General features: G+C 39.3%; 108 protein-coding genes and 2 pseudogenes (2 of these 110 only partly in view). 47 read left to right on the forward strand and 63 right to left on the reverse strand.

Going from position 1 to position 115,343, the window contains the following annotated elements; all coding sequences use genetic code 11:
- The 7 genes from ACZZZC_RS15695 to ACZZZC_RS15725 all read right to left on the reverse strand — a co-directional run.
- Window positions 1-495: the start of an MFS transporter gene (locus ACZZZC_RS15695; RefSeq protein ID WP_463483009.1), read on the reverse strand. It extends 915 nt beyond the left edge of the window; only the first 495 of its 1,410 coding nucleotides appear in the window; its start codon is at window positions 493-495; the stop codon falls past the left edge of the window.
- An 82-nt stretch (window positions 496-577) separates the two neighbouring features.
- Window positions 578-967: a glycosyl hydrolase gene (locus ACZZZC_RS15700; RefSeq protein WP_463487627.1), complete on the reverse strand. Its 390-nt coding sequence runs from the start codon at window positions 965-967 to the stop codon at window positions 578-580.
- Window positions 964-1,635 (reverse strand): glycosyl hydrolase, encoded by a 672-nt coding sequence (locus ACZZZC_RS15705; RefSeq protein WP_463487628.1) that lies wholly within the window; start codon window positions 1,633-1,635, stop codon window positions 964-966. Before ACZZZC_RS15705 ends, ACZZZC_RS15700 begins: the two co-directional genes overlap by 4 nt.
- 69 nt (window positions 1,636-1,704) lie before the next feature.
- Window positions 1,705-2,637: a hypothetical protein gene (locus ACZZZC_RS15710; RefSeq protein ID WP_463487629.1), complete on the reverse strand. Its 933-nt coding sequence runs from the start codon at window positions 2,635-2,637 to the stop codon at window positions 1,705-1,707.
- 10 nt (window positions 2,638-2,647) lie between these two features.
- The gene (locus ACZZZC_RS15715; RefSeq protein WP_463483012.1) at window positions 2,648-4,162 is read right to left on the reverse strand and encodes a RagB/SusD family nutrient uptake outer membrane protein; all 1,515 of its coding nucleotides are present in this window, start codon (window positions 4,160-4,162) and stop codon (window positions 2,648-2,650) included.
- Between the two features lie 10 nt (window positions 4,163-4,172).
- On the reverse strand, window positions 4,173-7,235 hold the full coding sequence (locus tag ACZZZC_RS15720; protein WP_463487630.1) for a SusC/RagA family TonB-linked outer membrane protein: 3,063 nt from the start codon (window positions 7,233-7,235) through the stop codon (window positions 4,173-4,175).
- A 471-nt stretch (window positions 7,236-7,706) separates the two neighbouring features.
- Window positions 7,707-8,372, reverse strand: coding sequence for a hypothetical protein (locus ACZZZC_RS15725; protein WP_463483014.1), 666 nt, complete (start codon window positions 8,370-8,372; stop codon window positions 7,707-7,709).
- A 128-nt stretch (window positions 8,373-8,500) separates the two neighbouring features.
- On the opposite strand from ACZZZC_RS15725, the gene ACZZZC_RS15730 reads away from it, so the two are divergent.
- The 8 genes from ACZZZC_RS15730 to ACZZZC_RS15765 all read left to right on the forward strand — a co-directional run bounded on the left by ACZZZC_RS15730 (window position 8,501) and on the right by ACZZZC_RS15765 (window position 13,670).
- The gene (locus tag ACZZZC_RS15730) at window positions 8,501-8,953 is read left to right on the forward strand and encodes a DUF6010 family protein (protein ID WP_463483015.1); all 453 of its coding nucleotides are present in this window, start codon (window positions 8,501-8,503) and stop codon (window positions 8,951-8,953) included.
- A gap of 107 nt (window positions 8,954-9,060) precedes the next feature.
- A complete protein-coding gene (locus tag ACZZZC_RS15735) occupies window positions 9,061-9,645 on the forward strand; it encodes a TetR/AcrR family transcriptional regulator (RefSeq protein WP_463487631.1) in 585 nt (194 codons plus the stop codon).
- Between the two features lie 511 nt (window positions 9,646-10,156).
- Window positions 10,157-10,504, forward strand: a complete 348-nt coding sequence (locus ACZZZC_RS15740) for a DUF3817 domain-containing protein (RefSeq protein WP_463483017.1) — start codon at window positions 10,157-10,159, stop codon at window positions 10,502-10,504.
- Window positions 10,505-10,517: 13 nt separating this feature from the next.
- Complete coding sequence (locus tag ACZZZC_RS15745; protein WP_463487632.1) at window positions 10,518-11,477, forward strand: hypothetical protein; 960 nt, start codon at window positions 10,518-10,520, stop codon at window positions 11,475-11,477.
- A 55-nt stretch (window positions 11,478-11,532) separates the two neighbouring features.
- Window positions 11,533-11,988, forward strand: a complete 456-nt coding sequence (locus tag ACZZZC_RS15750) for a hypothetical protein (RefSeq protein WP_463487633.1) — start codon at window positions 11,533-11,535, stop codon at window positions 11,986-11,988.
- A gap of 107 nt (window positions 11,989-12,095) precedes the next feature.
- Complete coding sequence (locus ACZZZC_RS15755; protein ID WP_463483020.1) at window positions 12,096-12,464, forward strand: rhodanese-like domain-containing protein; 369 nt, start codon at window positions 12,096-12,098, stop codon at window positions 12,462-12,464.
- Between the two features lie 26 nt (window positions 12,465-12,490).
- Complete coding sequence (locus tag ACZZZC_RS15760; protein ID WP_463483021.1) at window positions 12,491-12,805, forward strand: hypothetical protein; 315 nt, start codon at window positions 12,491-12,493, stop codon at window positions 12,803-12,805.
- Window positions 12,806-12,905: 100 nt separating this feature from the next.
- Complete coding sequence (locus ACZZZC_RS15765; RefSeq protein WP_463483022.1) at window positions 12,906-13,670, forward strand: efflux RND transporter periplasmic adaptor subunit; 765 nt, start codon at window positions 12,906-12,908, stop codon at window positions 13,668-13,670.
- Between the two features lie 135 nt (window positions 13,671-13,805).
- On the opposite strand, the gene ACZZZC_RS15770 is transcribed toward ACZZZC_RS15765, so the two are convergent.
- The 15 genes from ACZZZC_RS15770 to ACZZZC_RS15840 form a co-directional block, all read right to left on the reverse strand.
- Window positions 13,806-13,985 carry a histone H1 gene (locus ACZZZC_RS15770; RefSeq protein ID WP_116167675.1) on the reverse strand — a complete coding sequence of 60 codons (180 nt, stop codon included), beginning with the start codon at window positions 13,983-13,985 and terminating at the stop codon, window positions 13,806-13,808.
- A gap of 86 nt (window positions 13,986-14,071) precedes the next feature.
- Entirely contained in the window at window positions 14,072-15,049 is a 978-nt protein-coding gene (locus tag ACZZZC_RS15775; protein ID WP_463487634.1) for a hypothetical protein, read from the reverse strand.
- Between the two features lie 256 nt (window positions 15,050-15,305).
- Window positions 15,306-16,355, reverse strand: a complete 1,050-nt coding sequence (traM, locus tag ACZZZC_RS15780; RefSeq protein WP_463487635.1) for a conjugative transposon protein TraM — start codon at window positions 16,353-16,355, stop codon at window positions 15,306-15,308.
- A gap of 20 nt (window positions 16,356-16,375) precedes the next feature.
- Window positions 16,376-16,585: a hypothetical protein gene (locus ACZZZC_RS15785; RefSeq protein WP_463483025.1), complete on the reverse strand. Its 210-nt coding sequence runs from the start codon at window positions 16,583-16,585 to the stop codon at window positions 16,376-16,378.
- 3 nt (window positions 16,586-16,588) lie between these two features.
- Window positions 16,589-17,203: a conjugative transposon protein TraK gene (traK, locus tag ACZZZC_RS15790; RefSeq protein WP_463487636.1), complete on the reverse strand. Its 615-nt coding sequence runs from the start codon at window positions 17,201-17,203 to the stop codon at window positions 16,589-16,591.
- Window positions 17,204-17,215: 12 nt separating this feature from the next.
- A complete protein-coding gene (gene traJ / locus ACZZZC_RS15795; RefSeq protein WP_463483027.1) occupies window positions 17,216-18,427 on the reverse strand; it encodes a conjugative transposon protein TraJ in 1,212 nt (403 codons plus the stop codon).
- An 11-nt stretch (window positions 18,428-18,438) separates the two neighbouring features.
- Window positions 18,439-19,080 carry a TerB family tellurite resistance protein gene (locus tag ACZZZC_RS15800; RefSeq protein WP_463483028.1) on the reverse strand — a complete coding sequence of 214 codons (642 nt, stop codon included), beginning with the start codon at window positions 19,078-19,080 and terminating at the stop codon, window positions 18,439-18,441.
- A complete protein-coding gene (locus ACZZZC_RS15805) occupies window positions 19,061-19,714 on the reverse strand; it encodes a hypothetical protein (protein WP_463487637.1) in 654 nt (217 codons plus the stop codon). The genes ACZZZC_RS15800 and ACZZZC_RS15805 overlap by 20 nt, the downstream gene beginning before the upstream one ends.
- The gene (locus ACZZZC_RS15810) at window positions 19,701-20,393 is read right to left on the reverse strand and encodes a conjugal transfer protein TraI (RefSeq protein WP_463487638.1); all 693 of its coding nucleotides are present in this window, start codon (window positions 20,391-20,393) and stop codon (window positions 19,701-19,703) included. The genes ACZZZC_RS15805 and ACZZZC_RS15810 overlap by 14 nt, the downstream gene beginning before the upstream one ends.
- Window positions 20,394-20,514: 121 nt before the next feature.
- Window positions 20,515-20,883, reverse strand: a complete 369-nt coding sequence (locus ACZZZC_RS15815) for a hypothetical protein (RefSeq protein ID WP_463487639.1) — start codon at window positions 20,881-20,883, stop codon at window positions 20,515-20,517.
- Between the two features lie 11 nt (window positions 20,884-20,894).
- Window positions 20,895-23,366, reverse strand: a complete 2,472-nt coding sequence (locus ACZZZC_RS15820; protein ID WP_463487640.1) for a TraG family conjugative transposon ATPase — start codon at window positions 23,364-23,366, stop codon at window positions 20,895-20,897.
- Window positions 23,363-23,716, reverse strand: coding sequence for a DUF4133 domain-containing protein (locus tag ACZZZC_RS15825; protein ID WP_463487641.1), 354 nt, complete (start codon window positions 23,714-23,716; stop codon window positions 23,363-23,365). The genes ACZZZC_RS15820 and ACZZZC_RS15825 overlap by 4 nt, the downstream gene beginning before the upstream one ends.
- A gap of 57 nt (window positions 23,717-23,773) precedes the next feature.
- On the reverse strand, window positions 23,774-24,118 hold the full coding sequence (locus tag ACZZZC_RS15830; RefSeq protein ID WP_463483034.1) for a DUF4134 domain-containing protein: 345 nt from the start codon (window positions 24,116-24,118) through the stop codon (window positions 23,774-23,776).
- 29 nt (window positions 24,119-24,147) lie between these two features.
- Window positions 24,148-24,681, reverse strand: coding sequence for a hypothetical protein (locus tag ACZZZC_RS15835; protein ID WP_463487642.1), 534 nt, complete (start codon window positions 24,679-24,681; stop codon window positions 24,148-24,150).
- A 121-nt stretch (window positions 24,682-24,802) separates the two neighbouring features.
- Complete coding sequence (locus tag ACZZZC_RS15840; protein WP_463487643.1) at window positions 24,803-25,678, reverse strand: RteC domain-containing protein; 876 nt, start codon at window positions 25,676-25,678, stop codon at window positions 24,803-24,805.
- Window positions 25,679-25,861: 183 nt separating this feature from the next.
- Here ACZZZC_RS15840 and ACZZZC_RS15845 point away from each other — a divergent pair, with 183 nt between their 5' ends.
- From ACZZZC_RS15845 to ACZZZC_RS15860, 4 genes are all read left to right on the forward strand, one after another.
- A complete protein-coding gene (locus tag ACZZZC_RS15845) occupies window positions 25,862-26,503 on the forward strand; it encodes a Crp/Fnr family transcriptional regulator (RefSeq protein WP_463483037.1) in 642 nt (213 codons plus the stop codon).
- Between the two features lie 12 nt (window positions 26,504-26,515).
- Window positions 26,516-27,910, forward strand: coding sequence for a hypothetical protein (locus tag ACZZZC_RS15850; RefSeq protein ID WP_463483038.1), 1,395 nt, complete (start codon window positions 26,516-26,518; stop codon window positions 27,908-27,910).
- Window positions 27,911-27,918: 8 nt separating this feature from the next.
- Window positions 27,919-28,236 (forward strand): hypothetical protein, encoded by a 318-nt coding sequence (locus tag ACZZZC_RS15855; RefSeq protein WP_463483039.1) that lies wholly within the window; start codon window positions 27,919-27,921, stop codon window positions 28,234-28,236.
- Window positions 28,237-28,963: 727 nt separating this feature from the next.
- Window positions 28,964-29,056 (forward strand): DNA methyltransferase, encoded by a 93-nt coding sequence (locus ACZZZC_RS15860; protein WP_463486277.1) that lies wholly within the window; start codon window positions 28,964-28,966, stop codon window positions 29,054-29,056.
- A 281-nt stretch (window positions 29,057-29,337) separates the two neighbouring features.
- On the opposite strand, the gene ACZZZC_RS15865 is transcribed toward ACZZZC_RS15860, so the two are convergent.
- The 5 genes and pseudogenes from ACZZZC_RS15865 to ACZZZC_RS15885 form a co-directional block, all read right to left on the reverse strand.
- Window positions 29,338-30,501, reverse strand: coding sequence for a protein NO VEIN domain-containing protein (locus ACZZZC_RS15865; RefSeq protein WP_463487644.1), 1,164 nt, complete (start codon window positions 30,499-30,501; stop codon window positions 29,338-29,340).
- Entirely contained in the window at window positions 30,488-31,198 is a 711-nt protein-coding gene (locus ACZZZC_RS15870; protein ID WP_463483042.1) for a hypothetical protein, read from the reverse strand. Before ACZZZC_RS15870 ends, ACZZZC_RS15865 begins: the two co-directional genes overlap by 14 nt.
- Window positions 31,114-31,737 carry a hypothetical protein gene (locus ACZZZC_RS15875; protein WP_463483043.1) on the reverse strand — a complete coding sequence of 208 codons (624 nt, stop codon included), beginning with the start codon at window positions 31,735-31,737 and terminating at the stop codon, window positions 31,114-31,116. The genes ACZZZC_RS15870 and ACZZZC_RS15875 overlap by 85 nt, the downstream gene beginning before the upstream one ends.
- A 304-nt stretch (window positions 31,738-32,041) precedes the next feature.
- A pseudogene (locus tag ACZZZC_RS15880) lies at window positions 32,042-32,383 on the reverse strand (DUF4007 family protein).
- Window positions 32,384-32,830: 447 nt separating this feature from the next.
- Complete coding sequence (locus tag ACZZZC_RS15885) at window positions 32,831-33,103, reverse strand: helix-turn-helix domain-containing protein (protein WP_463483045.1); 273 nt, start codon at window positions 33,101-33,103, stop codon at window positions 32,831-32,833.
- Window positions 33,104-33,395: 292 nt separating this feature from the next.
- On the opposite strand from ACZZZC_RS15885, the gene ACZZZC_RS15890 reads away from it, so the two are divergent.
- The 4 genes from ACZZZC_RS15890 to ACZZZC_RS15905 all read left to right on the forward strand — a co-directional run bounded on the left by ACZZZC_RS15890 (window position 33,396) and on the right by ACZZZC_RS15905 (window position 39,456).
- On the forward strand, window positions 33,396-33,536 hold the full coding sequence (locus ACZZZC_RS15890; protein WP_463483046.1) for a hypothetical protein: 141 nt from the start codon (window positions 33,396-33,398) through the stop codon (window positions 33,534-33,536).
- Window positions 33,537-33,832: 296 nt separating this feature from the next.
- On the forward strand, window positions 33,833-36,808 hold the full coding sequence (locus ACZZZC_RS15895) for a SusC/RagA family TonB-linked outer membrane protein (RefSeq protein WP_463487645.1): 2,976 nt from the start codon (window positions 33,833-33,835) through the stop codon (window positions 36,806-36,808).
- Between the two features lie 10 nt (window positions 36,809-36,818).
- Window positions 36,819-38,159, forward strand: a complete 1,341-nt coding sequence (locus ACZZZC_RS15900; RefSeq protein WP_463483048.1) for a RagB/SusD family nutrient uptake outer membrane protein — start codon at window positions 36,819-36,821, stop codon at window positions 38,157-38,159.
- A complete protein-coding gene (locus tag ACZZZC_RS15905; RefSeq protein WP_463487646.1) occupies window positions 38,113-39,456 on the forward strand; it encodes a TlpA family protein disulfide reductase in 1,344 nt (447 codons plus the stop codon). Before ACZZZC_RS15900 ends, ACZZZC_RS15905 begins: the two co-directional genes overlap by 47 nt.
- A 71-nt stretch (window positions 39,457-39,527) precedes the next feature.
- Here the strand turns inward: ACZZZC_RS15905 and ACZZZC_RS15910 are convergent, their stop codons facing one another.
- The 3 genes from ACZZZC_RS15910 to ACZZZC_RS15920 form a co-directional block, all read right to left on the reverse strand.
- A complete protein-coding gene (locus tag ACZZZC_RS15910; protein WP_463483050.1) occupies window positions 39,528-39,800 on the reverse strand; it encodes a hypothetical protein in 273 nt (90 codons plus the stop codon).
- Between the two features lie 31 nt (window positions 39,801-39,831).
- Window positions 39,832-40,281 (reverse strand): MauE/DoxX family redox-associated membrane protein, encoded by a 450-nt coding sequence (locus ACZZZC_RS15915; RefSeq protein ID WP_463483051.1) that lies wholly within the window; start codon window positions 40,279-40,281, stop codon window positions 39,832-39,834.
- Window positions 40,282-40,356: 75 nt separating this feature from the next.
- Window positions 40,357-40,932, reverse strand: a complete 576-nt coding sequence (locus tag ACZZZC_RS15920; RefSeq protein WP_463487647.1) for a Crp/Fnr family transcriptional regulator — start codon at window positions 40,930-40,932, stop codon at window positions 40,357-40,359.
- A 283-nt stretch (window positions 40,933-41,215) separates the two neighbouring features.
- Between ACZZZC_RS15920 and ACZZZC_RS15925 the strand changes: the two genes are divergently transcribed.
- From ACZZZC_RS15925 to ACZZZC_RS15940, 4 genes are all read left to right on the forward strand, one after another.
- Window positions 41,216-41,962 carry a LytR/AlgR family response regulator transcription factor gene (locus ACZZZC_RS15925; RefSeq protein ID WP_463487648.1) on the forward strand — a complete coding sequence of 249 codons (747 nt, stop codon included), beginning with the start codon at window positions 41,216-41,218 and terminating at the stop codon, window positions 41,960-41,962.
- 258 nt (window positions 41,963-42,220) lie between these two features.
- On the forward strand, window positions 42,221-43,246 hold the full coding sequence (locus ACZZZC_RS15930; RefSeq protein ID WP_463483054.1) for a sensor histidine kinase: 1,026 nt from the start codon (window positions 42,221-42,223) through the stop codon (window positions 43,244-43,246).
- 567 nt (window positions 43,247-43,813) lie between these two features.
- On the forward strand, window positions 43,814-43,948 hold the full coding sequence (locus tag ACZZZC_RS15935) for a recombinase family protein (protein WP_463487649.1): 135 nt from the start codon (window positions 43,814-43,816) through the stop codon (window positions 43,946-43,948).
- Window positions 43,949-43,967: 19 nt separating this feature from the next.
- Window positions 43,968-44,276 carry a recombinase family protein gene (locus tag ACZZZC_RS15940; protein ID WP_463488243.1) on the forward strand — a complete coding sequence of 103 codons (309 nt, stop codon included), beginning with the start codon at window positions 43,968-43,970 and terminating at the stop codon, window positions 44,274-44,276.
- A gap of 243 nt (window positions 44,277-44,519) precedes the next feature.
- Here the strand turns inward: ACZZZC_RS15940 and ACZZZC_RS15945 are convergent, their stop codons facing one another.
- Window positions 44,520-44,873, reverse strand: coding sequence for a hypothetical protein (locus tag ACZZZC_RS15945; protein WP_463487650.1), 354 nt, complete (start codon window positions 44,871-44,873; stop codon window positions 44,520-44,522).
- 1 nt (window position 44,874) lies between these two features.
- Window positions 44,875-45,348 (reverse strand): GNAT family N-acetyltransferase, encoded by a 474-nt coding sequence (locus tag ACZZZC_RS15950; RefSeq protein ID WP_463487651.1) that lies wholly within the window; start codon window positions 45,346-45,348, stop codon window positions 44,875-44,877.
- Window positions 45,349-45,863: 515 nt separating this feature from the next.
- On the opposite strand from ACZZZC_RS15950, the gene ACZZZC_RS15955 reads away from it, so the two are divergent.
- The 9 genes and pseudogenes from ACZZZC_RS15955 to ACZZZC_RS15995 all read left to right on the forward strand — a co-directional run bounded on the left by ACZZZC_RS15955 (window position 45,864) and on the right by ACZZZC_RS15995 (window position 56,562).
- The gene (locus ACZZZC_RS15955) at window positions 45,864-46,187 is read left to right on the forward strand and encodes a DMP19 family protein (protein ID WP_463487652.1); all 324 of its coding nucleotides are present in this window, start codon (window positions 45,864-45,866) and stop codon (window positions 46,185-46,187) included.
- Window positions 46,188-46,445: 258 nt separating this feature from the next.
- Window positions 46,446-46,976, forward strand: a complete 531-nt coding sequence (locus ACZZZC_RS15960) for a hypothetical protein (protein ID WP_463487653.1) — start codon at window positions 46,446-46,448, stop codon at window positions 46,974-46,976.
- Between the two features lie 168 nt (window positions 46,977-47,144).
- Complete coding sequence (locus tag ACZZZC_RS15965; RefSeq protein WP_463487654.1) at window positions 47,145-47,552, forward strand: FEKKY domain-containing protein; 408 nt, start codon at window positions 47,145-47,147, stop codon at window positions 47,550-47,552.
- 345 nt (window positions 47,553-47,897) lie between these two features.
- A complete protein-coding gene (locus ACZZZC_RS15970) occupies window positions 47,898-50,111 on the forward strand; it encodes a S41 family peptidase (RefSeq protein WP_463487655.1) in 2,214 nt (737 codons plus the stop codon).
- Window positions 50,112-50,383: 272 nt separating this feature from the next.
- A pseudogene (locus ACZZZC_RS15975) lies at window positions 50,384-50,880 on the forward strand (PDDEXK nuclease domain-containing protein).
- A 402-nt stretch (window positions 50,881-51,282) separates the two neighbouring features.
- Window positions 51,283-53,148: an ATP-dependent nuclease gene (locus ACZZZC_RS15980; RefSeq protein ID WP_463487656.1), complete on the forward strand. Its 1,866-nt coding sequence runs from the start codon at window positions 51,283-51,285 to the stop codon at window positions 53,146-53,148.
- 53 nt (window positions 53,149-53,201) lie between these two features.
- Window positions 53,202-53,663: a hypothetical protein gene (locus ACZZZC_RS15985; protein WP_463487657.1), complete on the forward strand. Its 462-nt coding sequence runs from the start codon at window positions 53,202-53,204 to the stop codon at window positions 53,661-53,663.
- 928 nt (window positions 53,664-54,591) lie between these two features.
- Complete coding sequence (locus tag ACZZZC_RS15990) at window positions 54,592-55,176, forward strand: hypothetical protein (RefSeq protein WP_463487658.1); 585 nt, start codon at window positions 54,592-54,594, stop codon at window positions 55,174-55,176.
- A gap of 213 nt (window positions 55,177-55,389) precedes the next feature.
- On the forward strand, window positions 55,390-56,562 hold the full coding sequence (locus ACZZZC_RS15995) for a serine hydrolase domain-containing protein (RefSeq protein WP_124910965.1): 1,173 nt from the start codon (window positions 55,390-55,392) through the stop codon (window positions 56,560-56,562).
- Window positions 56,563-56,894: 332 nt separating this feature from the next.
- Here ACZZZC_RS15995 and ACZZZC_RS16000 read toward each other — a convergent pair whose 3' ends face one another.
- From ACZZZC_RS16000 to ACZZZC_RS16010, 3 genes are all read right to left on the reverse strand, one after another.
- Complete coding sequence (locus tag ACZZZC_RS16000; protein ID WP_463487659.1) at window positions 56,895-57,260, reverse strand: hypothetical protein; 366 nt, start codon at window positions 57,258-57,260, stop codon at window positions 56,895-56,897.
- Window positions 57,257-57,559: a hypothetical protein gene (locus ACZZZC_RS16005; protein ID WP_463487660.1), complete on the reverse strand. Its 303-nt coding sequence runs from the start codon at window positions 57,557-57,559 to the stop codon at window positions 57,257-57,259. The genes ACZZZC_RS16000 and ACZZZC_RS16005 overlap by 4 nt, the downstream gene beginning before the upstream one ends.
- A gap of 502 nt (window positions 57,560-58,061) precedes the next feature.
- Window positions 58,062-58,409, reverse strand: a complete 348-nt coding sequence (locus tag ACZZZC_RS16010; protein WP_463487661.1) for a winged helix-turn-helix transcriptional regulator — start codon at window positions 58,407-58,409, stop codon at window positions 58,062-58,064.
- A gap of 129 nt (window positions 58,410-58,538) precedes the next feature.
- Here ACZZZC_RS16010 and ACZZZC_RS16015 point away from each other — a divergent pair, with 129 nt between their 5' ends.
- Window positions 58,539-59,336 carry an SDR family oxidoreductase gene (locus tag ACZZZC_RS16015; protein WP_463487662.1) on the forward strand — a complete coding sequence of 266 codons (798 nt, stop codon included), beginning with the start codon at window positions 58,539-58,541 and terminating at the stop codon, window positions 59,334-59,336.
- A 329-nt stretch (window positions 59,337-59,665) separates the two neighbouring features.
- Here the strand turns inward: ACZZZC_RS16015 and ACZZZC_RS16020 are convergent, their stop codons facing one another.
- The gene (locus tag ACZZZC_RS16020) at window positions 59,666-60,565 is read right to left on the reverse strand and encodes an NAD(P)H-binding protein (RefSeq protein ID WP_463487663.1); all 900 of its coding nucleotides are present in this window, start codon (window positions 60,563-60,565) and stop codon (window positions 59,666-59,668) included.
- A 447-nt stretch (window positions 60,566-61,012) separates the two neighbouring features.
- Here ACZZZC_RS16020 and ACZZZC_RS16025 point away from each other — a divergent pair, with 447 nt between their 5' ends.
- A complete protein-coding gene (locus tag ACZZZC_RS16025; RefSeq protein ID WP_463487664.1) occupies window positions 61,013-61,942 on the forward strand; it encodes an alpha/beta hydrolase family protein in 930 nt (309 codons plus the stop codon).
- 11 nt (window positions 61,943-61,953) lie between these two features.
- A complete protein-coding gene (locus tag ACZZZC_RS16030; RefSeq protein ID WP_463487665.1) occupies window positions 61,954-62,868 on the forward strand; it encodes a helix-turn-helix domain-containing protein in 915 nt (304 codons plus the stop codon).
- A 596-nt stretch (window positions 62,869-63,464) separates the two neighbouring features.
- On the opposite strand, the gene ACZZZC_RS16035 is transcribed toward ACZZZC_RS16030, so the two are convergent.
- Window positions 63,465-65,672 (reverse strand): TonB-dependent receptor, encoded by a 2,208-nt coding sequence (locus tag ACZZZC_RS16035; protein ID WP_463487666.1) that lies wholly within the window; start codon window positions 65,670-65,672, stop codon window positions 63,465-63,467.
- A gap of 430 nt (window positions 65,673-66,102) precedes the next feature.
- Between ACZZZC_RS16035 and ACZZZC_RS16040 the strand changes: the two genes are divergently transcribed.
- Together ACZZZC_RS16040 and ACZZZC_RS16045 are read left to right on the forward strand one after the other, a co-directional pair.
- Entirely contained in the window at window positions 66,103-67,200 is a 1,098-nt protein-coding gene (locus tag ACZZZC_RS16040) for a DUF5700 domain-containing putative Zn-dependent protease (RefSeq protein WP_463487667.1), read from the forward strand.
- 463 nt (window positions 67,201-67,663) lie between these two features.
- The gene (locus ACZZZC_RS16045) at window positions 67,664-68,761 is read left to right on the forward strand and encodes a DUF5700 domain-containing putative Zn-dependent protease (RefSeq protein WP_463487668.1); all 1,098 of its coding nucleotides are present in this window, start codon (window positions 67,664-67,666) and stop codon (window positions 68,759-68,761) included.
- Between the two features lie 183 nt (window positions 68,762-68,944).
- Here the strand turns inward: ACZZZC_RS16045 and ACZZZC_RS16050 are convergent, their stop codons facing one another.
- Window positions 68,945-69,124 carry an aldo/keto reductase gene (locus ACZZZC_RS16050; protein ID WP_463487669.1) on the reverse strand — a complete coding sequence of 60 codons (180 nt, stop codon included), beginning with the start codon at window positions 69,122-69,124 and terminating at the stop codon, window positions 68,945-68,947.
- 93 nt (window positions 69,125-69,217) lie between these two features.
- Here ACZZZC_RS16050 and ACZZZC_RS16055 point away from each other — a divergent pair, with 93 nt between their 5' ends.
- Together ACZZZC_RS16055 and ACZZZC_RS16060 are read left to right on the forward strand one after the other, a co-directional pair.
- Complete coding sequence (locus ACZZZC_RS16055; RefSeq protein WP_463487670.1) at window positions 69,218-70,078, forward strand: helix-turn-helix domain-containing protein; 861 nt, start codon at window positions 69,218-69,220, stop codon at window positions 70,076-70,078.
- Between the two features lie 100 nt (window positions 70,079-70,178).
- Window positions 70,179-70,472 carry a putative quinol monooxygenase gene (locus ACZZZC_RS16060; RefSeq protein ID WP_463487671.1) on the forward strand — a complete coding sequence of 98 codons (294 nt, stop codon included), beginning with the start codon at window positions 70,179-70,181 and terminating at the stop codon, window positions 70,470-70,472.
- Between the two features lie 993 nt (window positions 70,473-71,465).
- On the opposite strand, the gene ACZZZC_RS16065 is transcribed toward ACZZZC_RS16060, so the two are convergent.
- Entirely contained in the window at window positions 71,466-71,828 is a 363-nt protein-coding gene (locus ACZZZC_RS16065; protein ID WP_463487672.1) for a response regulator, read from the reverse strand.
- Window positions 71,829-72,002: 174 nt separating this feature from the next.
- Between ACZZZC_RS16065 and ACZZZC_RS16070 the strand changes: the two genes are divergently transcribed.
- The 4 genes from ACZZZC_RS16070 to ACZZZC_RS16085 all read left to right on the forward strand — a co-directional run bounded on the left by ACZZZC_RS16070 (window position 72,003) and on the right by ACZZZC_RS16085 (window position 75,155).
- Window positions 72,003-72,518 carry an RNA polymerase sigma factor gene (locus tag ACZZZC_RS16070; RefSeq protein ID WP_463487673.1) on the forward strand — a complete coding sequence of 172 codons (516 nt, stop codon included), beginning with the start codon at window positions 72,003-72,005 and terminating at the stop codon, window positions 72,516-72,518.
- Between the two features lie 151 nt (window positions 72,519-72,669).
- On the forward strand, window positions 72,670-73,239 hold the full coding sequence (locus ACZZZC_RS16075) for a Crp/Fnr family transcriptional regulator (protein WP_463483074.1): 570 nt from the start codon (window positions 72,670-72,672) through the stop codon (window positions 73,237-73,239).
- Between the two features lie 77 nt (window positions 73,240-73,316).
- On the forward strand, window positions 73,317-74,246 hold the full coding sequence (locus ACZZZC_RS16080; protein ID WP_463483075.1) for an alpha/beta fold hydrolase: 930 nt from the start codon (window positions 73,317-73,319) through the stop codon (window positions 74,244-74,246).
- A 12-nt stretch (window positions 74,247-74,258) separates the two neighbouring features.
- Window positions 74,259-75,155 (forward strand): NmrA family NAD(P)-binding protein, encoded by an 897-nt coding sequence (locus tag ACZZZC_RS16085; protein WP_463487674.1) that lies wholly within the window; start codon window positions 74,259-74,261, stop codon window positions 75,153-75,155.
- Between the two features lie 454 nt (window positions 75,156-75,609).
- Here ACZZZC_RS16085 and ACZZZC_RS16090 read toward each other — a convergent pair whose 3' ends face one another.
- Window positions 75,610-76,191, reverse strand: coding sequence for a TetR/AcrR family transcriptional regulator (locus ACZZZC_RS16090; RefSeq protein ID WP_463483077.1), 582 nt, complete (start codon window positions 76,189-76,191; stop codon window positions 75,610-75,612).
- A 35-nt stretch (window positions 76,192-76,226) separates the two neighbouring features.
- Window positions 76,227-77,243, reverse strand: a complete 1,017-nt coding sequence (locus tag ACZZZC_RS16095; RefSeq protein WP_463483078.1) for an aldo/keto reductase — start codon at window positions 77,241-77,243, stop codon at window positions 76,227-76,229.
- A gap of 404 nt (window positions 77,244-77,647) precedes the next feature.
- Here ACZZZC_RS16095 and ACZZZC_RS16100 point away from each other — a divergent pair, with 404 nt between their 5' ends.
- Window positions 77,648-78,217 (forward strand): hypothetical protein, encoded by a 570-nt coding sequence (locus ACZZZC_RS16100; RefSeq protein WP_463487675.1) that lies wholly within the window; start codon window positions 77,648-77,650, stop codon window positions 78,215-78,217.
- Window positions 78,174-79,010, forward strand: coding sequence for a glycoside hydrolase family 28 protein (locus ACZZZC_RS16105; RefSeq protein WP_463483080.1), 837 nt, complete (start codon window positions 78,174-78,176; stop codon window positions 79,008-79,010). Before ACZZZC_RS16100 ends, ACZZZC_RS16105 begins: the two co-directional genes overlap by 44 nt.
- 1,284 nt (window positions 79,011-80,294) lie before the next feature.
- Here ACZZZC_RS16105 and ACZZZC_RS16110 read toward each other — a convergent pair.
- The 4 genes from ACZZZC_RS16110 to hmpA form a co-directional block, all read right to left on the reverse strand.
- The gene (locus tag ACZZZC_RS16110; protein WP_463483081.1) at window positions 80,295-81,431 is read right to left on the reverse strand and encodes an efflux RND transporter periplasmic adaptor subunit; all 1,137 of its coding nucleotides are present in this window, start codon (window positions 81,429-81,431) and stop codon (window positions 80,295-80,297) included.
- A 2-nt stretch (window positions 81,432-81,433) separates the two neighbouring features.
- On the reverse strand, window positions 81,434-85,762 hold the full coding sequence (locus ACZZZC_RS16115) for a CusA/CzcA family heavy metal efflux RND transporter (protein ID WP_463487676.1): 4,329 nt from the start codon (window positions 85,760-85,762) through the stop codon (window positions 81,434-81,436).
- Window positions 85,763-85,828: 66 nt separating this feature from the next.
- The gene (locus ACZZZC_RS16120; protein ID WP_463483083.1) at window positions 85,829-86,221 is read right to left on the reverse strand and encodes a hypothetical protein; all 393 of its coding nucleotides are present in this window, start codon (window positions 86,219-86,221) and stop codon (window positions 85,829-85,831) included.
- Window positions 86,222-86,949: 728 nt separating this feature from the next.
- Complete coding sequence (gene hmpA / locus ACZZZC_RS16125) at window positions 86,950-88,152, reverse strand: NO-inducible flavohemoprotein (RefSeq protein WP_463487677.1); 1,203 nt, start codon at window positions 88,150-88,152, stop codon at window positions 86,950-86,952.
- Between hmpA and ACZZZC_RS16130 the strand changes: the two genes are divergently transcribed.
- A complete protein-coding gene (locus ACZZZC_RS16130; RefSeq protein ID WP_463483085.1) occupies window positions 88,138-88,530 on the forward strand; it encodes an RrF2 family transcriptional regulator in 393 nt (130 codons plus the stop codon). The genes hmpA and ACZZZC_RS16130 overlap by 15 nt on opposite strands.
- A gap of 49 nt (window positions 88,531-88,579) precedes the next feature.
- Here the strand turns inward: ACZZZC_RS16130 and ACZZZC_RS16135 are convergent, their stop codons facing one another.
- The 4 genes from ACZZZC_RS16135 to ACZZZC_RS16150 are packed head-to-tail and all read right to left on the reverse strand — an operon-like array spanning window position 88,580 to window position 91,739.
- On the reverse strand, window positions 88,580-88,927 hold the full coding sequence (locus tag ACZZZC_RS16135; RefSeq protein WP_463483086.1) for a hypothetical protein: 348 nt from the start codon (window positions 88,925-88,927) through the stop codon (window positions 88,580-88,582).
- Window positions 88,928-88,934: 7 nt separating this feature from the next.
- Entirely contained in the window at window positions 88,935-89,651 is a 717-nt protein-coding gene (locus ACZZZC_RS16140; RefSeq protein ID WP_463487678.1) for a TetR/AcrR family transcriptional regulator, read from the reverse strand.
- The gene (locus ACZZZC_RS16145) at window positions 89,633-89,854 is read right to left on the reverse strand and encodes a hypothetical protein (protein ID WP_463483088.1); all 222 of its coding nucleotides are present in this window, start codon (window positions 89,852-89,854) and stop codon (window positions 89,633-89,635) included. The genes ACZZZC_RS16140 and ACZZZC_RS16145 overlap by 19 nt, the downstream gene beginning before the upstream one ends.
- Window positions 89,855-89,864: 10 nt before the next feature.
- Complete coding sequence (locus tag ACZZZC_RS16150; protein WP_463483089.1) at window positions 89,865-91,739, reverse strand: chloride channel protein; 1,875 nt, start codon at window positions 91,737-91,739, stop codon at window positions 89,865-89,867.
- Window positions 91,740-91,882: 143 nt separating this feature from the next.
- Between ACZZZC_RS16150 and ACZZZC_RS16155 the strand changes: the two genes are divergently transcribed.
- Entirely contained in the window at window positions 91,883-92,629 is a 747-nt protein-coding gene (locus tag ACZZZC_RS16155; protein WP_463483090.1) for a Crp/Fnr family transcriptional regulator, read from the forward strand.
- A 354-nt stretch (window positions 92,630-92,983) separates the two neighbouring features.
- Here ACZZZC_RS16155 and ACZZZC_RS16160 read toward each other — a convergent pair whose 3' ends face one another.
- Together ACZZZC_RS16160 and ACZZZC_RS16165 are read right to left on the reverse strand one after the other, a co-directional pair.
- Window positions 92,984-93,592: a DUF421 domain-containing protein gene (locus ACZZZC_RS16160; RefSeq protein WP_463487679.1), complete on the reverse strand. Its 609-nt coding sequence runs from the start codon at window positions 93,590-93,592 to the stop codon at window positions 92,984-92,986.
- Window positions 93,593-93,826: 234 nt separating this feature from the next.
- The gene (locus tag ACZZZC_RS16165; protein WP_463483092.1) at window positions 93,827-94,522 is read right to left on the reverse strand and encodes an SMUG2 DNA glycosylase family protein; all 696 of its coding nucleotides are present in this window, start codon (window positions 94,520-94,522) and stop codon (window positions 93,827-93,829) included.
- A gap of 823 nt (window positions 94,523-95,345) precedes the next feature.
- Between ACZZZC_RS16165 and ACZZZC_RS16170 the strand changes: the two genes are divergently transcribed.
- The 3 genes from ACZZZC_RS16170 to ACZZZC_RS16180 all read left to right on the forward strand — a co-directional run bounded on the left by ACZZZC_RS16170 (window position 95,346) and on the right by ACZZZC_RS16180 (window position 97,633).
- Entirely contained in the window at window positions 95,346-96,302 is a 957-nt protein-coding gene (locus ACZZZC_RS16170) for a glutamate synthase-related protein (RefSeq protein WP_463487680.1), read from the forward strand.
- A 75-nt stretch (window positions 96,303-96,377) separates the two neighbouring features.
- On the forward strand, window positions 96,378-96,869 hold the full coding sequence (locus ACZZZC_RS16175) for a hypothetical protein (RefSeq protein ID WP_463487681.1): 492 nt from the start codon (window positions 96,378-96,380) through the stop codon (window positions 96,867-96,869).
- Between the two features lie 416 nt (window positions 96,870-97,285).
- Window positions 97,286-97,633, forward strand: coding sequence for a hypothetical protein (locus ACZZZC_RS16180; RefSeq protein WP_463483095.1), 348 nt, complete (start codon window positions 97,286-97,288; stop codon window positions 97,631-97,633).
- 223 nt (window positions 97,634-97,856) lie between these two features.
- Here the strand turns inward: ACZZZC_RS16180 and ACZZZC_RS16185 are convergent, their stop codons facing one another.
- The 12 genes from ACZZZC_RS16185 to ACZZZC_RS16240 form a co-directional block, all read right to left on the reverse strand.
- On the reverse strand, window positions 97,857-98,438 hold the full coding sequence (locus ACZZZC_RS16185; protein WP_463487682.1) for an HPP family protein: 582 nt from the start codon (window positions 98,436-98,438) through the stop codon (window positions 97,857-97,859).
- Between the two features lie 325 nt (window positions 98,439-98,763).
- Window positions 98,764-98,988 carry a hypothetical protein gene (locus tag ACZZZC_RS16190; RefSeq protein WP_463483097.1) on the reverse strand — a complete coding sequence of 75 codons (225 nt, stop codon included), beginning with the start codon at window positions 98,986-98,988 and terminating at the stop codon, window positions 98,764-98,766.
- 30 nt (window positions 98,989-99,018) lie between these two features.
- Window positions 99,019-99,417: a GreA/GreB family elongation factor gene (locus ACZZZC_RS16195; protein WP_463487683.1), complete on the reverse strand. Its 399-nt coding sequence runs from the start codon at window positions 99,415-99,417 to the stop codon at window positions 99,019-99,021.
- Between the two features lie 119 nt (window positions 99,418-99,536).
- Window positions 99,537-100,016 (reverse strand): GreA/GreB family elongation factor, encoded by a 480-nt coding sequence (locus tag ACZZZC_RS16200; RefSeq protein ID WP_463483099.1) that lies wholly within the window; start codon window positions 100,014-100,016, stop codon window positions 99,537-99,539.
- An 890-nt stretch (window positions 100,017-100,906) separates the two neighbouring features.
- The gene (locus tag ACZZZC_RS16205) at window positions 100,907-102,007 is read right to left on the reverse strand and encodes a glycoside hydrolase family 43 protein (protein WP_463483100.1); all 1,101 of its coding nucleotides are present in this window, start codon (window positions 102,005-102,007) and stop codon (window positions 100,907-100,909) included.
- Between the two features lie 36 nt (window positions 102,008-102,043).
- Window positions 102,044-104,905 carry a glycosyl hydrolase 115 family protein gene (locus tag ACZZZC_RS16210; protein ID WP_463483101.1) on the reverse strand — a complete coding sequence of 954 codons (2,862 nt, stop codon included), beginning with the start codon at window positions 104,903-104,905 and terminating at the stop codon, window positions 102,044-102,046.
- A gap of 56 nt (window positions 104,906-104,961) precedes the next feature.
- The gene (locus ACZZZC_RS16215; protein ID WP_463487684.1) at window positions 104,962-106,998 is read right to left on the reverse strand and encodes an NPCBM/NEW2 domain-containing protein; all 2,037 of its coding nucleotides are present in this window, start codon (window positions 106,996-106,998) and stop codon (window positions 104,962-104,964) included.
- 67 nt (window positions 106,999-107,065) lie between these two features.
- Window positions 107,066-108,427 carry a glycoside hydrolase family 43 protein gene (locus ACZZZC_RS16220; protein ID WP_463487685.1) on the reverse strand — a complete coding sequence of 454 codons (1,362 nt, stop codon included), beginning with the start codon at window positions 108,425-108,427 and terminating at the stop codon, window positions 107,066-107,068.
- 133 nt (window positions 108,428-108,560) lie between these two features.
- Entirely contained in the window at window positions 108,561-110,495 is a 1,935-nt protein-coding gene (locus ACZZZC_RS16225; protein WP_463483104.1) for a RagB/SusD family nutrient uptake outer membrane protein, read from the reverse strand.
- A 9-nt stretch (window positions 110,496-110,504) separates the two neighbouring features.
- On the reverse strand, window positions 110,505-113,594 hold the full coding sequence (locus tag ACZZZC_RS16230; RefSeq protein ID WP_463483105.1) for a SusC/RagA family TonB-linked outer membrane protein: 3,090 nt from the start codon (window positions 113,592-113,594) through the stop codon (window positions 110,505-110,507).
- 483 nt (window positions 113,595-114,077) lie between these two features.
- Window positions 114,078-115,109: a DUF5627 domain-containing protein gene (locus ACZZZC_RS16235; protein WP_463483106.1), complete on the reverse strand. Its 1,032-nt coding sequence runs from the start codon at window positions 115,107-115,109 to the stop codon at window positions 114,078-114,080.
- Window positions 115,110-115,136: 27 nt separating this feature from the next.
- On the reverse strand, window positions 115,137-115,343 hold the 3' end of the coding sequence (locus tag ACZZZC_RS16240; protein ID WP_463483107.1) for a RagB/SusD family nutrient uptake outer membrane protein. It continues 1,566 nt past the right edge of the window; only the last 207 of its 1,773 coding nucleotides appear in the window; its start codon lies beyond the right edge, outside the window — the gene reads right to left on this strand; the stop codon is at window positions 115,137-115,139.

Genomic DNA, 115,343 nt, shown 5'->3' on the forward strand with positions numbered 1-115,343 from the left:
TGCCGTAGCTAACACCAGGATACTACCCGCAAAGGCGAAAACAAATCTATAGGTAGAAAGCGCAGTTCGGTCTTTGATGTTCGATGTCATAACCCCCATTAGAGAGGCATATGGCACATTGATTGCTGAATAGACCATCATCATAAGGGTGTAAGTGACGTATGCATAAATTACTTTCCCGGCTAAACTTAGATTTGGCGTGGTAAAAGTAAGTACGCCGACTATCCCAAAAGGGATAGCTACCCACAATAGATAAGGTCTGAACTTGCCCCATTTTGTATTGGTCCTGTCAGCTATAATTCCAATAATTGGATCCAGGGCCGTATCCCATATTCTGGTGATCAGGAACATCGTACCAACTATAGCTGCTGATATTCCGAAAACATCCGTGTAGTAATACAGTAGATACACCGAAAAAATTTTCCAAAACATAGATGAGGCAAAATCCCCAAATCCGTAAGCAACTTTTTCTTTCAATTTTAGTTTTTGATCCATTCTTTTTATTAAATTCTTTATAATTTAATCCTGGTAATTTTCCTATTCTAAATTGCTTAAATCAAATAAATAACGCTGAATTTTATCTATTCCAACCCGGCATTTCGTCGAGTGTTACCACATTTACCGCGTTGTGTAATGCTTTAATCTGCGCCTGGGTATTGCTCTGTTCTTTAAATACCAGCTCAGACCATCCCATAAAGAAGGTCCATTTAGGCTGCTCCAATAACTGTTGGGGAGTAGGATATTTTTCGCACTCTCCAATTGCAATTGGCTTGCCCTTGGCGATATCAAGTATTGTTTTATACTTTGCTGCAGTGTAACCTGAACCATCAGAGAAATACATGTCCATTGACACCACATCGAAATAATTATCACCTGGATTATAGGTATTTACATCACTTGACAAACTACCAAAATCCTGTATGTTCCATACCCAAATCAAATTTGACAAACCTTTTGTTTTAGTCATATAATCATGTGTAAGCTGATAAAGTTTTCGAGTACCATTGGCTCCAGGCCTTCCCCCCACCAAAATTTCCCTTGGTTCATCTCGTGCAAGGGACGCCATAAAACTTCCACACCCTTATCCTCTAATTGCTGAAGATAAATACAAACCTCATCCATCATCTGTTTCCACTTGGTATTTATTGCAGTGCCATCCGTAATTAGTTGTGTGAACTGCTCATCACTTAGTGAACTCATTACACCTTTCCCATCATCCCAGCCACAAGGCTGAGAATTGGCTGGATTGCAAGCGTGCCACATGATATTGATAATTGCTCCCTTTTTCCATTGGTTAACAGCTTGGTCGATCATAATCTGACGATTATTAATATTATCTGCCTGAAAAAGAAAATCTCCACTCCAAAGTGCAGGATATTTGTCGGTCACCGTTTTTACTTCCTCGGTCCACCTGGTTGGATCTGAATTCGGTTCGCGGTTGTGCATGCCTGCCACCGTTTTATTTCCAGAAATCTCGTTGAGGTAATTAATTGTTTTGAAAGGAGAAATTGATACCCCAACTGGTGGTTTGACAACGTCAATACTTGGCTCTGGATTTATATCCTCACCACCTTTACACGAAGTAAAAATGAGTATGGCTAGAAACATTAATCCGTTAATAATCTGTTTTCTCATAATTTTTTAATTCTAAAAATATATTTTTCGTCCAGCGGATCTAGATGATAATTAACCTTGACTCTTTATTTATAGCTTTTTCACATCGACCCAAAATCTTCTCGGCTTTCCGACAACCTTGTCGTAATCGGAGTATATCTTACTGTAGTCATCCACCCCTTCTAAAGGAAAGTCAAAAGAATTATCTGTTATGGTTTTATTGTTATTGTTTCCAAGAGACAAGCTACCGGCACCTCTGAAAGTTGCGACTGAAACGATGCCGGTCGATGAGGTAAATTTCACAACGTTAGTTGTATAATCTCGTTCCCACTTACCTTCGCCAATAGGGATTTTTCTATAAAAATTATTTACGTCTGTTTGAGGATTTCCTATGAATACGTAATTGGCATACTTTCCGTCAGCACCTGCACTATTGGTAACCTTACCGTAGGTTTTTCCTTCAGCAGTAACGCCTTGGAACTCAAAAGTGAGTCTGTTATCCAATTCCAATGAAGGACCTGTGGTCGCTGACCATAACCAAGGCTTAGCTGAAAAATCTATTACTTCACCACCGCCATATTCAGGCCCGGTGCCTCCATAAACAACCTGTTTCTGAATGGTGTAAGTTCCAAGGAGTGTTTCTGTAAATGGAATAAGTTCAACTGTCCATTCTCTTGATTTTCCAGATTCTGAAGTGATTGTATATTTATATTTATTATTGTTGGCTGCAAAATTTACTTTTTCACCAGATAAAGGTTTTATTTCAGATTTATAAGATGTTTGAATCTGGGCTGACACAGCTGAAAGATTTGTTCCTGCCTGAATCAGTACCTTAACTGCTACGGTCCCAGCCTGTCTATCTACAACTGCAGGTCCTATTTGTGCCAACCCATCTCCTAAGGTCACCGCTTCGATGGAGCGTTCATTGCTAACAACATCATCATAGGGGTCTTTTTGGCAAGCACTGAATAAAATTGTTGTAATCATTAATATTACAACCACTAGTTTATTGTTCCTTTTCATTGTTGAATATTTATGGTTTCATTAACGGATTAGTATCTAATTCTCTCTGCGGTATAGGAAAGAAATATGCTCCACTGGTAATTGTTTTGCGGTAATCCTGCGCCATTTTTTCCATACCATTTGTACGGCGTAGGTCAAATAAACGATTACCCTCAAATGCAAATTCCCAAGCTCTTTCCGCCACTACAGCATCACGAAATGCTTTCACACCTAAAGACGGAGGCAAATCACCAAGTCCAGCCCTAGCCCTTATCCTATTTACTGCTGAATACCCTTCACTTGGACCTGCAGCCTCTGCATAAATAAGAAGTATATCAGAGTAGCGGATAATAGGAGAATTTGCATTCATTTTGTCAGCATCACGTCCTGGGTCTATAAATTTTCTGGAAAATGGCCTTGAAGCAGAATTGATATCAAGGTTGTAAACAGTACCAGAATTAGTATAGGAAGACACAATAAGATCTGTTTTTCGCTTGTCAGTGTTTGCATAACTATTGTAATGACTGGCTTCTGTCCTAAAGTGATTCCAGCCTTGTCCAATATTAATTACCGGACTAGTTGCGTTACTTGGGTTATAGGGAATAGACATGGGGCGATCAGAACCGAGAAACATGTTTGGTAACTTCGTATATTCACCCTCTCTTACACCTAGGCGATCAACAGCAGCATCAAAGATATGCTCGTTAACACTTCCAGCTGTCTTATATAGAGCTGTATTCCAGATGTCAACCAGTGTATTGGTAAACCCAAAAACAGACTGATCATTAATCACTTTAGCAGCATAAGTCTTTGCATCTGTATACTTTTTCTCTGCATCATCCACAAAAGCATATCCAGGGGAATTATAACTTTTAGAAGAGGCTAAATGCAAGTATACTTTGGCTAGCAATGCCTGAGCGGCAACTTTGTTCGCTCTACCCTCTTTATTTTTAGCAATACTCATTAAACCTTCTGCGTTCTTTAGATCACTTTCTATGAGACTGTATATCTCACTGAGAGATGATTTAGCCATCGGAACCTGCCCTGCATCAGCAATAACTTCTGTTCTTAACGGAACTGCTCCAAACAATCGCACTAAATTAAAATTGTGCAAAGCTCTCAAAAAATACCCTTCCCCAATAATTTGGTTTTTGTTAGCAGCAGTGATACCTTCTACATTTGGAACATTTGCGATCACTGAATTAGCTCTTGCGATGCCTCGGTATAAATAGGTCCATAAATTATCCAAATCCGCATTTGCCGGTGTCGTCCTGATCTCATCCAATTCAAAATTAGAGACTCCTGCATCACCTTTTTGCGTTAAGTTCTCTGTAGGAAGTTCAGTAATGATGTAATAACCCCGGGAGTAATAACCGACCTCGGGAAGTATTGCATAAGCATAGGCTAATGCTGAATTTGCGTCTGCCTCTGTTTTATAAAAGGAACTGGTATTCACTAACCCATAAGGCTTTTCTTCCAATTTCTGACAGCTTGATAAAACTGCTGCAAAAACAAATGCGCTGTATATATATTTTTTTATGTTCATGATTTTAAAATTAAAAGCCAATATTTAATCCTAGTGAAATCGCCCTCGGTCTTGGATACGCACCCTCATTAACACCATTTTCTCCGAGTTCTGCATCAAAGCCTGGATTAAACTTAGTGAAGGTGTAAAGGTTGTTGCCAGAAAAGAATATCCTTAGACTTTTTATCCCATTGATAGGATTAGCCTTAAAATTATATCCTAGGGTGACGTTTTGAATACGCAAGAAAGAACCATCCGTGATGAAGAAATCAGAAGCTAGGAACCCTCTTGTATTATTTGCTCTTGGAATCTCATTACTAGGATTATCCGGTGTCCAACGCATGATCTGCCTGCTTGGTGTCAGTTTTCTAAAATCAAATACATCATTACCATAAATCCCGTAAAACTGAGCGGAAAGGTCAAATCTTTTGTATTTTAAGTTTGTGTTAAAGCTATATAAAAAGTCCGGAGTCGGATTTCCTATAATGGTTCTATCATTGCCATCGATTACCCCATCAGGAGTTCCGTTTGGTCCAGATATATCAAGATATTTTATTTCACCTGGTTGCGCAGCAGCTCCCGTTAAACCTGAGGCAATACCTTCCTGAACCGTTTGTATTATCCCATTTGATTTATAACCATAATAGGCAAACATCGGCTGACCTACCGTGTAGGTTAGAATTCTTTGTCTGACCAATTCATAGAGGGTTCCAACATCAACCCGATTTTTTTCACCCATGCTAATCACCTTATTCCGATTGCGCGTGAAGTTAACCCCAACATTCCAAGAAAATTCACTCTTTCTAATGATATCCGCATTAAGGCCAATCTCAATACCTTTGTTGTTAATCTCACCATCGTTAATCCATTGTTCATCAAAGCCTGATGAAGGAGCAATAGTTCTCAACCTTAGAAGATCATCGGTGTTTTTGTTATAATAATCAATAGTCAACCTAAACCTCTGATCCATAAAACCAATATCTACTCCCAAGTCTAATGAGGTGGTAGTTTCCCACTTTAAGCTATTATTCCCTAAGCCTCCAACAATTGTTAAACCCTGTTCATTATTTGCACCTGATAAACCTGGACCAAATCCTGTCTGAAAACCATCTCCAGTAAAATATCTGGCTGTTCCAAACCTATCCAGTGTTTGATATGGGCTAATGCCCTGATTTCCTGTAAGCCCATAGCTCACTCTAAATTTAAGTTCCGAGAAAACATTGAGTGATTTGATAAATTCTTCTTCGTTTGCTTTCCAAGCCACTGCACCAGATGGAAAATATCCCCACTTGTTATTGGATCCGAATTTACTTGAACCATCAGCTCTGGCTGTTAAAGTAAAGAGGTAACGGTCTTTGAAGACATAATTAGCTCTACCAAACCATGATGCAAGTTCTGATCTTGAGAGTCCATTAGAGATAATCCTATTTGCTGCAGTGCTTAAGTTTTCGTTTTGAATGTTATCGTTAACAAAACCATTACCTATCAAGTCACTCGTTCTTGTATTAAATTTTTGGAAAGAGTAACCCGCGACAAAGTTAATGCTGTGGTCTTTCCCGAAGGTTTTATTTGCGGTCAGATAATTTTCGGTCAGCAATTCTGTGGTGTTAAAATTATTTATTGCACCATAGCCATTGCTTTCAAATCCTCTAAAGGTTACAATTGAAGGCTCATATACGTCACCGATTGAATTGCCATATTTTGAGCTTAGTTGCGTTCTGAATTGCAGCCATTTGGTTATTTTGGCGTTGGCATAAACTGTTCCAAGTACATCAATTGTCTTACTCGTGTTCAATACCTCATTGGCTATGGCCAAAGGATGTCCAAAATCTGTGGGACTTGTTCTGAAATAATTTCCCTTATCATCATAAACTGGAAAAACCCTTGTGCGATCTGCATTAACCTGTACACCATTGTTTTTTGTGTAGGTAAGAATTACGTTAGTACCCACATTGATAGCATCGGTAAGTTTTTGGTCTAAATTTAATCTAGTGGCGAAGCGATCATAGAAATTTTTAATGACCAAACCTTCTTCTTTGTAATAATTTCCTGAAATAGCGTATTTAGTTTTTTCACTTCCTCCATCTGCAGTAAGTGTATAACTCTGAGAGAATGGTTTGCGATACACTAAATCAACCCAATCGGTATTGTGTGGCCACTTTGGCTTTGAAGGGTCAAGGCCTCGTAATTCTGCTATGGAAGGAAAATAAACTCCCCCTCGTATTTCACCAAGATATGGCAGTTGGTTTGCAGGGGTACCTCCTGTTAAAGCTGCTTCATTAGCAAAAGTTGCCTCATCAATGGCATCTCTCCAAAGGTCAGGCTTGGAAGACATAGCAGATACCGTATTAAGTGTGCTTAATGAAATGTTAGACTGCCCAAGCTTACCTTTTTTTGTGGTGATCAGGATGACTCCATTAGCACCTCTTGAGCCATATATAGCTGCGGATGAAGCATCCTTTAATACTTCAATCGATTCGATATCATCAGGATTTATCTGCTTCAAATTACCAGCATCACCCCAAGGAAAGCCATCTACAACCATTAGTGGACTATTTGACCCGTTTAATGAACTTGTTCCGCGTATACGTATAGTGGCTCCAGCACCTGGTCGTCCTGAACCGGATATAACCTGAACCCCAGGTATTTTTCCCTGTAAAAGTTGGTCTACAGAGGCAGAGGGAGTTCGATTGAGTTCACTTCCTTTTAATGTCGAAACAGAACCCGTAAGGTCGCTTTTTTTAACTGTACCATATCCAACAACGACAACCTCATCCAGATTTTTAAGATCGGGCTGCAGGCTAGCGCTAACACTGTTTTGACCTGAAGCAACCGCAATTTCTTTAGTTATCATGCCCACCATTTTGAAAATAAGTGTATTACTTTTTGCAGGCAATGTTATTGTATAATTTCCACTATCATCAGAAGAGGTTTGGATGTTTTCTCCTTTGACAGAAATTATAACGCCAGGCAAGGGCTTGGCAATTTCGTCTACTACATTCCCTTTTATAGTTCTTTGTTGCGCAAGCACTGTATCAGCGCTCAACAGTACACAAAGAAAGCAAGCAAATGCGATGTAAAAATTTCTACTCATAAAGTTTAATTTGGTTAATAAAATTATATGTCCAATTGGTGATTAATTGATAAATCAAAACTAGTTCATAATGAATAAACCCATTAATACTATTTTAACATTTGATAGTATAATAATGAATGAGCACGTATTTTATACTGAGTTCACTTACAATGGAGCCATCTGGAATAAGGAATTCCAGTTATTTGAATTCTATTTTACCTTTTCGTCAATAATACATTTTATAGAAATCTCCAAATATGTGTAAATACTTTGGGTAAAATCCAGATACTTATTTCCGTCCATATGTCAGCGAAAAATTTGAAAATTGAGCATCTTCTTTGGTATCACCTTTATAGTGTAACCCTGGCCTCGGGCTCCTGTCCCATTGTTCAAGGGACATTCCCTTTAAGTTTATATCCAAGGCTATTTCTTTCCAATTCATATCACCCTGTTTGTATTTGAATTGCAACCTTTGATCTGCATTCACATTTAAGCTAATTGAATCGGTTCATTTCTGGTGATTTTTTCTTCAATTAATGTAAAGAGTTTTTTATCAACCACCTTCCAAACCATAATTTGGTCACCTTGAACGCCAAAACCCATAGCGGAATGAACATCACCATAGAACGTTAAGCCCTTTAGACTATTACTGCGGTTGAGCACTTCAACGTGATCTTGTGATTTTTTGTGTTGACGATGAAGGAAATCAGCTGAAAAAGCCATGGAGAAAACTTTGCAGTCTGCTAGATCTGTATGAATATGAACCTGATCGATATCCAGCGTTAAAAGTGCAGGTGCAAAAATGACCCTGTTTCCCAAGTCCGCATAATGCCTCAATTCACCTTCGTACAAAAAAATGAGACAATAATAATTATGACTGTGGGGCTCATTATAAACTTTACCTGAATCGTCGGTTCGATCTTTTATATACAAAAGGAACTGGTCGTGATCCTTTTTTTTGAAATCTATATTATATTTGGGTATCACCTTCTCCGTTTTTTTGATTAAAAATTTATAGTTCAGGTAGCGTACAATACTTCTGGTAATCATGGCAGAATTGGTCATGATATCAATTATCTGATCTAGCCATGTGGCTATATCATAAATTGACTGTAGAACATAAACGCTTACCAATTCGTTCGCTGAATTCGGCATCGTACAATCAATAAAGTGTTTAAAAACTTGATAACACTAAGTATCCCGGAAAAGCCAAAGATATAATTTTACATTAAAAAAATACTAATTGGTATGTTTTTAAATTAGTTTTGCATAAAAAAAATAAAATGGAGACACAAACTCATCTTACACCAGAATTCACACTGAACGTAGTTCTTGCAGCAATTGCAATAGCAATTGTATTCATTACCTTAATGTCGTTAGTTAAAGAACCGCACAGGCAAAAAATAAATGCACTTTTGATCGCAGGCGCAGGCGCTGTGTACTGGAGTGGAGGTTTGGGCATTTGGGAGTTCATGTTCGGGACGGTAATGCTTTTTGTGGCTTATAAGGGCTTCAAGCATTATTATTTTATAGGCATCGGCTGGTTGCTGCATACCACATGGGATATACTTCATCATCTATACGGCAACCCAATCGTTTATCTGGAACCCTCGTCTTCTGCAGGATGTGCGGTATGTGACCCGATATTGGCCATCTGGTTTTTTATGGGTGCACCTTCTGTGTTCAATTTTTTCAAAAAGAGAAGATTTTTAAAGTTAACTGTAAAGACAAATTAGGCAATTTTAACATTTTAGTTTTCGGATATTGCAATATGTTACTCGAAAGCGATGTTAATTGGAGTATTCAAAGTAATAACTGATTTAAAACAATAAATAAAATATATATGTCTAAAGCAGCATCAACCAGAGATTTGATCATCAGAAAATCTTTTGATCTCATTTATCAAAAAGGATATCAGTCTACCAGTATAGATGATATTATCAGTACAACAAACGTAACCAAGGGTGCCTTCTTTTACCATTTCAAAAACAAAGAGCAGATGGGCCTGGGATTGATATCGGAACTGCTCTATCCAAATCTCTATAACAGAATGGTAAGCCCGTTGAAAGAAAGCACAGATCCTGCAAAGGATATATATGCTATGATGGAATCGCTTCTTAACGATACTCTTTTCTTTAATGTTTCCCATGGATGTCCTGCAATTAATCTTATAGATGAGATGGCTCCGGTAAATGAGTCATTTAGAAAGGCACTCGCGAAATTGACGCTTGCCTGGCATAATGCAATTGCATCTTGCATCAAAAGAGCCCAGCAAGCAGGCAAGATCAGCACCAAGGAATCTCCTGAGCAAGTGGCTGTAATGGTTATCTCAGGATATTCAGGAATCAGGATGCTTGGTAAGGTAATGGGCAGAGGTGTGTACCAAACCTACCTTACCAGCCTTAAAGGATATCTTAGTTCATTATAATTTTTTTTAAACAATAACATACCATATAGTATCTTTTATGCATCAGATTTTGTTAACCCTCCATTCGATCAACAGGTGGTTGGTACTTATTTCTTTATTATATTCCATTTTTTTATCAGTGAAAGGATTAGTCGGCCACAGCCCGTTCCGTAAGTCTGATAATCTGGTTAGGCATATTACGGCCACTATCGCTCATATTCAGCTTTTAATCGGTCTGTATCTGTATACAATGAGTCCGATTGTAAAGTTTGCTTCCGTTCTACCAAGCGTGGATGGAGTGATGGATGAACATATATTCTTCAGATATGTCCATATGTTATCAATGGTGCTCGCAGTCGTAGTGCTGACGATTGGGTCCGCAAAGACCAAAAGGATGGGAACGGATCGATTAAAGTTCAGAACAATGATGATTTGGTACACGATTTCCTTGTTGATCATTCTAATTGCCATTCCATGGCCTTTCTCTCCCCTGGCTAACCGTCCCATGTTTAGAACATTTTAAAATTCAATTATGATTAAACTACTTAAATATCCTATTGGCAGACTTAGGATCATCGGGTTTCTGGAAGGCCTATCACTTATCTTCCTTGTATTTATTGCGGTACCTTTTAAATATATCGGCAACATACCGGTTCTTGTGAGAATCATTGGTCCTATCCACGGCCTTCTTTTCTGCCTGTTTTTAATCACCACCTTTGGCGTTGCAACCTCTTACAAGTGGAAATTCTCTAAAACCACCTGGAAAGTACTATTGGCATGCCTGATTCCATTTGGGACATTTTATATCGATCGGTATATACTTTACCCTGAATCCGTATTAGAGGGAGAAATGAGCGATGAACAGGAGAATGAGTTATAAAAAATATAAAGTCATGATCTTAATTTTGATCATACCTGCGATATACGTGACATGCTGCAATATTAAACCCAATCCAAAGATTGATAATAATACCCGATTCGAGAAACGCCTGTCCTTTTACAAGCTTTTTCAGGGTAAGCCAGCTGAACTCATTCCTGCTCCTGATGTAGAGGTACTTGAATTATCATCAACACTATTCACTGACTATGCGGAAAAGCAGCGTCTGATCAAACTTCCGCCAGGAAAAAAAATGAAATTAATCGGGAACGGGCTTCCGGATTTTCCAGAAGGAACGCTGATCGCAAAAACATTTTACTACCCTTTAAGCCTGGGTGGGAAATTACAGATAATCGAGACCAGATTGCTTTTGCTCAAGGCTGGCAAATGGCATGCCGCTGTATATAAATGGAACAAGGAACAGGCAGAGGCTTTCTTGATTACTGATGGCGATGTTGTTCCGGTTAAAAGATTGGATTCAAACGGTAAAATGATGGCTATTGGATACCATATCCCTGCAAACAACGAATGTGTAAGTTGTCATCATTCCAATGATAAAATATTGCCAATTGGTCCGAAGGCTCGTAATCTTAATGTTGAGGTTGTGCGTGGGCATTCAAAAGTCAACCAGCTTCAATATCTGATGGACAAAGGATTGATGAGTGCTGAGAAATTAAACAAAATTGACAGACTCCCTGCGGATAAGAATACCAAGATTGCGGTCGATGACAGGGCAAGAGGTTACCTGGAAATCAACTGTGCGCATTGCCATCAGCGAGGGGGATTTGCCGGTCAGACGACACTCGATCTAAACTACGGCACTACGCTAGATGGAACAGGAATACGCTTGCACAGGAATAATATATTGATAAGGATGTCTGAAATGGGCGATTATCACATGCCAAAGTTGGGAACTACGATGATTGATACAGCCGGACTGCAGCTTATAAAGGATTATTTAAAAAAAATGGATTGACAATAATTTTCTATCAGAGGAACTTTTCATATAACTATGACTACACACTAAATTTATGTATCAATTATTAACCGTTTATCATTCAATGTTCAATTGGTTGGCTCTGATATCTATTGTTTACAGTATCTGGCTTGCTTACCAATCAAAAATCACTGGGCTATCGTTTTCAGGTTATCCAGTTAAGGCCATCAGGTGCTCGGTCGGCCTGATGTCACTACAACTGGCTATCGGAATAATGCTCTACAGGAGAAGTCATATCACTGGAAATTTCTGGCGGGATCAATTATATTATAATGATTTCGAAGGATTTTTCTTTAGTGTAATCCACAGCGTATTGATGACCATAGCTACGGTTATCATGTTAATAGCTGTATTCCCAACCAGAAAATCAAATCCAAAAGAGAAGCAGTTCAGTAAGATTATCATTTATTTTTCGATCGCGCTGGTCATCATATTGTTATCGGTGCCATGGCCATTTTCTCCATTCATCAAACGTCCATATATGAGATAACCCAATTAACTGCAATTGAAAGCCAATAGTTATCCTATCTCAGCACCTAGCTAAAATAATCTTCTTTAACCAATCACAACATTCAAAATAAAAACATATTTCACAAGATGACTAAAACACTAATAATCATATCGGCGGTGCTATTACTGGCCTATCTGGGCTATCGAACTTTCCGCATCCTGACCATCAACAATGATATCGACCAACAGGTCTCAAGCGGTGCTATAATTTTGGATGTCAGGACCTCAATGGAATACGAATCCGGACATATTGAAGGTTCTATCAATATTCCTTTGGGTCAGATTAGGGAGCGGTACAAAGAACTTAATCCGTCAAAGACCTACATTACAACCTGTTCACACGGATTACGAAGTATAAAGGTAGAGCATCTGCTTAAAGAGCGTGGATTTCAGCATGTCTCTAACGGGGGGGCGTGGGTTGATCTTGAAGAGAAGATCAAAAGTGGAAGAAAATGATCAATGATAGTAAGAATTTCATAAACATGAATCAATTGATCAAAGAAAACCAACTTGCACAACTTTTTCGAAAGTTTCTGGATAACAATTGCACACGATCAGAATTGGATTTATTATTTCTTCATTTCGGCACCACGAGCGATGAGGAGGAACTGAAAAAAATGATTGCTGACAATCTCAATATTGAAGAAAAATATGAAGAAGATCCCAATAATCGACTAGGCGCAATTTTAGTGGCATTATATAAAAGTGGAGTCGGATCTTCAGAATCAAATGCCAGGCGGCATCCGAATTCGAAAATTATGCTTATCACATCAGCATTAGAACTGCAGAAAAAATAAAAAATTTGAACAAAAACATACCATCTGGTACTTTTTGTGGTATTAGAAATCTGGACATAGATTGTAAAAATAATTTAATAATACACTATAAATAAGCAACATGAAAATTAACAAATACCATTTATCGTTCATTATACCCCTACTTTTAAGCAGCTGTGCGGGTAAAGACAACAAATTGGGTTCATTGAAACAGGAAAATGCCAAAGTTTCCATTCTAAAAATCTCTGCAAAGAGTAACCTGGCTAAATTCAACTATTCTGGAAGTATAGAGCCGGACAATACTGTAAAAATCGGATTTGCTATTCCAGGCATCATCAATAAAGTTTATGTTGATGAAGGTCAATTTGTAGAAAAAGGTCAGTTGTTAGCTACAATTGATGATACGGAGTACCGCAACTCGCTTTTGATTGCAGATGCAGCCTTGAGTCAGACTGAGGATCTTTATGGGCGTTTAAAAGATCTCTTTGAAAAAGAAAGTTTGCCAGAAAAGGACTTTATTGATATTAAAACAAAGCTGGCACAGGCTAAAGCATCGAAAAATATCAATACCAAAAGGATCAATGACTGCCGTTTATATGCGCCAATGTCAGGATATGTGACTGGAAAGGCAATTGAGGCGGGCAGCAGTGCCAGTCCGGGTTTGCCCGCATTCGATATAATTAAGACCGATCAGGTTTATGCTCAGTTTACGGTTCCTGAAGCCGAAATCGGGTATATCACAAATGGGCAGGCTGCAAGTGTTTTTGTTCCTACTCTTCAGGACACATTAAGCGGGAGAATTTCGCGGACCAAGGTTTTCGAAAGGGTAAATGAAGCGTCGGTATCAAAGAACCTGATAATGATCCCGATTTGCTTTTGCTCCTGAATACTGAAGATAATTTGTGAGCACAGGTAAGATGATCAGTCGGGCGATTATTTTTGATCCCCGAAGTATAGGGTCATGTAAAAAATCCCGGCCTTTCGAGCCGGGATCCTGATTTCCCAAAACAGTGATTTTTTTTTATTTATCGCTATTTTTCTTTTCAGTAACTTCTGCTCTGATTTCCTGAGCTAAAACCTTAAGGTCCTGCATCGCTTTACGAACGCGCGTACCTGCCGCAGCATTGCCACCGTCATAAAATTTAGTAGCATCGGCTTCGATTGAAGAAACCAGTTCTTTTACTTTTTCAAATTTTTCCATAATTGTTTTATTATCGGCCAAACAGATGACCATCGTTAAAATTTAATTTCGTTACAAAAAACGAGCCGCGAAAATACAAAAATGCTTTAAACGCCCAAACCCTGACTGTTGGAAAGCTCTTTTCCCTTTGATTTTGTGATGGCCTTATTTAAGGAAGGCTCTTTTAAAAACTGCTCTCTCTTCTCTGCCCTGCCATTGGCTGCAAACATATTAAGCTGAGAATAACGTGGCACGGCTTCAACCTGCAACTTCACCTGCTCGCCATTTTTTTCTACGGTAATAGACGGGCGATCACCATTCTTTAATTGCGCTTCGAGTTTTTCTCTATCCTTTGGATTCTCCAGTTCTTTGATGTTGAATTTATCAAGGACTTCTTTTAAATTGAATCCATATGAAGGATCATGATACTGGCTCATATTGAAGTTCATATGACGGTCACGCGGTCCATCCAGGTCAAGCTTCATCCATGCTTTATACGGCAATCCGCCCTGGGTGAGCATATCCTCACGATATACCGCCCTGCCTTCAATCAGGTTCACAGATTGGGATGCTGTAAAACCCTTCCCTCTTTCCACCCAGATGGTCTGCGGCAATGGTGGATTTCTAAAAATCCTGCCGAATTCCTTATCTACGTAATTGATCTTACCTTCTTCCATAGTTGCCAATCTGGTCTTGTGGGCGGCATCTTTTCCAACGGCAAGCTCAGCATTGCCGGTGTGCTTTTTGAATACTTCGATAGCCTCGGCTACATTTTCTCTTTTGAAAACATTGTTTTTCCCGGGCGTATCACTTGGAGAGATGACCAGATATTTCTGACCGGCTTCCAAAGCTTTTCCTTCATTAAGGGCTACATCATACTTGTTAAGGTAGTAGTTTTCGGACTGACCGGATTGCTTGAAATAAAGATTGAGATCAATCTGCCCCTTGTGTCCATTGATCTGGTCTTTTAAAATAAAATCAGGAAGATTCGACTTCATGTTTTCTTCCATTTTTTCCTGAAGCTCCTTACTGAAGCCCAGCGCTTTCATCTCAGATTTGAGATTTTCTAAATTGTTTAAATTCATACTCATTGTGTTAAAGGTTAACTGTTTGCTATTTTTAGCTTTTAAATTATCTGATGGGCTTTCCCATAATAGAAGGGAAAATGTTTGTCCGAACCGGGGCTGATAGCCGGGGGCGTCCTTTTTCTTAATCCATCAATTTGCTCATTCGGGCGCTTTATTCAATATTTGATGGCATTTCGCATAGTCTTTTAGCATTGTAAAAAAGGACGATGACTGCTTGTGCATAACGGGTCTCAGCCAAATCCAAAGCCTGTAACTATTTTCTGATCTGGTTATCCCGAAGCAGGACCGGAAAGCCTGCCTTGACTTTCATTTTCACCCGCTTTACTTTCTTTGAAAAAAGCCCTTTCGCGGCGTCAATCCCTGCTCCAGCTACCTGAGTACCTATGGACTGATCCATGCTCAGCAGCTGCAGGCTCCTCACCGCATCATCCGCCCCGCCCGATATGGCATTATCCACTATTGCATCCGGTGCTGCAATACCCTTGATCCCATCCAGGCTATAAATCGACAGATCCACGGGGACTATGTTTCTACCGATTCGAATGGTTTTGATATCCACCAGCAAACGTTGATTGGTCAGGTTACAGAGTCCAAAAATTTCGTGTCCCTTGGGAATCAGGGTACCATTGATGGTGACCGTGTCTGAAACCACCAGTTTGAGTACGGCACCCTGGACGAGGGATTGTTTTGCTGCGACCTCGGCTGGAATTGCAGCAAACTTTTCTTCCGGTGCTGTATTAACCTGTTTAATGTAGGCATCACGAACACGCTCGGGATGTTGAATGTCCAGAACTTTTTCCAGCATGCCAGAAAGCTGTTTCATCTCCCGATCCTCACTGCCATTCCCCTGCATAGAGGACATGAGCTTTTCAAGCCTGTCGACATCGGTGCTCATCCGGGGCACTTTTATATTACGCTCCCGGGAAGAAGCCAGGGCCTTGGGTTCGACCGGTGCATTGATCTGCGCATTTAATTGCTGCAGTTTGAGATCAATGTCCTTTGTGGGATCTGTTGGTTGCGAAGTGCTGAAACCGAATCTGCCGGCGATTTCTTCCAGATGTCCGGAACTGGTTTTTGATGAATCTTTCTGGCTTTCCTGATAAATCCCCATCTTATCTGCCGGCTTTTCCTTAGTGAAGCTGGCATTGGGAAGTGAAGCATTGATACCGGCATTTCCGCTTGATTTATTTCCGGCTGTCTTTCCCCCGCCCATGGCATAAAAGGCCAAAGAAAGAAATGGCAGGATCAGTATGGGCAGGATAAGCAGGATTTTCCTTTTGTCCCTGATTTTTTGATTTTTCATATTTCTATTGTTTTAATTGGTTAATGAATGGCGCAGATGATTAAATTCAGCAAGAAGGCGGCAATGATGACAATAAAGCTGACCAGTATTGCTAAAAGCCCTCTTGATGAAATGTTCCGGCATTTAAGATTGAGATGGTCTGCCAATCTTTTTTGCCAGGAAAGTATTCGTTGATTAACCCTGGAGATCACCGTGGATTGATCTCTCTTAGTTTTTGGTTCCTTTTCCATTTGCTAGGGATTTAAGGGTTCATCATGATTATCCAGGGTTTCCCACCGCTGTATCAAAAACCCGTGCGGATTGTTATCTGAGCGGGAAACATCCCTCAGGGTTCCGGAAGTGATAAGCTTTCGTGTCACGGTTGAAGTTGCCCGGATCAGTTTCTGCGTGGCATAACACTTAAAGCCATAGGGATAATCATCAAGATCGAGCAAAGTACTGTCCACCACAATTTCCTGGGAGATATTCGCAGAGATCAGGTTATTGAAGTAGCCTTTTTCCTTGAGGTTATCATAAGCCCTCTTGGCACTTTCATCCGCCAGGTTTAAAGCGGACGAGATATTGGACTGGATCACCTTTTCATCGGGATCCAGGGTGAAAAAATAATGGTGGAACATTTTGATGTGGTCCCGGAGCTCTACAGCAATATTACTTTTACGATCCGCCGAAACTGCTTCCAGAACCTTTCCGTTGGCCAGAATGTAGACTGTGCGATTGGCCCGGGCAGCCATTTCAAAACCTTTATAGATCGCAAAGCCCGAGATCAGTATACAGGCAAGGATCAAAAAGATACTAAAGCGTTTGATGTGGCTGAAGGCGGTATCAATGTTTTTGAACTGAGTAAACATAATGATTGGTTTTTAAGTTGATTTACCGGATATCTTGTCTTTCTGATGGCTGTTCTGATCCGGGAAATAATCACCCTGGGCAGCGCTTGAATAGCTGTGTGACTGCATGCGGGCACCATCTCCAAGGGCGTCTGCTACCATCCCCCCAGCCCCCATTACAGCGCTGGCACCGGAACTTGGGGCAGCGATTACCATGGAATTCACTTTGGTCAGGATGGCATTTCCACCCCCTGCATGGACTACATAATTGGCTACATTGGGGACAGAAAAATAACCGACGATTCCAATGATCAAAAAGATGAGGTATGCCGTATCTGTGGACGAAAAGAAGGTATCTCCCTGCGCTTCAATCTGCGCAAGATCTACCTTGATCATATTTTCCTGAATCTTTCCCAGGATGCTACCGAATATATTGGCAATGGGCAGCCAGAGAAAAATATTTACATAGCGGGCAAGCCACACGGTGAGGGTCTGCTGGAAGCCATCAAATACTGCAAAGCCAAATACCAGGGGCCCAAGAATGGCCAGCACAACGAGAAAAAAAGTGCGTATGGTATTGATGCATAGCGAAGCTGCCGCATAAAGCACTTCCAGGACTTCCTTTAGCCAGGACTTGATGGAATTGCGCAGGTTGTAGCTCTGTTTTTCCATCCAGAACTGCATACTGTTTCCCAGTCCGTCCAGAAATGTTTCATCTGCCCGCTCAGGGTCAGAAGGGTGCGTATATTTATACCATTTATCACTATCCCCCTGCCCGGTCTCGCCAACATACATTTGCCAATTTTTAGACTTTTTGATCGCTGCCTCTTTAATTTTGAGCAACCTTTCAATCGCAAGGTTGCTGTCACTGACCATTGCCCCGGTAGCAGATACCGTAGGTTTGAGCACGCCATTCATTATTCCGAGTACTGCAGGGAACATCATGATACATAGACCCAGGGCAAACGGACGAAGCAAGGGATAAAAATCAATGGGTTCTGCCGCAGCAATCTGCCGCCAGACCCGGCTGGCAATATACCACAGGGCTCCAAACCCGGCTATTCCCCTGGCCACATCAATCAGGCGGGAACAGAGCGGCAGCATATCATCATATACCTTGTCCAGCACAGGCTGCATGCCCGTAAGTTCCGCTGCGATCCCCTGAGCAAATACCGTTGCAGGAAGTATAAAAAAGGCAAGGGCAAGGCCTGTCCACTTGAAAAAGAGACTAAATATTTTTTTCATCTTGTTAAATTTTAGTTGACCTCGAACAAAGCTTTTGAACCTTCCATATCCGCGGTAGCCAACTTTCGCTGGAGCAATAGTTTTCCTGCATCCAGGTTGAAACTTCGCAGAAAACTGAGCTTATCGCTTGTATCCAGGTAAATGCGGTCAATGGCATCCAGCCGTTCGGCATCATTCATCCGGAGCGAATTTGCGGTAATGATCATGGTGAGCTCATCGAGATTATCCAGGCTCCGGGAAAATAGCCCACTGTAGAGTTTGGACAGATAATCCAGTTCTGCAACAGTAAAAAGGCCGGATGCATTAAAATTCCTGAATGCCCTTTTATATTCTGAGACGATATCTTTCTGGGCAGTGATGATATCTACCACGCGCCTGTATTTTCTAACCTCGGGACTCACGGCCATCAAGCCATCCAGGAATGTTTCATGAATGGAAAAATTTCCCTGGGAAATATTCCTGACCGCATTGTATCCGCTCGAGATGACCGTATATCCTTTTTTCATATCCGAAAGAATATTTTTAAGCTGGCTTAGCTTTTCAACGTTCAGCAGTAATTGCTGCACCTCAGTGGACTGGGCCATGGATCTCCCTGAAAATGAAAATGCCAGGACAAAGAAGAAAACCCAGGATTTAATTTGACTTATTTTCATGACATACCTCCATTTCTTTTAAAGTTTTAAGCTCATTGTTTCTTTCTCCGGCGAGAGATTTTGCGGCGCCCAAGAATTGCAGCGCAAAGATTTTTTTGCTCTGCATGGACCGGTAAATTCGGTCAACCCTCAGGATCCGTTCCTCGTCGCCCATTTCAATCTTGCCCGAAGTGATAACCAAAAGGAGTTCCTCCATATCGTTCATGCACTCTGATAACAGGTCCTTTTTTACCAGATCTATATAACCCATACTTTCGATTGCCAGTCCATCTACATCATCCAGTCGGGAAAACGCTTTACCAATGAGGAGCTGCATGGCCAGGATCTCTGCGATCCTCACGTCTTTTCTCACCGCCGGGCTGACCATTTTGAGTGAAGAAAAAAAAGTACTGTGCAAATCAAACTCTCCCCTGGTTGCACCCTTGATAAAGGTCAACCCTGAACTTCCGATTTCATATCCTTTTTTTAGGTAACCTGCGTAAAGTTTTAGTGCCGCTAACTGCTCGATGAGATACCTCTTTTGCGTCTTTTTTTGTGAGAACCACTCTGACCAGGTCTGCGCCTGGGTATGTTCTGCTACTGCAAGCAGTGATATGCAAACAATAGCCATGCGAATTTGTCTAATCCACCCCATATAACTCCTTTAGTTTGGCTACCTCATCCACTGAGTTAGCGCGCTTAATACTCAGGGTTATATTTCCTGAATTAAACTTTTTCAGGTCCGCATAATTCTCCTCCATTTTATCCGCCGCGGCACCGATAATTTCCAGCCGCCTGGCATCACTCATCTGGGTTTTAAATGAGTTGACCACCAGGAGCACCTGATCGAGGTTCTCTACGCTTTCTTCTAAAATACCGAGATAAACTTTTTGCATCTGGTCAACTTCTTCCACACTGAAGTGCTTATCCTTTTGAAATAACCCTATAGCCCATTTATATTCATCAACAATGGCAATCTGTTTGACTGTTAACTCTTTCACCCGTTTATAATAGGTAATGGCAGATTTCACTTTCCAGAGGGAGCTATAATATTCAGAATACAGATCCTTTTGCTTTTCGGTCCAATCAGCAATTTCGGTCAGCTTAAGTTTGGAAAGCTGATTTTCAAGGACTTTCTGGGCATTTTGTAGCCAGATCGTTTCGTTCTGCAGGCGCTGCACTTTTAGATCCACTGCACGGATAACCTTCTTCACACCGGCCTTGATCACTTCCAGTACTGCAATCTGAGCAGTGGCCCCTTTAGGCAGGCCCACACAAATGGTCATTGCGCTTACCGGGAGTATTACCATATAATTTTTCATAATCTTTTTCATTTTTCTGCCCAGGCAACCGATTATTTTAAATTGATTGGCTAAGGCGTTTCGGATTTTTGCGGTACATGGCCTTGTACCTGAATGATGAGATCTCATATTTTTGATGTTTTTATAATTGATGTTATTGTTTGGTATATTTTCTTTTACCGATGAGGATAAATCCCGAATCGGGATAGATCATAATGAGTTTACCTTTTCTGGTCTCGCTCATCATTTTTGTAGCCTCATCATAGATCGCATGCCATTCTTCCAGCTCATGCTGACGTTTTCCCACTTTACTGTTCCGGATCAGATTGAATCCCGTTTTTCGATGGATCAAAAAATTGTTGCCATCCGCTGGTTCTACTATTAGGGTATCATCGGCTTTACTCAATTCCCCTGTTGCCGAATTGGTGTAGAGGCCAGGCAGGAATTCCCGGACGGAATCCCGATGACAGGCAGTGCAGGCTATAGCCATCACGCCCAGTAGCATTTTTGAATAGTTTTTCATATGATTGGATTTTAGTTTACCACTGTATTGTTTTTAATATCGTTTGCCAGGGAAATTATCCCTTTCCGGATGCTGCCCAACCGGGCTGCATAAGCCTGCACCAGCATTTTTTCTTTTTCCTCAGTCGTGTAGGCGAGATATTCTTCGATCGATACTTCCGTCCGGTACACCTGGCTATGCTGACCGCCAAGGGAAATAAATACCTCTTTATAGTTTTTGCCCGGATCATTGGCGCGGTTCATCGAAAGGATCTGGGACTTCTCTTTTTCGGTGAGGCCCAAAAGCTGCTGGATATCGTCGAACTTATTCTGATACTTGCTTTGATCCAGCAGAATCTTGCATTCCGAATTATTGATAATCGCCTGTTTCACTATGGGAGAAGAAATGATATCTTCTACTTCCTGGGTCACCACCACAGCCTCTCCGAAGAATTTACGAACAGTCTTAAACAGGTATTTGATGTATTCCGCCATGCCTTCCTTGGCAATGGCTTTCCAGCATTCTTCGATAAGTATCATCTTGCGGACCCCTTTTAGTTTTCTCATCTTGGAGATAAATACCTCCATAATAATCAAGGTTACCGCAGGAAAAAGTATCGGGTGGTCCTTAATGGCATCGAGCTCAAAAACAATAAATCGCTGAGACAATAAATCCAGCTGCGAGGAGGCATTGAGCAGATAATCAAACTCCCCTCCCCTGTAATAGGGCTTGAGTACGTAAAGAAATCCCTTGATGTCGAAATACTGCTCACCTACCCCGTTTTCCTCCAGCACTACAAGGTATTCACCCGATAAAAAATCGTAAAAGGAATTGAAGCATGGGAAAATATCCGGATAGGATTCCAGATGTTTAAAATATAAGGTCAGTCCGTTGGAGAAACCAACATATTCTGAGCGGCTGAAGGTTTCCCCTTCTTTTTTGGATAGCGCCAGAAGCAAGGTTTTGATGCTTTCCTTTTTTTCGGTATCCAGCACATCTCCATCAGCGAGATGAAAAGGGTTGAATGCAATCGGGCTGGTCTCCGAATAGCTGAAGTAGTAGCCCCCAACCAGATCGCAAAGTCCCTTGTAACTGTGTCCCACATCCACCAGCAAAACATGGGTCCCCTGCTCAAAATAACTTCTGACCATATGGTTGGTGAAAAATGATTTACCGGAGCCTGAGGGACCAAGAATAAACTTGTTGCGATTAGTGGTATATCCCATGCGCATCGGCTCGTCCGAAATATCCACGTGCACCGGCCTGCCGGAAAGCCGCTCGCCTAAACGAATTCCAAACTCGGACCTGGAGTCCCGGTTATGGCTTTCCATGTTGAAAAAACAGGTGGCCTGCTCCAAAAAGGTATCAAAGGTCTCGTTCATGGGAAAGTTGGCTTCGTTGCCCGGAAGGCCGGCAAACCAAATCTGTGCCTGCCCGTCGGTCTCGCGCTTAGCGGAGGCATCGATGGATGCCATGGCCGATCCAACCTTGTTTTTAATATCCTTTAGCGAAGCTGCATCAGCGGACCAGGCCATGATATTGACGTGGGATTTGATTGGAATTCTGCCAAGGGCAACCGCTTCATTGAGAAAATCATTCACAGAATCCCTGGCATTCGCGTTTTCGCGGGAATAGGAAGAAAGTGAATGCAGCCTAAGTTTTTTCGCTTCGAGCCTTTTGATGGTCTGTTGCACCTCACCCATAAATACATACTGATTCAGGATGTGGTTACAGTCGAGTAACTGGCCAAGGGGTGTAGCGAAACCGGTGCTGAATTTGGATTTGTCGGTAGAATAAGGTTCATAATTTATACGGCTCCCGCAAAATGAAGGAAGATCCTCCACATCAGAAAGGGTATAGATTTCCATGTGTTTCTCCCCTACTCTGATTTCGTCCTTCAGATGGATGTCGCGGATAACCGGCATATCCCTTTCTCCCAGCAGGAAGCAGTAGCGCTCGAGGATTCCGGCAGCATTGGCTGTTCCACAGATTGCATCATCATCCTGGCGCATTAGCGATACGAAGCCTGAATCGCTAAGGATTCTTTCAAACTGGCCCGCCTTATCTATAAAATCTGAAAGTGTGGAGGGGTTTAAGGTTTGTGGAGGGACAAGGCTACCGCGAAAGAGACCGGAGGTTGCCGAAGTAGCGGATTTCCCGGCAGCAGATTTCTTTGTTAAAAAAACGTAACAGCTATGTTCCACAAAGGGCCTCTCGTTGAAGAAGCGCTCACTGGAACAGGAGAGAAAATCTCTGCCTTCTTTCCCGAAATCTGCCTTAAAGTTTTCCTGCAGAAACCAGTCCTGTTTATGCAGGATGCTGCCAGCCGGCAACACTTTGATTGCCTTTACCCAGGCCTGGTGATAGGCCTCATAATTCCGGTCAGAAAGGGAGAAAATCTCCGGCAATACCAGTTTGTAAGCCAGGGTAATGTCTCCGCTAAAAGAGAGGATACAGCCTTGTTCCACTTTATAAATCGGGAGTATGTTTATGGCTTCTTTCATTTTTTTACTTTTAGGTTCTGATAATCAATATTGGAATACTTCAGGCCCGTAAAGAGTCTTCGCGAGGAAAAGCGGATGTAGCTGGGCAGCCCTTTTTTAGATAAATACTTCATCAGCCCGTGCTCCCCAAACCTGTGACTGAGCCGAAAGGTGACCATGAACAATGTAGTTCCAAGGATTAGAATCAGCGGTACCACAATGAGTAAACTCAAGCCTGAAATGTATAGAATGGCAAAGGATAATAACAGTAGTACCAATCCAATAGCGAGATAGGCGATGTACTGCGCTTTGAGTCCCTTGAAGACAATTGGCCGGGAAACGCCCTTATTGATTTGATAGATAGCTGCCATAATTATTCTTTTTTCTGTTATTGATTTTATATGTGTTCAATAGCTCGCTTGGCCCGGTTATATTCCAAAAAATGATTTGAGTACGGTGGCGACAACGACCAAAAAAATACAACTGCCGAACCAGGCCGCGGCGACCTTATTGGTATCTGAATCTCCGGCGTTCCATTTATTAAAGACTTTTATAGCCCCGATAATACCCACAACTGCACCGATGGCATACATTAGATCACAGCCGGTATCGAAATAGCTTTTAACTTTATTGGTTGCTTCCTGAATCCCAGCATTTCCGTCCTGCGCAAAACAGGCTATAGTGAATATGAAATTCGCTAACAGCAAACACCAGCAGTGTAGTCGGAATTTTGAAAAGTTCTTGGCCTTAGCTTTATTTAATAAATCTTGCATCTTGAAAAATATTAGGTTAATAAATGTCCTTAGTTCCATAGGTTTTCAATTTCCTCTGAAGAAATAGCAAATGGTGCATGTTCCCTGATGAATGTATTGATGTGGCTGATATTGGGATTTGAGCCGATTCTACCATATTTATGGCTGATCATTTTGGCGAGGTCTATGAAATCCATTTTGTTGCCATCCTCTGTGGCAAGCACTTCAAAAACTTCCTTCAGTTCCTGAAGGACATCTGGAACAAGGCCAATCTTATCGGATTCTTCGCGTTCATCAATATGCTCACCGCTATTATTACCTGCAAAACTGAGGGCACCCATTTCTACTATCTCCAGTCCCTCGGGAAGCTTGGAGAGTCCCATCATACTAGTTTCGTGATGGGTGGAACGATCGTTTTTTACCGGAATCTGCTGATTTGATGCGGAAAGATTGTCAACTCGTTTTCCGGAAAAAAACAGAAGAAATTCTCTGCGGTAGGCCGTGAGTAGGATTGTTACATACCATAACAGGCTAAATATTGCCGAGGCAATCAGGAACTGAGTCCAGGTGAAGTGTTGCAACATAAGGTTTAAATTTTTGGCGAGGCACCATTGCCTGCCGCTGTGATACAAAATTTCAAAAAGCCGAAATTTTTGTTTCAGGATAACCCGGGTTATCCCTAATGATTTATTTATAAATCATGATTTAATAGCCGTAGCGGCTCTTTTGGTCATCCGGAATCCAGGCATCACTGTCTTCAATCCTTTTGGAAACCAGTTGTTGCATTTCATCTAGGAACCTGGTCTTGCTCATTGATTTGCGCCTCTTGATATCAGAGAAACGTTTAAAATATGTCGAGAGGTTAATCTGGAAAGCCTGGGAAAAAGCATCCATAAGCTCTATGAGCGTTGCCTTACCATCATTCACCTGGCGGGTCTCATAAATCCCATACACCAGTTCGACCACGTTGATACTTTCCCCTGTCCACTTGAGGTTTTTCTGCCCGGTTTTCGGCAACTCCCCTTCTGGTATGCTTCTGTGTAAAATCTCAGCTTGCAAGTAAACCAGCAGCTCCTCATAAGCGATAAATTTGGAGAAGAGGTAGTCGGCAATGGTTGAAAACGAAGGGTCTACATCAGGTACTTCTGCAAAGCCCGGTACCGTTGCATTTTGATGACGAACAAAATATTTATCATCCAGGTCAGTTGCTTTCAGGCGGTAGTACTGGTAAAGAAATTCGTTCTGTCGAAAGAATCTGTCAACGAACGATATTTGCGACAGAAGATGTACTGTTTGGCTTTTTTTTCCAAAAACCGGCATACTATTTTCTATGGCATAGCGCTCGGTAACAAATACCAGCATGGCATAGATCCTTGGTTTCCCGGTTTTAAAGAACCAGATTTCTTCCTGCTGATGCTCAAACCCGGATTTTGCCAAGGCAATCTTCAGCTCAGCGAGAGCAGTCTGAACCACGGCGAGTCCACTTCGCAACTTTTCAAGTGGGTTTTCAATAGCGCTGGTTTCCCTGATTTCTTCCTGCAATATCTCATAGAGTTTTTCTGATAGTTTCGTTAAGGTCATAACAATGGGATTTAAGTTTAAAATTGCGAGGAGCGCTAAAACAGAAAGGGCCTGGAAACAAAAAAAACGGGCAGTAAAACAAATGCCAGATTTTTACGTTAAACAATTGTATCCATTTCCGACAGGACAATATTAGTCTGATTAAAGCTGCGAAGGTTTGATTTCGATCACAATCGACAGCGTATGAACATTTTAGAGAATGAAGAGGCCGATTTACTTGAAACTTTAGGCTTCATTGTGCCACTCCCTGCCCCTATGCAGGAGCGGGTTAACCGGGAGATTCTCACCGAAAAATTCCATCGAAAACAATTGCTTTTAAAACCCGGCGAAACTGCCAGGCGACTTTACTTTATCAGGAGCGGATTTTTGCGCGCTTATTTCATTGATGAACAGGGAAAGGAATGTACAACGTGGTTTATGCGAAAGGGCGATCTGATGATTTCTGTTTACAGCTTTTTCACTCAAAAACCAGCTCATGAGTATATAGAGGTTTTGCAGGACTGTAAATTACAGTCTTTGAGTTGGCATGAACTCAATGCCTATTATGCCGATTTTCCACAGGGAAATTTATTAGGCAGAATCGTTACCCAAAAGTATTATATACTGAGCGAGGAACGATCGATTTTCCTGCGTAGCCAGACCCCGGAAACCAGGCTAAATCAGCTGCTGGAGAGATATCCCGATATCGAGCAGCAAACGACCTTAACCAATATCGCCAGTTACCTTGGAATGACCCGGGAAACATTGAGCAGGATACGTTCCAAAAAAGCAAGGTTGTGCGTTCAATCACAAAATACAGCAAATCAGAAACCAGTTTTTCACTAAATCGATCTCAAGATGAACTCAAAATTTAAACCAATCGCACTCCTCATCCTGCTAGTCATTGCCTGCAAAAAAGAACCAATAGGAAATGCTGAAACCCAAAATAAAGTTCCCGAAAAAAGTAACCTGACATTAAATGATGCCAAAGCTCTTATAGCTAATACCCCAATGGACAGTTCAACGTTCCTACAAGAAACAAGATTAAATTGGGACTCAGCTTATAATAGAGGTAGCAACTGGGTCGTTCGACTCAAAGGCCAACCTATTTATCAGCGATATGCACAGGGCTACCGGGAATTGACCATCAGCAGAAATAAACAAAACCAGATCATTGAAGCCAGAATCCTGGAAATCATCCCAGACGCCATCTATCTGCAAAAAAAAGGCAAAAGCGAAGCGGAAACCTTTACAGGCAGGGTCTTTGAATACGACCTGAACTATAAATTAAAGGGCGGCAGATTGTATAGTGGCGGCAAGCCAGTTGGTGAAATCAAGCAACTGTCAAAGGAAGAAGAAATCCAGAATGTCAACAATTCATTAAATAAAGTAAAATCTTTAAATGGCATCCAAGGGAAAATTATGCTGGCCATGGTGGAATCCTGTATCTGGGTACAAAGCAGTTATGTTGATGCAGAGGGGGATTTTACAGTACATTCCGAAAGACAGTGCAGTTATAGTTTCTCAGGTGACAGCATGCCAAGTATGTACGATGGGATTGGCGGCGGAAATTCCGATTATTCAGGAGGTGGCGGCGGTGGGGGTGGTGGTTCCTCTCCAAGCACTCCATCTGCACCTCCCCCATCAAATCTGCCTGGCGAAAACAACAACAAAGTTGATCCAAAAAAAATGATGGATTGTTTTTCTCAAATCTCTGATCCAAACGCTGCTTTTGTTGTGCGTGTCTACGTAGTAGAACCCCAACCAGGAACCTCATTTAATGTTGGCGCTAATAGTTTTGGCCATGTCGCCATCTCCCTAAGCAAAACAAGCGGAAACACTACAATCACACAGACGGTTGGTTTTTACCCGACTGGGTCAGGGTTGGATAAGTTAAGTTCGCAGTCTCAAGTGAAAGATAATGGCGATATTCATTATGATATTAGTACTACCTACTATTTAGATGGTGGACGTTTTCAAAAGGTGATAGACTATATTAGTAACCCACCTACTAACTATCATTTCACTGACTTTAACTGTTCAGCTTTCGTTTACGGAGCAGGTCAGGCTGGAGGAATCCCTATTCCCGACCCAACAGCACAAATTGGAATTTCCGGACCTGGAGGAGCAGGTTATGCAAAAACTCCAGCAGGAATGGCAAGCGCTTTGCGGGAGCAAAAGGCAAACAATCCAAATCGAGACATTAATGAAGCTGGTGGTAATATCCCAGCAAGTAAAGGACCTTGTAATTAAATCGGAAGATGAGAAAAAAACCAAAGACATGGCTGATAGTAGCCATTTCAATTATTGCTTTCAGTAACATACCTCCAGTCAACTATTTTCTACAGGAAAGTTATTCTTATCAAAACAAAGATGGAAGTTTCACCTATACTGAAGAACCGGGGAAAGGTCTTGATTTTGAAGTAGGTAAAGTAAGGTGGTCTAGATTTAAACAACAGAACCCAAACAACCCAAATAAAACTTTACTCAGGACTTTTGGTTTTAAACCTTGGAGATTTTGGGAGTGGTTAACCATGCTAAAACATTGGGAGAGGTATTCGTTAGATATTGCCGAGTAGACAAAATTATGTTTTAGCCAATATACTTTCACACAAAAATAAAGCGAATGGCTTTGAATAACTTAAATTAGCTATAATTTTTCTAAACCTCAGGCGAAGTTTTGTATAAAAAAATAATTTTGCCTTGAAAAGGATTTGCATTTAAAAGTTGATGAGTTTCCAACCGACGAAATATTACTAAAACAAAATTCGAGATTTTTATTTGACGGATTACAATACCTTAAGTACTAAAGACTTAAAAACCAAGATAAAAAAAGATTTCCCATTCAAGCATTTACAAAATATTTCGATATTATTCTGTCTTTAACTGTTGCAGAGGTTTATAGATCTTCGAATGATGAGAAAACTGATCGAGACGCTGCCTACAAAATGGCACAGCTTTAGAATATTTTAGTGGTTCTTTTACAGATTATTCCCAAAATCAATCTCCTTATGTGAACGAGAAATTATTTAGAGATAGCATTATACTCCTAAATTTCTTCAAAATCTACGGTATTGTTTTTAAGTTGAAGAGATCTGGATTGGAGTGAAATTAATCCAGATATTTTGACTCAATGATAAAAACTAGCCGATCCCGAAGAGCAATGCGGTTTATGAATGCATTATACATCCATTTCACTAACAAGAAATTAATCGACCTACTTTATTTAGACTCTTTAAAAGAATATTTTGAAAAAATTATCATTGTACAAGGGCTATGGTTAAATTACTAGTTGAATAATAAAAAATTAAATTATTTGACGCAGCATGGGGTTGTGGTAATTTTATAATTATAAACTATAAAGTAATAAAGCATCTAGAGATGGAAATAAGTAAGTAAATAACTTCTTTGATCAATCAACTCTAAATATATATACATACATTTTCAAATTTGAAAAATTAGGCCGCTAAAGTCCTGTAGGCACCAGATTCTCACTCCGAAAGGTGATAGTAGAGGACAAATATTCACCGGCGGAGCTATCTGTTTTGGATGGCCGTTGGCGGGAACTGTGACTAGTCCTAAAATAAGTGTCAACTTATTTCAGGACTGGTCACAGCTTAAAAAAAAGCGCGGTCGATTGACCGCGCCTTGATTTCTGCATTTGCAGGTTGAAGGCTTGATTAGCTCCCTGCTTCCTTGGCTACAAATGCGCTACTTGCAAGCGTGCTCAGTTGCGTTTTCAAGTTTGCGATGAAATCATCAAAGGATAGTCCAGTCGAGCGGATCCTGTCTTGCGGGATGTGTTCTCTGAATTCGATGAGTTTACCACTCTCGGGCGCCATTTCCAGGATCCGATTTTCTTTGATGAGCTGCTCAAACTCTGCGCTCAGATCATCGTTGATGTATATATCCTTATAAAGTTGGTCAAAGGAGATGTCATCGACTTTCACCTCTACCCTGTTTTTGTAGTCCGCTACGTTAACGGTGATCACGGCATATTTTTCAGGGTTTCTGGCGCAACATTCCACCTGCCTTTTGCTCAAGGCCACGATCCCCTCGCTATCCCAGCGAGATTTGACTTCGATAAAGTAAATCGGCTGAGTGCCTCGGTAAATAATGAAATCCTGCCCGTTTTGCTGCTCTTTGGTTTGCAGCTTTTCGTCCTTGGTGGAATCCACCAATGCGATGGTGTCTTTCAGGGATTCATCGATTTGCTCCTGGATCATATCTTGAATGCGTATACCAATTTCCTTGATGTAATCCAGGTGCTGATCGTGACGGTGCTTTTCTTTGAGTTTTTCCTTTCCGGCGTCGACTAGACCCTGGAGGTCTTCGATGAGGGCAAGTTCGCCCAAAAGGTTGATCTTTTCTTCATCCTCGGAAAGGATGTTGAACAGACTCGTCCGAGTGTTCTTGTCCCGAAATTTGTGCATCAGTATCTCCTCTTTCACCCGATCGATATTCGGTAGCCAGCTGCCCCAGGTAGGAGGGTTAATGGAAATATTTTTGATTAATTCGAGTACAGTTGGTAAAGTTTCCACCTGAACGGGCATGAAAACTTTATTTGGGTGGAGGGTGCGCTCCATTTCCTTGCCGAGCTGTAATCCGCTCAAGGTATCCTTATGCTGCAAGAAGTCATTAAACGGGCTCAGTGCAAGAACTTCTCGACTTTCAATACAGGTGATATGGTGATACTGATCCTTGAACACTTCGTCAGCGATGGCATCGATCTTAAGTTCAGACTGGGATTTGAGCGTGAATTTTTGATTTGGGAAACAGGCGAGTTTGTCCAACAAATCGTGTTTTAATTGCGTATTTGGATTGATGAGCTTAATGAGCTCCAATAATTTTTCGGTTTTTGCTTCGATAAGCGGGGCATCGGCAGCTTGGAGCCTGCGGATATATAGCCGGCAAGAAATTGGTATCGACCGTTGGGGCTCCGATAAATTCCTGATGAAAGTCCAGTTCGAATTCAGCTTTAAAAAATGCCGTTAGCGCGCCGTTTATCGGTGTGGTCCCGTTCAGTCCAATAAAAAAACACAAATAATGGCTCAGATTGAAAAACCTGCAATCATCGGTGGCGAAGGTTTCATTGGATTTGGAAAGTTTTTCGGTCAACTCGGTGCAGGATTTATTGAACTCATCCCGAAAATCTACCCGGTTGTAAGACTTTAAATTGCTGATGAAGCCATAGTCTTCCAGCACATAGCGTTCACTGATGTTCGCGTTTAAAGCATCGACCACCTGAATAAGGTACGGCTCTTTTTCCTCCCAGCGCACCAGCTCGGAAAAGGTCTTTAGCTTGTGGTGCATATTGGGAATTAGCGGAAATTCGTTGAGCAGTTCAACATCGTTTTCGATGCACCTGATCATTTCCAGGTAATCCTGCTGTTCTTGGATCTGTTTATAGTTTGCTGCAGTCGATTCGGAAAGGCAGGCGAAAATCTCTTTTAGCCCTAAGATGGACAGTTCCGAAACCTCAGCCGCTCGCCAGTTGCAAGCGATCTTCGATAAAAACAGGTAGTCTTCAAAGGCTGGCAAGGGTTTGAATTGGCTGAAACATTATAAAAAGAGCGCAACAGCTCTGCCGGTAAGGCAAGTACCTCTTCATCAAAAAACGTGATCGCCCCTATCGCGGTAGTCGCCGCGCCGACGGCAATTCGCTCCAGTGGCCGCAACTTTTCGATGTAGTCTTTTTTCAGGGCAACCTCAAATTCATCTTCATTGGCCACAAACTCGATATTCAGTGCGCTTAGAAAATCCAGCGACTCATCGCTTAAGATTTTGCTTATAATAAGGACATATGCTTTTTCGAGCAGGTTTTTGTTGCCGGTGACATCAGCAACGAGTTCATCGTTCTTGGCCACAAGATGCAGATAATCCCGTTCTCTGTTGGGCCTGAATTCCTGGGCATGGATCAAAAAGTTGAGTCCGTTACCGGAAGTCTCCATTAGGGTGTGTATTTCGGTGAAAGTGACCCCTCTTTTTCGGGCCAAACTGGCCACCAATTTGATTACCGGATGATGCACATCTAAGTTCCTTTCCCTCTGAACAAATATACACTTCGGATCCAAATCCATTTTCCTCAGGACTTTTCGGTTTAATCTATCTTACTGCCAGATTTATCCTCAATTCAGACCTTTCTAGCGATCAAAATCCATTCGCAGGTACTGGAACGCGCAAAAAAACGCCATACCCCCTTCAAAACAGCGAAGTGACCGTAATCCATCCCGAATAGTAGATATGCTCCCAGGAGCCTTTATTTTATCCAGAAATTGAAAAATTATTCCCGGAAGCCAGTTGCGAAAAAAGCTGATCAAAAGATCAGAACGGCCAGTTTTCCCCGAAACAGGTGGTCACTTTAAAGCGAAATAGGGTGACAGTTTAAATGCGGAACGGCTGGCCATTTTTGCCGAAATGCCCAAATACCCTTTCTGAGCGGATAATCATGTAATGTAACAACCAGAGGCTTGCCGAGTCTTCGAGATACGGATCTTTGCCTTCCATGAGGTATGCTCCAAAACGATTGGTTGTATCGTCTTCAGAGATAATGTTAAATGCCCGTAACCAGAATTTGATCGCGGTAGTCATGTTTTTACCTACTCCGAGCTACACCACGCTTTCATCACTAGAGAAGGAACGCGACGCTTCGAGGTGTTCGTAGCCTTTTTTTAACCAGAACTGTCTGCAAACGAAGGTTTCGTGACCACTAAAACTTACTTTCATGGATATATGCTGGATCAAGCGCCAAAACCTTAAGCTTAGGTGATTGATGGTTATTAAAATTATATAGTTGGTGTAATTTCCGCAAAAATCACAAAATTCTCAGCAATTCGGTGGATTATTTACTAACATTTTGAGCATCAAAATAGCTACTGCATGCGCCTATGGCGTATTCAGCACTGATTGTGAATAAGTTGTATAAATAATTTAGCGAAGAACACACAGCTGTCGTGCCCTCTTTTAACAAACCGTTTCCATTAGTGAGTGTTAGGTTAGAAAATTTCCACCGTTTCAAAAATAAATATTTTTGTAGGTCAGCTGGCAAGGCTAGTATTGTATCAAAACCGCAATTTAATTTTATTCTGCTACAGATTAACTCTTTTTTTAGCACTTGCAGAAAATCTATTAATATCTGCGAGGACATAGTATTGAAATACCTCTACTAAATTTTCAAATAACTATAGAGTCGTATTCATTATTAAAGAAATCTGATAATTTGAAATCAATCTTTTCTAGTATCCTTACCAAAGAGGAAATTCTGAGATCTTGTGAGCCCGACTCATATTTTCCGTATTGAGCTCTATCTAAGTCATAATGATTTGCAAACTTATCAGAATTCGAAAAACCTAATTGCTTTCGGATAGCTTTGAGTCTTAAACCAATTCGTTTTATATCATCGGGTAGAAAGCCAGTTCGTGCTTTTTGTTTGGGTAATTTGATCACCAAGCCAAACTCAAAAAAAATATAAAACTATTTTACTCTTAATTAAGAGTATTTACTATATTTGATCTATATTTAAGGTATTAATTAAGAGTCTCTCTTGACAAATTCTCACAAAAATAGAGCAGAGACAATAGATTAATGCCCATGGTGATTATTTTGTGTATAATTGTACGCACTATAGCATTATGGGCTCTATTGTATTATGCTCCCGGCCGTGAGAAGCCTGTCAAGATAAACAAGATGAGCCCGCTATAGTGTTCCTCTTATGTGACTCGTACAAATAGATACGAGTATGAAAAGAATAAACAAATCTGCAAACTATTACCATTTCTCTACTGGATATGGAGCTGCTTTTTCTTTTTCAACACACAAACCTGAAGCCACTTACCCATTCAACAGGCTTTATGCACTGAAGCCAAAAAACCCAGTTTAGTGAATGTGTCAAAACTGCCTCCCACAATAATAATTCTCATTGGTTCTTTAATGGTACTTGTGGAAGGCAGTTTTTTCAATAATGACTTTGCACATCACTAACAAAACCTAAACTATTGACTACCGACTTTCTAAATATCATTGTACTCATCATCTGCGCTCCTGAGTAAATTCTTTACCAGGCGGGTCGGTCATGCTTGTTCGGTTAATGATCAATAATTTCTAAATGGCCCCCGACCTGGTTCTTTAAACCACCTACCTAGATGGTATTTCCTATCTACTAATCAAACGAACCACATGAAAAAAACCACAATATTTATTGTACTGGCTTTACTATGCCTAAACTTTTGGGCCAGAGGACAGTCCTCAATCATAATTCCCGGGAGTGTTCAGGATGAAAATGGGTTTCCAATTAAAGGCGCAACAATACAGCTCGCCGGAACCTCATCATCTACCTTTACCAATGCCAATGGAAATTTTAGTCTACCAGCTTCAAGGACAACTGGAACAATAATCATTAGTCACTTAAATTTCAATAAGATAAATTATAGATATGATTTAACCAAAAAAGAGAAAATATTGATTACGCTGACGGAAAACTACAATAGCCTTGAGGAGGTCAGGATTATCGGATATGGACAAACAACCAGAAAACTGAACACAGGCTCATCAGGATCACTATCAGCTAAGGAAATTGAAAAGCAGCCGGTTACCAATATACTATCCTCCCTATCCGGAAGAATTGCTGGTGTGGCGGTACAGACTACAAACGGTTTGCCTGGCGGTGGGATCAGTATCAGAATAAGAGGAAAGGGATCTCTGCTTGCTGGTTCTGACCCGCTTTATATTGTGGATGGTATGCCCTATAATACAACCATAGGCACACTCAATGGTTCGGCTAATGCACTCGCATTGCAAGCTGTCAACGGCTCAACAAGCCCATTGAACAACATCAATCCAGACGATATCGAAAATATAACTGTTCTAAAAGATGCAGATGCCACCTCGATCTATGGCTCAAGGGGCACAAATGGCGTAGTGTTGATTACTACAAAAAAAGGCAGGACCGGAAAGCCAAAGTATAATATTAATTTCAGCCAGTCCATCAACCAGGCCGCCAACCTTCCGAAGCTGCTTAGTCTTGATGAATATTTGACGATGCGAAAAGAAGCATTTGCCAATGACGGACGCATACCATCTGCAGATCCACTTTCTGCGAACTACGCACCGGACCTTTTTATCTGGAACCAAAGCAGAGGTACAGACTGGGCAGAATATCTTATGGGCGAGACCGGAAACGCTTCGAACCTACAGGCCTCAATAACTGGAGGAAATGAACAGACAACATTCTTGATTGGCGGTAATTTCAGGAATGAGGGGACAATTCTTCCCGGAACCAATCGGTTTCAGCGTGGTGGCTTTCAGGCAAACCTCAATTATACTTCCAAGAACCAAAGATTTAAGCTTCAATTTGGAAATACCTTGAGTATTGGAAATAACAGATTGACCAATTCTGCGTCTATTCCAACTTCAGTTCTGTTGCCACCTCACTATCCTATTTATAATCCCGATGGGTCATTTAACTGGACATACGTGAATCCGCTGGCGGAACAAAATGCATACACAATTGCCAAGACCTTTAATTTAAACAGTAATGTTAGTCTGGACTACGGAATAATTGAAGGACTGCGCTTTAAGGGTACTGCCGGGTTGAGCAGGATTTCCCTCGATCAGATTCAGGTGTTTCCCTCATCGAGCATGGGGCCATCCGGGATCAATTATACTGCATTCGGTAAGAACTCAAATGAATCATTTATAGTAGAGCCGCAGCTGAACTATCAAAAACAGATAAATAAGTTCAATATCCAGGCGCTTTTTGGAGGTACTTATCAATCGACCGCCTCAAACGGTGAATCCATTAAGGGCGAAAATTTTAGTAGCGAAAGCCTGATGGAAAATGTTGGCTCAGCAGGAACCTTAACAGCATTGAACAGTTTCAATGAGTATAGATACCTATCAGCATTTGGAAGACTAACTTTAAATTATGGGCAAAGATACCTACTTAATGGGACGATTCGTAGGGACGGCTCGTCCCGTTTTGGGGAAGGAAAGCGTTTTGGAAACTTTGGCTCTATTGCAGGAGCATGGATATTCAGCGAAGAAACCTGGCTAAAGGAAAACTTCTCATGGCTAAGCCTCGGAAAGCTTAGGGCAAGTTATGGTCATACTGGCAACGACCAGATAACGCCTTACCAATATCTTTCAAGCTATGGTAGTTCTCCTTACACTTATAATGGCATTCCGGCTTTGCGTCCGACAAGGATTGCCAATGATAATTTTCACTGGGAGACCACGCGCAAAACGGAGCTTGCTTTAGAACTTGGCTTTTTAAACAACAGAATTCTGCTAACCACTAATCTCTATCTTAATAGAAGTAACGATCAGCTGGTTAGTTATAAAATCCCTTACCTGACCGGCTTTGCCAACTACCAGGCAAATCTTCCGGCAGTCGTAGAAAACAGGGGATTGGAAATAGAACTAAATACGGATAATATAAACGGAGAATCATTTTCCTGGAAAACAAGTTTTAATCTGACGATTCCGAGAAATACACTGAAATCGTTTGAGAATTTTGAGTCTTCAAGCTATGCGCAAACATTGTCCATTGGATATGATATCACCAGAATTTATGGTTATCAGTCCCTTGGCATCAACCCTTCAACAGGGCTTGCAGCTTACGCTAATGTTAACGGCGGAACGACATTGTCTCCCTATTTTTTCAACACCATAGGAAAACAGACACAGGATCTGTATGGCGGCCTGGGAAACTCCTTCAACTACAAGAACTTTGCTCTGGATTTCTTTTTTCAGTTTGCAAAACAAAGGAGCTTTGGAAGTTCAGTCTACACTCCAGGAGTTATGTTGAACGATTTTGCCATCGTTAATCAAAGGTGGCGGGCGACTGGAGATGTCACAAACATACCTAAGGCCTCCAATACCATTGATTATAATTTCGTAGCCTCCAGCGCCAACTATTACAACTCCAATTACTTAAGGCTAAAGAACGTCAACTTGAGTTATGACTTGAAGGGAAAGATTCTGAGGAATCTTAAAATGGATAGGTTGAGAATTTATCTACAGGCACAGAACCTTCTTACATTCTGGAACCGGGACAACCCATTTATCGATCCCGAATCCGGAGCATTCAGCCCTACAAGTCCGAACTTTCCACCAATGAAAACCCTACTTATTGGAATACAGACCCAATTTTAACTGAAGAATTATGAAAACAAGACTATCTTATACTTGCCTATCTATAACTATTGCAGTCTTATTTTCCTGCAAAAAAATGGTCAACATTGACCTCCCTAAAAACCAGCTTAACACTACTGAAGTATTTGCTGATACAACGGCAACAAAAGCTGCACTGTTAAATATTTATGCGCTTATCGATAAAACGGTAGATAATAATCTGAACAAATATCTTGGGGTATTTACAGATGACCTCAGCTACCCCAATCAACCTAATGACGAATTTTTAAACAGCAATCTTTCTCCTGCAAACTCAACGGTCCTTAATTTTTGGAGGAACAGCTATTTTGCGATTTATTCTTGCAATGACATTATCGAGCATCTGGGTGCCGATAACCCATTACCCGAAAAGTTCAAGGCAAACATTTTGGCAGAGGCAAAGTTTTTGCGTGCCTATTTTTACTTTTATTTGGTCAGCACTTTCGGAAAAGTCCCGCTGATTACCGGAACAAATGTTGATGAAAATCGGGCAGCAACCAGAAATGAAATCAGTGAAATCTATTTTCTAGTGCAGAAAGATACACAGGATGCTCTTGATGCGTTTCCTGAAAACCCTAATTCTGTTAAAACAAGAGCAAATAAATATGCCGCAATGGCACTGGCTGCAAGAGTTTATCTAGCGCAGGGAAATTGGGATAAAGCTAAAAAATATTCAAAGACATTGATTTCTTCCAATCTATTCGGCCCCCTCCCTGCCGTTGCCTCCGCATTTGCCAACAACAGTAAGGAAACCGTGTTTCAGATCTGGACACCAACAGGATTTATAGCTGATGCGACCACACTAATTCCTGCAAGCGGTCGTCCACTCTATCCATTGACACCAAGCTTACTAAATTCCTTTGAGCAGGGAGATCTGAGAAAGGCAAACTGGACTAGAAATGTAGTGGTGAGCAATGTTACCTATAGCCACCCCTATAAGTACCGCAATAGAACAGCAAATACCTCTTCACCTGAATACCTGATCATTTTCCGCCTTTCAGAACAGTATCTCATTCATGCTGAAGCGACTGCCGCACTGGGATCGGTTGCATTGGCGGTTAGGGATCTCAACATAATCAGGAACAGGGCAGGTTTGCCATCTCTCGGTGAGGGTATTACAATGGAAGAATTTACCTCAGCAATGAGAAGGGAATGGAGAAATGAATTTTTTGCCGAGGGCGGACAACGCTTTTTGCAGCTAAAGCGCACGGGTAAACTTAAAGAGGCCGTCAGTCTTGTGAAACCTGCATGGCCCGACAAATCGGCATTCTACCCTATTCCCCAAAATGAAATCACCACGAATCCAAATCTGGGACAAAACTCAGGTTATTAAAAAAAATATGATGAAGCAATGCATAATAACTTTGATCGGGCTTTTCCTGATCAATACCCATATCGCTACGGCGCAAGAAAAAATAAAAAAGGAAATACATATAGGTGAAAATTTTCCTGAGCTAAATGTCTTAAATAGAATGCCAGAAAGCGCTCAACTTGAAAATTTCAAGAATGGCTATTCTAATGGTTTGATGATTGTAGATTTCTGGGCTACATGGTGCGTACCTTGTATAAGGGAAATGGCAGAACTTTCAAAACTTTCTGCCCGTTTCAACAAGAAACTTACTGTTGTAGCGGTCACTCATGAAAATATCGAAGTTGCAAGGGCATTTTTCAGGAAACACCCTGAAATTGATTTAAGTAAAATAACAGTTTTAACCTCCGATAAGGTGCTAATCTCATACTTTCCTCATAGACTCCTGCCACACAATGTCTGGGTGGATTCGATAGGAAGAGTAGCGGCCATTACAGCGAGTGAGGATATTAACCAAGATAAAATCGCTCAATTTTTACAAAATAAAAAACCATGGCTTAGAGAAAAAAAAGATATACTCAATTTTGATTATTACAAACCCTATCATGCACCCGATAGCTTATCGATTATTCGAAGTAGCCTTTCTAAATATAATTTAGGAATTGGCCCGGGAACAACTTTCAATGATGGAAATAATAATCCCCCAGGGATGCGGTTTTTTGCTATGAATGTTACAATTGGGATGCTTTATTGGTGTGCATATTACAGAGAACTGAATGCCTCACAAGTGTTGAATCCAAATCTTATCGAATTCAAGAACACCGATTCGCTTTTGATGCGAGTGCCAAAAGATATATCCAAGACAAATTATAAAACTAAATTAGAATGGGCTGAATCCAATTGCTACTCGTATGAACTAAGTAACGTAAATTCTATTCCTGAAAAACAATTCTTCAATAGAATGAAATCTGACTTATTCGAATATTTTGGATATAAGACTGAACTAAGTTCAAAATCCAAGATCTGTCAAATTATTCTATCAGACAAGAAAAACAAGCTCCCCAGAAGTGTTGGTAGAGAAAAATCATTTAAGCTAACTGCAGCTGGTTTAACAATGAACAATATGACAATTCGAGAGTTAATAGAAAATATTAATCTTGTTTTTACGCTTCCTGAGCCATTAATTGATGAGACCAAGGTTACCTATCCTATAGATTTGGAACTCATAAACCCAAATCCCAGAGAAGGAATTAATATGGTTAAGATAACAAAGCTCCTAGAGGAACGGGGCATTCAGATCTTACGCAAAAAGAGAAGGTAAAGTTTCTGACTCATTTCTGACCAGAACTAAAACAGCAATTTGCAGGGCACAATATAAATGTGCCCTCCATATTACTGGTAATACAAAGTTATTGGAGATTGGCCAGGCGCTGTTCCAGTTGCGCACCTTGTAGATTCAATTCTATCACAACCATAATCTTCCACGGCTTCGTCAAGATCTTTGATGACGTTACTTTCCAGCACAGTAGTACCATCCGTATCGAAGTGGGTCCAACTGTAATCCACCAATTTACCTTTTGTCATCCCTGACACCTGGCCAGCTAAGGCCGCTGTAACACCTGCAAATAATGCTAGTGCTACCAAACTTTTTCTAAAGTTTTTCATAACATTTAAATTTTAAGAGTTTAACGGTATTCTATTCGCGCTTCCGGACGCGTGGATATTCTGAAAAATAAACGGCAGTCGCTATCAAAAGATAGACAGCATTGAAGATTACATGACCCTTCCAGCTCAGTAAGCCAACTACTCCGCCGCAAGCACACGGCAAATGGCCGTTATAAAGCATCGAAATAATATAGATCTCAAAGACGATAAGCAATAAAACAGAAAAGATAAGCCCCAATTTTCTTGGTTTAGCGAAAGCCAGCATTACCACCAATATCAGTTCAATAGCCGGAATTGCCCAGCTCAAGAATTCCTTGTTCATACTCACTAGCTTCGCAGGAGATAACCCCATTTGGAACACAAAATGATCATGTCTAAATATTTTCGAAAGTCCGGTATAGAGCCATAGTAAGATGAGCAGTGCAAGTCCAATATCGATATACCAAGGAGATTCGGTTTTATTTATTGTCATTGATTTCATAAATCAAATCTAGCCCTAAGAAAAAATCAAATTCCGTACGCAGGTACGCGGTTTTTGAATAAAATTTAATTATAGCTAATGGTTGTAGCGCCTAAATCCATCGCTTTTGATCCTGAGAAAACTGGCTATATCTTTGTGTCTGGCAATGTTGAACAATCCCTTGTGACGATCATAGAATTGTTCGTAGCGTTCTCTTGCCGTAAGTGTATGATTTTCTGAAGCATACCTCGCACGTTCAGATTCGCACACTCCCCTTGCCAGATCAATGATCGTATTTAGTTCTTCGAATTCTTTTCTCAAGTTAATCAAATCTTTATAAGAGATCTCCACGACAATACTTTTACTAATTATTTCGACATCCCTGAATGCAGGTAGTTGACTAAAAAAAGCTGGGTAAGCATACATAAAGTCACCTGCAAAGTAGAACCAGCTTGTTCGTTCCAATTCCTCATCACGCCCAACTTCTCTGGCAAATCCTTCGAACATGAACCACAGGTGGGTCGTTCGATATCCGGTCTGAATTAGTAAATCTCCTCGGTTCAACTCCCGGGAATTAATCAAGGGTTTCAGCTTCTGGACAAAAAGCGGAGTAATCTGGTGGAAAGAGGAAATTTTTTCCAACAATGAGTCAAAAATCAAATCTGTTTGCATAAGAGAGTGTGGTTAGTGACCATCCAATCACCATTCAATAATGTAAAACAAAAAAGGGAACCATAGAGATTCCCTTTTAGTATCCAAGGACGTAGGTCCAATTAAAGAACGATGTTCGAAATTGATCGGTTAATAAATCAATAATTTCTATATCCAATTTAAGTTTATAGGAATGGTGTGATTGATTTTATTATATATCCTATCCCAAATTTTATATATGATTGATATTGATGTATGATTAATTTGATTTTTTTTGTCTTTTTATGTAATTTTCTGCTGCCTTATGAAAAAAGAAAAGCATGATAATATACTTATTCTAAGATGCATTGTTATCGACGATGAACCGCATGGTATCGCTGAATTGGTTGACCTCCTGGAGGTAATCCCCAAAGTTTCCGTGGTGGGAACATTTGATAATGTCAAAGATGCCCTTACTTTCCTACAAACCGGACATAAGGTCGACGTCGTTTTTTCCGACATAAAAATGCCCAAGACCAGCGGTATAGAAGCAGCCCGCTTGTTTAAAATTCATGTTGAATTTTTGGTCTACATTTCTGCTTATAGAGATTTTGCGCTGGAAGCAATCAAAGTCAAAACAGATGGGTATTTAGTAAAGCCTTTGGCACTTGCGGAAATTAATGAGCAGGTCGACAAACTTCATGAAACTAAATTACTTCGCTCAGCACAGCTTCAAGCTCATGACTATCTACTTTTTAAAGGCGATACAAAAAACAGTTACTTCAAAGTTATGACTAAGGAAGTCTTATATTTTGAAGCAATGGCGAATTATGTCAGGGTGCATACATCAAAGGATGTTCGGGTAACATACATGATGCTTAAGGATATTGAGGAAGAGTTGAAGAGCAAAAATATATTTGTCAGAATTGCGAAGTCAATTGTAATTTCGTTGCTTTTCTTCGACAGAATCGATGGGCACATGGTTTATTTAGAAAACGATGAGAAATTTCCTGTTGGTATACCATATCAAAAAGAGTTTTACAAATTACTAACGGAGCATTACACTTCATAGAGCATCAACGCAGACCACTAGTTGATGTGGTAGTATTTGTTGGATCGGTAATAGTTGAAGTACCTGTAAGTGAAGTGGTCGGATCACCGGTAGAGGTTAGAACAGAATAAAATCTTCTCTTAAATATGAAGATGGTCCTTTTTTGTAATCTTGGTTTTGTAGAATCATTCATGGCTATTTGATTTGTTAAACCAATATTAGCCTGAGTGCAGATAGTGGGCATTTTTATTATATATGATATACTAAATTTTATATAACATGGGTAGAATAAGCCTTAAGGAGCTAAAAATTCATTTTTTATGTTGGAGTATTTTGATACTGCTTGAGGTTGTTTTCGTTGGTCTAATCAACCAGCGATTCAGTCCAATTAAATTTTATTTGTTGTTTTATCCGTTAAATGCGGCTCTATTCTATTTCCACAGCAGGATTACAATGTCAAGCATCTATAAACCAAAAAAACGCTGGCTTTATTTCACACTATATTTTGGTTTGGAAATTTCGATCTATTTGTTATTATCTGTATATTTTACCTACCTATTAAATAATGAAAAACCTTTTAAACAATTACTTACCGTTGCATATTTCGCAGGTGCTTTCTGGAGGGGCTGCTGGTTTCTTGCTTATTCAACTGGTTACTTTTTCCTTAAGGTTTATATTGAGAAACAAAAAATAGAATCTGAAAACGCATTGGAAATTTCTGGTTTGAAAAACCAACTTATTACTGCAGAAAAAGAATATCTCAAAGCACAGTTGAACCCTCACCTTTTATTTAATACATTTAGTTTTGTCAAATATGCAAATAAGCGTAATCCGGCAATTGCCAGTGAAGCAATCCAAAAACTTTCAGAAATCATTTCATATGCAATACAATCAGGTAAAAGGGAAACGGTTAGAATAGTGGAAGAAGTCGAACAGATTGAAAAAGTTATCCATCTAAACAAACTGAGATTTGAAAAACCCCTGAATATCAATTTTGAAAAGAATGTTTTTAATTCCGAGGCTCAAATTCTTCCCGTATTATTATTAACTCTCGTCGAAAATATTTTCAAACACGGGGAAACAGTTGATATTACTCATCCATCAATGATTAAAGTTGAATCATCTCAAACGGAGATATCATTTGAGACGGCAAATTATTTAGCAAATTACCCAGATGAAAATGGCACAAAATCTGGATTAAATAATGTGAGTTCAAGGCTCGAGGCATATTATCCTGATAGTCACTTTTTTAAATATGGAATGGATGGTGAGATATTTAGAACTCAATTGAAGATTTTATTATAATACATCGCTCAAGGATATCTACTGAACAACCAAATGTAAAAATTGTGTGCTTTTCTGTAATTCTGTATGTTGATATTAACTTGATTCGATATGATTAAGATATCCACATCCTTAATCAGGCTTCGGAAAGGAAATGGTTATTATGCGCATAGTTCCACGAAATGGGGGAAGAATAGGTTTTATACTTATCCAAGTTCTTTCTTTTGTTAAATATATTGATAAAAATAACGTGAACTAACTTATTTGCTTGGATTATTAGGTAATGGTACTTACTAGCCTAATTGCTCGAAATTGAAAACCGGTGGTATTTTGAGATTGGGAACTTTGTATCGAGCTAAATCAAGTCCATTAAGGTTGGTTTCCCAAAAACTTGTATCACAAAACAAAGTCTAGCAAATTTACAAAGGAACGTTATAATGATACAATAATGAAGATCGGATACGCCAGGGTTTCTACTAAAGAACAAAATTAAATCTTCAAATTGAGGCGCTCGAAACGGCGGGTTGTGAAATCATTTTTAAGGAAACAATTTCTGGAGCGATGAAGGTTCGCCCTTAACTCTATAAGATGATTGCACATTTTCGAAAAGGTGATGAATTAGTTGTTTGGAAATTGGACCGGTTAGGAAGAAGATTGAAACATATTATTGACTTAAGTCTTAAATCTGAGCGATCAAGGTATTATAATCAAATGGTTACCTGATGGGGTTGATACAGCAACGATTAAAAGCAGGCTATTTTTAAATATAATGGCTTCATTAGCTGAATACGAAAGAGAATTAATTAGAGAAAGAACTAATGCTGGGTTACAATCTGCTCGTGCAAGAGGTCGTACCGGGGGGAGGCCGAAAGGACTTACTAAAGATACTATTTCTAAATTATTGGTTATGCGTTCGGTATATAAGGATATGGATAAAACACCGGAGCAAATCTATAAAGGGCACCAGTTAACCAGAGCAACGTTTTATCGCTATGCTAAAATTCTAGATACCCACACGAACGAGGAAATAAAAAAACTTCAAAAGAAATAATAAACTATCCCTTTTAATTTTACTAAATATGCGTATTGGAAAAAATCGACAGATTTTATGCTTAAGAACTCCATGGATAGTTTTTCTACTTTTACACTAGTATATGAAATTCAAAGCCGATAAGCAAGCAATGCCAGCGGTTGCAGGTTTTGAAAATATCTGCGGAAGGCTTCAAATAATAAGGATAATGTTAATCTGTATATAAAATTCTCAAGGTCCTGGGGTAGACATAGTTTCATTTTATCAACCATACTCCACATAACCTGTTGCATCCTCAAATTTAAGCGCCATCTTTTCGTTGGTGTTTTTCTTGATCAATGTCATCCCGTTTGAATTCTTATTCTTAATCAGGGAATCGCCGATCGCAATTTTATCTTTAAAAAACTCTACAGCTATATATTTATAAACTTTTCCATCAACTGTGACCGATGAAATTTGATTCCGCCCATAAGTCAAATCAGTAACGATTCCTCTGAACTGATAACTATTTATTCGTTGTGAACCTTTGTAGTAAAGAAATGTGCCTGAAATGAAGAAGAAGAGGAGAATATAAATTAAAATTTTACTCCAACGCGTATTGCTGATCTGATTAAGCATATCAAATATTATTCTTGTGTTTATAGATGATTTTGACAGCAGAAAGGTCTTGGGATTCAAGCCGAGATTCGGGAACGGAAATAAAGCCATTTTTCTGATAAAACGCAAGTGGTGACTGGTAAATGGTAGTGTCTGATCTTGTATAAAGATTATTGTCCACAACCCAGCCATTCATCTCAACTTCATTCTCTATTATGTTATGCAACAACTGACTACCCCATCCATTCTTCTGAATAGTACCATCTAGTATAATAACAAACCACCTCCCTACATTACGGGAAAACTTAAAGGCCCAACCTAGTACCTCTTCATCAACATTAACAAGCAAAAAATGAATTACATTATCTAATTCTGACAGGTAGAGATCTAGCTGCTCAATTGACTTGTTCATCTGTTTTGGATACTCCTTGTTCCAAATTTTTAGCACACTTGATTTTTGTTCAACAGTGAGGTTAGGGTAAGCTTTTATAATCATTTAACGGAAATTAAGGAATATTCCCGGCTCTAACAAATATACTAATAGCATAAAAAGCATCTGTACTTTGGCAATCAATAAACGGTTGTTCTCTTATAGTCCAAAAATCTACAGCATAAATTTCATTTCAAAAAACGAATATTTTGCTGGACCAGACCAACAAGATATTTCGACCTATTGTACTTTGTTTTATGTGAGAAGTGCTTAAATTAGTACCGACAAACAGCCACCTGTCTCAAAAAACTAGGAAATAAAAACATGCAGAAAAAATAAAACCATTATTTTATTACTTTTACAAAAGCTTAAAAGACAAGCTCTTTATTGTTCTAAATAAAAATCATCCCAAGATTTATTAGCCAAATGTCGTGTGAAACGACACTAAACGTTTAAAACGCTTATTTGCGAAACAAAATTTATAAACAAAACAGCTGAAACAACATCAAGGCGCGAGTTTTAAAAAAAGGTGTTGCGTAAATCTAGATGTTATGCGACATTTCCCGACTAATCCCATCAGCATGAAACATACCTTTATACCTCTAATCCTTTCGCTGACAATTTTCTCAAGCTGTAACCCGCAGACATCAGCTGATTCCAAAATTGGCTCATACGACACTATCAAAAAACAGCTAAAAGAAACGGAATATGAAAAAACCAAGCCTGTTGCAAATATTGACGAATTAGAAATGGAGGTAAACAACGGCGGATTTAACCAATATTTCATTAACTCTTATGGAAGAAATTGTTTTGAAACATTAAGGATCTTAAAGAAAACAGGGAAAAACAAAACAGCCGACCTACTTGAAGAAGCAATGAGATTGATCAATCCAAAAACTGGCTGAAACTGAATTTCTTGAAAAGCTACGTAAACGTCAAGTTGAAGAACTTTATGATGATCAGATAAGTCAGAAACTAAATATCTTAGACGAAAAATTCTATAAATATCCAGATGGTAGCCTGAAATAACGTCGCATAACAGCGGCTTGGCAAAAGTGGCGGAGAATTCTTCTACAACCTTGCCAATCTTTTAGTAATTTTAGCTTTAACCGCCACCTTCTCCAAGCCGCAAAACGTTATAAGCAATAGTCTGACCTGCAACTATGAAAAATCGCCTATTGACGAAAATAGCTTCTGTCCTTCTTTTTAATGGACGACCGTTAACCAACTTAATAGTTTCGGAAGCTTTGAGTATAGAGGTGGGAGAAATCTGGAACAAAGAAGTGAACTTATCAAATTGCTCTATTGAAAATTTTAATTGTATGATGGTTTATTTCAATAAGCCAGTGACATTTAGAAACTGTCATTTTCAGGACGCTTCGTTCAATTTTAGCTACTTCCAAAAAGGCTTAATTATCGAAGACTGTGTTTTTGACAAGTACCTCGACTTTGAAGCTGGTGGAAACAATGAAATAGGCACTCCAATTACTATAAAAAACAATGAATTTAAAGGATTTGTAAATTTCTGTGACTGTTGGTTTACGGCCGAAGTGGAAATTATCAACAATAGGTTTATCAAAGGCACTAATATCGCTAGCAAAGACCAGTATTTGACTTTCGATATACCACCAGTTTTTCAAGACAACATAGGGCAACTAGATATTGAAAGTGAGTCTAGAGAAGAAGAAAAATAAAATTACTACTGCTTATAACAACAGCTTTAAGTTAATCCTCTGGCGAAGTGCGAACACAAAAATTGCAGTTATTTATTTAGATTAGTGCTGTGGGTTTTGTTGTGCACGTAATTAGGCTCAACTCAAACCTGCAAAACGTTATAAGCCATTTAAACTGACCGACGTATAATGAAAAATACGCTTCTAATTTTACTTTTTTTCACATTTAATCAATTGGCATTCGGACAAAATCGAAAATTGACTGACGAAGAAATCAATAATAGCGGTCCGACCAAAATGACATTTATTGAAAAGTGTGACGAGGTAGAAAAGCTCTTTAAAGCAGATCTGAAAAATGGGACTATATTTTTACTACTTCAAGGTGGAATTGCGCCAATTGTAATTACGACAGACACAGCTTTCGAGAATAAATATCAAACGTATTATTATGACTTTGGCTGTAATGGTCCAAATTTAGACTGTTTAAAAAAATACAATGAATTGACGTTTACCCATTTGACCGAATTGTATGGCAATAAATGGAAAAAGGAAGTACGACGCGACGTTATCGGACTAAAAAAATGGAAACAAAAATAAACGGCTTATAACAGTGGTTTTTGCAAATTTTTGGGCGATGGGCGATATGCTAGTTCAGTAATTATTTATTATGTTAGTGCTTAGGGTAATTGCGGTAAGTAAAATCAAAAATTCGCAAAGCCTAAACCGTTGCCAGCGTTACCAAACAATGAATTGGCGATAGTCCAAGAATTATATATTTAAATTTTGTCTAAAAAATCAAAAATATTTAAACAAATTATAAGAAAATGGATAATGAGAATAATGCTTTTTTGAATTGATTAAAACTTACGTTAATATTTGTTAAAATAAGCTATTGCAATAGATAAGTTTTTATATTCAGCTGTTTTAATAAATTATTACCTAATGAAATTCCTGTTTACAACCTTCCTAATTATTTCTTCATTTACTGGATTTACACAATCTCAGCAACAAGTCCGCAACTTAACCGCATTTAATAAACTATATGGATATGTTCAATATTTCCATCCTTCAGATGAAGCCTCGAAAATTGAATGGCAAAGTTTTGCGATTTATGGATGTCAGAAAATGCTTCAGGTTAAAGATGATAGAGAATTAATCAATACTTTAAATGCATTGTTTCTACCGCTTGCACCAACCATACAAATTTCTTCAAAAAAAAATCTAAAGTTTGATGTGAGTAAAATAACACCTCCAAGCTTAGTGGAATATGCACCAATTTATTGGCAGCATGTTGGTTTGAAACTCCCTAATTTTACTAATATTTATAATAGCATCAGGATAAACAGAATTAATCCAATATCTGAAGAAAGAATTAAGCAAAATGCTTTTGCCATGGTGTCGCCAGTTGATGTTGCTTCCTACAAGGGCAAAAAGTTTATTTTAACTTTAACTGCTATATCTGACATTAAAGATATGGTTTTGAAACCGTACCTTGAAAAACTCGTTTTTGTTAAAGATTCTGTCATTTCAAACACCGAAAAGCAATACGTTTTCGAAGGTGTTTTTGATTCGGAATTGCAATTATTTACAATTGCTGTAGAACCCAATTTTAATTCTGGTAGATCTGTAAATATAACCGATGTAAAATTACAGTTAGTAAGTAATGGTGGAACATCTGGCATTCCTATACTAAAAAATGTAAGTGCTTTAAATCAATTGGACTTCAAGATTGATAGCAGAATCATCCGATTATTTAAATCTCATGGCGCTGAAAAATTTTTCAATCAGGACCTTAAAATTGGTGAGTATATATCACAAACCTTGGTTACTGGAATAAAATGTATTGTTCCTTTGACTTTATATGGAACTAAAAAGCATACCTATCCTATTGTGAATGAAGGCAATGTGGCAGAACTCATCAGGAAGGCTTATGATTCCTGGCCGAAAGATAATCAGGGCAAATTTAAAATCAGTGGCGCTGATTTAAAAGTCAGGTTGGCAGACCTTATTATTCTATACAATGCCTTAAAACATGCTTATCCTTATTGGGATGATGCTTCATTAAACGCTGACGAAATATGGAGTGCCGCAATACATAGGGTATTCTCTAATCAAACCGATCAGAACTTTTTAAAGACATTAAAATGGATTGCGAACTCGCTTAACGATGGTCACATGTTTGTAGATTTGCATGGCGACTCCAATAAAGACATTGCCACATTACCATTGCTTTTCGACATTGCAGAAGGAAAAATAGTGGTAAAGAAAGTACTCGATACTGCATTATTACAAAAGGTTAAAACAGGTGACCAACTGATTAAAATCGATGGTAAAGATCCATTTGATATTTTAGAAGCTATAGAGGCAACCTTTTCTGGTTCAAAACAGTGGAAACAGGCAAAAAGCATGATAGCCCTCACAAAAGGCAAAAAGGATGAAAATGTTCATTTGCGCTTGAAGAGAGGAAACCAACTTGTTTCGACGAATATTTTCCGAACTTTTCCATACAGTGAATATGTTGCAGGTTCTGATCGAAATAATAGAGGAACGAGTGAATGGATTGCGAATGATATATTCTACATAAATTTAAACAAAACGACAACTCAGGTACACATGGCGGAAATTTTGAAAGCAAAATCTGTTATTTTAGATATGAGAGGTTACTTAAAGGAAGATACAGAGACATTTTTAGCTTATCTGACAGATAAAAGGCTTAAAGCAAATAGTGGAATGCTTACGCCTCAAATTTTATATCCTGATTACAAAAATGTATCCTATTCCGAAGGTACTTATACCATTGAACCCACTAGACCTACAGTTAAAGCTAAAATGTTTATACTTTCTGACGCTACTGGGCAGAGCGCGACTGAAAGCTTTTTAGCGGCTTATAAACAATTTAAGGTTGCAACAATTGTGGGACAGCCAAGTTCTGGTACTAATGGCAATATAAACTTAATCTCTATGCCTGGCGGGTATCGGTTTTTTTTCTCCGGGATGCTGGTTAAAAACCCTGATGGCAGCAAACATCATTTAAACGGTATAACTCCTGACGTGCTGGTAAGGAATACTGTTTTGGGTATACAGCTAGGTAAAGATGAAATTTTGGAAGAGGCTATTAGGCTTGCAAAGCAGAATCAGACCACAAAGAGCTACTGAGAAACCGCCTAAAGTTTCTTTAAGCAAAGTTTATCATTATTATTCTAGTGACGACCCCCCAAAAAGCAATTTTTTGAATTTTATCAACCTTCAATTGTCCAACAAGCTGTTGGACAATTACAAACACTTGATGATCTGAAAGATATCAAACCACAACATCCCATAATGCAGATTCCATGGGGGCATAACATACTCATCTTTAGTAAAGCAAATGATGTTAACGAAGCATACTTTTACATCCAAGAACTATAGAGAATGGCTGGAGCAGAGATGTGCTAGCTCTTCAGATAAAAACAAATACATACAATAGGCAAGGAAAGGCTATCACAAATTTTAAGAATACACTTCCTGACCATCTATCTGAACTTGCTCAGCAGACATTAAAAGATCCATATGTATTCGATTTCCTTAATTTAACCAAGCCATATCAAGAAAGAGATATAGAGCGACAATTGATTTCTCATATTACAAAATTCTTGCTCGAACTAGGAAAAGGATTTGCATTTATTGGCCAGCAATACCATTTAGAAATTGCCAAAACAGATTATTATTTAGATTTACTATTCTATCACGCAAAGTGAAATGTTATGTTGTCATAGAATTGAAAAATACAAAATTCATACCCGAATATGCAGGTAAATTGAACTTCTATTTATCGGCTGTTGATACTTTAGTTAAACAAGATGATGATAAACCTACTATTGGAATTTTGTTATGTAGGGATAAAAACAACTTTGAAACAGAATTTGCATTAAGTGACATTAACTAGCCAATGGGCGTAAGCGAATTTGAATTAACAGAAATATTGCCAGATGATCTAAAATCAAATCTGCCTAGTATTGAAGAAATTGAGGAAGAACTTAAAAAATTAGAGTAAAAGTCTCGACTAATGATCGAGTTAATCAAAGTCTAAATTTGTTACCTTTCAGATGAAAAGGAGTCTTATGATAGATAAAGAAGATGTTGCTTCTAGATACTATAACATGTTGACTTACAAAGTATACTCGCACAAAATGTAGGAAAAACCTAATGTACTGACAAAATAAGTCAAGCATTACACAAATACCTCCCTAAGGAAAAAAAATAGCCCTCATAATACCTAATAATGAGTATTTACGGTTTCCCGTATTATACTTCCTGTTATTAATTGTAATTTTCATGAAAACAGATTATGAGACTTGAATACTTTCATTTGAAGGGCTTCCGACGCGTAAAAGAAGCTCGGGTTATTTGTGGAGACGCAACCTTTTTAATTGGCGAAAATAACATTGGTAAGAGTAGTTTACTAAAAGCTATGGAAATTTTTTTTTCGGAGATTTCTAAATTGACAAACGAGGATTTTTTTAGAATTGATGAAACTGGGCACCAAGAAATTTCCGTTACAATGGAAGCAAAATTTGTTGGGCTTCCTGATGAATCATTTTCTTGGCGGGGATTTAAGGGTAGAATTTTTAAAGAAATTATTGGGACTGAACAGTCAAACTGCATATATTATAGGAAAACTTTTTTTCTGGATGGGACTGCCACCAAAAGGGAAATGAGAACTTGTAATAAAAATATATCTTCAAAATTCTCTAATTGTAAATCATTAAAAGACTATATAAATCTGGGTATAGACAAAGATGTTATCAATGACATATTCGGAGATGTTGATCTAGCCAAAACTATTGCGGCGAAGGATAAGGAGAAATTAGAATATATATCGGATGTCTGGGAAATCAATGAAGACCAAGTTGATTGGGCTAATAACCCTGGTGGGTTTGAAGGTGTCATATCTATCCGCTTACCAAAATTTCTTGTTATACCTGCAGAAAACCGGAAAGAAGAAATTGAGGGGAAGTCGGGTACGCTTCAAGAAACCATGAGGGAACTTTTTGATGACGTAAGGGATATGTCAGATAATTACAAGCAAGCGCAGGTATACCTTAATTTACTTGCAAAAGAACTTGATCCTAATGACGCCAATAAAGAGTTTGGAAAAATGCTTATTGATATTAATCAAATTATTGGAGATGTGTTTAATAATACTAAAATTCATATTGAAACGAATTTAAGTGATGCAAGCACATCAATCCGACCCAGCTTTGATATAGAAATGAGCAGTAATGTTCGTACAAAGCCAGAAAGACAAGGAATGGGTTCCATTCGATCAACTGTGTTTGCTTTACTTCGATACAGAGAGAATTTTGTCCAAAGGAAACGAAAGGAAGGAATAGAACTTCGACCTATTATTATTGGCTTTGAAGAGCCCGAAATGTATTTGCATCCCAATGCTGCTGCACTTATGAGAGATAAAATATATGAATTGGCAACATCATCGAATTCGAAGATTATATGCACAACTCATTCACCCTATATGATTGATCTGAGTAAAAAAATTGATGACCCAGATCTACCGAAACAGGTTCTAAATCTTTTGAGACTCGAGCATAATGCAGAATTAGGATTCGAAGTTTGTAGTTCTACTCCATTTAATACTACGAAAGCCTATATTGATCTTCAAGCTGACGAGAAAGATTATGTTAAATTTATTCTTAAAATTGATGATTATGTCGCTAAAGTTTTTTTCTGTAAGAAGGTAATAATAGTCGAGGGTGATACTGAGGATATATTATTTAAGGAGACTATAGAACGCTTATCTACTCCACAAAGAAAGAAATTTCTTCATGATTATCAGATAATAAAGGCTAGAGGGAAAGCGTCAATAATTTCATTAGTTAAATATCTTAATGCTTTAGGAATTGATTCTTTTGTAATACATGATCAGGATACTGAAGCTGGCGCTATTAAATTCAACGATCCTATTCTAGAAGCGTTAGGGCGAAGGGAAGAGAGGAGGCTTATGGTACCATATACTATTGAAGACCTACTGGAATATACCGAGCCTAAAGCCGAAAAACCATTTAAAATGTACCAATATATCAATACGAAATGGGGAAAGTATGGGAGGATGTACCCGAAAAATGGCGTACAACATTTGAAAAACAGATTGCTCCCGAGTTATTTGTATAAATCAGTTCTAGAACAAATCAGATGAAAAGTATCGTCTTGAAACGTATAAAATTGCAATAAACGATCAAAAAATATATTATGAGTAAACAAAAATATCAGGTAGGACAAAAAGTAATTCTTTTAGAATTGGGTACAAGGCTTCCGGCTTTTAATGTAGAAATAATAGACTATATTTCAAAAAACGGATCATCATATAAGATACAGTATCAAACTCCTGGCGAAGAACAGAATACGGTTGATGAAGTCGGCGAGGATAGACTTACAACCATGAGCGAAATAGCTATGCAGCAGGTGAGAAGTGTGCAACCACATTCTTTATATGTCAAAATACTCGCCAATTTTCTTGATATAATAGAGAATAACAAAACTAAGTTTATTGAGCACAATCCTAAACATCAACAAGAAGATTCCTATACAATCTTTACTACCTATTGGTCCTTGGAGACAACGAGTAGCAGCATTCAGCCTGAACACGCAAAACTAACACGGCATGAAGAATATACAAATCTACCGATTGAATTAAAGAGATTGATCAATTAATACCAAATAAAACATTGTTTTAAAACTTTCTCAATAAACGATGAGATTACGAGGTAACTTATGGATGTAAAATCTACTGAATATCAAAACCACACAGTATTTGCATTATTGGATGAACTTATCACATATTACGATTGGTGGTCATTTTCGATAATGTCATTTATGAGTAGCGGTACCAAATCAATTATAAATATTGATAAATATATCTATTCCTCTATCCATGGGACATTGCAGTCAATTAAGTTAATACTTCAGGATGGCCAAATTAACGATGCCTATGCACTGATTAGAAAATTCCAAGACGCAATAGTTATGAATGTGTACACGAATTTATATCTATCGGATAATCATAGTTTAGATAACTTCATTGTCAAAAAAGTACAAGGATGGTTGGATGGTTCAGATCAATTGCCAAACTTTCGAGCAATGACCAATTATATTAAGGATAATCGAGCTACGAAAACTCTATACGACTTAATTAATAAAGACGATCGTTATGAAAGGATAAGGGATCGAGGCAACAACAATACACATTATAACTTTTATAGCAATGTCATGTTGAATGTGAGTAATGCATATAATAAAGTGCATATAATAAAGATCGAGAAAAGTATTTGAATACAATTAAGCATGACTTAGAACACTTAGTTTTGATGCATTTGGCATATATATTCTCTATTGCTGAACATTATATGGTTTCTTCGGATTATATGGATCATTTGGAATGTGGCATGACGCCACCTGAAAATTCTCAGTATTGGGTAGCTAATGGTGTGCAATAAATTTTTGATAAAATCATAAAAAAATCTCGACCTGATATCGCTAAATACGTTCTCGAAACCACTTCAATGCAGTTAAATCAAAAAACAAACTAAACCAATTTCTGCGACAATTAAATAATCTAAAAAAACGATAAACTTAAAATAAAGTGATAAGTGAAAGTTGGAATATTTTAAAGCCTTTAAAAAATGAATATGAAAATATTGAATCTTTTGAAGACTATTATGAGAGAATTAAATCTAAAATTGAATACTCCCATATACCGAGCCAGGTATTTGAGCAGTGGCTTTGGGCTCACCATGATAAAGCAGAAAGTATTAAAAATTATGGTTGGTTAGATTATGAAAATATTGAATTCGAATTATGTAATTGGTCTAATGAACAATTGGAATATATATATGTCATAGACAACTATAGAGATTATTTTGATTCAAGAGCCAGCTATGGTAATTTTGATAATTTTTGTTGTACACAGGAAGATCTGAAAGTTTGGCAAGAAAAAGGAACATGGAAAACTCCACCTATCATACTTGATATACAATCGCTTGGAAAAGTACCGATACATTGTGAATTAAAATCACCATTTCAATTAGTCGAAGGTCATTCCAGACTTGGATATTTACATTCTATGTTTAGAATAGATGAATTAAGAAAAGGAAATGTTGCTACAACTCATGAAATTTATTTGATGAAAAAAACATCGCTCAATGATGTTGACAATTTTAAAGCATAAAAATAAATCTCAAAAAACGATCATATTTTCCGTTTCGCCAGTCAATAATATTGGGTAATGAACTTATTAAAAGTTATAATATTTAACTTTGTTCATGCATCTCAAAGCCCGGAAACGTTATCAGTTTGCTTGCCATACGTCAGCGGTAATTCTGAGATCCTATCTTCACTTAAAACAGTATATTTACTGACACCATAAAGTATTACAAAATAAATGGAAGCGCAAATGAGCATTAATAAATTCAAATTCTTATTTGTAGCGTTTATTATAATTCTCTTTTCTTGCTCGACAACGAAAGAGACCATTAAAAAAAATGGTGTACACGAAAAATCAGACTCACTCTATTACGAAATCCAAAGACTTGGTTTAGACCTCACCAAAAAGAACAATGTTCCTGGGATGGCAGTGGCTGTTATCCAAAACGGAAAAGTTGCATGGATACAGTGTATTGGATATGCTGATGTGGCAAATAAAAAACCTGTAACTGCTCAGACAATCTTTAACATTGGTTCAATATCCAAAGTAATATCTGCGTGGGGATTTATCCAGTTGACAGAAAAAGGGCTTTTAAAATTAGATGACCCTGTTGATCAATCTTTAACCCGTTGGAAATTACCCAAATCTTCATATGATGTATCAAAGGTAACACTACGAAGAATATTAAGTCATACAGCAGGACTTTCTGTACATGGCTATGGAGGCATTGAACAGGGAACACAATTGTTAAGTTTAGAGGAATCTCTTGATGGTAAAACAAAAAGAAACCGGGAAAGTGTACGACTTATAAACGAGCCAGGAACAAAATGGGACTATTCTGGAGGAGGTTATACTCTTGCGCAGTTACTTCTTGAAGAAAAGACAAAAGAAAAATTTGCAGGCTACATGAAAAGAAATGTTTTCAAACCTTTAGGATTAAATCATACAAGTTATGAATGGACAGCAGAAATGATGAAAAATTCTGCAACCGCTTACGACACTTCGGGTAATCCGATAAAAAATAGAATATTTACAGAACAGGCAGCAGCAGGATTACAAACAACGGTGGTAGACTTAGCCCACTTCGCCGAATTATCTATTACAACTAATTCCAGGCAATTACACAATGTTTTGAGACCAGAGACAATACAATTAATGGAACAACCTATTCTCCCATCATCTAATGAAGGAGAAAGTGGTCTTGGATACCGGTTTTTAAATTATGACAATTTTCGAACGATTGGACACACCGGTGAGAACGAAGGCTGGAGCGCTGCAATGTTTTTGCATTTACCGACAAAAAGTGGATTAATATTGCTTAGCAATGGCTCTAACGGTGACCATGTTTGGTATCCTATTTATGAGTGCTGGGCTAATAAGATAAAAGCACAACCGACAAAGATTCACTGACGCAACTAAAACTACCGATAACAAGGTTCTATCTCGTTGTATACACTTTGTAGGATGCCTACCTATTTTGTATTAATATATACATCTAATATTGGAAGGGTAGAAAATCAACCTTCTAGGAGTTTTCAAATTTGTCTCAAAAAACGAAGAAATATAAAGCTAGAAGCTGTTAATGATGTATAAAATTTGCCTTGCTACTAATAACATTTACTTTCTCGCATGAACGCATTCTTAACAAATCCTCTCGCAATAAATTCATAGATTAACATATTAACATGAAAATTCACTGCGTCACTTTGAAAACTGAACGACCGGCAATTCAAATCATCTATTTATTCTATTAACCCTTTTTCCCTAAGAAATTTTTGGAGTGAATAAAAATATTTTAACCTCTCCTTATTTTGTTCATCAATTTCGGCATCGCTATATTCAAAAGGAATATTGGTTCCGGAGAAAGCTTTCCTTCTGCCTATTGGTTCAGTAGTATAATCAAGATCCTTCACCTCAATATCTATCTGCTCGCCTGCCTCTATTTTCTCTAATATCCAAGTTGAACATATGTCATTTCTGTCTAGATGACTCAATTCTATTTCGTATTTATTCTTGGAATAATGGATTGTAAAAGCTATAGGACCAGCCTTTGGGTTTAAAGCAATCACATTCTTTTTACCTTTAAAATTAATCTCCAATCCTTTCATTTCAATAATCCTTCAGCTAGTAAGTCATTTTTCATAGATATGTACATATTCAACAAACTTTCGGGATCACGCGCTTTCGTGGAATATGGTTCAGCGCTTTCCTCAATAGTTTTTGATGCGACAATCCGTATGGAATCGTTAATATTTAGTGAAGCATATAGCCACTCAACACTTGTAAAATCATCGTTATCCAAACCAGTCACTTTAAGGCTGTCGGTTGAACAGCTAACAATGATAGTTCCATTGTTTACGCCTATATCTATTTTTTTTTCATTAAGAAAAATTTCAAATCCTTTCATAGTAAATCAAAGTTACGATTTATTGCACGGAGCAAACGCTACATGGTTAAGGCTCACCATTGGTACTATCATTTCCTCGTGAGCGAAAGTTAGGATATAAGATCGAAACAATGATGCTTGCGAGGTTTAATTGATATTTAGTTTTTCGCTTCTTGGTTATTTTTTCGAGACAACATCACTTGTAAATCTATTACTTGATTCAATCATCTACAGCGATAGACACAAGTATTTAAAAAACCGTGGACTTGTGATAGTACAAAAATCTATAGCGTAAATTTCATCTCAAAAAACGAAGGAATCCGACCTCTACTGCGTATTTTTCTTTCAGCTGTAAATGTATGCGTCAATAACGGTAAAGAGACAAAATCTTTTAGGCATATAGGAATATCACAATATTAACTTCTGACTTGATTACTTCACATTTGGTCATCTATAACTTATATACATATTCAATCATATATAATGGAGAAAAGAGTAATAGAACGAATCAAGGTTAATAATATTAAAGCTCCCAAGTTCCACTTTTGTTATCTTCAATCTGAATCCCCCAATCATGCATGGCCTTTAAGATTGGGATAAGAGTTTTTCCACGTTCGCTTAATTCATATTCAACACGTGGCGGCTTTTCCAGATATCGATGACGAGTGATCAGGCCGTCTTCTTCCAGTTCTTTTAGTTGCTGGCTAAGGATTTTCCTAGATATATCGGGCATCTGTACTGCTAGTTTTCCAAAACGTACCATTCCACCACTGAGCAATCTAATCAGTATAATTGGTTTCCACTTCCCTCCTATATAACCTACCGTACGTACTACTGCACAGTTTTCAGGATTTTGCTGCATTTTTCTCATTAGTTACTTATATGTTACCAGTTTTCGCTTTTAGTTACTCATATGTTACCACCAATGTCAGGGTGAAAAGAAAACGCTCGCGATAGCTTTAGTTACTTTGTGAAACAATAATAATTAAATTTTAACAACATGAAAAATCAAGACAACCAAAGTAAAGACCTTGAAGGAAAAATAGCCTTGGTAACAGGCGGCACGAAGGGCATTGGAAAAGCTATTGCAAACAGATTAGCCCAAGGGGGTGCCAAACTGATCGTAACAGCGAGAAACCATCCTAAAGAGACTGACATTAACTACCATTTTATCGCTGCAGATCTGTCTTTAGCCTCAGATGTGATTAGAGTCGCAGATGAAATCAACGAATTATTCGGCGGCGTGGACATATTAATTAATAACATGGGCGCGAACACCTATCCGGGGGGCGGTTATGACTCACTGGCAGATGAGCATTGGGATGAGGCGTTACAGGTTAATCTTCTTTCATCGGTACGCTTGGACCGTGCTTTATTACCCAAAATGCTGGAAAAGAAAAGCGGTGTTGTCATTCATATTTCTTCTACCAGCGGTCAGTTTCCGATTTGGGAATCTACCATGGCCTACAGCACTGCTAAAGCTGCTTTGAATGCTTACAGTAAAATGCTTGCTGACCAGACAGGTCCTCAAGGAGTAAGAGTTGTAACTGTTTCTCCAGGTTTAACTAAAACGGAGGCTATGGCAACCTTCTTAAAAGAACTGGCTGCCGCTTCGGATATTACCTACGAAGAGATGACTCAGAAGCTGTTCGAAAGAGTTGCAGGCGTACCACTTGGAAGGATGGCACAGCCAGAAGAAACAGCAGAATTGGTTCATTTTCTTGTTTCTTCAAAAGCATCTTACATCACAGGAGCGAACTACATTATCGATGGGGGAAATTTTCCAGTCGTAAAATAGAAGAATATCTGGTACAGACAGTCAATCTAGTACATCTTTCAGCAATGCCCATTTCAGTAGCGGCATTAACGCTACTGAGCCGTCAAATGACATGCTGTTAGTATCCATTTACCAGTGACAGTTTACCGAATTATGGATAATTAAACAGGTGGGCTGAGATTGAATATAAGCAAATGTTTACCTCAAAACGAACACTTCTGGGTTATTAAATTTTATTAAAATTCATTACACTATTTGATTCCAAAAAACCACAGTTTGAAATACCTTGCTCAATAGGCCGTTTTTTAGATCGAGCTACACTTTGTTATGATTTCTTTATTTAATGTTGTTTAATTGTTATATGCGGAAGAAAAGTCTTTAGCAAAATCTGTTAGTTTAACTTTGCCTAATATTGGTTGGTGACGGTAATAATCTTCGTACAAAGTACCGTCACCCTGTGCGGCCTGCATTTCTATCAACCCATTGGCAACTTTAGGATTCATACCAAAAGACAGCATACCATCTAGCATTTGTTCATCTGTAATTACCTGCCATATTAATTGAGGTCTGTTAATGGCCTTACCTAAGGACGCCGCTATTTCATTTGGCGAAACTTCATCGCTTGCTATGTAATGAACGGTTCTGCCTTCAAAGGGCTTTTCCATTTCTTGTGCTATGGCAGCAGCAATATCGTGCGGGGATACCCAAGGTTCTTTTGCATCACCTCCGTAATTTGAAACAATAGTGCCTTTTTCTTTGATGCTATGAATGGAATTTAAAAGATTGGTGTAAAAACTTGCAGGTCTCATAACTTTGATGGATACTTCTTTAGGTAACTGATTCAATATGTTTTCTATATTGTAATGAAAAATCAAATTGCCGTTTCCCGTATTGGTATGGGCGCCTATGGCACTCAACTGGATTACTTTCCTTATACCGGAATCTTCGATAGCTCTTTTATAGTTTTCGCCAAGTTGTGTCATTTCAGCCACGACATTGCTATTTGGGTCAAAAAAACTGCTTTTATCCAGTGTGGCCACTACATAAACTGCGTCTGCGCCATGGAATGTTTCAGTAAGAAAATCAGTATCCTCCATCTTACCAATAGCCGCTTTAGCCCCGAGCGATTCTATATCGCTTTTTCTTTCAGGTTTGCTGCTTATCACAGTAACTGAATGTCCTTTAAGTACTAACTCTTGCGTCAGCGGTTTTCCGATGTTCCCTAGAGAACCTGTAAGTATTATTTTCATTTCTTGTATTTAAATTGTGTTTCACAAAAGTCGTTGAACAGAATCCTAGATCTGTAGCCTAATCACGGTAGAACGTAGCCAAAATGAAAATTTTTTATGAAATAGCAGGGGTGGCTTTAAGTACACTTACAATATAGCATTAAGAAAGTAAAAGTTCAACAAAATAGCTTGGTATTGAAGTATCATTGAAAATATTGAAATAATTATACAAGAAATCGATAGTACTATAATAACTCTACCAGTTCCTCTAAATAGTGTTATAAAATTTCGACGCTTTATCTTTCTATTATTTTCCAATAATCACAGTACGAACTGCAATTATATTATTGTCGAAGGGACTAAAGTCACTACACTTGTCAATTTGGCTAAGTAATGCCTCGATTTCGCTAAGAGGGAGCGACAAAGCTTGATGACTTTTGTCTTATCAAAAACTTAATTAAAAATAAAATGAAATATTCAAAAACACCCATCATCAGTTTTAGTCCCGTTGTATTACCTGTTCATGGTCGACACGTAGACCTTGAAATAAAAGTATCTGCGCCTGCAAGCGGAACCAACCTGCCGATTATTCTGATCTCTCATGGTCATGGCCCTTCTAATTTTCTCTCTTCGTACAAAGGATATGGACCCATTGTAGATTTTTTTGCCGCTGAAGGATTTGTGGTCATTCAACCTACTCATCAAAATTCCAAAGCACTTGCGCTTCCTTCCTCCCTTCCTGAAGCACCCCTGTTTTGGAGTTCAAGGGCAACGGACATGAAATTCATCCTTGAACATTTAGATGAAATTATATCGACAGTACCCGGGTTAGATGGCAGAGTGGATAAAACAAGTGTTGCTGCTATCGGCCATTCCATGGGTGGTCATACTGTAGCTATGCTGACTGGCATGGAAGTCACTGACCCCGCAACTGGTAAAATTGTGAATGCGGGAGAATCAAGATTGAAGGCCCGGGTGCTGATAGGTACGCCTGGTGGACCCGAAGGATTTAACGGAGCAGCCAGACAACATTATCCGGTGTTGGCGGCCGGCAATTTCAGTACCATGAATTTACCAGCGCTTATTGTGAATGGGGACAATGACAACAACCTCATGTTTTCTGACGTAGAAAACTGGCGTGCAGATGCTTATCATCTAAGTCCCGGTCCTAAAGACCTACTGACAGTGTTTGGCGCTGAACATATCTTTGGAGGCATATCAGGGTATGATGCCCGCGAAACAAGTGATGAAGATCCCGAGCGTGTTGCCTTTGTATGTGAAAGCATTCTTGCGTATATTCGGAGCACATTCGATCCGGGCGATCCGAGCTGGGAGCAGGCAAAGAAAAACCTTAACCATACAGAGGGCGCACTAGGAAGTATTGAAAGCAAAGGATAATAAAAGACAATATGAAGAACGAAATGTCTAATCACCAATTCAATTCTTTATCAAGGTTGCATAAGGCGCTGGAATTGCCGGCACCTATGCATCCTTTGGTAAGCCTGATCAATAATGCAGCAGGAACCATTCCGCTTGAAAGACTTCCAAGTCCGCACATTTTAAATTTTTATAAAATTTCCTATAAGATAAATTTCCAGGGAAAGTTCAAATATGGACAGCATTACTATGATTTCGACGAGGGGGGAATGTTTTTTGTATCTCCGAACCAGATTACCGGCACCCATGAATCTATTGGTGATCAATCCTGCTACACCTTACTTATCCACCCGGATTTTTTACTGGGTTATGAACTTGCCAGGAAGATAAAAGAATATGGATTTTTCTCCTACTCTATCCACGAAGCACTACACTTATCAGAAAAGGAAAAAAACATGATAATTTCAGTTTTTGTAAATATTGAGGAGGAATTAAAAGACAGGATTGATAATTTTAGCCAGGATGTTGTAATTTCTCAGATCGAATTGCTGCTTAATTATGCTAACCGGTTCTACAGCCGGCAATTCATCACACGTAAGGCAGTAAGCAGCGACCTGCTTCAGCGTGTAGAAGAGACGCTAAAGAGCTACTTCCAGTCTTCACCTGTAAAACAGCAGGGCATTCCAACTGTTCAGTTTCTTTCAGCGCAACTCAACGTGAGTGCCAGTTATTTAAGCGATATGCTACGTTCACTTACCGGTCAAAATGCACAACAGCACATCCATAACCACCTGATCGAAAAAGCAAAAGAACAGCTATCAACAAGAAAGGCCTCGATAAGTGAGATAGCTTATGAATTAGGATTTGAGCATCCGCAGTCTTTTAGTAAATTTTTCAAGCTCAAAACAAGTGTTTCGCCTTTGGATTTCCGGCGTTCTTTCAACTAAAAAAAATGAAGAGGCTGTAAACACTAAATAAATTAGGACACATAATACCTATGTTTCCTACTTAACACCCTGGCTCTATCTTTATCTGCACGAACGAAACATTATATAAACTTGTTTCAAAATCAACCTCCATTGTAACCGAAACCTTTCTTTCCATCCGTGTTAGATAACTGGATCTAAGATTAAACAAAAGAGCATTTGATACCTAGAACGCTTAAAACAAATACAAGTCTTAGCAATAAACGCATAGTGGTAAAATCCTGTTAAGAAACCAAGTAAGGATGTACATTCTTTCGATAATCTAGTACATTGTAGGACCTACATCAATTTTCTAACAAAACGGCAGGTTTAACAAGAGAACCAGAGCAGACCAAGTATTCATTTGTCTCAAAAAACGAAAGTATTTATCCCATACTGTATATCTTTCTTTCAGCTGTAAGTTTAATTGCACCAATTACGGCAAAGAGAAAATTGTCTCACAAATGAAGGACTATTCGCGAAGCGATTTATCCGAAAAAGCTTTCAACTTTTTATTAAAATATTACAAGGCTGGTCGATTTTTATGTTCTGAATTGACCATTAAAGCCCTGTTAAAATTAAAACCTAACAGAAACCGTTGCCCGAATGTTAAAAGGCGTTCCAGGTGTAAAATGGATTTCCTCCACAGGCGTTGCCTCATTCTGCAACCTTGACTCGGTCGCAAACTGCGTTTCGTTCCAGGCCCTGTTAAAAATATTTTCGCTAATTACACCAAAGGTAAAACGCTTCCACGTATAGTTAACATTGGCATCGGTTATGAAATAACCTTCGGCCAGGATGGAGTTATCCTCATTAGCTGGGCGAGAAGCCAGATAACGGACCTTGATGGAACCAGAAAAATTCTTGAAATCCTTTATGCTAAAGCCTCCGGTAAAGGTAAAGGGCGGGGCAAGTGGAATATAGTTGGCACCCTCCGGCTCATCCAATGCCCGGCCATGGTTATAAGTGATATCACCATTTAAGAACAGCCAATTATTGATCTGGTAACGCAGCCCAAAGTCTATACCCTTTCTGGTCGTTCTTCCACTAGGCTCAATTACGCCCTCATCTCCCACATAGACGAATTCCTGCTGGAGATAGAGGTACCAAAGTGCCGCATTCAGGATCAGCCGCGGTGAAGGTTTCCAGGTGGCGCCCAAATCGGCGCCATAGGCCGCAGGAAGAATCTGCCGAGTTGTCTGCGCAATCACTACCCTCGAATCGTTGCTGTGAAAACCCTTGCCCAACTTCAAAAAGAACTGGAGGTCCTTACTCTGGTTGTAAAGAAAGTTCAGTTTAGGGCTTAAGGTAGCCTTACCAGCGGTTGAGACAAGATTACTGTTTAAATGATCGGTATAATTAAAATTGAAGTAATCCAGTCTTAGAGCAGGGTTGATCAATAATTTCCCAAGATCTATCTCTGTATTGAGAAAAGTGTAAGCATTGATTTCTGATACATCCCCAAACTGGATCTGCTCCAAGGTGACATTGCGATCCAGCGTATGCGAAAGCTCAATGTCTTTTATCTCATCCGCCCTTAGTCCGGCACCCAACTGAAAACCAAAGTCAGTGCTTGTACCGTTGTATTTTTTATCCAATACAGACTGAAGTCCATAAATGTTCCTGCCCTCTTTCTGTTTGATCTGATCACCGTTAACCGGATCATTCAGGAAAAATGTAAAATTGCTGTACAGCTCAAAATCATAGCGGCTGTAAAAGGCGCTTGATTTGATCGATGTGCTTTCATTGATAAACTTTTCATACTGCAGATTCAGATTGGTTCGGCTGGTCTTTCCGCCCTCATTCTCATCAATGGCCCCGAAGCGGGAAATCAATCCCTCATCTACCGCACGCTGGGGAATCTGTCCGGAGGCCAGCCATGAACTGTTGAAATGCATGGCGGAAAATGATAGCTTATCGAGATTATGGAACGAACGGGTGTATTTGCCCATAAGGTTGAGCCGCTTAAAATCCTGGCTCGCCTCAAAAGGGCCATCGGTTTTGATGTAACTGCCAGCTAGGTAAGCGGACTGTTTGGAATCGTTCACCAGGTTGAACATTCCAAGTCCCTTAAAGCTGTTGAACTTTCCGCCCTCGAGGGTGAGCGAGTTATTCTCCAATCTGTCCCTGGTTTGAAAGGCGACGTAACCTGCCGTAGCCAGATTACCCTTGTCAGCATGGTATGGCCCCTTATCAAAATCGATCTTCTCCACCAGTTCCGGGATCAGGAAGTGCAGGTCGGCGTAACCCTGCCCGTGCGCATGGCTCACCATATTGACCGGCATACCATCCACAGAAATATTGATATCTGTTCCATGATCGAGATCAAAGCCTCGAAGAAACAGTTGTTCGGCCTTTCCTCCACCGGCATGCTGGCCAATAAAAAGTCCGGGCACCTTTCTTAAAAGTTCCTGTGAAGAATTTACCGGATTAGTAGCGATATCTACTGCCGCAACCGAGGAAAGATGGTTCACCCCTTCGGAGACGACCACTTCATCGAGCTGAAAATTAGAGGGAGATAAACTGACGTTCATCTCCCCTCCCTTTGCTACCATTACTATAGGCTGATAACCCAACAACGTTACCCGAACTGAGTCTCCCGCTATTACATCTTTCATCAGGAAAAAACCGGACTCATTGGTATGTGCATGTTTTTTGGTCCGCTGATTCTGTAGATAAACATCCTTTAATGGAAGATTACCCGTAGAAACAATCTTCCCCTTTAAAGTTTGGGCAAAAAGACTTGTGGACAAAATACTCAATAGGATAGCGTAAAATATCTTCATGCGGCGAAACTACGAAATGTTGTAAAAATAATTCTTCACCTTTTTGTGGCAGATTGTCTAGGATTTATGGTTCTTTCTATTCATTGTTCACCTATAAGCTTTACTTTCCTGGTGTATATTTTCTTTCAGTTGTAAATACTTGCACCAATTATGTCGAAGAGAAAAATATCTCAAAAAACCAAGGTATCCATACCCTATCGGGTGTATTTCTTTCAGTTGTAGGTTTGTATGCAACAATTTCGGCACAAGTAACTTTAAGTGAACAAATAATAGCTGCAAACAAAACAACTCATTTGAATCGCTTAATTAATCTATCAAACCCGGGGTAAACAAGCCTCAACATCAGTAAATAGTTATTCTTTCAAAGAATAGTTTTTCCTTAAAATATTTATAGCTTGTTAGGTATATTCGTCGAATACAACCAAACAATATGTCACCAATACTTAAAGTAACTGGAATTAATTTCTTTTTTATCGTATTTACAATTATAACATCCATTTCTCAATTTGGCTTTGCTCAGTCGTTTGTTGACTCTACATGCTACCAATATTTTGAAATCACTGCAAAACTTAAGCAAGGTGATTCACTAAGCCGATCGGATTGGAAATCGTTTCTTTCAAATAACGCAATTAAAGACTATATGGCTGATCAGGGCGTAAATGAACAGTACTTTGAATCATATAGGAAAAATATGCAGATTGTCTATATGCCAAAAAACAATTCCATACTGCAAAAAAGATTAGCGGATCCAAACTCTTATTGGCTCACTTATATGATAAATCAATATAAAGTTGATGAGGATGGAATGAAAGAATATCTCAAACGTATAGATTCTGATCCTAAATCATACTTTGATAAGTCTTATAAGTATGCTTATTCCGCTTTACCTAAAACCGCTCATAAAAAGTTACCTAATCTTGAGGTTGCTATTATTCCAATTCATAATGATGCGCATGTACAAGACGGCTTAATCATCTATACGTTTTTATGTGCTTATAAAAACGATCAAAATAGATTGGGAGCGCTAGGTGGACATGAACTTCATCACATGCTCAGACCCCAGCCTTCATTTGACATTGAACCAGATGATAGCAGCACTGTAATGGCAATGTACCGAGTATTAAATGAAGGTTCAGCAGACATGGTAGACAAGAAATATATGACTGATACAGCCAGCCAGTTAATGCCTACCCAAAGATATTTTCAGGAATTTTTTGACGAAGGAAAAAAAATCCTTCCGTTAATGGATAGTTTATTGTCTCAAGATGTTAAAGACAGGAAAAGTCTGAAGGTCAGAGACTATTTTAAAGGCACACCTTTTACCGGAGGACATGTACCTGGAACATATATGGCTCATTATATTGAAAAAAATGGCTTGAAAAACGAATTAATTAAATCATTAGACGACCCTTTTTCATTTTTTCTGATCTATGATAGAGCATCAAAGAGGGATAAATCAAAACCATTTCGCTTTTCAAAAGCATCGATCCACAATATCGAATTTCTTAGAAATAAGTATATAAAGTAGAGATAATGTTGTAATTGTTAATCTCTTCTATAATAAATTGATTAGCAATGAATTAATTAACCTCCAACAACAAACAATTTTTTATGTAAGACAAGTTATTCATTAATTTGTCTCAAAAAACGAAGGTATCATCCCCCTACCATATATTTTGTTTCAACTGTATGCTACCTAGACCAGTTACGGCAAATAGAAATAAGTCTTACAAAACGAAGGTATCCACTCGCCACTGTAGGCTTTTCATTCATCTGTAGCTTTATATGCGCCAATTACTGCATAAAAACAACCTTAATACGTAAAAAAATAATTGCTGCAAGTAAAACATCTCCTTTGATTCGCTTAATTATCTCTAAACTCTGAGATAAATCAGCCTCTAAATCATTCTTAAAGTTATTCTCTCAAAGAATAAATTTCGTTAAAATGTTTAATGCCTGTTAGCTATATTCGTCGAATACAACCAAACAATATGTCAGCAATATTTAAAGCAACTAGAATTAATTTCTTTTTTATCGTATTTACAATTATAATATCCATTTCGCAATCTTGCATTGCTCAGTCGTTTGTTGACTCTACGTGCTACCAATATTTTGAAATCACTGCAAAACTTAAGCAAGGTGATTCACTAAGCCGATCGGATTGGAAATCGTTTCTGTCAAATGAGGCGATTAAAGACTATATGGCCGATCAAGGCGTAAATGAACAGTACTTTGAATCATACAGGAAAAATATGCAGATCGTTTATATGCCAAAAAACAATTCCATACTGCAAAAAAGATTAGCGGATCCAAATTCTTATTGGCTCACTTATATTATTAATCAATATAAAGTTGATGAAGATGATATGAAAGAATATCTTAAACGCATAGATTCTGATCCTAAATCATACTTTGATAAGTCTTACCAATATGCCTACTCCGCTTTACCCAAAACCGCTCATAAAAAATTACCTAATCTTAAGGTTGCTATTATTCCAATTCATAATGATGCGCATGCACAAGATGGCTTGATCATCTATACATTATTATGCGCTTATAAAAACGATCAAAATAGATTGGGAGCGCTAGGTGGTCACGAACTTCATCACATGCTCAGACCACAGCCGTCATTTGACATTGAACCAGATGATAATAGCATTATAATGGCAATGTACCGGGTATTGAATGAAGGTTCAGCAGACATGGTAGACAAGAAATATATGACTGATACAGCCAGCCGGTTAATGCCCTCCCAAAAATATTTTCAGGAGTTTTTTGATGAAGGGAAAAAAATACTCCCCTTGATGGATAGTTTATTTTCTCAAGATGTTAAAAACAGGAAAAGTCTGAAAGTCAGAGACTATTTTAAAGGAACACCATATACCAGCGGACACGTACCTGGAACATATATGGCTCATTATATTGAAAAAAATGGTTTAAAGAACGAATTCATTAAATCATTAGACGACCCCTTTTCATTTTTTCTGATCTATGATAGAGCATCAAAGAAGGATAAATCAAAACCATTTCGCTTTTCAAAAGCATCGATCCATAATATTGAATTTCTTAGAAAGAAGTATATAAAATAGATATAAGGAGTTAGTTGTTAATTAATTACCTCTATAACACATTGAATTCGCAATAAATTGCTTAAACCTTCGACAATGAGTAATTTGTATAGGAAAGACAAGATGTTCATAAGATCGTCTCAAAAAACGAACAGTCGATTATGGCTATTCAAACCTAAATTATATCCTCCTGTTATTCCAATGCTATCCTAAAAATTCGAGTTCCTCTTTTGAAAGCGAGATTCCGGCTCCATTAATATTCTCCTCTAAATGCTGAATTGATGTAGTTCCGGGAATGGGTAATATCCATGCAGACTGATGAAGCAGCCATGCTATGTTGAGTTGGGCAACAGTTACATCTTTAGCTTTTGCCAATTCATTCATTTTATTTTGCCTGTTCGGCAAATCGCTTTTGGAACGAATTTCTTAATGACACAACCAAAGAACACTCCGTAAAAAATCAATTTAATTTTGACGATGGACATTACAAACCTTCCCGAAGATCTATGGGAACATAACGAAACTCATACTTCGGATTTGCAAATTTTCAATTACGAAGTGTATAAGAACGGTTCTAGAAACAAGATTGGCCTGAATAAAAATGTATTCAGTTTCTTATTGAATGGTCAAAAAAACATTCACTTTTCTAATGATATCATTTCAATCAATGAAACACAATCGCTACTTATCACATCTAATAATGTTTTGGTTACCGAACTGGTAGGTGTAAGTTCATACCGTTGTTTACTCTTCTTCTTTTCTCACAAAAACATCACCGATTTTTTATTGAAACATTCCCATTCTTTCAGTCAGAATGCCTCAGATAAAAAGATAACGGATATACCTTATTTCCTTTTAGAGAAAGACAATTTTATCATCCATTATATTCATTCGCTCCAACAGATTTTTGGTTTGCAACAATCTATCTCTCAAAAGATTTTGGAACTGAAATTTGAAGAAATAATGCTTTATCTGGCGGATAAATATGGGACGGTATTTTTAGATTACTTACATTATTTACTAATCAATGAAAGAGAATTATCATTTAAAATGGTAATCGAAAAGAACCTTTATACGAACTTGAATATTGACGAAATAGCCTTTCTGTGCAATATGAGTGCCTCTACTTTTAAGAGAAAATTTATAAGTATATACCAGGAATCTCCAGGGAAATGGTTTCAGCAAAAACGGCTTAACAAGGCCAAAGAATTGTTACATAATAACCAAGTCACACCTTCCGAAATTTTTATGGACTTTGGCTATGGCAGCTTGTCAAATTTTAGTGCAGCCTTTAAAAATGAATTTGGGTATAGCCCCAACCACATCCACTCAAATTGACCTCTTTTCATAACTTATCGAACCAAACTAATAAACGAAGCAGCGCTGGTTTTTCTAATTTTGTCTGATTGAAGAATTGTTTAACTAAAAAATAAAAACAATGAAAAAATTAGGATTGTTAGTTCGGTTGGAAGCAAAGGCCGGCCAAGAAAAAAACGTTGAAGATTTTATTACAGGAGCATTACCGCTTGCTCTTGAAGAAGCCGGTACCGTTACGTGGTATGCATTCCGTATTGATGCTTCTACCTTCGGTATTTACGATACTTTTTCAAACGAAGAAGGCAGAGAGGCACACCTTGGCGGTAAGATCGCAAAAGCATTAATGGAAAATGCACCAGACCTATTGGCAACACCTCCGTCTATGGAAAAATTGGACATTTTAGCTGCCAAATAGCCTAAGATAATACCATTATATTTAAGGGAGGATTTTGCAAAAACTCAGCAAAATCCTCCCTTAATTGTTCAAAAAAATATCTTCTCTTCTTCATTTTTTTAGATATCTAAAAAATCAACCCAAAAAAGCTTACGTCCTTTGCATTATCAAATTTTAAAGAGATAAGGAGTTCTACACTAAAAGTGGGTTTGTCAAGATAAATATCACTTCTATTTATAAAAGGGTAAATTAATACCATAATTCTCAGAAAATGGTGGATTTTTGATAGGCCAATAGATCTTCAATATGAATAGTTTGTCTCAAAAAACGAACGATAAGGTTAAGCTCACACCTAAGGCGTTATAACTATTACATTTCATATCTAAAATTTTGTTACCTATTAAATAACACGTTACAAAGATAATTGTTTCTTAACGAGGCTAGCTTAGTTGCTCTTCCAATATCCGACTCGATGCCTTGGCCAGATAAATTTAAACTTCCTATATTGTTATCCTGCAGACGATAGACATGAAATTTTCTGTACTGTTGATCCTTAAAGTAGAGGATTATCTTTCAAAACCTTGCTCACCGGTATTAAAATAGAGCCAACGTTTCAGATTAATTAGTAGCGGCTTTATGTTACAAAACTTTTACCTTAAAAATATATTTTTGTAACTTGTCGCTTACCGGGAACAGGAATGAGAAAAAAGACAAAGGAGACAATTTTCAGGAAGAGTTTGCTGATTCTTATGCAAGCAGTATTTACCTGCCTCATTATTTTATCTTTCTCTGCTTTTAAACTTGTAATTTCATCATCCACCATATCGTGGAAAAAATCCAGATCTGAAACAGCCCATCATCTGGTTAAGCGCTTAACGGCTAATGAAAAGATATACTTCGCTCTTTCTAATGCGGAGCCGAGGCAAAAAAAGTACCGGTTTTGATTTCAGCAAAATAACAGTAGAATTCCTAGCATTTAACCGTAAGGTTAAATGCTAGACCCTCATTATCGAATTAATCTGTAAGAAGAATCCTTACTTCTTTTAATAAACGATCGATATCAAAAGGCTTTAATATTACGCAATCAGCACCATGGTCTAAGGCAGTGCTAATTTTAGCTTCGTTCGAAGCAGATACGATAATTACGGGTATATGCTTGGTAACATCTAGACTTTTAAGCTCTTTACATAGCAATCTGCCGTCATGCTCACCAAGTTCAATATCAAGAATTATCAAATCTGGCTGCATCTTTCTGACTAATTTAATGAAGCCTTTGCCATCAGGAAGAGTTGCGACCATATAACCTTCCATTTCCATTGTAATGGTCAACACATCTAAGTTGGATGGCTCATTGTCAACTATAAGAATTGTTTTCATGTTGAGAGAGAATAGCAGTTGTTTATGGGCGAAGAACCAAAAACTTACTATCAAATTTAAACATTATAAATCATTTATCCATGACAACGAATATTGGCGGCATTAACGTTACAATAAGTCTTTGCTTGTGGTATTGTTGTTGATACGGTTTAGATTACCTTTAAACAAAAAACCATGACCTTTGATCAATTCAATATTCTGATTAATGAGCAAACATCTTCATTACAAGCCCATGCAATAAAATTTACCAATGACGTAGATGATGCACAAGGCCTTATGCAAGATACTATGATGAAAGCCATTAAGAATTATGATAAGTTTGATGAAGGGACGAATTTAAAGGGGTGGTTATACACCATCATGAAGAATACGTTTATTAATAATTACCGTAAAAACGTAAAGACCCAAACTATGGTCACTCAGGAAGAGGAGATTTCATCTGCCAACCTAATGCTAAGTGCGACTCGCAATGCATCTGAAGGCAATCTGGTTATGGGAGATATTAATGTTGCATTGGCGAAATTACCTGTACACCTATCAACACCTTTTGTTAGATATGTTGAAGGTTACAAGTATCATGAGATTGCAGAAGAAATTGGAATTCCAATTGGAACTGTCAAAACAAGAATCCACGAAGCTCGTAAACATCTTTCAAAGATGCTAAAGATGTACAAAGAGAAAATCAGTTAGTCAAAATATTAGAGCCACTTATATGGGTTTTCTGTTCTTAAAACATCTCTGCTTGTGACTGTCTGGATCGAGTTTTAGATGTAAGTTCTTATTGTTTTAAATGATTATCATGATAAGAGTTTTAAGCTTTGTAGTAAGTTTGCAAGTATAGATGGAAGTTAAAAATTTTAGGAAATTCATTGGCGAAAAGGTTTATCTTGAGCCCCAAGAATTAGACCTGGTCATTTCTAAGTGCAGACTGAAAGTTATCCCTAAAGGTAAGTTGGTGTTAAAAGCTGGACAGATCGCTAATCAATACTACTACATTGTTAAAGGTGGGCTGAGGTTTTATTATGAATTCAATGACAGGGAAACCACTACCTGGGTATGCTTTCAAAACGAATTCTTTACCGAGATTTCCAGTCTCCATCCACAAAAGCCGACCCGGTTTAATATTCAGGCCATTGGAGAAACAGAACTAATTGTCCTTGATAAAAAGGATATGGATTTCCTTTATGCCTATATCCCTGGCTGGGATGAATTTGGCCGGAAAATCTGGGAAGCAACAGCTGCAAGGATGATCGATCAGTTATTAAATTTCCAAACGCTATCTGCCGAAGAAAGATACCTTAGATTTTTATCAACACCCGAAATGCTTCAGAAAATACCAATAAACCAGCTTGCTTCGATACTGGGAATCACCCCTAACGCTTTGAGCAGGATCAGGAACAAGATCAGGTAAGCGAATTTTCTACCATCTGGTAGTTTTTCCAATATGCTCTGGCGTTAACTTTGGTCACACAAAACAAAGCATACAACATGAGCGATCATTCAAAAGAGTTACAAATTTTATATTCAGACGGTGAACTTATCAAACAGTTTCCGGGTTTCGCCAACCATTATGTTAACGTAAATGGAATTGACCTTCATTATGTAGAGGGTGGAACCGGAGATCCACTGATATGCCTGCCTGGCTGGCCGCAAACCTGGTATTCTTACCGTCAGGTAGCAATAGAACTATCAAAGAAACATCGGCTGATCATCGTAGATATCAGAGGTATGGGTACTACAGAAAAACCAGGCTTGGGATTCGACAAAAAAAACATGGCCGAAGATATACTGGAGTTAATTAAAAAACTTGGTCTTGAAAAGGTTAATATCATCGGTCATGATATTGGTGGCATGGTGGCGATGGCTTTGGCATTTAATCATCCGCAGTATATAGAAAAGCTGATCGTGGCCGATGGACTGCATCCAAGCCAAGGGATGTTGCAGATGCCTTTAATACCAGCCGCAGGTACTTTCGGGGATAAAATGGATACCAATATGCCTTATGCCTGGTGGATGGGATTTAATCAGGTCAAAGAACTCCCCGAAAAGATTCTTCAAGGCCGTTTTCGATATCTGATTGATTGGCTATTCAATTACGTAATGATAGACCCCAAAAGGATGAGTGAGCAGGAAAGAGCAATTTATGCCGATGCTTATAATGACGAAGAAAGCATAAGGGCATCAAACGCCTGGTATCAAAGCTTTGCTCAGGATATTGAGGATGCCAAAACTTACCAACCACTTTCGATGCCCGTACTTGGAATCGGCAGTAATGTGAGCTATCAATATATGAAAATGGCTATGCCTTACCTATGTCAGAACAGTTCCATGGTGGACCTCACAGAGAGCGGTCACTATATGTTCGAGGAATGCCCTGAAATGGTTGTTGATTCAATAAATACCTTCTTAAAAAATTAAACGAAGTAAATCATGAAGAAAATAGTTTTAGTAGCCGGCGCCACAGGAAATCTCGGTTCAATGATCTGTCTCGCACTAGTGAAGCGTGGTGCAGCAGTGAAAGCACTGGTACGGAAGGACAGCGATGTTACCAAATTATCGGTTTTAAAAGATGCCGGAATAGAGATTATTCCTGTAGATTATGATGATATTGAAAATCTGAGAAAAGCGTGCGAAGGTGTTGGCTGCGTGGTCTCAGCACTGGCAGGACTAACCGAGGTGATTTTAGACACGCAAAAAAGATTGTTAGATGCAGCATTGAGCGCTGGAGTGAAACGATTTATACCATCAGATTTCTGCACGGATTATAATGCATTGATTCCAGGAGAAAACCGGAACTTTGACCTAAGAAGATCGTTCAAAGAATATATCGACAAAACCAAAATAGTGACCACCTCTATTTTTAATGGTGCCTTTGCTGATATTCTCCAATATAACACACCGATACTAAATCTTAAAAATAAAACCATTGGGTATTGGGGCGATAAAGCGGATTGGAAACTAGACTTTACAACAGTAAAAAATACTGCTGCCTTCACTTCTGAGGTAGCCCTACAGGAGCAAACTCCACGTGATTTACATATTGCCAGTTTTCAAATCAGTCCAAAAATGTTAGCTGAACAAATTAAGTCGATTACCGGACAAACATATACTGTTCATAAACTTGGTGAAATGGATCAATTTTCAGATTCGATCAAGCTGCAACGGGCAAGCAATCCTTCGGGAGAGAGAGAATTATATTCAAAGTGGCAGCAGTCGCAATACCTTTATTCAATGTATTCTACTCAACATTCAGTCATAGATAACAATAGGTATGAAAACTTAGTATGGACTTCTGCTTCAGAATTCCTGCAATCTTTCCTAAAATAATAATAGGAACCTTGGCTTTGGTATTATGAATGGTTTTCCAAAAGATTTTTGTTTGCGGAATCTTAGAATGATCTATGTCATTGACAAAGGTTATTTGAAAATATTATCAGACTACAATCAAAAAAATGTTTGGCTTATTGAGGAACCGCGGCTTTATATCGGCTCTTTAACTTTATAACCACCAATTATGAAAAGTGGCAAGTTGTCTCAAAAAACGAACTTTAATTTGCTATTATATATATCATTTACTCATTATCAAAAACTAAAAATTAAATTTGATTAATGAAATGAGTTTATGATAAAATAGGAAAAAAGCGGAGTACTTTAGGACAATAGTAGGCAACTCTGCTTACTTTTATATTCTCAAGCCCTACCTCCTGAAACTTATTAAATAACCAGGGAATAATGATAACATTGGCATTTGTGTATCTATCTGCTTACCAGATTTTTTCCATTATTTCGTTTCGTCTGTTCTTGTACGAACCATATCCCAACATAAAGTGAAAGAAACCTGAAAATATCTCTCTTTTTCCTGTGGATTAAGAATCAGGAAGTTAATCGTACTATACAGTAAGGTGCTATACATTTTTATAAGAAACTCAACAGGAACATCCTTGATTTGCTTATTTAAGATGGCTGCTTTCCACCATTCAAGTAATTCAAGCCAGGTATCGTCCTCCTGCATAATCTGTTTTTTATAATAAGCTGAGTTAACAAACTGTTGAATAAAGCCAAATTCACTTTGATGTGCCAATGACCATTCTATTAGGTTATTCCACATACACCGCAAGTGCTCTCTAACATCACTTGCGGTTTCTTTAGTTTTTGTCTGGGCTATAAAATTACGCTTTGCGTACACATAACTTGATGTAATAATATCATCCTTGGTAGAAAAATGATGAAAAAGCGTACCCGTAGCAACTCCTGCAGATTTTGAAATATCGGCTGTTGCAACCTTATCGAAGCCACGATCCACAAAGAGATCAATTGCGGCGATAATAATTTTTTCTTTCTTGGATATATTGTTCCCAGTCATTGCTGCCAAAGTTAGAACATTTCAATTATTACTTATTACAAGTTGCGGTCACCCTTTGTATATTCTAAGATCCATCCGGGATATTCTGCCGGCAATTGACTGATCTCATCAAGTGTGGTCAATTCCTCAGTTGTAAATTTAACATTGGCTGCGTTAAGGTTATCAGATAATTGTTCTTGTCTTTTTGCTCCGATGATAATACTTGTCACCGCAGGTTGGTGTAGTAACCAGGCAAGGGACAGCTGGGCAACAGAAACATTTTTTTCTTTAGCCATTACGTGCAGAACATCTAATATGTTAAATGCCCTTTCGGAGTTAACCAATGGGAAGTTTACAGTTTTACGCCTTCCTGAATCGTTATCCCCGGATCTTGAATATTTACCACTTAATAATCCTCCTGCAAGTGGACTCCAAACCATTAGCCCAACATTTTGATTAACTAACAATGGAATAATCTCTCGTTCAATATCCCTTCCAGCAACGGTATAGTAAGCCTGAAGCGATATGAACTTTTCTATACGGTTATATTTTGAATAAGATAGCGCCTGAGATAAAAACCAAGCTGGAACATTGCTTGCTCCAATGTAACGCACTTTCCCACTTCTTACCAGATCATCCATCACATCAAGAGTTTCTTCAACAGGGGTCAATGGATCATAAGAATGCATCTGATAGAGATCTATATAATCTGTACCTAAACGTCGAAGACTTGCATCTATCTGTTGCATCAAGTGTTTGCGGGATAAACCTTTATCATTCATCCCCGGACCCATCGCTGACCTTGCCTTGGTTGCCAATACTAAAGAATCCCGGTCAATTCCCAGGTTCTTGATAGCCTGTCCGGTGATTTCTTCAGACCTTCCTCCGCTATATACATTCGCAGTATCTATAAAATTAATGCCGGCATCTATTGCATGCTTCACTAACTGATCGGCATCCGATTGATTTAACCCTCCTAATTCTTTGTAAACAGGGTGATCCCCAAATGTCATAGTTCCTAAGCAAAATTCAGAAACAATGAGTCCTGAACTTCCTAACTTTTTAAATTTCATACAAATCAAGATTAAACCGACTGACTGGTCGGTCTACAAATGTAGCTAAATTTTTAAAATTCAATAGGCAAATAATTGGATGGCCGAGATTATCAAGAAATGGTGGATTTTTGATAGGTTGAGGGTTTTGTACTCAATTTTTTCGTCTCAAAAAACGAACTATTTAGCTGGTTCCATACCTTAATAGTATCTCGACCTATTGTATTTTCTTTTAATACAGATGTACCTAAACTGTAGCATTATACACGTTCAGCTTCAGAAAGTGCAAATGATCAATTCCTTATAAAAAATATACGGGTAGCTACAGGATGGTTGGTACAAATATTTTTCGCAGTTTAGTATGAAAAGCTACTACAAGATTTGATCTTAAATTGATCAGCGCTTCTAGAACTAACCAAATATATATGAGAAAATACATTATTTTTCTGCTACTATTTGTTGCAATAGGATCATCCTTTATACTTTCAAACAATGCTGTTAGTCTAAAAACTATAAAGTTGGTTACGCCATTTAAAATGCCCCCTGTTACGTATCCAGACTTCTCCCGCAGTCCGCATTTTTCCATATTAGACTTTGGAGCGGAACAAGGCAATAAAGAAAAAACCACCCAGGCCATTGCTGCTGCAATTTCAGCTGCAAACAGCGCAAAAGGGGGCGTGGTAATAATCCCAGAGGGAGAATGGCTTACCGGTAAAATTACTTTGATGAGCAATGTAAATCTGCACCTGAACAAAGGTGCGCTACTGTTGTTTTCTAAAAACCCTGATGATTACCTACCTGCAGTAAATACCAGTTGGGAGGGGATGGAATGCTTAAATTATGCCCCACCTTTATGCCTATCAATGCAAAAATATTGCAATAACTGGAGAAGGGGAAATAAAGGCGCAGATGGATGTTTGGAAAACGTGGTTCGCTCGTCCCAAACCACACATGGAGAGTATCAAACGCCTTTACAACCTTGCAGCAACTTATAGGCCTGTTGAAGAGCGCCAGATGGTAAATGATACGGCCCACCTTCGTCCCCAGTTTATTCAGTTCAACCGTTGTGAAAATGTGTTGCTTGAAGGAATTAAGATAACCAACAGCCCATTTTGGACAATTCATCCTTATCTATCTAGGAACGTGGTGATCAGAAAAGTCAAGGTCTATGCGCACGGGCACAATAATGATGGAATAGATCCGGAAATGAGCGAAAACGTGCTGATAGAGGATTGCGTCTTTGATCAGGGCGATGATGCAATTGCAATAAAGTCCGGACGTAATCCCGAAGGCTGGCGGCTGGGGCGACCATCTAAAAATATCGTCATCAGAAACTGTTTTGTGAAAAATGGCCATCAACTGCTGGCTATAGGAAGTGAACTTTCTGGTGGTGTAGAAAATGTGCTGATCGAAAATTGCGAGGTACAGGATGGTGCCAAACTTAATCACCTAATATTTATTAAAACAAATGAGCGGATGGGTGGCTATGTCAAAAACATTTATGCCAACAATCTCAAAGCTGGAAAAATTGACCAGGGGATCCTAGGGATTGAAACTAATGTGTTATATCAGTGGAAAAACCTGGTTCCCACTATAGAGATCAGGCTTACGCCCATTAAAAATGTTCAACTTAACCAGATTAGTGCAAAGCAGGTAAAGTTCATATCCAGAATTTTAGGGGAGCAAAAACTTCCCGTAAAAAACGTTACATTAAAACAGGTTAACGCCGCTGAGATAAGCGACCGGTCTCATATTCACGAAAACATTATTGCTTTCAAAATTCAATAACATTATCAAAAGAAAATATGTTCCTTGAAAGAGAGAAAATTATTCCAGCCAAAAGCTCCTTTATCGTTATCCTGTTAACAGTTTGCTGTATTAATCAATATTCATGAGTCATGATTTTATTCGGTAAAATTTATACTTCTGGTTTAGCTATCTAATTACTACTTGCAACTGGATAAAAAAAGATAGAATTGGTGCTAGTGGTGTGATGGAATCACAAAGAGAGAATAGAATTTGCAGATTTTTAGGCGATATATCTTATCCGCTATATATGTTGCATTAAGAAATCGAATTACGGGATGGTTCGGTTATCTTTATTTCGCCTTTCAAAATCGAGAATTTAAATTATATCTTAACGATCTGCAGGTTACTACCTTAATTTTTCAGTAAGCATTCTTAAACAATTTCTTTGCCGATAAGCTTTTTACTTACCGTTTATTATGCTTTTATCAGTTGGTTCATCCTTTACAGATTAATATTGATAAGGATGAGATGCTGAAATACTGCAACCTGTTGACAGAAATAAAAAAGGAGTTAGTATATAGTAAGATAGATAGCGTCCATATTATTCGCTCCTTGTTATACTATCTGCTCCAGACTTTAAATCGCCAGTATTCTGAGCAGTATGGGCTCTCGTTAAGAAGCACACAGCATAATTCTGCTTTCCTTTTCAAAAACTTAATGGAGATCCATATTAAAGATAAACAGCGGATTGCTGATTATGTTGAAATATTGGGTATTAGCAAGATTTCATGCAACAACGCCGTTAAGGCCCAATTCAACACTACGGCTACCAAATTGCTAAAACAACGCTTACTGCTTGAAATACAAAATTCGCTCCTTCACTCAAATAAAACTATTCGAGATAGCTTACCAACTTCATTTTCCTGAACCGAAACATCTGATGAGATTCTCTACAACTCAAACAAGTCAAACTCCAACAGAATTCATAAATAGCATAAAAAAATAAGCCGAGTTATTTCTTCATTAAACGGTTAATTTGGATAAGCCAAACAATCGTATAATATCATTTCCGTCTCAAACAATAAAAGTATTCAACCCCTATTGTATATCTTTCTTTCAGCTGTAAGTTTAATTGCAACGATTATGGCAAAAAAAAATTGGTTTACAAAATGAAACTTTTCACTTAACTATCATTTTTTGCCTCATCTGGAAAAGTGCAAATACTATTCAATTTTTTATAGCTATTAAATAAAATTTGAATATTACTTATCATTAATATCTATGATTAAAATATCACATTTCACTAGATTACCTTCTTTCGCTTTACTCTGCAGTATTTTTTAACTTCATCAATAAAGAATATGCACCGCGTAAAACGATCTCCTTCCCATCTAAACTGTTTCCCACCACCGTTTGATTATTTTCTGACACCCCTCTCTGCAGGGCAGTCATACGGAAGGTGGAATCGTTTTCTTTGATAAATACATAGTCCTTATTTTCAAAATTGACAATGGCATCATTGGGTATCACTTTCTCTTTTTTGGCATTCAGCTGGATTTCAGCATTCATGTACATGCCAGGTGTTAAGCTCTTATCTTCCTGATCGAAGTGACAGTGTATCTCGGCACTTCTGTTTTCGTTTAAGGAATGGCTCACCAGAATAATGCTGGAGCTAAACTTCCTATCGGGATTATTATTGGTGTAAGAGCTCACCCGTTGTCCAATGGAAACTTTGTCCAGATCTTTTTCATAAACCGTTAAGTTTAAATGAATATCCTCAGGATTGATCAGCTCGAACATCACATCTGATGGGGTTACATATCTACCGACATTCATATTTACCTTACTTACATAACCATTAATGGGCGAGTAAATTCTGATCGTACGTGAAATGTTTCTGGTCGTCAGTTTCCTGCTATTGATTCCGATCATGCTGAGTTTAGCTGCAAGGGCATTGGTTTCCACATTCAGGTTTTTCAGCTCACTTTCGGCCTGCTCAAGCACCTTGTCGCTACTAGCTTTAGTACTGTTCAGTTCCCTCTGGCGTTCATATTCTTTGATAGCAAAACCTTGTCTGTTGCTTGCCCTCAGGTAATCCTGTTGAAGCTGAATATACTGCGGATCTTCCATTATCGCCAATATCTGGCCTTTGCGAACCCTCGTTCCCGGTAGCATTTCTGTCGATTTCAGATAGCCACCCAAAGGAATGCTCACCGAAACCAGATTCTGGGGAGGAACGTCTATCTGCCCGCTTAATTTCAGCACCTTGCTCACGTCCTGAAGTTTCGTTTCGCCCACTTCCAGATTAATGTTTTTAGCTTCTTTCGCATTCAGATACACTAGATTACTATTTGTTTTTTTAGGTTCTTCCGGAAGTTTTTCTTCCTCGCCATTGCAGGCAAATAAGCATACAAACAAGGATGCGCAGACTAAGAACTGTTGATATGACTTGAAATTCATTGTTATTTTGATAGAAGATAATTTAAATTGATAATGCTGTTGTTCAGGTTTTTTACTGCGTCAAAATAATCGAGCTGCACCTGTAAAGATTGTTGATTGAGGATGGTCCATTCCAGATAGTTGATCTCTCCGATTTTAAGCTGTCTATCCAATGTCAGCGTTACGGCAACTGCATTTTTTAACGCAGTGTTCTCATATTCTTCAACTATATCTGCATACTGACCTACCTGCCTGGTTACACTTTCAAATTCTGCACGCAACTGTTTGTTACGGTAATCCGTATCATTTTTAGCAATCAGCTGTTGCGTTCTGGCAGATTTTATCCTGGCCCGCTGGGCACCAGCAAATACCGGGATTTCTATACCAAGCTGAACGGATTGAAACCTGTTCCCACGGTCATAACGGATCCCATCCTGCAGGCTCATATTATTGTATGCCAGAGAAACATCAGGGAAGAGCTTTGCACTTTCTGCTTTGATTGCTGCTGCTGCAACCTGTTCCTGCTGCCGTTGCAAATTCAAATCAGGATGGGATGCAAGTGATGAACTGTCATCTGGTGGTACATCCAGTTTTAACTTATCTGAAATGGGAACAGGTTTTTCATTGGTATTCATTAAAAGCATGAGTTCTCGTAACCGTAATTCTTTTTCATGAACAAGGTTTTTCTCTTGGATTTTTAACTGCGACAGCTGATTTTCGGCAGATGCCCTTTCGAGTATATTGGTTTCCCCGGCTTTAAGTCGCGATGCAGCAACCCTTAAAAATGCGGTATAGGCCGAGTCCATTCTTTTCAACACCTTCTCCCTCTCATCAATCACCATCAGCTCATAAAATACAGACCTTGTGATTTTTTTAATCTCGGCTTCTTTCACATTCACCTCCATCAAAATAGCCTTCCACTCCTCGCTCAGCTGTCTGGTTTGCCTGTTGTATACAGTTGGCAAACTGAAACTTTGAGAGATGCTGAACTTATCATCTCTAAGCGGACTATTGAACTTTCCGTACTCTGCCCCAACTACAGTTTTTGGAAAATTACTTCCTGTGTTGATGAGCAGCTTGGCCTGTTCTGCCCTCAATTGACGGTTTTTGATCAATAAATTATTCGCCACGGCCGTTTCAACGGCTTCTTCAACAGAAATTCTTCGTTGAGCGCTGGCTGGCAGAAAAGCTATCAACACCAAAAGCGAGGTAATAACCGGTTTTGCAACTTTTGCCCTAATGCCTTTTTCAAAAGCAATATAAAGAACAGGTAGTACAAACAAAGTGAGTAGTGTGGCAATCATCAACCCACCGATTACCACTGTCGCCAAAGGTCTTTGGACGGATGCACCTGCACCATTACTTAGCGCCATAGGCAAAAAACCAAGTGATGCCACAAAAGCGGTCATCAGTACAGGTCTCAGCCGGGTTACCGTTCCGTTGGTTACAATTTTTCTTAAATCGGTTTCTCCGGAATTTTTGATCCGGTTGAATTCTGCCACCAAAACGATTCCGTTGAGTACCGCAATTCCAAAAAGTGCTATGAAGCCGACGCCGGCACTGATGCTAAAAGGCATTCCCCGGATGGAAAGCAGAAAAATTCCTCCGATTGCCGAAAGTGGAATGGCAGTGTAGATCAGCAGGCCATATTTAATGGAATTAAACGCAAAGTACAAGAGTAAAAATATCAGCACCAATGAAACCGGTACCGCAACAGATAAACGTGATTTCGCCTCATTGAGGTTTTCAAATGAGCCGCCAAAGCTAACAGTATAGCCCGTAGGCAAATTAATCTGCGCTGCTACCTTCTCCTGAAGTTCTTCCACAATACTTTCCACATCTCTGCCGTTCACATTAAAACCAACCAATATTCTTCGTCGCGTATCTTCACGCTGAATCTGGCTCGGACTATCGACCAATGCCACTGATGCCACCTGGTTTAAGGGAATCTGTATTCCGGCAGGTGTCGGGATCAGTAAATTCTGAACATCCTGAATATCTTTCCGCTGATCGTGTTGCAACCTCACCACTAGATCAAACCGTCTTTCTCCTTCAAATACCAGCCCGGTACTCTGGCCAGCAAATGCTGCATTAATATTTCTGTTGATTTCTGAGATATTCAAACCGTGCTGTGCGATAGCTGCCCGGTTGTATTTAATCACGATCTGAGGTGTACCCGTAATCTGCTCCACATACAATTCAGTGGTGCCATCTACAGTTTTGACCAGGTTCCCCAACTGCTTGGCAAAAATCCCCAGCGTATCCAGGTTTTCGCCAAAAATCTTACACACCACATCCTGCCTGGCACCAGTCATGAGCTCATTAAACCTCATCTGTACCGGAAACTGAAAACTAGTGGTTACCCCTGGAACTTCGGCTGCCGCTGCGCCCATCTTTTCAGAAAGTTCATCGAAAGATTTAGATGTTGTCCATTCCGATTTGGGTTTCAGATTGATGATCATATCACCCATATCCATTGGCAAAGGTTCGGTAGGTACTTCACTGCTTCCTATTTTGGTCACTACATTGATCACCTCCGGAAACCTCGATTTCAGAATACCTGCAACTTTTTGTACATTTTCCATTGTAGTATTAAGGCTACTCCCCGAAAGCACCCTGGTTTCAACCGCGTAGTCACCTTCCTCAATTGATGGAATAAATTCGCCGCCCATCCTGCTAAGCAGAAAAACAGCAATCACGAATAGAAAAACAACGAACCCGATGATGATCTTAGGGATTCGCAATGCCCTTGTTAGTAAGGATTGATATCGATATTCGATTTTACCCATTATCTGATCTGAAAAGTTTTGCTTGGTTTTAATCTTTTTGCTCAGGAAAATACTGCTCAACATCGGGATGTAAGTTAATGAGAGAATAAATGCCCCGAGCAGGGCAAAGGCCACTGTTTGCGCCATTGGTTTAAACATCTTCCCCTCAATACCTTGTAAGGCAAAAATGGGCAGATAAACCACTAGGATAATAATTTGTCCAAAGACCGCACTGTTCATCATTTTTGAAGAGGCACTTTTTACTTGCTTATCCATTTCCTGCTGAGAAAGCATGGTTAGACCTGCAAACCGTTTATTGTGGCTAAGCTGATGCATGACTGCCTCTACGATAATGACGGCTCCGTCTACAATCAAACCAAAATCCAAAGCGCCAAGGCTCATTAAGTTTCCGCTAACCCCGAAAAGGTTCATCATGATGACAGCAAAAAGCATAGATAGAGGGATAACAGATGCCACAAGCAAACCAGCTCTGAAATTTCCCAAAAATAGTACGAGCACGAAAACCACGATCAGTGCACCCTCCAATAAATTGGTCTGTACAGTACTGATTGCATTGGTTACCATATTGGTACGATCCAGGAAAGGTTCAATAACTACGCCTTTGGGCAGGGTTTTCTGGATTTCGGCAATCTTTTCTTTGATACTTTTAATTACCACATTACTATTGGCTCCTTTTAGCATCATCACAATTGCACCAGAAACTTCTCCCTGGTTGTTATAGGTAAGTGCGCCGTATCTGGTTGCAGAACCAATTACTACTTCTGCAACGTCTCTGATCAGTAAAGGCGCACCACCCTTGTTGCTCCTGATTACCACATTCTCGATATCTTCCTTGTTGCCAATCAATCCCTCACTACTGATGTAAAGCACGGTAGATTGCTTCTCAATATAAGCCCCGCCGGTATTCTGGTTATTGCTTTCCAGCGCATCAAAAATATCGGCGATGGTAATTCCATGCGATTGCAACTTACCAGGACTGATAGTAACTTGATATTGTTTCTGTTTACCACCAAAACTGCTCACTTCGGCAACACCTTTCACCCCAAGCAACTGACGGCGAACTACCCAGTCTTGAATAGTTCGAAGTTCGGTAATGTCGTACTTACCCTCATAACCTTTTTCCGGCCTGACAACATATTGGTAAATTTCCCCCAACCCCGTTGATATGGGGCCCATTTCGGGTTTTCCAATTCCATCTGGAATGGATTCCTGTACAACGATGAGTCGTTCTGAAACCTGCTGCCTGGCCCAATAAACATCTACATCATCATTGAAAACCAGTGTAACAAGTGATAAACCGAACCGGCTATAACTCCTAATTTCCTTGATCCCTGCAATATTGCTGCTAGCCTGTTCTACAGGAAAAGTGACCAAGCGCTCAATATCTGTTGCGCCGTAAGAGGGTGCTACGGTAATGATTTGCACTTGATTATTGGTAATATCGGGTACAGCATCTACCGGCAATTTAAAGAGCTCAAAAACTCCATATATAATTAGGGCGATGGTAAACAACGCCACGATGAGTTTATTCTTCACAGAAAACCCAATGATTTTATTAAGCATAAAAAATGAATATGATCTTTCTCAATTAAAAAAGGAATGACCACAAAAAGAGGGCATGTCCTAAACCTAGATTACGGAAATGCTTTTGGGAGGTTGCCAGATTTTAACTGTATCCGGACTTGGAATATAGCCTTCCGTGTAATGGAAAGTATCATTTTTGATAATTATTCTAACAGCCTTTTCGAAAGTATTAAAATGCGAAACAGGAATTGCAGGCGTTAAAAAACCACTCATGTCAATGGTCTTGAACGGTAGCTGATCGTCTCTTTCCTGATCATTATCAGTATGTGGTACAGAATTATAATGATCATATACGAAAACGAAAAAACTTAAATTCTGCTTAAGCTGCTTGTGCTCACTGAAATGTTGAAACAGCACGGGTAGCTTCAGTATTTCCCTGAATTCCGTAGCAGAAAACAAATACAGCACCAGAAGAGTAAAAGTAATGCGCTTTTTCAATGGTTCAAAGTTAGCCAAAAAGTGTAGATGATAAAAGAGTCGAGTCTCACTTTTGTGTTACAACCATGGCCGGCGTATTTGGATGATTTCACCTCTGCAATCCCAGCAATAAAAATCGTCTCAAAAACGAATATTTTTAGCTGATAATTATCAAACACCCACAGGACCTATTCGTTTATTGAAATGAGTTTATGAGAATTTGTACAACAGAAAAACATGAATTCTGCTCGTTTCAATATAAATATGATTATTTAAAGCAATTTCACAAACAAATTATTAAGGTTTTGCGACAATTGTTAGGATTTTGATACGTGGAGCGGCATCATTATGCTTTCATATAAATTTCATCAATAGATGCCCTTACATCTATTGATAGAACAATAAAAAAAATACCTAACAAAAGCAGTTTGTGGTCAATCACATCACATTGAATGCATCCATGATAAAAAGCAAATATACTCAGAAGAAGAAAGACAATGCCAGCTATTGGAAACGTCCTCCCCAAAAGAGTCGTTAATCTTATATCATCCATCTAGTGAGAGTTATACCATTAACATAAGAAAAAGATTTTGATTAAAACGGTTAAAATACCTTTTTTGACCGGTATTATTGTTTGTTTATCATTCTTTAAGAAATCAAAGCGGAATGCTAGGTATTGATTTATAATTAAAGGGATATGAACAGCATAAGGCTATATATCAAGCTAGCTTCCAAAGTTCTGGCTTATATTATATTGCTAAAATAGCAGGGCCAAATTCCTCAAAGTGAATCATATCCTTCGGTATGCCCAGGGAAAGCAGGTACTGCACATGTTTTTTGATAAATACACCTGGGCCGCAGATATAAAACTCTGCATCAGGTGTAATCTCACTTTTTAGCTGACTAAGGTCAACATATCCTTCGTAATGTTTATCATTTGTTTCCCGCTCGAGACGGTCATAGAAAGTATGCACAGACATGCAGCCATGACTTGCGCTTAATTCAGTTACTCTATCTCTGAAAGCATGCACCTCGTAACTCCTGGAACCATGTATCCAGGTGATGGGTCTGTCATTGCCAGAAGCAATTAATGATTCAACCATGCTCATAAAAGGTATAATACCAACACCTCCGCTAATGAATACCACCGGGGTTTTAGCATGAATGTCAAACGTAAAATCACCAGATGGTGGGGCTACCTCAATGATATCTCCTTCTTTAATCTGGTTATGCAGCAGGTTGCTGATGTAGCCCGCCGGACGTTCATTCTTACCATATTCTTTCTTCACAGATATACGATAATACTCACCATTTGGAGCACAGGAAATGCTGTACTGGCGGGGTTGAAGTACCTTTAATTCCGGTAGATATAAGCGAACTGTAATATATTGTCCAGGTAAAAAATCAGCTACTTTACCACCATCCGATGGGTAAAGATAAAAGGAAGTGATCTCCTGTGATTCCTGCATTTTTCTTTTAATCTCAAACGGTCGCCAGCTGCTCCAACCCCCTTCTTTGTTTGCCGACTTGCTGTACAGATGAGCCTCTGTTCCAATCATAATTCCAGCTAGCTGGTCATAAGCCATCCCCCAGGCCTCGATCAAGGCAGGACTTGCGCCCTCACCCAGTACCTCACTTATTGAAGCCAGTAGATGTTTTCCCACAATAGCATATTGTTCCGGGCGTATATCCAGGCTGACATGCTTATTGGCTATCCTGTTTACGGCATGAGCTAAAACGCCGGGATTGTCGATATGTTCCGCATATGCAAGTACAGACATGGCAAGCGCTGTCGGCTGCGCTCCATTCTGTTGATTGGCGCTATTAAAAACATTTTTTAATTCCGGGTTTCCGCTTAGCATGCGGTTATAAAAATACGTGGTCAGTGCCACGCCATGTTCCCTTAAAATTGGAACGGTCCCTTTTACTAATTCCTTTTGTTCGTAAGTCATAAATCTTCATTAGAACATAAAGTTGGGCTAAAGGAAATCGCGGTAGCGATTGAATCGCCAGAACTATATCTGGCCAAGATCTTACAGGACTTGAGTCGTAAGGGGTTGATCAGTTCGACAAAGGGCCCAAACGGAGGGTTTTATATTGATGATGGCTCCCTAAATCGACCTTTAAGCGATATTGTGGAGGCAGTAGATGGCAATGGACTTTTTTACGGTTGCGCACTGGGATTGAAGCAATGTTCAGAGATCAATCCCTGTCCATTGCATGAGCAGTTTAAAGCTCTAAGAGCTCAACTTCATGATTTGCTCTCCAGCACAACGATCAACGGGTTTAATGAAGAGTTGATGAATGGATTGTTTTCCTTAAAAAGATAAATACAAAACTTATAGCTAACTTTAAGTGACATTTGCAAAGCTAAAGGAATTAACTAAAGCCTTTAAAATATATTTTCATAGACAACCAGAGGGCTTGAAACTTATTGCAGATCTCCGCAAGAGTCCAATACTTCTCATGTCGGAGGGACTTAATGATGATTCCCTTTAGCCCAAACCTTATAGTCTGTACAGCGAAAACAGTCATAAAGGTTTCTTCTCCCTCATCATCACTATAACAGTCTATGATTTCTTTTACCTCATACTCCAGTTCCGAAGGATAAGGTGTGTGGACACCCCAGGCAGTAGCCGCACGCTCAGCTTGACCGAAGTGCAGGGTATAGCCTTTTCTGTTAAGTGTAAACAGCACCTTTTTCAATGGTTTTTCCTTTGCTCTCATAGTATCATCATTTTCCTTTTATATAAGTCAGCGCCTTAATCAACAACTGAGCTTCTGCAACAGCCCAGGGAAGCATTTCTGCGGTAAAGGTCCTTTCTGAACAGCTTTTCCCTGCACTCCACTTAAAATATCGCATATTGAGAAGATAATGATTGGCCACAGATGTTATTACTCCTGCCACCGATTCCGGATCGGCATGTTCTGAAAAAGTCCCGGATTCGATTCCGAGTCTTAATATATCGGCGATATAAAGCTGATTCTTGTGTTTTATCCTGTAAAGATAAGCAAGCCCTTCTCCGTGTTCGCCTATTGTATAGAGTTGTATGAGAAGCTTATGAAAGGCTGGTTCATTGAACACTTTTTTTATCATAAGCTCGGATAATACCAACAGCGTCTCTAATGGAGAGCGGGTGCGTGCCTTGCTTTTAGCTATCAGTTCTTCAAACGTCTTTGCCCTGAGCCCGATGATACCCAGAAGCAGGTTTTGCTTGGAGCCAAAGTAATAATTTATCATACAGGAGTTTGTACCCGCGATGGCGGCCACCTCCCGTATTGTGGTATGGTAGTACCCTTTTTCCGCAAAGCATCTTTCTGCAGCCTTAAGCAGTCGAAGCTTTTTTAAGGGCAATGTATTTATATTGCCACAACCATTTACAGCTCCCCAGCAAACCGCCGAAATCGCACTCCCGGTTTTCAATGAACCCTTTATTTTTTCTGATGCCATGTTGCTACATTGAAAATTCCACCAAGGGCAATCAATAGTCCTCCGGTAAATTCAAGCCATGGGAAGGACCGGATGCCATTTATATTGATCGTCCAGGGATGGGAGTCCACGGGGTTGATTGTTTTTAGGTCGGTAAAAGTGAAAAATCCCACTACACAGGCTAATATTCCTAGTGCAGTCAATAGATAACTTGCTTTTTTCATAACTCTGTTGCTAATATTTCGTTTTTCTGTTTAACAGTTTTCTGCCTTTTGAGAGGGCCTTCTTGCGCTGCATGCTGTAGGAAAGATTCCTGCCACGGGTTTCACTCGAGTGCCGGAGGTTATAATAGCTTGACAAAATATCCCTACTGGACAATAAACCACAGAATCTATCATTATCGTTCTGATCATACACAGGTACCCCATCCTGCCCACTGGTGGTTATTAACCGAATTGCTTTTTGTAAACTATCGTTGAGCCTTAAACTGGTAGTATTATTATCTACCAAGCTGGAAACGCTCGCCTGCGTATCGAGACCCGATCTAAATATATCAGCTGTAATCAAGGTTCCCTTAAACTTTCCATCATCAGTTACCGCATAACTCAGCTCATGTCCAGCCAATGATTGGATCTTTGATCGAACCGCTCCCAACGTATCTTCCAGGCTAATAAGAAGAGATTGTTTTTTGAGCACATCCCTGACAGTCAGCGAAGCCAGCGGATCCGGTCCGTAAGCATCGGGTGTTAGCACTCCCCGCCTGGCAATCTTTTCAGTCATTATCGTGTTCTGCATCAAAAAAAATGAAACCAGGTATGCCCCGGTACAAGCGCCCAGGAGCGGTAGAAGGCCATTGATCTGATGGGTTGCTTCAAGGGAAAAAACTATACTGGTAAGATAGGCCCGAGAGGCGCCGGCAAACATTGCGGACATACCAACGAGTGCAGTCATTGGAACACTAATACCTGCTCCGGGAAAAAAGCTCAAAATAAGATATCCTATAATCGCACCCGTTGCCCCGCCAATAGTCATAAGCGGCGCGAGGGTACCCCCTGAAGTGCCGCTTCCCAGCGCGATAGCCCATGAGAGAAACTTGAATATACACAAACTGATCATAACTGCCAGAGAGAGTTTGCCTGAAAGTAGGTTTATAATGTTATCATACCCAACTCCAAGCGTATGCGGCGAGATGAACCCGATCAAACCTACCGCTATCCCCCCCAATGCCGGCCACCACATCCAGTGAATGGGAACCTTTTCAAAGGTGTCTTCAATAAGGTAGACAACTTTGGTGAGCCCAACCGCTAATAGACCGATGCATACACCTACCAGACTGTAAATGCCTAATGCCTGGTTTGAGGGAGCCGAAAGCTCGGACATTGGAAATACCGGTCCTGATTCAAATAACAAATGGTGCCCGGCTGCCCCGGTGATGCAGGCTAGCGCAACAGGTATAATGGCTTTTGGAGAAAACTCAAACAAGAGAAGTTCGATTGCCAGGAAAATGGCTGCAATGGGTGTTCCGAAAATAGCGGACATCCCGGCCGTTGCTCCAGCAGCAAGGATAATCTTGCGCTCGTTTGGTGTGATATGCATGAGCTGTCCCAGCGTAGAGCCTAACGCACCACCCGTGGCAATGATAGGGCCTTCAGCCCCGAACGGACCCCCCGTTCCGATCGCGATAGCCGAGGATACGGGTTTAAGGATGGCGATAGCAGGCTTGATCCGGCTTTGGTTCGTGAGCACCTGTTCCATCGCTTCGGGGATTCCATGCCCGCGGATCGCCTTTGAGCCATAAAGTGCCATCAATCCTACCAGGATTCCTCCTAATACTGGAACAAGAATTACCCATAGGCCAAGTTGGTTTTCAGAGGGACTGCGAAAGGCAAGGTCCATTGTCCCGAAGAAAGAGATATTGGTAACCAGGTTAATTAGCGATACCAGAACTTTGGCTACTGCGCTGATTACCAGCGCAACCGCTACGGAGAGTGTCGATATATAGAAAAGTCGTTTTTTGGCCAGGCCCGGCCCTGAGCCACTAAACCCGTTTTTTTTTAATGTATCTAAAAAGGGTGAAATAGGTATTCGGTTTTTTGATATTCTTTCCATTTGATTTCTTATAAAGCAAAGATACTGTATAAATTACAGAAATAGAAAATTAAATATTATTAAAACAATATTTTAATACTATTTCAATAATAATAAATAGCTTATAATATTGTTAAAACAATATTACTGATATTTTATCGGTTATGAATAAATTATTACCTTTACCCAAAGAAAATCAAAATCAATTTATGAGGGAAATACCAGAAGGATGTGGCGTTGATCACTGCTATCTATGCAGCAGATGTGTAAAAGACTGGCTACCAGCTATTGCCCAACAAAGAAAAACTTACCAGCTCAAAAAAGGACAATCGGTATTTCGTGAAGGAGAGGCGGTTGAAGGAATTTATTTTATTTATTCCGGAGTGATAAAGGTGCATAAACGTTGGGACCGGGAAAAGGAAATTATCACCAGATTTGCACTATTAGGTGATATCATCGGTCATTTAGGCCTGGGCAAAAATCCGGTTTATCCGGTTTCGGCAACAGCGCTTTCCACAGCTACTGTATGTTTTGTCGGGCTTGATTTCTTTAATTCCTCCCTGAGGATAAATCCAGGGCTAACCATTGATCTGATGCAGTTTTTTGCCAATGAACTCCAGGAATCCCAGAAGATGATGAGAAACATGGCGCATATGTCTGTAAGGGCGAGGATCGCAAATACCTTTCTGATGCTCAAAAAACAATTTGGGCTGGACAGAAAAGGATTTATTGATATAGATCTTTCACGGCAGGATATGGCATCCTATTCAGGCACGACCTATGAGACCCTTTTCAAGGTGATAAATGAGTTTTCTGCTTCAGGAAAGATTCAAACATTCGAAAAACGAATCTTCATTTCAGATGAGCCGTACCTTCAAAGTCTTGTAAAGCTTGATCCTTTAAAGAGTTAAATTTATCGCATCCACGATTGGCCTGGAGGAAAAAGTTCCGTTTTATATACCGCAGATAAAAAACCCATCATCAAAAAACAATTTGAGTGGAAATAATAGCTCATTTAACGATTATCCGCCCTGAGGAAATTACTTTAAGAAGGTATTTACAATATAAGCAAAATATCCATCTGCCTAACTGATAACAATCAAGAACGATAATTAGAATAAATAATACTATGCGTGGATACTATAGAATTTACGTATTTGGCAATAATTGGGATCACGAAACCATACGAAAACACAAATTCAGCTTGCCTATTGTAAACATTTTCTGGATATCCGATGAATATACTTAACCGCTTGAACTGCTAATTACACAATACGGCGATCAGCTTTTGACAACACCCACTTATCTGAACGGCAGATTTCGCATAGGGTTTCTGGCTGAGGGAATAGCTCCTTTGTGAAACCGCAGGAAATACATGAGTAAACCCCTTTTTTATCAATAATTTGGATGAACCCAGCTAATTGATCAGGAAGTATGGGCAATCCTGGAACAACTTCACTATCAGGCCTAAAGAAGATGCTGATTTTTCCATTTGCTTCTAGAATTGCACAGTTAACCTGCCCTAAATGGCTAACATTTAACACCCTGAACTCAGCAAAAAATTCGTCAGTACCCATCTCATCTCCATTCATTTCCTTCAAACACAGCAGGCCATTTCGTATTATATATACCGGGCCACCTTCCAGGATGATTTCAGCCTTATCGTTTCTTATGATAATGAATATTACAATCCTATACATAATGAATACAATTGCGAACACCGCAATTGCATGTAGTAACCCTACCTCCTGGTAAAACATTGCATCACCAGCCGCCGAGCCCAGCGTTATAATCATCACCACCTCGAATATCGAAAGTTGCTGCCCGCCCCGTTTTCCGGTGAACCTCAACACTGCAAGTGTAACGAGAAACATTATCGGTGTACGAAGTAAGATTTCTAAAAAAAAGATGTTTTTTGATCACTAAAGAAGATTCTGTGCCAGTCCATATCCTATGACATGTAAGTAAGTTAATTGGGTTATATATACCGTATCCTAATACTCTCACAAACTAAGGAATTCAATTTATCTTTTGCAAGGACCCGCCAGGATCTTATTGAAAAGAGCATTTCAACTCTTTTGCCCATATTTGAATGATAGAACCCAGCTTTAGAATAAATCATTGAAACTCAGGATATACTTATCAATATAAAATTGCTTGTCTTTTGATTTATACTGCTGAATGAATCGTGGGTGTTCCAATATTTTTAAGCGTTCGAATAGCTTAGCTTCCTTGTTTAATTTATGTATGAAACCTGCGTTCTTCTTTCCCAGTACAAAGACTTCTGAAACGTCCAGGCCCATATCGATATGTTTCCTTAATGTATCAATCATATATTCCTTAACCGTCTCGAACAAATTAGGATCGTCATAATAATTGGCATTTACCCAATTATGTTCCTTTGTTAATTTAACAATGGCTAATGGGAAAGGTGAATTAATGTAAAATTGACCATAAAACTCCTTCGCTCCCCCAAACTGAGCAATCATGTCATAGATAAAAACTGAAGATATTTCGTGTGTGTGGGCTGATTGCATTTTGATGCCGCATACACTATCAAGCCTTTTGGTATCTGTAAAGGGTATTCCGGTTATACCCGCTCCCTTACGACTCGGATTTATGCCAATAATAAACTTTCGTATATTGGTATCGTGGTAAAACTTATGATAAAATTCCCTCATGACCAACAGCGTTTCCGGATTATCAAAATAAGGATTCAGGACACGGAAGCCTTCGGGGAGTTTTGGTGTGTAATGTAATTGACAATTGAAATCTATCACCCTATCCCCAAAATTCTTGAGCATTCTTTTTTAATTTAAGTAAAAAATATTTTTTAGAAGAAATCATTAGATTAAGGTTTGATCACCATCGAATAAAGATAAAATGATTTTTAGTATCTTTTTCATTTTATTAGCATTCCTTCTGAATTGACACTATCTCGCAAACATGAATAAATAACATCTTCAAGTAAAAAATATTAATAAAAGACGTTTGCAACCTTAAAAATCGGATATTGGCAGCCTCTATGAAACTGAAAAAAAGTTCATCCGGGTACAGGTTGTTATTTTCGAGGATAAATATCTTTTGGAATAGAAGCATCCGGTATGCCTCTTTTTTTCCGACTGCAGTTTTACGATACTGCTTTCTTAAAACCAGTAAAGACTTTCTTGGCTCCGCCCCAAACTAATTATGTTTAGGGGCTGTAAAAGTGTCCAAGGTTTTATCTTACTGCTGATTTATGGGTTTTCTAAAGTTCAGGCCGACGGCCTGCAATGGGCGTAATTTTTATTATTTGCTCTTATCGGTTATTGTGTTTATATTTTTTTTGTTTCTTTTACCTGAGGTTTCCTTCATTGTCTTCTCCCTTACCCTTGCATTTTTTTATAAAGGATCATATATTTTAAGATTTTTCAGGATTTCATTTTTGAAAATCAAAAAATCTGCGTTCGTTTCAATCAACAAATTGGTTTCTTTTTCTCTCCCAAGGCCCCGCGGTGGATCGAAGATCAGAAAAATACCGTATTTAAAAGAGCTGTTGGAGAATCTACTGAATCTATTGCCAACAATCTGCGTTCTCCACTGCAAAAGGGCTATGAGTGCCTTCGCCTCGGAATCGAACAAGTAAATGTGGATACGAGCGACTTATGCTCATCTATCGGTGGATCCTCGGGGACAGGAAGGTATAATGTTAATCTGCTTAATATTGGGTTAGGTGATTTTGCCGAAAACACCGATCGCTATTCATTCATCCTTTCTGCAGTCGCAAAAAAACTTGGCTGTATGGTTCATACCCGGGAGCAGGGTCTAACATCCGGATTATTAAGGGGTGGTGGAGACCTGATCTGGCGGGTTAGGGAGAAGGATTACAGCAGGCATGGCAATATAGAGAATGCCCTTTCGGACAAAGTATTTCTAAAAACCTTGACCCGTAGCTACATCAAGTTGATTGAGATAGACATTCCTGTTGCAGATCTATTTAATCACCAAAGCATTTTTAACCTGGAAAAAATGACTTACTTTCTGGAAAAACTGAAATCGGTAGCCGTTGAAAAACCTATAGGAATTTCGCTTAAGTCGCCTGATAAAATTCATCTAGAGGCTATTTTTGAAAATCTTTGGTTAAGAGATATAAAAATTGATTTCATAACTATCGAGGAAAGATGTTGCGGCACGACAGAGAGTGGAATAAATGTTCTGACAGACATCGAGGAAAATTTTATGAAGTCAATAAACGATGCAAAGCAAACATTAAGATACTTTGAGCTTGACACGAAAATAATCGCCTCCGGGAAATTTGTTTCGGAATTCGAACTTTTGAGGGCCCTGAGTTTTGGTGCAGACAGTTGTATTACCCAGACGCCTTTTGAATGGCTGCTAAAAGGCAAGTTGAACTCACCCTTAGGTTCAAGTGCTGATGTGAAATATCTAATAGAAAATTTCCATACGCATACCCTTAAAGCCGCTGCCAAGCTAATGGGCGAATGTGGATTTGGGGGAGTGGATCTCATATCTGCCGAACGTTTTCTGAAGAAGGTCGGGAATACATCCGTCAAGAACCTTAAAAATTATTACCAAATTAAATAACGGATAAATCTTTGGACAGTCCATTTGGAGCAAAAATACTTCAAGAGATTGGTAAAGCTAAATAAACTTAAAAATATGGATATAATCGGGCTAAAATTATGTCTGCTATCGTTTCTCTTCATTCTAATGGCAATTGCGGGCATGAAAGTTAGCGCAAGAAGAAAGAAAAAGGAAATTCAGGAGGACATGCTCAACCAACTAACCTCGGCAGCCAAAAAATTAGGATCTATCCCTGAGCAGACAGAAGTATTCAATGGAATGTCGCTCGGGCTGGACCAGGCTAAGGGAATACTTTTTTACCATGGCAGTGAGGATAGAAAGGTAGAAATTATCAGGGTTAGCGATAGCGTTCCTGCAAAAGTCGATATCACTATGGATTCAGGCCATATTGATCTGATCCTTCTTAAGGTAATTTCCATGAACGGGCTCCCCTACATTATACCATTCTATGATTGGTTCCTGAATGAGAAACAAACCTTGGACGAGTGTGAAAAAAAGGCGTTAGACTGGGAGAAAAAGGTTAATCATATGATTCTTGATAATGCCTGCAGAAAGCTTCCGTCCTAAGGGATCTTTAATAGCGAGGAAAAAAAGTCCCTAACGAAATTTGGAATATGACATAAAAGATCAATTATAATGTAGTTTATCTCAACCTTAGCTTGAGATAAACAAAACGATACCGGATATTTGTCCGAGGAAAAAAAGGACGCTTAACCGGATTAACCTGGTTGCCACGAAGCTCCACTACCCGAACTGGATAAGCATAGCTTGTTCAGTGTAAATTTAAATCAGAGATGATTCTATTTTTTTTGATATTTGAGTCGCTATTGGCTTAACCTGGGCGGTAACCAGGTTCTGCGAAAACTTAAAGTATTTCAATCCTTGGTTAATCGTTAAATAATTGACCATATCATTTAAACCAGCCTGAATGAGCCGGATAACGATTTATCATAAATTAATAAATAAAAGTATAGTTTAGCATTATGTCCAATAGATTTAAAGTATGCCGATTTCTTTCGGGACCGGAAATCCAGATTCTTGAGATCATCTTCAGAATCCCTGGCGGCGAACAGACAGTACACCTGACGAGATGGATCCTTATGCGAAAAACTCAAGAAGAGCCCAAACTGCTAGACTTACGATTTCGGGATTCTTTGGCAGAAGTCGAAGAACTCTATTTCGAAGAAGGATATCTAAAATTAAATGGCTCAGGGGGAGCTTTTATCGAAAAGTTCAATTCTGCTCAACATCATTTGCAATTGGGTGAAATTAAGTGTATCAATCCGGAATTACTTCACAAAGTTGGGTATTTGCTTGAAGAAGAGGCCTGATATATTCTGGTCAACTGTTCAACCAACCCCAGCCAGTTTATAATGACAATAATAGAGGCTGGTTCAATTCCGAAAACAACTCCGCATTGAAACCGTATGAGGTGGTCTTTTACTGGTAATATTACAATATGGTCATCTACATTGGATAAGTATTTTATTTCGATAAGCACAACAGGTCTCATTGAATCACTCTGGACACCTCTTGTTAAAAATGGCCACCACATCACCGTTTATATCTTCGCCATATTTGAAACCATTTTTTATTAATGGGATAGCTTCTGTGAGTTGTGCGGTTATTAAAAAAGATGGCCACAATCAGCAAAATTACAACGCCGGAGAAAACAGGGCTAAGCACATACCAGTAGCCTAAGGAGGTTATTTTTTCAGAGCCAATGTTGGCGATGAGTGCTGTAGCGCCCCCCGGAGGATGCAGGGTCTTGGTTATCTGCATCAACACTATGGACAACGAAACCGATAAGGCAGAAGCAAGCCAGAGCTCGCCGGGAATGAGCTTGTGAATAGAGACACCTACAAGGGCGCAGACAAGATGTCCACCTATTAAATTCCTCGGCTGGGCCAGTGGACTGTTGATGATGCCGTAAATAAGGACAGAAGATGCCCCAAAAGATCCTATCAGAGACAGGTTATCCGTTGAGGATAGAATTCTGGAATGAAGTAGACCTATAATTGCAATACCAGAAAATGAGCCGAGAAAGGTCCAGAAATGCTCCTTTTTGTCTACTAGCGTTTCTTTGTAGAAGATATATCTGGCGCTTCGATAATGTTTGCGTAACCTTTTTTTCATGATTTACAATTTTGCCAAAAGTAATAATCTTCAGTAAAACTCTTCCGTTATTCCATTTTAAGTCTCACCTATTTGTTAAGCCCTACGTGCAAGGAACTTCTCCAAGTTTCCCGTCAACAACTGTGAACTTACACGCGAAAAAGTCCATATCCTACATGTTTTGAGCTTACATTAAAGGCTAATAATCTCGACCTGTTTTCAAGAAATTTAGGAAAAAGTAATAAGAATTAAATTAAAAAAGTCGGATCACGGAAGTTACACAGTTTCCGCAAATCCGACCTGACTATTATCTACCAATAACGGTAATTCTGACGCTTAATAAGATTTACCTCCATCTGATTTTATCAGCTTCAATAACAGAACTTTCAACGCCCTTTCTTTTTCCACTCAATTTATTTGAGTGATAGATAAGTATACCTATTGAAGAAAAAAGACTGGCTATAACGTACCATATTCCCTGATCAAAGAGTGCAAAAATCAGTAAGACAACATTCAAAAACAGCAGAATCCATATTATACGCCAATGAGGCACACTTACTTCGTTTCTCATGTAACATTGATTTAAATCTTCAGAATGTGATTAACCTATAATATCAGATACATTTTCTATCTGGAAGCTTTTCTCTCCATCTGTTGTCTGCCAGTATATGATAGAACCCTTGCAATGGCCCAGTAATGCAAGCCCGGGATCTGATAATATGGACAATGTCCCATGCTTGGTTTTTGCAACGTTTGGTGGTACAAAGTGATAAGTATACTCCTTACTGTTCTCCATATCAATTATGGTTACTGACTTGTATACATCTACAACACCGGCGGGTAGGTCTTTACGTAAGACTTGCCTGGCGGACTTTAATCCTGATTTTATTCTCTCTTCGTTTTCCGGAGAGAGCTTTTTTCGTGTTATCTGGGCTTTCAGGAGATCGAACATTCCCGTTGTCAGCACTATCTGGCTATTTGAATCTATAATCTGTGACATAAAGTTTTAATTTTTAAGTTCAATAATTTTTCAATAATCAGGGCCTCGGATGGCTTTTTCCGAGGCATAATCCTCAAAAACAATTATGATTTTTTGCTTGATAAGTTTCATATTTTAATTTACATGGGTGGCCGGACATCGATGATCTTAAATATTTTAATTCCTGCAGGAACCCTCCATCTGACGGTTTCCCCTTTCCGAAATCCAATAAGGGCTGCCGCAATCGGAGTTAATACAGAAATTTTCTTCTGCTTAATGTCCGCATGCTGAGGCAATACTATCGTAAGCTCCACCAGGCTATCGGTATTTTCCTCCTGAATCCAGACTTTCGAGTTAAGTCTGATGGCATGTGGTGGAAAAGCATCACTTTTCAGGATAACTGCCCTACTTAGTTCCGCCGATAACGACATCTCCGGGGAATTCGTTTTTTGTCTGGTGAAATAGGGCTTTAACAAATCAAAGTCCTCCTGGGTTATAACTACCGCATTGTTTTCATTTAAGTTCATATCCATATTGTTAAAGCATTTAGCTATTGTGAAAAAATTTTGTTCAAAAGGGATTGATTTCAACCTATAAAGGTTGAATATCAGCCTGGGCATACAAATCTATTCAGGCTAATTAAATTTAACTAACGATATAGATTATGATAAAATGGAACATTGGATCATATCCTGAAAGAAATGTCTCAGTAAAACAGGTGCTGAACCCCAGGCCGAAGGATTATAAAAGGCTTGGGGTTAGATTATCAAAATCTTTAAAGGAAGATATATAATAAATCTCGTCGTGAAAAATGTAAGGATACGGAGGAAAAATACAATGTCCACCAAATAATCCCTTCTCTGCATGGGAAGTAGCTATGTGGTTAATATTTTTGGAGTAAATTCTCACATATCAAATATATTCAAAAATTGTATCAAGTCACAAGATCCATGATCAAGGTAATGTTTTTAACAAAATTTTGACAACATTGAAGCAAATCGAAATTATCAATAAATTGATTACTATACTTTTAATAGAATGAAAAAGTAAGGATTTTTGAATTTGGTTGTAAGCCTTTTTGTAAGTCTCAAAAAACGAATATTAATTTGCTATTATAAATTACCATTTACTCATTATGAAAAACTAAAAATTAAACTGGATTAATGAAATGAGTTTATGATAATATTGGGAAAAAGCAGAGTACAGTAAGATAATAGTAGGCGACTATGCGAGCTATAAAATTCTCAAGTCCTACCTCGTGAAACTTATTAAATAATCAGGGAATTATGATTTTCTAAGGCAGTAAATTAAATCAAGCTAGAGTCACCTCTACAGGCAATCCGCAACAAAACTTGTATTGCGAGGTAATTAAGATTGGGTTTGCGAAGATTAAGATAAAACGGCCCGCGATTTAATCACTGACCGTTTATATATAACGCGAATGGATTGTTAGAAACTAATTTAAATGTGATTGCCATTCGGGTGGAAAAACAATCACACTTAAAGATCACTAACCTTTTTTAATCGGTTCAATCAAGGCGATTGTACCATCCGGATTGTGCTTTAGTTCAGTCACTTTTACATTTCTCAATTGGGTTTTACCAGAAAGTTGCGTGTCATGATAAAAGATATACCATTTACCATTTTGTTCAATGATGGAGTGATGCGTTGTCCAGCCTTGTACGGGATTCATGAAAACGCCCTGATATTTAAATGGTCCATAAGGTGTATCGCCAATTGCTGAAGCCAGAAAATGCGTATCTCCTGTTGAGTAGGTGAAATAGTATTTGCCATTATATTTATGCACCCAAGCACCTTCGAAAAAACGCCTGTCGTGATCTTTTGTTAGCAAAGGCTTTCCGTTTTCATCCAAGATTAACACATCTTTAACAGCGCCATCAAAAGAAAGCATATTGTTATTCAGCTTAGCTAGTTTCGGGGTTAACGCAGGTTCGTTTTCTTTTTGAGAATCGGTTTTTGATCCGTTTGAATCATATTTACCATCTTTCCAGCGTTGCAGCTGTCCTCCCCAAATACCACCAAAATACATGTAGGTACTTCCGTCAGTATCGGTAAATACAGCCGGGTCAATACTAAAACTTCCCTCAATAGGAGTTGTTTCGGCCTTGAAAGGACCTGCTGGCGTTTTGGCCGTTGCGACACCGATCCTAAAAACATCATTTTTATCCTTTGCGGGAAAATAAAGATAATAGGTTCCGTTTTTAAATGCGGCATCAGGTGCCCACAATTGTCTGCCAGCCCAGGGAATATCCTTTACGCTTAATGCCACACCATTATCAGTCACTTTTCCGTTTGCACTATCCATGCTTAAAATGTGATAATCTTTCATATCAAAGTGATCACCATTATCATTTTCAGGCGTGCCGGTATCGATATCATGAGAAGGGTAAATGTAGATTTTACCCTCAAACACATGAGCGGATGGATCTGCAGTGTAAATGTTGCTGATTAATGGCTGAGATAAGTATTTCGAAACTTTGCTTGTATCTCCAGATGCCTCCTTTGTAGCTGTACTACTTTGCTGGCATGAGCTGAGTACCGAAGTTGCTGTGATCAGCGCCAATCCGGTTAATTTTTTTAAATTATTCATTCAATTTTAGGTTTTTTTAAATGTTGATCAATTATTTTATTTTTTTATAAAGGTTTCTGGCGGCCCCAGGTAGCTTGGTTTTAAACCACCAAGATCGAGCACTAACTTTTGTAATACTACTCCTGGGCTTACCATCCAGTATTTGATGATATGCTTACCAGGTTTGTTAAACTGCAAAGGTGTTTTAAAAATTTTGATGCTGTTGGCCACTGATTTTCTCCAGGCAGCCTGACTCTTATTATCTAAACTGATATTCACAATTACCGGAGTCTGATCGTCAACAGAGACCGCAAATTTCAACCCATCGGTATTGGAAAAATCGATGGTAGGCGAAATAAAACTGTTCAGGGTAAAATTTCCGGTTTGATTTAAAAAAATGTCGTATTCCAAATGGGCCGTAGTGGAATCTATTTTTTGAACGGATGCAGTAACAGGCACAGGCATCACTCCTCCAAGTGTTTTACCATAATTGGGAAGTATTTTCCAGGATACTGGCCGCTGATTAACTGCCCGGCTGTAATTTGGCGCCTCCATAGATACGTATCCGTTTTGAGCAATAAATCCGGCAAACGGTTCAATGACAGCACGGGAATGATCAATCCTGATTGGAATTTCAAACTTTATGCCGCCATTACCTTTAACGGTTACTTTTGATTCGGTGATGCCTTTCGGAGTCTTATTCCAATCGATACTTAAATAAATCCGTTTATCAGTGACCACCTCTCCTGCTGTCTCGTTTATTATGACATACACAGGCGCCTTAACCTGGTATTTAAAGGTTTTTTCAACATTGAACAATTCGAAATAATGAGATGTATTGCTGTAATAATCGAAAGTAGGCAGTACCAGATTTATTTTTTCATTGCTCTTCCATGATGAATCGCTGCCCTCTATTGCAATACCCATCAGGTTTTTATCCTGATTTTCGGCGAGAGCGATTGTAGTTGTTTTTGGAATCGAATTTTGTCTGGGCTCCTGCCAGCTGGTATAACCAATATGCGTTTGGTCCATCATGTGATCCCATTTTCCTCCCGCCAGGGTTTTATTGTAATAGTCTGAAATTTCCTGATCACGTTTATACAACTCAGCCACACGTGTTGCCATTGCATTGGCTGCTAAACGGCCTTGTTTCGCATACAATTTGTTTTTCGCCACACTCAGGTAAAGTGCATTAAGATTGGCACTTGCTTCTACCGGGTGAAGTACCAACTGATAAAAAGCATCTTTCTGGTCAGCAGGAATCTGCTCATAGATAAATTTCGCCCTTTGTTCCAGCTTTCTGTAATCTTCCACTATAACTTCGAATTCATTATAATCAATCAGACTATAGGTTCGATCGTTCAATAACTCTGGCTTTACCCTTCCGTTATATTTGGAATACCAATCCATAATTTCAGCAATTTCTTGTGCGTATTGCGAACCGAATTGCTTTTCAGACCAGTTAATGGTGTATTGTTTCAGCTTTTCAGCCGGGATAGCATCCGGTGCCCAGGCATAATCCAGGAAAAAAGAAATTGGAAATTCCATTGGCTTCAAATCACCCACGTTTACAATCCAGATCTGATTGGCCTGGTATTGATAAGCCAGGTTCATCTGTTCCCATATTTTTTGAATGGGATTGGTATTAATCCATTTGTAATTCCGTGGATCTCCTACATAATCGAAGTGATAATAGATACCATAACCACCTTTTCTAGGTGCTTCATCCAGCTTTGGAAGTTTCCTGATATTCCCCCAGTTATCATCGCAAAGGAGTAACGTAATGTCATCAGGCACCCGCATTCCTTTGTCATAATAGTCTTGCACCTCTTTATATAATGCCCAAAGCTGAGGCGTTTCTGCCGCGGGTTTATCGGTTACCTTTGCAATAATTTCACGTTGATCTTTTACAATCTTTTCCAGAAGAGCGGTTGCTGTCCCCTCAGTCATTGGCTCATCTCCATCTCCACGCATGCCCACAGTGATAATCTGTTCTTTATTGGCCACCCGTTCCAATCCACTTTTCCAAAAGGCTTTCAGTTGTTTCGGGTTTTGATCATAATTCCACTTACCACCTTTATATCTTTTCCACTCGTCGTGTGCCCGGCTAAGGGGCTCGTGGTGAGAAGTACCCATCACAATTCCATATTCATCTGCCAAGACAGGGTTCATTTTATCATCGTCATTAAAAGCACTTCCCCACATGGCTGGCCATAGATAATTGCCTTTTAAGCGCAGGATGAGTTCGAAAACTTTTCCGTAAAATTTACTATTAAAACCGCCAAACTCTTTTCTGCTCCAGCCCGATAAAGCTGGTGCTTCATCATTTAAAAAAATACCCCTGTATTTTACTGCCGGAGACGAAATCACATGCCGGCCCGAAACCGCAAACAAACTATTGCTGGTTTTCACCGGAACATCAGCCCAATAATACCAGGGTGAAACGCCAATCTGACCGGAGAGTTCATAAATACCATAAATGGTACCGCGTTTATCGCTACCTGCAATCACAAGTGCTGAATCTATTCCCTTTAGCGGATTTTTTACCACTTGAATGAGTGTGCTTTCCCACTTACCAGCAATACCCGCCACATTGAGCTGATTATTTCTGATCAGCGCATCAATCAGGTGGCTTTTACCAATCGTGCCGATGATAATGGCCATTCCTGAGGTTTGATCTGTAGTAAACCGGGGCTCAACCCCAGTTACTTTTTTTAAATCAACCTGCAAATCTTTGGCTGCACGGTTTACCCCAGGCCAGTCATTGGCAGCAGTTAGAATCGTAGCCATTTTCCCTTTACTGAAAATCGGGAAACTACCTGTTAAATAGCTTTTAGATATAAATGGGTCCGCTCCATCCGCAAAACCATTCGTTCCTAAAAAAAGTAGTAGTGCAATAAAGAGGATTATTCTGTTCATATTTTTAAATTTCTTTTTCAAATGAGTTTGATGATCACATGCGTATGATCGATGGATTATTTTTTTGTAAACTTATAAAGCAGAACCCCATGTGCCGGAATATTAAGGGCAAGTTTATCCTTAGCGGCGTTCATTTTTATAATATCTTTTTGTCTCCAAAGATCGCGAACGTTCACCATTCCATTAACGCCCAGTTTTTTTAACTCGCTGAAGTTGATCATGGCCCGCTCTTGTCCGAAATTACAAAATCCGACAGCTTGTCCTCCATCTTCTAATTTTTTCACATATATGCGTACATCGCCTATGGTCAGTTCACATTTTGCCTGATTACCCAGTGGATCTTGATTGATCGCAATTACTTCATCATTAGTGAGCAGGTTCATGGTAAAATCATCGAGCTTCTCCATGTCGCATCCAATAAGCAATGGCGCTGAAAACAGGCACCACAAACTAAAATGCAGGTACTGTTCATCAGGTCTGAGTTTACTCGGATGCGGATTTCCCCATCCAACCGTACCTACTACCAGCATATCAGGATCATTCCAGCTTCCGGGTTTGGCATAGGCCGCAGCCTTATCTTGTTGTAAAGCTATATTTTTTACACTGGTCCAGGTATCGGTGATATCATTAGTGGTGCGCCATAATGATCCACCAACCGAATTTCCCCATTTCCACACATCAGACATTCCATACTGGCATAAGCTGTACACGATATCCCGTGGCTGCGCCTTAATCGCATCTCCCATTACCTTAAATGGCTTGATGGCTGTGGCCAGATCATTCCCGCCGTTGTAAGAAAGGGCTCCAATTTTATAAGGATCATTATTGGGCATACCATTGATTACATGTCCATAACTGCACCAGTCGTACTTTAAATAATCGAAACCCCATTTGGCATACGTTTCCGCATCTAATTTTTCATGCCCATAGCTTCCCGTGCAACTGCCACAGGTCCAGGGACCAGGACTGGAGTAAATTCCAATTTTCAGGCTTTTGTTATGAACATAATCTGCCAGGCTTCCCATATCTCCAAATCTTGAGTTAACGATGATATTTCCCGAAGCATCTCTTAATTCTCCCCTGATGGATGGGTCTTTGGCATCTTTATTATTTTGCCAGAAATCGTCTATATTGATATAGGTCCATCCGTGGTTAACCAGTCCGCTGCTGATCATGGCATCAGCGGCCCGTTTTATTTTATCTGCTGAAACCTGATCGGCAAAACAATTCCAGCTATTCCATCCCATTGGCGGGGTGAGTGCAATTTTATCCCCACATTCGATTCTCAGTTTTTTTGTAGCTTTTCCCTTGGCATTTACTGCGTGTAAAGTGACAGGAAATGTTCCGTTAGACTTAAGTTTACCAGTGATTAATCCTGTTTCCGCGTTTATTTTCAAATCTGCAGGCAGCCCATCTGCAGAAAAACGTATCGGCCTTTCGCCACTTGCGGCAATTACAAACTGGAAAGGTGAACCGGGCCTAACCCCGAAAACTGTTGCACTGTTTATTTTAGGAAGTGGTGATACCCGGGGCGTAAGGATATACGGCGTACCTGAAATTGGATTTGTCGTTTCAAATGGTTTTGCATCCGATGATTCAAAGCTGGCGTTTGCCCAATCAGCATGGTCATAATAATTACCGTTTCCGCCATCGGCCACAACAAGCTCCAGCTTTTGTACATCTTTGAGCGAAACTTCGCACAATTTTGCTTTATCTCCCAAGCGCATGATTCCACTAGACCAGATTTTTTTGCCATCGGCCATCAGTAAAAATTCTGCGGCCGGTTCGTGACCTTTTATCTCATCATCGATGCCTACCCATGTCTTGAAAGCAGTTGCGTTCCCCTTTGGCAATATCAAAAGCGAACTTTCTGCATGTGTTCCAAAACCCCGCTCAAAGGTTTCCCCGGCGATGGTGATGGTTTTGCCATCCACAGAACGGTTTTTTTGTGGAACGCCGAATCCCTGAGTGGCTACCGAGAGGTCCAGTTGATCAAGCCAGACAACATGGCTTCCCGAAGCGGGTTGTGCCAGGGCGCCTGCTGCACAAAAGCTTATTAAGGTGGATATTGAGAATAATTTGATTTTAATCATGTTAGGTCGAGTTTATTGTACTTAAAAATTTAGCGCCTGGTTTATCCAGCTGGGATAAAACAAAGAATTATTTACTGAACATCCAATAATCCAGAAAGGCAAGATCAGTTTCTACCTGTCCCTTGAAAATGAAATACAGATCATGAACGCCGGTAGTTTTAACCACATCTGCAGAAATCAGTGCCCAGCGGTTATCTCCACCTGTTAATGGCACTTTTAGTGTTGTAATTACAGGTCCTGAGCGATCATCGAGGCGAACTTCAATTTCCACCTTTGAATTGTGGGTAGTACCGGCCCGGACCGATAATTTCCGGGCACCTTCCGCACCGAAATCCACACTCTTAATTTTTGTAAAAGCCTGATTTTTCTTTGCTGTAATAAATACACCTACCTCTTTATTCTGACTTGCTTTTATATTTTCCGACCAGGAAATGGTTTCTCCTTCCACTTTTTGATAAGGATTAAGATTTTGTAAGGCTGTTTGAATTCCTGTCGTCATTTTTACCGGCAAGATTCGTCCATCTCTTTCAAATTTCATTTCCTGTACGGCAACAGAACGGTTAAAGCCATTGCCACCCGGCAGGGCTCCATTATGATAAAATAGATAAGTTTTGTTTTTATAATCCACTATTCCAGGATGGTTGGTAAAACTTTTACCTTCTGCAGCCATTAATGTCCCATTGTATTTCCATGGTCCTTTTGGACTTTTACTGGTAGAATAGCCCAAATGCTCCGGTAACGGACCTCCAGCCCAGAACAGATAGTATAAATCACTTCGCTTGTATAGCCAGGGACCTTCTTCATAAAGGGTTGGCCGACGTTCAACGCCCTGTCTTTTGCCGAATGAGGCTTCCGTCATGGGTACCCGAACAGGCTCCCCTTTAACTGATATCATATCTTCATTTAATTCGGCATACTGACAATCAGGATTACCCCAATAGATATAAGCTTTTCCATCCTGATCAACCCGAACAGTAGGATCAATATCTCCATCGCTTACACTTAATAATGGTTTCCCCAATGGATCGTAAAATGGGCCATAGGGATTATCTGCGACGGCAACGCCTATTGCCGATCTTCTTTTATCACGCGATTTTACCGGCGCATATAGGTAAAATTTCCCGTTTCTTTCAACAACCTGAATCGCCCACGCATCACCTATTGCCCAATCGAAGGTTTGATAAGAGGCAATTGCACCATGATCAGTCCAGTTCACCATATCCTCAGTAGTATATAGCTTCCAATTGTTCATCACAAACCAGGTAGAATTATCCTCATCATGGCTGGTATAGAGGTAAATTTTTCCATTGTAAACCATTGGCGCAGGATCTGCTGTATAACTGGTTTGCACGATTGGATTCTGAGCGAATAAGCTGATGGGGAAACCGAAAAGCATGGCTAAGCCCAGCTTAGAAAATATTTTTTTCATTTATTATAAGCGATTAACAACAATCTCACCGGATAGTATGGTGGTGTTGCAGAATTACTGACGAATCAGCTGCATCAAAAAAAAAGAAAGTTAAAAGCAGATTCTTCCGAAGAACAATCTGCTTTATTCAGGATTAATAACCTGGGTTTTGATAAGCCTTTTTCTCTTCATCGGTCATTTGCATGCCGTCGATCTGCCCTTGAGGGATTGGACGAAGATATAAGTTTGGCGTGATGGTTCTTGTTACCGTTACAGGTGTATGATCACCGTAGTTGATACCTGAAATGGAAAAAGTTGTTGAGAGTTCAGCCCATTTTTGTGTTCTGATTAAATCAAATCTACGGTAACCTTCTGCATAGTATTCGCGTGAACGTTCAGCCAGAATGTAGTTAATGTCGATGGTTGCAGGCGTTGCAGCAATCATTGCGGCACTATTATCTTCCACTTTAGCTACATTACCGTTATTGTTCCAACGCCATTTTCCTGCACGGCCCCTGATTACATTGATCAGTTCACGGGCACTTTTACCCGCTTTTGCGACAGCGCCTTTTACAGCAGCTTCTGCAGCAACGAAGTAAAGTTCAGAGAATTTTGCAATTGGGAAAGGGCGTGTACTTCCGGCATTTGGCTGCCCAAGGCCGGTACCATTATCCGTACGGTAAGGGCCCAGTTTCCATAAACCAGGGTAAACAATTCTGCTGATCCCGCCTGGTGCAATCACATAATCTGCACGTCCTGGCAAGGTACCCGCACCAACATTACTTGTTCCAGTACCGCTTGGATAGGTAACAGCACTATTATCTGAATCAAGAAAGGTTAATACCGCATCTCCAGGAACGATTGATTGTCCATTGGCATTGAGTAATGATGCTGGAGCACTCGAAGGTGGATTGTAACCTTTTGGCCAATTTCCACGATATACAGTAGTAAATGTTCCATCATAACGGGAATCGAGTGTTTTATCAGCAAAAGTATTTTTAAATACCTCGATGGTTGGTGCCATACGGTTCCATGGGCGGCCGAGGTGCTGCTCAGCTTCACGCTGAACCGAACTGATTCCACCACTTCTAATATTGGTGTAATTCCAGGTCATCATCCATCCTGCAAAATTATCAGGAGCACCACCACTACCAAAAGTTAAACTACCATCGTTAAAGCGTTCACTATTTTGGGTATGATCTGCGTAAAGCAACATTTCTTTATTGCGGTCGTTTGAGCCCAGATTAACATCGTAGTAGGTATCTACCAACCCGTAAGCACCCGGATTTTCAATTCCTGTTGTCGCCACATCATAAGCCTGCTGAAAATAATATGCTGCATCGTGACCATCAGGATCAGTACGGTTAGCAGCAGGATAAGTTGGTATATTGTTTGGATTTTGCAGCCACCAACCATAGGTTAGATAAGCCTTTGCCAGGTAGAGGCGTGCCAATGTTTTGGTTACGCCACCTGTAACGCGTGCAGTCGCGGGTAAATCAGCAACCGCCTGGATCAGGTCTGGAAATACAGCTTTTGTATATACAACTGGCACTGTATTTCGAATGGATGTTCTCACTGGGTTAGTATTAAATTTTAATTCACCTGCACCTAAATCAAGCGGAACACCACCAAAAGTCTGAACCAATAGGAAATAATCAAAAGCACGGAAAAACCTGGCTTCAGCGATTAGCGAAGCAGCGATACCTGCCGAACTTGCATTTTCAATTACACCACTTGCGGTGTTTATGCTGGGAAAAGCTTCAGTCCATAAAACACTGCTTGGATAACTTGTAGATAGTATAGAACCTACGCCAGAGCAATCCATATCTTTAAAATTTCCATCAGCGTCTTTACCCCATGTAGCTTCATCCGTACCTGTAATAGTTGAATTATAATAGTAGGCCTGACCGTAAATTCTACGCAGGTGAGCGTACATTGCGGTTAAACCACCATTCACCCCAGCTGTTGTTTTAAAGTATTCCGGTGTAAAAATGCTACGTGGCTGTTCTTCAAGAATTTTTTTGCAGCCCGAGAAAACGATCATCCCAAGCCAAGCGCCTAATACGATATAAAAGTGTATACGTTTCATACTTGTATATTAAAATGTTAAATTAAGACCAGCTACATAGTTACGTGTAGAAGGTGTATTGGTACCTATAGTTAAGATTCTTCTTGGGTAAGAATTTACTGCCACATTCTCATCACCATATGAATTGGTTTCCGGATCCATACCTGATTCTCTGTGATATGGAGAAAACATGACAAAAGGATTCTGAACGGTAACGTACATTCTTAATCTCACTTTAGAATTTTTAATTAAATCACGGTTAAAATCATAACCGAGTGAAATGGTGCGTATTTTCACGAACGAGGCATCGAAGTAGCCCAATGTACTGCCATACTTAGGGTTATCGCCACTGGCGATACCACCTGGTTTTGGATATTTCGCTTCTGTATTTTGGGGTGTCCAATAATCCACTTTTACGTTATTCCTTCTTCCCGTTAATAGGTTCAGGTAACCTGAAGATCCGTACAAGGTGCTAAGTAAAAGTCCGCCATCCTTGAATAAGCCGACTACGTTCAAATCAAACCCTTTATAGGCCACACGGGTATTGAAACCACCTGTTAAATTAGGATCTACATCCATAATCTGCCTGTCGGCAGCACCAATTGGTCTGGTTGGTTTGCCAGTTGCATCAAAATCACCGGTATATTTCACCTTGATCATCCCCACATTGCCACCTGGTTCCAGCACACTCAAATTTGGATCGCCTGCCTGCCAAAGACCAATTTTTTCGTAATCAAAGATGGAGTTAATGTTATGTCCTACAAACCAGCCATTGCCCTCATCACGGGTTTGTCCGGATGCAAGTGCAACCAGTTTGTTCCTGTTTGCAGATAGATTAAAGCCTACATCCCAAGACCAGCCGCCTTTATCGGTAAAGATATTACCGCTTACACTTAATTCCCAACCTTTATTTTGGGTTTGGCCAATGTTCGCAGTATAACTGCCTACCCCAGAAGTTGCCGGTAAAGCCACTCCAAGTAAAATATCTTTAGTATTGGTTACATAGTATTCAAATGTTCCGTTGATCCTGTTTTTTAGCAGAGAGAAGTCCAGCCCATAATTCCAGGTTTGCGAATATTCCCAACCTAAATCAGGACTCGGCAGCTGAGAAACATAGTATCCAATGGCATAGGAATCTCCAAAATTATAGGGACGGGTATTTAATAAACCCAATGTTTGATATGGATTTACTGCCTGATTGGATGTCTGGCCATAACCAACCCTTATTTTTAACTTATCAATGGCCGTAATCTCTTTCATAAAAGGTTCATTCATGATATTCCATCCTACTGAAACCGCAGGATAAGTATTCCATTTTTTACCTGGAGCCAAACGAGAAGAAGCATCAGATCTAATGGTAGCACTGATCAGGTAGCGGTTATCGTAAGAATACATTACCCTTCCCATATAAGACATCAACCCACTTAACCTGTAATCGCCGTTACCGATCGTGATCTCACCATTTGCCTGGCCAAGATTATAAAACTGGAAGGCATCCGAAGGAATATCTCGGGCAGACATTGATGATGAGTTGAATTTGTTCTGTTCGGCTGAATATAAAGCCACCACATTGATGTTATGCTTTTCTGAAAATGTACGGTCGTAGGTTAGTAAGTTTTCCAGTGTCCAGTGATAAGTTTGAGAATTACTTACCCCTGCGGTAGATACGGTAGTTGCCGTTGCGCTACCAACACCAACACCAGTATAATTACCATTATTACTCTGGATAAAGTCAAGACCAAGATTGGTACGGTATTTTAATCCTGGTATCCAGGGAATGCTCACCTCACCGTAAAGGGAATTATAAGTGGCAAAACCTCTTGTTTCATTCAACCATTGGTCATGCAAATCTTTAGTGGATTGATTGGTGTTGATCCACGATTCATCCTGAGGCATTCTGATTGTTCTTTTCAAACTTCCATCGGCATTGTATGGATTAGCAATTGGTGAATTACTTAAAATTCCATATACGCCTACCTGATTACCTTCGCTGAGATTATAGTTATTATTGGTAGTAAAACCAATGCGTAAAAGCTTTCCAATTTGCTGATCGAGCGAAGCCTTCATCGAATAACGGGTATATTGCTGTGTTGGAATCAGACTCTGATTTTTATAATAACCTCCACCGAAGCTGTAACTACCTGTGGCAGACCCACCAGATACGCCTACATCATGACTTGTAACTACCGCTGATTTGTTGTAAAATAAATCCTGCCAGTCAGTATCCACGTCATTAGATTCATCCACACCGTTTGTCGTAAATAATCCAGCTGCTTTTCTGAGGCCAATAAATTCTTCTGCATTCATCATTGGGTACTTGGCAAACAGCGTTTGCAAACCAGTATATGAATTATAGGAAACTTTTGCCGGAGCACCTAGCTGACCACGATTTGTGGTTAACAGGATAACGCCGTTTGCACCTCTGGAACCATAGATTGCCGTAGCCGACGCATCCTTTAAAATATCGATACTCTTAATATCATTGGGGTTTATATCTCCAACTGATCCAGGGAATGGAATACCATCCAACACCACTAATGGATCGTTACTGGCAGAAAGGGAACGCTGACCACGGATAAGGATCTGCATGGTTGCACCTGGTTTTGTAGAAGTTTGACTGATATTTACCCCGGCAATACGACCTTGAATGGCCTGTGCAATGTTTGGCGCCGGAACCTCACGAACCTTATCACCTGAAATATTGGCTACTGAACCGGTAACGGCCTCACGGCGCTGCGTTCCATAGCCAACGACTACAACCTGTTCTAATTCTGCAGCACTCGGAAGCAAGATAACGTTAATATCAGTCTGGTTTCCAACAGTAGTTTCCTTACTGGTAAAGCCGATATAAGAAAATACCAATACAGAACTGTTTGATGGAACAGCGATACTAAAGGTTCCTGCTGGCGATGTGGAGGTGCTTGTTGAGGTGCCTTTTAGCAAGATTCCTACACCTGGAAGGGGCTTGCCCTGGTCGTCAACCACCCGGCCTTTAACTGTCTTCTGTGCCTGAGCGGCCATGCAGATGATCATAAAAAATGTAGTCAATGATACTTTTGGAAAATTTTGAAAAAATCTCCCGCATGGCTTTACAAAAAATTGTAAAAATTCATTTCTCATAAAATTTGGTTTATAATGGTTAATCCTGATGCTTGCCAAAGGATGATTAGTTCTGGCAACTTAGGTTGCTCTTCATTGCATCAATTGCAGCGAACATCAGGAAAGTAAAGTTATCTGATGAATGAATCAGGATAAGATTCAAATGTATATAAATAGGGAACAAATGTTCAAGACCCGAAAAGATAAAAATTCCAAATCAGCCTACCTGATGAAGAGATAAGACACAAAGTTTGTGCAACCGATTGAATTATAGCAAGAAACGCCATAAAAGCAGCTATGGCATTTGAAAATTACCATAAAATTGGCCAAAATAAATTATAGAAATCTATAACATAAATTATAAGAACGATACATGATAATGGAAGATAATTTCACGTCAGTCATCATTGTGTTATGTCTAATTTGTACTAAAAATAGCGAGCGCCTGTAAAATACGGTGATTTTTACAGGCGCTGGGCAGAAAGATTATTTAAGAATTGCTATCTAATTCACTACATCAAAGTACTCTGCCTTTATCCCCCTGTCGCGAACAACCAAGGTATCCTTAGTTGCATATTTCACATTCAGATTTTTAAAGTTTATGGTATAGTCTAAGTATATCGCACTTCTATTGCTCCCACCAATACTATTCTTTTCTCCGTTTGATACAAATTTCCCATTTCCGGCAACTTCGATATTTGCAGTGGTACTGGTTAAAGTACAGGAGTTATCATCACCAAAATTGAGTAAAAGCGTGAACGGCACGGTTGTGCCTGCGCTATTTTTAATACTTAACGGCAGGCTTGCTGTTTTTAGCGAGCTGGTTGTCATACTTACCAGTTCATTATTTTCTACATATGGTGTATGGCGCAAATTGGAACTTACTGTACCGTTTGACTGGGTAATCTGGTCGAGGCCTTTGCGCAGGTAGTTTCCATGCCATGGATTAACAAACTTAACACCATAAAGGATATAATCTTTTGGTCGGGTTGCCCAATGCAGTGCATTTACCCTGGAAGGATTGGCTACCACTGGGATGCCTTTTAAAATAGAATCTGCTCCGGTAACTTTTGTCAGCACCAGCGGGATGACATAATTTCTGCTCAACGATTTAGGATCAGCGAAAAAAGCATCTGTTAACTGAACATCTACACCGCCGAGTACATCTCCTGCATTAATTCTGATCTGATTGGAAAGCAGACGGTAATATGATTCTGGAAGTGGTAAAATTTGCCCTCCTCCATTGTTAAACTTTAATCCGTTAAGCAGGGTTTCATCGCGTACAAAATCAATTAGAATATCCTTGTTATTTTCGTAACCACCTCCCAAAGTAGCCTTTATAGATACCATCTTCTTATTATCCATAGTATTATCTACAAGTAAGTCTTCACCGAGCACAATTGTTCTGAGCGGATATTGACTGGCAAAATAGACCGATTTAGTTTTAAAATCCGGAAATTCGTTTTCTGCATTTTTGCAGGAGGTAAACGTACCCACTGCCAATGCCATTAATATAATAATATTGCTGATTTTCATTCTTTGAATCATTTAAATAGGTATCAATTATTTCCAGCCCTGGTTTTGCATCAGTTGATTATATTTCAAAACTTCTGAATTTGGAATCGGTCCGTAAATCATATATTGCTGAAAGGCTCTTGTTTCGGCGTTGAACGGCGTGTATACAGCACCGTTTACATCAAGACCTTTTGCGGTTTCATTCAGCTTTGCCAGATCTGTCTTCCAACGTCTGAGGTCCCAGAACCGAAATCC

The sequence above is a fragment of the Pedobacter sp. AC212 genome (assembly GCF_979258625.1).

What these genes read in the sequence shown, in the direction of transcription:
- ACZZZC_RS15700 (WP_463487627.1), bottom strand. Translation starts at nt 967, where the DNA reads ATGACTAAAACAAAAGGTTTGTCAAATTTGATTTGGGTATGGAACATA.
- ACZZZC_RS15705 (WP_463487628.1), bottom strand. Translation starts at nt 1,635, where the DNA reads ATGAGAAAACAGATTATTAACGGATTAATGTTTCTAGCCATACTCATT.
- ACZZZC_RS15710 (WP_463487629.1), bottom strand. Translation starts at nt 2,637, where the DNA reads ATGAAAAGGAACAATAAACTAGTGGTTGTAATATTAATGATTACAACA.
- ACZZZC_RS15715 (WP_463483012.1), bottom strand. Translation starts at nt 4,162, where the DNA reads ATGAACATAAAAAAATATATATACAGCGCATTTGTTTTTGCAGCAGTT.
- ACZZZC_RS15720 (WP_463487630.1), bottom strand. Translation starts at nt 7,235, where the DNA reads ATGAGTAGAAATTTTTACATCGCATTTGCTTGCTTTCTTTGTGTACTG.
- ACZZZC_RS15725 (WP_463483014.1), bottom strand. Translation starts at nt 8,372, where the DNA reads ATGCCGAATTCAGCGAACGAATTGGTAAGCGTTTATGTTCTACAGTCA.
- ACZZZC_RS15730 (WP_463483015.1), top strand. Translation starts at nt 8,501, where the DNA reads ATGGAGACACAAACTCATCTTACACCAGAATTCACACTGAACGTAGTT.
- ACZZZC_RS15735 (WP_463487631.1), top strand. Translation starts at nt 9,061, where the DNA reads ATGTCTAAAGCAGCATCAACCAGAGATTTGATCATCAGAAAATCTTTT.
- ACZZZC_RS15740 (WP_463483017.1), top strand. Translation starts at nt 10,157, where the DNA reads ATGATTAAACTACTTAAATATCCTATTGGCAGACTTAGGATCATCGGG.
- ACZZZC_RS15745 (WP_463487632.1), top strand. Translation starts at nt 10,518, where the DNA reads ATGATCTTAATTTTGATCATACCTGCGATATACGTGACATGCTGCAAT.
- ACZZZC_RS15750 (WP_463487633.1), top strand. Translation starts at nt 11,533, where the DNA reads ATGTATCAATTATTAACCGTTTATCATTCAATGTTCAATTGGTTGGCT.
- ACZZZC_RS15755 (WP_463483020.1), top strand. Translation starts at nt 12,096, where the DNA reads ATGACTAAAACACTAATAATCATATCGGCGGTGCTATTACTGGCCTAT.
- ACZZZC_RS15760 (WP_463483021.1), top strand. Translation starts at nt 12,491, where the DNA reads ATGAATCAATTGATCAAAGAAAACCAACTTGCACAACTTTTTCGAAAG.
- ACZZZC_RS15765 (WP_463483022.1), top strand. Translation starts at nt 12,906, where the DNA reads ATGAAAATTAACAAATACCATTTATCGTTCATTATACCCCTACTTTTA.
- ACZZZC_RS15770 (WP_116167675.1), bottom strand. Translation starts at nt 13,985, where the DNA reads ATGGAAAAATTTGAAAAAGTAAAAGAACTGGTTTCTTCAATCGAAGCC.
- ACZZZC_RS15775 (WP_463487634.1), bottom strand. Translation starts at nt 15,049, where the DNA reads ATGAATTTAAACAATTTAGAAAATCTCAAATCTGAGATGAAAGCGCTG.
- traM (WP_463487635.1), bottom strand. Translation starts at nt 16,355, where the DNA reads ATGAAAAATCAAAAAATCAGGGACAAAAGGAAAATCCTGCTTATCCTG.
- ACZZZC_RS15785 (WP_463483025.1), bottom strand. Translation starts at nt 16,585, where the DNA reads ATGGAAAAGGAACCAAAAACTAAGAGAGATCAATCCACGGTGATCTCC.
- traK (WP_463487636.1), bottom strand. Translation starts at nt 17,203, where the DNA reads ATGTTTACTCAGTTCAAAAACATTGATACCGCCTTCAGCCACATCAAA.
- traJ (WP_463483027.1), bottom strand. Translation starts at nt 18,427, where the DNA reads ATGAAAAAAATATTTAGTCTCTTTTTCAAGTGGACAGGCCTTGCCCTT.
- ACZZZC_RS15800 (WP_463483028.1), bottom strand. Translation starts at nt 19,080, where the DNA reads ATGAAAATAAGTCAAATTAAATCCTGGGTTTTCTTCTTTGTCCTGGCA.
- ACZZZC_RS15805 (WP_463487637.1), bottom strand. Translation starts at nt 19,714, where the DNA reads ATGGGGTGGATTAGACAAATTCGCATGGCTATTGTTTGCATATCACTG.
- ACZZZC_RS15810 (WP_463487638.1), bottom strand. Translation starts at nt 20,393, where the DNA reads ATGAAAAAGATTATGAAAAATTATATGGTAATACTCCCGGTAAGCGCA.
- ACZZZC_RS15815 (WP_463487639.1), bottom strand. Translation starts at nt 20,883, where the DNA reads ATGAAAAACTATTCAAAAATGCTACTGGGCGTGATGGCTATAGCCTGC.
- ACZZZC_RS15820 (WP_463487640.1), bottom strand. Translation starts at nt 23,366, where the DNA reads ATGAAAGAAGCCATAAACATACTCCCGATTTATAAAGTGGAACAAGGC.
- ACZZZC_RS15825 (WP_463487641.1), bottom strand. Translation starts at nt 23,716, where the DNA reads ATGGCAGCTATCTATCAAATCAATAAGGGCGTTTCCCGGCCAATTGTC.
- ACZZZC_RS15830 (WP_463483034.1), bottom strand. Translation starts at nt 24,118, where the DNA reads ATGCAAGATTTATTAAATAAAGCTAAGGCCAAGAACTTTTCAAAATTC.
- ACZZZC_RS15835 (WP_463487642.1), bottom strand. Translation starts at nt 24,681, where the DNA reads ATGTTGCAACACTTCACCTGGACTCAGTTCCTGATTGCCTCGGCAATA.
- ACZZZC_RS15840 (WP_463487643.1), bottom strand. Translation starts at nt 25,678, where the DNA reads ATGACCTTAACGAAACTATCAGAAAAACTCTATGAGATATTGCAGGAA.
- ACZZZC_RS15845 (WP_463483037.1), top strand. Translation starts at nt 25,862, where the DNA reads ATGAACATTTTAGAGAATGAAGAGGCCGATTTACTTGAAACTTTAGGC.
- ACZZZC_RS15850 (WP_463483038.1), top strand. Translation starts at nt 26,516, where the DNA reads ATGAACTCAAAATTTAAACCAATCGCACTCCTCATCCTGCTAGTCATT.
- ACZZZC_RS15855 (WP_463483039.1), top strand. Translation starts at nt 27,919, where the DNA reads ATGAGAAAAAAACCAAAGACATGGCTGATAGTAGCCATTTCAATTATT.
- ACZZZC_RS15875 (WP_463483043.1), bottom strand. Translation starts at nt 31,737, where the DNA reads ATGGATTTGGATCCGAAGTGTATATTTGTTCAGAGGGAAAGGAACTTA.
- ACZZZC_RS15890 (WP_463483046.1), top strand. Translation starts at nt 33,396, where the DNA reads ATGAAAAGAATAAACAAATCTGCAAACTATTACCATTTCTCTACTGGA.
- ACZZZC_RS15895 (WP_463487645.1), top strand. Translation starts at nt 33,833, where the DNA reads ATGAAAAAAACCACAATATTTATTGTACTGGCTTTACTATGCCTAAAC.
- ACZZZC_RS15900 (WP_463483048.1), top strand. Translation starts at nt 36,819, where the DNA reads ATGAAAACAAGACTATCTTATACTTGCCTATCTATAACTATTGCAGTC.
- ACZZZC_RS15905 (WP_463487646.1), top strand. Translation starts at nt 38,113, where the DNA reads ATGAAATCACCACGAATCCAAATCTGGGACAAAACTCAGGTTATTAAA.
- ACZZZC_RS15910 (WP_463483050.1), bottom strand. Translation starts at nt 39,800, where the DNA reads ATGAAAAACTTTAGAAAAAGTTTGGTAGCACTAGCATTATTTGCAGGT.
- ACZZZC_RS15915 (WP_463483051.1), bottom strand. Translation starts at nt 40,281, where the DNA reads ATGAAATCAATGACAATAAATAAAACCGAATCTCCTTGGTATATCGAT.
- ACZZZC_RS15920 (WP_463487647.1), bottom strand. Translation starts at nt 40,932, where the DNA reads ATGCAAACAGATTTGATTTTTGACTCATTGTTGGAAAAAATTTCCTCT.
- ACZZZC_RS15925 (WP_463487648.1), top strand. Translation starts at nt 41,216, where the DNA reads ATGAAAAAAGAAAAGCATGATAATATACTTATTCTAAGATGCATTGTT.
- ACZZZC_RS15930 (WP_463483054.1), top strand. Translation starts at nt 42,221, where the DNA reads ATGGGTAGAATAAGCCTTAAGGAGCTAAAAATTCATTTTTTATGTTGG.
- ACZZZC_RS15935 (WP_463487649.1), top strand. Translation starts at nt 43,814, where the DNA reads ATGATTGCACATTTTCGAAAAGGTGATGAATTAGTTGTTTGGAAATTG.
- ACZZZC_RS15945 (WP_463487650.1), bottom strand. Translation starts at nt 44,873, where the DNA reads ATGCTTAATCAGATCAGCAATACGCGTTGGAGTAAAATTTTAATTTAT.
- ACZZZC_RS15950 (WP_463487651.1), bottom strand. Translation starts at nt 45,348, where the DNA reads ATGATTATAAAAGCTTACCCTAACCTCACTGTTGAACAAAAATCAAGT.
- ACZZZC_RS15955 (WP_463487652.1), top strand. Translation starts at nt 45,864, where the DNA reads ATGAAACATACCTTTATACCTCTAATCCTTTCGCTGACAATTTTCTCA.
- ACZZZC_RS15960 (WP_463487653.1), top strand. Translation starts at nt 46,446, where the DNA reads ATGAAAAATCGCCTATTGACGAAAATAGCTTCTGTCCTTCTTTTTAAT.
- ACZZZC_RS15965 (WP_463487654.1), top strand. Translation starts at nt 47,145, where the DNA reads ATGAAAAATACGCTTCTAATTTTACTTTTTTTCACATTTAATCAATTG.
- ACZZZC_RS15970 (WP_463487655.1), top strand. Translation starts at nt 47,898, where the DNA reads ATGAAATTCCTGTTTACAACCTTCCTAATTATTTCTTCATTTACTGGA.
- ACZZZC_RS15980 (WP_463487656.1), top strand. Translation starts at nt 51,283, where the DNA reads ATGAGACTTGAATACTTTCATTTGAAGGGCTTCCGACGCGTAAAAGAA.
- ACZZZC_RS15985 (WP_463487657.1), top strand. Translation starts at nt 53,202, where the DNA reads ATGAGTAAACAAAAATATCAGGTAGGACAAAAAGTAATTCTTTTAGAA.
- ACZZZC_RS15995 (WP_124910965.1), top strand. Translation starts at nt 55,390, where the DNA reads ATGGAAGCGCAAATGAGCATTAATAAATTCAAATTCTTATTTGTAGCG.
- ACZZZC_RS16000 (WP_463487659.1), bottom strand. Translation starts at nt 57,260, where the DNA reads ATGAAAGGATTGGAGATTAATTTTAAAGGTAAAAAGAATGTGATTGCT.
- ACZZZC_RS16005 (WP_463487660.1), bottom strand. Translation starts at nt 57,559, where the DNA reads ATGAAAGGATTTGAAATTTTTCTTAATGAAAAAAAAATAGATATAGGC.
- ACZZZC_RS16010 (WP_463487661.1), bottom strand. Translation starts at nt 58,409, where the DNA reads ATGAGAAAAATGCAGCAAAATCCTGAAAACTGTGCAGTAGTACGTACG.
- ACZZZC_RS16015 (WP_463487662.1), top strand. Translation starts at nt 58,539, where the DNA reads ATGAAAAATCAAGACAACCAAAGTAAAGACCTTGAAGGAAAAATAGCC.
- ACZZZC_RS16020 (WP_463487663.1), bottom strand. Translation starts at nt 60,565, where the DNA reads ATGAAAATAATACTTACAGGTTCTCTAGGGAACATCGGAAAACCGCTG.
- ACZZZC_RS16025 (WP_463487664.1), top strand. Translation starts at nt 61,013, where the DNA reads ATGAAATATTCAAAAACACCCATCATCAGTTTTAGTCCCGTTGTATTA.
- ACZZZC_RS16030 (WP_463487665.1), top strand. Translation starts at nt 61,954, where the DNA reads ATGAAGAACGAAATGTCTAATCACCAATTCAATTCTTTATCAAGGTTG.
- ACZZZC_RS16035 (WP_463487666.1), bottom strand. Translation starts at nt 65,672, where the DNA reads ATGAAGATATTTTACGCTATCCTATTGAGTATTTTGTCCACAAGTCTT.
- ACZZZC_RS16040 (WP_463487667.1), top strand. Translation starts at nt 66,103, where the DNA reads ATGTCACCAATACTTAAAGTAACTGGAATTAATTTCTTTTTTATCGTA.
- ACZZZC_RS16045 (WP_463487668.1), top strand. Translation starts at nt 67,664, where the DNA reads ATGTCAGCAATATTTAAAGCAACTAGAATTAATTTCTTTTTTATCGTA.
- ACZZZC_RS16050 (WP_463487669.1), bottom strand. Translation starts at nt 69,124, where the DNA reads ATGAATGAATTGGCAAAAGCTAAAGATGTAACTGTTGCCCAACTCAAC.
- ACZZZC_RS16055 (WP_463487670.1), top strand. Translation starts at nt 69,218, where the DNA reads ATGGACATTACAAACCTTCCCGAAGATCTATGGGAACATAACGAAACT.
- ACZZZC_RS16060 (WP_463487671.1), top strand. Translation starts at nt 70,179, where the DNA reads ATGAAAAAATTAGGATTGTTAGTTCGGTTGGAAGCAAAGGCCGGCCAA.
- ACZZZC_RS16065 (WP_463487672.1), bottom strand. Translation starts at nt 71,828, where the DNA reads ATGAAAACAATTCTTATAGTTGACAATGAGCCATCCAACTTAGATGTG.
- ACZZZC_RS16070 (WP_463487673.1), top strand. Translation starts at nt 72,003, where the DNA reads ATGACCTTTGATCAATTCAATATTCTGATTAATGAGCAAACATCTTCA.
- ACZZZC_RS16075 (WP_463483074.1), top strand. Translation starts at nt 72,670, where the DNA reads ATGGAAGTTAAAAATTTTAGGAAATTCATTGGCGAAAAGGTTTATCTT.
- ACZZZC_RS16080 (WP_463483075.1), top strand. Translation starts at nt 73,317, where the DNA reads ATGAGCGATCATTCAAAAGAGTTACAAATTTTATATTCAGACGGTGAA.
- ACZZZC_RS16085 (WP_463487674.1), top strand. Translation starts at nt 74,259, where the DNA reads ATGAAGAAAATAGTTTTAGTAGCCGGCGCCACAGGAAATCTCGGTTCA.
- ACZZZC_RS16090 (WP_463483077.1), bottom strand. Translation starts at nt 76,191, where the DNA reads ATGACTGGGAACAATATATCCAAGAAAGAAAAAATTATTATCGCCGCA.
- ACZZZC_RS16095 (WP_463483078.1), bottom strand. Translation starts at nt 77,243, where the DNA reads ATGAAATTTAAAAAGTTAGGAAGTTCAGGACTCATTGTTTCTGAATTT.
- ACZZZC_RS16100 (WP_463487675.1), top strand. Translation starts at nt 77,648, where the DNA reads ATGAGAAAATACATTATTTTTCTGCTACTATTTGTTGCAATAGGATCA.
- ACZZZC_RS16105 (WP_463483080.1), top strand. Translation starts at nt 78,174, where the DNA reads ATGGAGAGTATCAAACGCCTTTACAACCTTGCAGCAACTTATAGGCCT.
- ACZZZC_RS16110 (WP_463483081.1), bottom strand. Translation starts at nt 81,431, where the DNA reads ATGAATTTCAAGTCATATCAACAGTTCTTAGTCTGCGCATCCTTGTTT.
- ACZZZC_RS16115 (WP_463487676.1), bottom strand. Translation starts at nt 85,762, where the DNA reads ATGCTTAATAAAATCATTGGGTTTTCTGTGAAGAATAAACTCATCGTG.
- hmpA (WP_463487677.1), bottom strand. Translation starts at nt 88,152, where the DNA reads ATGACTTACGAACAAAAGGAATTAGTAAAAGGGACCGTTCCAATTTTA.
- ACZZZC_RS16135 (WP_463483086.1), bottom strand. Translation starts at nt 88,927, where the DNA reads ATGAGAGCAAAGGAAAAACCATTGAAAAAGGTGCTGTTTACACTTAAC.
- ACZZZC_RS16140 (WP_463487678.1), bottom strand. Translation starts at nt 89,651, where the DNA reads ATGGCATCAGAAAAAATAAAGGGTTCATTGAAAACCGGGAGTGCGATT.
- ACZZZC_RS16145 (WP_463483088.1), bottom strand. Translation starts at nt 89,854, where the DNA reads ATGAAAAAAGCAAGTTATCTATTGACTGCACTAGGAATATTAGCCTGT.
- ACZZZC_RS16150 (WP_463483089.1), bottom strand. Translation starts at nt 91,739, where the DNA reads ATGGAAAGAATATCAAAAAACCGAATACCTATTTCACCCTTTTTAGAT.
- ACZZZC_RS16155 (WP_463483090.1), top strand. Translation starts at nt 91,883, where the DNA reads ATGAATAAATTATTACCTTTACCCAAAGAAAATCAAAATCAATTTATG.
- ACZZZC_RS16160 (WP_463487679.1), bottom strand. Translation starts at nt 93,592, where the DNA reads ATGTTTCTCGTTACACTTGCAGTGTTGAGGTTCACCGGAAAACGGGGC.
- ACZZZC_RS16165 (WP_463483092.1), bottom strand. Translation starts at nt 94,522, where the DNA reads ATGCTCAAGAATTTTGGGGATAGGGTGATAGATTTCAATTGTCAATTA.
- ACZZZC_RS16175 (WP_463487681.1), top strand. Translation starts at nt 96,378, where the DNA reads ATGGATATAATCGGGCTAAAATTATGTCTGCTATCGTTTCTCTTCATT.
- ACZZZC_RS16180 (WP_463483095.1), top strand. Translation starts at nt 97,286, where the DNA reads ATGTCCAATAGATTTAAAGTATGCCGATTTCTTTCGGGACCGGAAATC.
- ACZZZC_RS16185 (WP_463487682.1), bottom strand. Translation starts at nt 98,438, where the DNA reads ATGAAAAAAAGGTTACGCAAACATTATCGAAGCGCCAGATATATCTTC.
- ACZZZC_RS16190 (WP_463483097.1), bottom strand. Translation starts at nt 98,988, where the DNA reads ATGAGAAACGAAGTAAGTGTGCCTCATTGGCGTATAATATGGATTCTG.
- ACZZZC_RS16195 (WP_463487683.1), bottom strand. Translation starts at nt 99,417, where the DNA reads ATGTCACAGATTATAGATTCAAATAGCCAGATAGTGCTGACAACGGGA.
- ACZZZC_RS16200 (WP_463483099.1), bottom strand. Translation starts at nt 100,016, where the DNA reads ATGCCCAGGCTGATATTCAACCTTTATAGGTTGAAATCAATCCCTTTT.
- ACZZZC_RS16205 (WP_463483100.1), bottom strand. Translation starts at nt 102,007, where the DNA reads ATGAATAATTTAAAAAAATTAACCGGATTGGCGCTGATCACAGCAACT.
- ACZZZC_RS16210 (WP_463483101.1), bottom strand. Translation starts at nt 104,905, where the DNA reads ATGAACAGAATAATCCTCTTTATTGCACTACTACTTTTTTTAGGAACG.
- ACZZZC_RS16215 (WP_463487684.1), bottom strand. Translation starts at nt 106,998, where the DNA reads ATGATTAAAATCAAATTATTCTCAATATCCACCTTAATAAGCTTTTGT.
- ACZZZC_RS16220 (WP_463487685.1), bottom strand. Translation starts at nt 108,427, where the DNA reads ATGAAAAAAATATTTTCTAAGCTGGGCTTAGCCATGCTTTTCGGTTTC.
- ACZZZC_RS16225 (WP_463483104.1), bottom strand. Translation starts at nt 110,495, where the DNA reads ATGAAACGTATACACTTTTATATCGTATTAGGCGCTTGGCTTGGGATG.
- ACZZZC_RS16230 (WP_463483105.1), bottom strand. Translation starts at nt 113,594, where the DNA reads ATGAGAAATGAATTTTTACAATTTTTTGTAAAGCCATGCGGGAGATTT.
- ACZZZC_RS16235 (WP_463483106.1), bottom strand. Translation starts at nt 115,109, where the DNA reads ATGAAAATCAGCAATATTATTATATTAATGGCATTGGCAGTGGGTACG.